Raw genomic sequence first — 115343 nt, forward strand, 5'->3', positions numbered from 1 at the left:
ACATGGTTAACAAAAGGTTAACGTGGCCCCGAAATTCCCTAACGTAATGCCACTTCCTTCGGTCGAAGATTTTATTTAAGTGAATGAAAAGATTGAATTAATATGAAGAGTGAATAATCCTCATATATGATCGGAATGAAGATCTGTTGCTCGGCGATCACGCCGACGGGATCACGCGGTTCTTAGCGCTGCGTTAACCCCTCGGCGACTCACCGCATGCGCCCGGAGGCGCTGGTCCTTCTCGGCAATGACGGTGCAGCGCCGGGATCTCATTCCTCCGCTGTTTCGCCCGCGATCTGTTTGACGGCATCCGCCGCCGCTTCGAGCAGACGCTCCGACATGCCCTGATCGGTCATGATGCGAGAGATGGTTACGGCGCCCACCATGAGGGACAGGACGACCATGGCTTTGTCATAGGGTTTCGTGCCGTCCGATGCCGGGATCAATTCGTCGAGAATCTGAAGGTGCGCCTCGATGCCATTCTGGAACGGAAGTCGCACCTCCTCGCTCTGGCGTGCCGCATCTGAGCCAAGCGCGGCCAAGGGGCAGCCGTCACCTTTCTCTCCCTGGTGCCCGGTCGACAGATACATGCCGACAACCGCGGCGAAGGGATCGGCACTTCCGGCGGCAACCCTCGACCACCTGCGAATGGCGCTCTCCATTGCCCGACCGGATGCCAGCGCCACAAGATCATCCTTCGATTCGAACTGCTTGTAGAACCCGCCTTGGGTGAGGCCGGCTCCTTTCATCAGGTCTTTCAGCCCGATGCCGTCGAATCCATGCTCCCGGAAGAGCCGGCTTGCGACATTGATCACCGTTTCACGATTGGCCTCGGCCTGAGCGCGACTGACTCTCATTGCGATCTCCAATTAGATTTCATTTGACATCTATAACAGAATTAGATTTAGATCGCAATCTAATTCAAGGGCTGCGCCCGTCAATAAGGCTTACTGACATGAACCGCAAAATCCTCCTTGCCTCTTTCGGCCTTCTGGCGGCTGCCGGCGCCACGGCGTTCGTGCTTTTCGGAATCTCCTCGAAAGGAAGCGCGCAAGCCGCCGATCCCCGGATCGCGCCGCCATTCGTCAAACTGGCGGAAGCCAAGAAGCCGGAAACGGCCGAACGCACCTTTACGGGCACCATTGCCGCCCGCGTGCAGAGCAATCTCGGTTTTCGTGTGTCCGGCAAGATCTTGCAGCGTTATGTGGACGTTGGCGAACAGGTCAAGGCCGGCCAGCCTTTGATGCGCATCGACGAGACCGATCTGCGTCTCGCACTGACTGCGAAACACAATGCCGTTGTCTCCGCGCAAGCTGTGTTGACGCAAGCGCAAGCTGACGAGAGACGCTACGCTGCTTTGACGAAAAGCGGATTGGCGGCGGCTTCGCCGCAGCGCTATGAACAGGCAAAGGCTGCGCTCGACACTGCAACGGCTCAACTGGCCGCAGCCGAAGCGGAGGCAAGGGTCGCTGAAAACGCCGCAACTTACGCTCTGTTGGTTGCCGATGCTGACGGGATCATTGTCGAAACGCTCGGAGAGCCAGGTCAAGTCGTGACGGCGGGACAAACCGTGATCCGTCTGGCGCAGGCCGGCCCGAGAGAAGCGCTCGTCTGGCTTCCGGAGTCGCTGCGGCCGCAAATCGGCGAGATAGCCGACGCAAGCATCTACGGAAACGAGAGCCGGCAGGACAAGGCGCGGCTTCGCCAGATTTCCGATGCTGCCGATCCTCAAACCCGCACCTATGAGGCGCGCTGGGTTCTGGATGGCGCTGCAGCAACGGCGCCGCTGGGCGCGACGGTGACGATCAGAATCTCCAGCAGCAGCGGCCAATCGCATGCCGCGGTGCCGATCGCCGCAATATTGGACGATGGCAATCGAACCGGCGTCTGGGTCTTCGATCAGGCATCTTCGACCGTCCACTTCCGGCAGGTGAAAATAGAACAATTGGGTGAGGAGGTGGCGGTGGTTTCCAGCGTCAAATCAGGCGAGCCGGTCGTCGCTCTCGGCGCCCATCTGCTGCAGGACGGCGCCAGCGTGCGCACCAAGGCAGAACAGGCAGAGGCGGCAAACTGATGACCTTCAATCTTTCCGCGCTCGCCGTTCGCGAGCGGGCCGTCACTCTGTTCTTCATCGTTCTGCTGGCCGCCGCCGGCGCCTATGCATTCGTCAAGCTCGGGCGCGCCGAGGACCCCTCCTTCACTATCAAAACCTTGACCGTGACGACCGTGTGGCCGGGGGCGACTGCGCGCGAGATGCAGGATCTGGTCGCCGAGCCGCTCGAGAAGCGCCTCCAGGAACTCACCTGGTACGATCGTGTCGAGACGACAACGCGGCCGGGATACGCCTTCTTGACCGTCACCTTGAAGGACAGCACGCCGTCCACGGCCGTCGAGGAGGAATTCTATCAGGCGCGGAAGAAGCTTGGAGACGAGGCCCGCAACCTGCCGAGAGGCGTGCTCGGTCCCTTTGTCAATGACGAGTATTCCGATGTCAGCTTCGGGCTTTACGCGCTGAAGGCCAAGGGCATGCCGATGCGTGAGCTCGCGCGCCAGGCCGAGGTGATCCGCCAGGATCTTCTGCATGTGCCTGGAGTCAAGAAGATCAACATCCTCGGAGAGCGGCCCGAACAGATTTTCGTCGAGTTCTCCTATGCCAAGCTCGCCACCCTCGGCATTTCGGCCCAGGACATCGCGAGCGCCTTGCAGCGGCGAAACACCGTGACACCGGCGGGGTCGATCGATACGCGCGGGCCGCAGGTCTTCATTCGCTTCGATGGCGCCTATGACAGCATCCAGGCGATCGCCGATACGCCGATCGTCGCGGCCGGACGCACCTTGAAACTCTCGGATTTTGCCGAAGTGCGGCGCGGCTACCAGGATCCCGCCACCTATCTCATTCGCCATGACGGCGAGCCTGCCATCATGCTTGCCGCGGTAATGCAACAGGGCTGGAACGGCCTGGAACTCGGCAAGGCGCTGGAAGAAAGATCCGGCGCGATCGCAAAGACCCTGCCGCTCGGCATGACGCTCGCCAAGGTCAGCGACCAGGCCGTCAATATCGACGAAGCCGTCGGCGAGTTCATGCTGAAGTTCGCCATGGCGCTCGGTGTCGTATTGTTCGTCAGCCTTGTCAGCCTCGGTTGGCGTGTCGGCATCGTCGTTGCTCTGGCCGTTCCGCTGACCCTTGCCGTCGTCTTCCTCATCATGCTGGAAACCGGCCGGTTCTTCGATCGCATCACCCTTGGTGCGCTCATCCTGGCGCTCGGCCTCCTGGTCGACGACGCCATCATCGCCATCGAGGTGATGGTGGTGAAGATGGAAGAGGGGATGGACCGCATCAAGGCGGCCGCCTATGCCTGGAGCCATACCGCCGCCCCGATGCTGTCCGGCACGCTCGTGACGATCATCGGGCTGATGCCGGTCGGCTTTGCCAGGTCAACCGCCGGCGAATATGCCGGCAACATCTTCTGGGTCGTCGGCTTTGCGCTCATCGTCTCCTGGATCGTCGCGGTGATCTTCACGCCCTATCTCGGCGTCAAGATGCTGCCGGCGATCAAACCGGTCGAAGGGGGCCATCACGCCATTTATAACACCCCGAACTACCGGCGCTTGCGGCGGCTGATCGAGTTTACCGTGCGCCACAAGTTCGTCACTTGTGCGGTGGTTGCCATCGCCATGGGCGCCTCCGTCGTTGGAATGGGATCGGTGAAAAAGCAGTTCTTCCCGACGTCGGACCGTCCCGAAGTCCTCGTCGAAGTCCGCATGCCGGAAGGCACCAGCATCGAGACGACGACGGCAGCGGTCGAGAAGCTCGAAGGGTGGCTGCAGCAGCAACCGGAGGCAAAGACCGTCACCAGCTATGTCGGCCAGGGTGCTCCCCGCTTCTTCTTTGCCATGGCGCCGGAATTGCCGGACCCGTCTTTCGCCAAGATCGTCGTGCTGACCCCCGACGCGCACACGCGCGAGGCCCTGAAGCTTCGGCTGCGTGCGGCCGTTTCGGACGGGCTCGCCCCCGAAGCCTATGTCCGCGTCACGCAGCTCGTCTTCGGTCCTTACACGCCGTTTCCGGTCGAGTTCCGGATCACCGGCCCGGATCCGGACCAACTGTACCAGATATCCGAGAAAGCCCTCGATATCATGAAGAGCGTGCCGGATGTTCGCCAGGCAAACCGCGATTGGGGCAACCGCACGCCGGTGCTGCGTTTCGTTCCCGACCAGGATCGGCTGAACCTGATCGGCCTGTCGCCGGCCGAGGCAGCCCAGCAGCTGCAATTGCTGCTGAGCGGAATTCCGATCACGGAGGTTCGCGAGAATATCCGCAGCGTGCCTGTCGTTGCACGCAGTGCCGGCGGAAACCGGCTCGACCCGTCACGATTGGGAGACTTCTCGCTGATGAGCCGCGATGGGCGACAGGTCCCGCTCGATCAGATCGGTCACTCGGAAATCCGCTTTGAAGAACCGATCCTGAAACGCCGTGACCGCACCCCCGTTATCACGATCCGTTCCGATATCAGCGAGGGGGCGCAGCCGCCAGAAGTCTCAGAGCAGATTCTCAAGGCGCTTCAGCCGCTCATCGCCTCGCTTCCTGTGGGATATCGTATCGAGATGGGCGGCAACATCGAGGAATCGCTCAAGGCCAACGCCGCCCTCGTCAAAATCTTCCCGGCGATGATTGCCGCCATGCTGATCGTTATCGTGCTGCAGGTCCGCAGCCTGTCGACGATGACCATGGTCATGCTGACGGGACCACTCGGGCTTGCCGGGGCGGTTCCGGTCCTGCTGCTCTTCGACAAGCCCTTCGGCTTCAATGCCATTCTCGGATTGATCGGGCTGGCGGGAATTTTGATGCGCAACACCCTGATCCTGACGGAACAGATCAAGGAGAACAAGGCAGCCGGTCTCGACGATTATCACGCCGTCGTCGAGGCGACGGTGCAGCGGACGCGTCCCGTCATCCTGACAGCCCTTGCCGCCGTGCTTGCCTTCATTCCTCTCACCCATTCGGTGTTCTGGGGGTCGATGGCCTATACGCTGATCGGCGGAACGGCGGTCGGCACAGCGATGATCCTGCTCTTCCTTCCCGCTCTCTACGCCAGCTGGTTCCGCATCAAGCCGACGAAAAATGAAGGCCATGCAAATTCGCCAAGCGAGGTGGAGTTACCGGCAGCGATGGCTGCCGAGTAGGCGAACTCGAGAGAGCATCTCTGATCGAAAAATCGCCGGAAAGTAAAAAATGATTTCTAATCAACTACTTGAACTGAACAAAGGAGCATGCATGTCTGAAATTAGAGTTGTCGTAATCACTGGAGCATCCTCCGGAATAGGTGAAGCGTCAGCCCGCCTTCTTGCACAAAATGGCTTTCAGGTCTTCGGGGGCGTACGCAACCCGGCACGTGCCAACGCCATTCCCGGCGTGCGCTATGGGACTGTCGACGTGACCGATGAGGCCTCGGTCTCCAATTTTGTTCAATGGGTTTTGTCCGAGACAGGCAGGATCGACATCCTGATCAACAATGCCGGCGTTTCACTGGTCGGCCCTGTCGAGAACACGTCGCCTTCCGAAGCGCAAACAGTATTCGATACCAATGTTTTCGGCCCTTTGCGCATGATCCGCGCGGCTTTGCCCTCCATGCGCGCCGCTCGCAGTGGACTGATCATCAATATCAGTTCGGTCCTCGGCTTCCTGCCTGCACCGTTCATGGGAATATATGCCAGCAGCAAGCATGCACTCGAAGGGCTGTCGGAGTCGCTGGACCATGAGATTCGGGAATTCAACGTGCGCGTGGTGCTGGTTGAACCGACCTTCACGAACACCAAGCTCGATGTAAACGCGGCACAGACCGAGGCGCCCTTGGGAGCCTACGCAGCGCAGGCTGACGCGACCATCAAGGCCGTACAGGCACAGATCAAAACCGCGCCGTCGGCCGGGACTGTCGCGGAGAAGATATTGGCGGCAATCAACGGCCCCTACAAAATGCGTCAACCGGCCGGCGGCCAGGCAACGCTTCTAAGCCGGCTGCGCAGGTTTATGCCGGCAAGTGCGGTCGACAACAGCCTGCGCAAGACATTCGGCTTCGGAAAGCGTCCTGTGTCCTAAATCTTGCCCAAACTTGCAGACGTCGTCGGCTCACAGGCCTCCTTTAGCAAGCGTGAAAACCCAGCGCACACCGAGCGACTGGCGGAACAGGTTTGCATCGGTTTCCGGCTGGCCGGCGGCGCTCAGCCCATGCGCTCGGAGGCATAGCTTCCGGGGCTTGCCGGAAAGACGACGGTGCGGTTGCCGTTGATGAAGGTGCGGTGGTGGATATGGGCGTGAATGGCGCGCGCCAGCACCTGGGCTTCGACGTCGCGTCCCAGCGAGACGTAGTCCTCCGCGGACTGCGCATGCGTGATGCGGACCGTGTCCTGCTCGATGATCGGACCTTCGTCGAGATCGGCGGTGACATAGTGAGCCGTCGCGCCGATGAGCTTCACGCCGCGCTCATAGGCTTGCTTGTAGGGGTTGGCGCCCTTGAAGCTCGGCAGGAACGAGTGGTGGATGTTGATGATGCGGCCGGACATTTTTTGGCAGAGCGCATCCGAGAGAATCTGCATGTAGCGGGCGAGCACCACCAGCTCCGCTTGCGATTGCCCGACGATATCGAGCAGACGCGTCTCGGCCTCAGCTTTGTTGGCCTTGGTTACGACGATGTGGTGGAAAGGAATGTCGTGGTTCACGACCAGTTTTTGATAGTCGTGGTGATTGGACACGACGCCGACGATGTCGATCGGCAGCGCGCCGATGCGCCAGCGGTAGAGAAGATCGTTCAGGCAATGGCCGAAGCGGGACACCATGAGGATGACCTTCATCCGGCGCGAGGCGTCCACCAGTTCGAAGCTCATCTCGAACTGCCTGGCGACTTTCTCGAATCCTTCCCGGATCTCGGCCTGGGTTGCGCCGTCTTCCGAGACGAAGGTCACTCTCATGAAGAACTTCGTGCTCTCGAGATCATCGAACTGAGAGGAGTCGATGATGTTGCAGCCTTTCTCGGCAAGGCAACCCGAAATCGCAGCGACGATCCCGCGGGTCGACCTGCATGAAACCGTAAGAACGTACTGAGACATGGGACTATCCGACCAAAGAAAAAAAGACCCGTGCCCGAGGCACGGGGCAGGTAGCCGCGGATGCGGCGGGAGCTCAAATGTCCAGAGTGGTGCTCCGTTCCCACTCGGTGAAATGCGAGCAATAGGTGTTCCACTCGCCGTGTTTCAGTTTGAGGTAGGCGGAGGAGAATTCCCGGCCAAGGGCCGCCCGCAATTCTTCGTCCTTCTCATATTCACGCAGCGCGTCGAGAAGGTTGAGGGGCAGCTTCGGAGCGTCGGTCACGGTATGCCCGTCGCGATACATATCGATATCATAGTGGCTGCCGGGATCGGCCTTCGACCGGATTCCGGAAAGGCCGGCGGCGATGATGATCGCCTGGAGAAGATAAGGGTTCACCGCGCCGTCGGGCAGCCGCAGTTCGAAGCGGCCGGGGCCGGGGACACGCACCATGTGGGTGCGGTTGTTGCCCGTCCAAGTCACCGTATTCGGCGCCCATGTCGCGCCCGAGATCGTTCTCGGCGCGTTGATCCGCTTATAGGAATTGACGGTCGGGTTGGTGACGGCGGCCAGCGCCGAAGCATGTTTCATGATGCCGCCGAGGAAGGTCTTGCCCTGGGCGGAGAGGCCGAACGCCATTTCCTTGTCAGCGAAGGCGTTGACCTTGCCGTCGAGGTCCCAGACCGAGATGTGGGCGTGGCAGCCGTTGCCGGTCAGGCCCTTGAAGGGCTTCGGCATGAAGGTGGCGCGAAGGCCGTGCTTTTCGGCGATCGACTTGACCATGAACTTGAAGAAGGAGTGCTTGTCCGCCGTCTTCAGGGCATCGTCATATTCCCAGTTCATTTCGAACTGGCCGTTCGCATCCTCATGGTCGTTCTGATAGGGCTTCCAGCCGAGTTCGAGCATGTAATCGCAAATCTCGGCGATGACGTCATATCGGCGCATCACGGCCTGCTGATCGTAGCAGGGCTTTTCGGCGGTATCGAACTGATCCGAGATCACCGAGCCGTCGGGAGAGATCAGAAAGAATTCGGGTTCGACACCGGTTTTCACCCGGAGCCCTTCTGTCGCAGCCTCGGCGACCAGCCTTTTCAGCACCACGCGCGGCGCCTGTTCGACAGGCCGGTCGTCCATGACGCAGTCGGCTGCGACCCATGCGACGTCTTTCTTCCAGGGCAGTTGGATGACCGAGGAAGCATCGGGAACGGCGAACAGGTCGGGATGGGCGGGCGTCAGGTCGAGCCAGGTCGCGAAGCCGGCAAAACCGGCGCCATCCTTCTGCATATCGGCAATGGCTTCTGCCGGAACCAGCTTGGCGCGTTGGCCGCCGAAGAGGTCCGTATAGCTGATCATGAAATATTTGATGCCTCTTTCGGAGGCGTATTGCGAGAGGTCCAGTGTCACGTTTGTCCCCTTATGTTGATCTTCGACACTTGATGATGAAGCCGGCCGCGTCCTCCCAAACGCGCCCGGCCGAGCATTCTTAAAAACCGGTCTTGCCGGGAATCCAGTTGGTGCCGGCGAGCGGCACCTGCGCCATGGCCGATGCCTCGATCGTCAGTGCGACGAGGTCTTCCGGCTCGAGATTGTGCAGGTGGTTCTTGCCGCAGGCGCGCGCGATCGTCTGCGCTTCGAGCGTCATGACCTTGAGGTAGTTGGCAAGGCGGCGGCCGGCCGCAACCGGGTCGAGGCGTTTTGAAAGCTCCGGATCCTGGGTGGTGATGCCGGCCGGATCCTTGCCTTCATGCCAGTCGTCATAGGCGCCGGCCGTCGTGCCGAGTTTCTGATATTCCGCTTCCCAGTGCGGATCGTTGTCGCCGATGGCGACGAGGGCGGCCGTGCCGATCGCCACCGCATCGGCGCCGAGCGCCAATGCCTTGGCGACGTCGGCACCCGAGCGGATGCCGCCGGAAACGATGAGCTGCACCTTGCGGTGCATGCCGAGATCCTGCAGCGCCTGGACGGCCGGACGAATGCAGGCGAGCGTCGGCATGCCGACATTCTCGATGAAGACGTCCTGCGTGGCCGCCGTGCCGCCTTGCATGCCGTCGAGCACGACGACGTCGGCGCCGGCCTTCACGGCAAGGGCGGTGTCGTAATAGGGCCGCGCGCCGCCGACCTTGACGTAGATCGGCTTTTCCCAGTCGGTGATCTCGCGCAGCTCCATGATCTTGATTTCCAGATCGTCGGGGCCGGTCCAATCGGGATGGCGGCAGGCCGAGCGCTGGTCGATGCCCTTCGGCAGGTTGCGCATGTTGGCGACGCGGTCGGAGATCTTCTGGCCGAGCAGCATGCCGCCGCCGCCGGGCTTGGCGCCCTGGCCGACCACGACTTCGATCGCATCGGCGCGGCGCAAATCCTTGGGGTTCATGCCGTAGCGCGACGGCAGGTACTGATAGACCAGCGTCTGCGAATGGCCGCGCTCTTCATCGGTCATGCCGCCGTCGCCTGTCGTGGTCGAGGTGCCTGCGATCGTCGCGCCGCGGCCGAGCGCTTCCTTGGCGTTGCCGGACAGCGCGCCGAAGCTCATGCCGGCAATGGTGATCGGCGTCTTCAGCGTGATCGGCTTCTTGGCGAAACGCGAGCCGAGCACCACTGTCGTGTCGCACTTCTCCCGATAGCCTTCGAGCGGATAGCGCGAGATGGAGGCGCCGAGAAACAACAGATCGTCGAAATGCGGAACCTTGCGCTTGGTGCCGGCGCCGCGGATGTCGTAAATGCCGGTGGCGGCCGCGCGGCGGATTTCGGCGAGCGTATAGTCGTCGAAGGTCGCGGACTTGCGGGGCGGAGTATAAGGGTTGTGATAGCTCATGGGTGTCCCTCGCCTCAGTACGCGTCGGCGTTGTCGATGTTGAAATTGTAGAGCTTGCGGGCCGAGCCGTAGCGCTTGAACTCTTCGGGCCTGACGTCCGTGACCCCTGCCTTGTCGAGCAACTCAGCAAGCTTCTCCAGATGCTCGGGCCGCATCTCCTTCTCGATGCAGTCGGAGCCTAGGCTCTTGACCTCGCCGCGGACGAAAAGCTTGGCTTCGTAAAGCGAATCCCCGAGCGCCTCGCCGGCGTCGCCGAGCACGACGAGATGGCCGGATTGGCCCATGAAGGCCGACATGTGGCCGATGCTGCCGTGCACGACGATGTCGATGCCCTTCATCGAAATGCCGCAGCGCGAGGCCGCATTGCCCTTGATGACGAGCAGGCCGCCCCGGCCGGTGGCGCCGGCATACTGGCTGGCGTCGCCCTCGATGACGACGGTGCCGGACATCATGTTTTCGGCAACGCCCGGACCGGCTGAGCCATGGACCGTAACATTGCCACCGTCATTCATGCCGGCGCAGTAATAGCCGACCGAGCCTCTGACGGCGACGGTGACGGGGCTGTCGATGCCGACGGCAACGGAATGGCTGCCACGCGGGTTGATGACCTCGAATGCGGTGTCGTTGGCGCCCTTGGAAAGGGCGTGCAGCGCGCTGTTGAGCTCGCGAAGAGGGGTGTTGGAAAGATCGAATGTGGGCATTGGGTCCTCGTTGGTCGGGGGAGACGGTTTCAGCCGGCTCCTGGCTTTCGGGCGCCCCTCAGGCGGCCTTGTCGTGATCCCAGAAGTAGACGGTCGCCGGCTCCGGCTCCCAGACGCGGGCATTCTCGATGCCGGGAAGGTTGACCAGCGCGCGATATTCCGAGCCGAAGGCGACATATTGGTTGGTCTCGGCCATGACGGCGGGCTTGCAGGCGATCGGATCGCGCACCACGCCGAAGCCGGACTTGGTGCCGACGACGAAGGTGAAGAAACCGTCGAGATCGTCGAGCGCGCCGGTCAGCGCCTGGCCGAGATCCTTGCCCTTGGCCATCTCGGCGGTCAGATAGGCGGCGGCGACTTCGGAATCGTTCTGGGTCTCGAAGCTCATGCCTTCGCGGATGAGTTCACGGCGCAGGTTGTTGTGGTTGGACAGTGAGCCGTTGTGCACCAGGCACTGGTCGGCGCCGGTCGAGAACGGATGGGCGCCGAGCGTGGTGACGGCGGATTCGGTCGCCATGCGGGTGTGGCCGATGCCGTGGGTGCCGCCCATGGCGCGGACGTCGAAGCGCGCGACCACATCTTTCGGCAGGCCGATTTCCTTGTAGATTTCGACGCTTTCGCCCGAGCCCATGAGACGGACCGTCGGGCGGATCTGTTCGAGCGCCTCACGCACGGCGCCAAGCTTGGAGGCATCAAGCTCAAGGACTGCGTGCGTGCTCTTGATCCACACATGGGCTTTGATATCAGCCTTCTCGAGGTCGCCGGCGAGGCCTTCGAAGTCGACACCAGGATCGGCGGACTGGATGGTCACCTTCGCCCTGCCCTCGGCGGAGCCGCCATAGATCGCGATGCCGGCCGAGTCCGGCCCGCGGTCCGTCATGGTGATCAGCATGTCCGAGAGAAGATTTCCCAGCTGAGGCTCAAGGCTCTTGTCCTTGAGGAAAAGTCCAACGATGCCGCACATAGCCTGTGCCTCCTTTCAAGTTGGGAAAGGAGTAACAGCTCTGCCTGCGGACTTCAACTGAGGAGAATAAATTTTTCTTTTAAGGCAAGTCAGCCCCTGGTGCTCTGCTGGGGATAGCTGATGATCGAGAGGTAGCGGCTCGGCAGTTTCACCAACTGCTCCGGCCCATGCGGCGCATCGGCATCGAAGAACAGGCTGTCGCCCGGCTGCATCTGGAAAAGCTGATCGCCATGGCGATAAACGACCTCGCCTTCGAGCATGTAGAGAAACTCCATGCCTTCGTGCTGGAAGGTCGGGAAGACGTCGGAATCGGCCGTCAGCGTAATGAGATAGGGCTCGACGATGACGCCGCTCGAATTGTTGTCGATATGGCCGAGCAGATTATATTGGTGGCCGGCCCGCGTGCCGCGCCGTTCGAGCTCGACGCCCTCTCCCGCCTTGACGAAGACGGCGTTGCGCGGTTCTTCGTAGCGGCGGAAGAAGGCCGTCAGCGGCACGCCGAGCGCCCGCGACAGCGATTGCAGCGTCGTCAGCGACGGCGAAATGTTGCCGTTCTCGATCTTCGACAGCATGCCGAGCGAAATGCCCGTCGCGGCCGCAAGATCGGTGACCGTGATGCCGAGTTTCTTGCGGTAGGCGCGCACCTCATGGCCGATCGCCATTTCGAGATTGTTTTCCTTCGGCTCCCGAACGGCGTGCGGGTCCTGGGAAAAGGGGGTGCGCCCGCCATGCGCCTGTTCCGGTTGATCTGCCGCTTCACGCTTCGATTTCATGGCTCGCCTTTGCTTTCGTTCAGAGGCAACCCTATCGCCATAGTGAAATTTCCTCAACCGTGAGGAAAATCTATTCCCGCCGCGCCTCGCGCGGCGCCACACCATAGACGGCGCGGAACAGCCGGGAAAAATGGCTGAGACTGGAAAAGCCGGTGGCGACGGCGATCTCCGACACGGAAAGCGGGCTTTGTTTCAGCAGGCGATGGGCATGCTGCAGCCTGATCCTGTGGTATTGATCGAGGAAGGTGGTGCCGAGATGGGTTGCAAAGAGGCGGTCGAGATGGCGGGCGGAAACACCGGCGATGCGCGCCATGGCGGCGCGATCGAGCGGCATCTCGATCGTCTCCTCCATCCGTTCGAGCACACTGAGCAGGCCGGGATGATGGGCGCCATAACGCTCGGCGAGCGACGCGCGCTGGGGCGCTGCCGGCTCGTTGACCTCGGTGTGGAGATACCAGTCGCTGACACGGCGGGCGAAATCCGGCCCCATGCGCTCGGTGATCAGCACATGCATCATGTCGAGCGCTGAGATGCCGCCGCCGCAGGAGATTCTGCTGCCGTCGATCAAAAAGCGCGCCTGGCGCGGCGAAAGATCCGGGAAAGCCTCGAGAAGAGCGGCGGCGTATTCCCAGTGGATGGTGAAGTCGCGGCCGGTGAGGAGCCCGGCGGCCGCCATTAGATAGGGGCCGCCTGAAATGCCGCCGATCCTGACACCTTCGCGCGACAGCTGCCTGAGGCAGGCGAGAACGCCGGGATAGCGCCACTCGCGCGGCGAGCCGCCGGCGCAGACGAAGGCCGTGCCGAGCCCCGCGCCCCTGCTGGGAAGAGGTTCGGCCGGCACCGGCACGCCAGAGGAGGAGCGCGCGGGCGCGCCGTCCGGCGAGAACGTCCGCAGACGATAGATATCGCGTCCGGCCAGGAGATTTGCCGCCCTGAGCGGCTCCGTCGCCGAAGCGTAGGACATCAGCGCGAATCCCGGGATCAGGATAAAGCCGATCTCCTGGACATTTCTGGTATCGGATGAGGACATGTCCCTTTTATATTCATTAGTGTCCTAATTGCGCAAGTTCGCGGCGGTCTTTCTGGCATCATGCGGCGGTTCTTTTCGGATTGACCCATGCGCTACTCCGCTCTTTCGATTTTCCTGAACGGCCTTCGCGGCAACAAAAGCTGGGCGCCCGCCTGGCGCGACCCGGCACCGAAGCCGCATTACGACGTCGTCATCGTCGGCGGCGGCGGTCACGGCCTTGCCACCGCCTATTATCTCGCCAAGGAATTCGGCATCACCAATGTCGCCGTGCTCGAAAAGAGTTATCTCGGCTCCGGCAATATCGGCCGGAACACCACGATCATCCGTTCCAATTACCTGTTGCCGGGCAACAATCCCTTCTACGAGCTGTCGATGAAGCTCTGGGAAGGCCTGGAGCAGGACTTCAACTTCAACGCCATGGTCTCGCAGCGCGGCGTGCTCAACCTCTTCCATTCCGACGCGCAGCGTGACGCCTATACGCGCCGCGGCAACGCCATGCGGCTGCACGGCGTCGACGCCGAGCTTCTCGACCGGCAGGCGGTACGCAAGAAACTGCCCTTCCTCGATTTCGACAATGCGCGTTTCCCTATCCTGGGCGGCCTGTTCCACCCGCGCGGCGGCACGGTGCGCCACGATGCGGTCGCCTGGGGTTATGCCCGCGGCGCAGACAGCCGCGGCGTCGATATCATCACCCAGTGCGAGGTGACGGGCATCCGCACTGAAAACGGTCAAGTTACCGGCGTCGAGACCAGCAGGGGCTTCATCGGCTGCGGCAAGCTGGCGCTGGCGGCGGCCGGCAATTCCACCGTCGTCGCCGATATGGCCGGCCTTCGCCTGCCGATCGAAAGCCATGTGCTGCAGGCCTTCGTTTCCGAAGGGCTGAAGCCCTTCATCGACAATGTCGTCACCTTCGGCGCCGGGCATTTCTATGTCTCCCAGTCCGACAAGGGCGGCCTCGTCTTCGGCGGCGATATCGACGGCTATAATTCCTATGCCCAGCGCGGCAATCTGGCGACAGTCGAGCATGTCGCCGAAGCCGGTGTGGCGATGATCCCTTCCCTGTCGCGGGTGCGTTTTCTGCGCTCCTGGGGCGGGGTCATGGACATGAGCATGGACGGCTCGCCGATCATCGACCGCACCCATATCGACAATCTCTATCTCAACGCCGGCTGGTGTTACGGCGGCTTCAAGGCGACGCCCGCGTCCGGCTTCTGCTACGCCCATCTGATCGCCCGCAACACGCCGCATCAGACGGCCCGGGCCTTCCGGCTCGACCGTTTCGCCCGCGGCTATCCGATCGATGAAAAGGGCGTCGGCGCCCAGCCCAATCTGCACTGAGGACATTTAGACGATGGCAAGCCTGATTTCTTGTCCCCATTGCGGCGTCCGGCCCAAGGAGGAATTCTCGATCCGCGGCGATGCGAACCTGGTCCGGCCGGCGCCGGATGCCGGCGCGGATGCCTGGTACGACTATGTCTATCTGCGCGACAATCCGAAGGGCCGGCATAGCGAATACTGGCACCATTCCTCCGGATGCCGCCGCTGGCTGATCGTCGAGCGCGATACCGTCACCCATAAGGTTCATGGTGTCAGGGATGCCGCTCTTGCCAAGCTCGGCGGAGAACCGGCATGACGAGTTTCCGTCTTTCCTCCGGCGGCCGCATCGACCGGGCCGCGACACTCGGCTTCACCTTCGACGGCAAGGCGCTGGAAGGCCATCCGGGCGACACGCTCGCCTCGGCGCTGCTGGCCAACGGTATCCAGCTCGTCGGCCGCAGCTTCAAATATCACCGCCCGCGCGGCATTCTGACGGCGGGGGCCGCCGAACCGAACGCGCTGGTGACGACAGGCAGCGGCGGGCGCACCGAACCGAATACGCGCGCGACGATGATCGAGCTTTACCAGGGGCTGACGGCCAAGAGCCAGAACCGCTGGCCTTCGCTCGATTTCGATGTCGGCGCCGTCAACGGCCTGCTCTCGCCTTTCCTCAGCGCCGGTTTCTACTACAAGACCTTCATGTGGCCGGCGGCCCTCTGGGAAAAGCTCTACGAGCCGGTGATCCGCAAGGCGGCGGGCCTCGGCCGCGCCTCCTACGAAGCCGATCCCGACGCCTATGAGAAATGTTGGGCGCATTGCGATCTGTTGGTGATCGGCGCCGGCCCCACCGGTCTTGCCGCGGCACTCACCGCCGGGCGCGCCGGCGCGCGCGTCATTCTTGCCGACGAAGGCGCCGAATTCGGCGGCAGCCTGCTTTCCCGCGGCGCAGTCGACGGCAAGCCGGCGGACGCTGTTCTCGGCGAGCTGCTGGCCGAACTCGAAGGGCTGGCGAATGTGCGCCGCCTGCCGCGCATGATCGTGTTCGGCTGGTACGACGACAATGTTTTCGGCGCGGTCGAACGTGTGCAGAAGCATGTGGCGCTGCCCGATCCCGAGCGCCCCGTCGAAAGATTGTGGCGCATCGTCGCCCGCCAGGCGCTTCTGGCGACGGGAGCCGAGGAGCGGCCGCTCGTCTTCGGCGGCAACGATATTCCCGGCGTGATGATGGCAGGCGCCATGCGCAGCTATCTCAATCGGCAGGCGGTGGCGCCAGGCCAAAGCACGGTGATCTTCACCACCAACGATACTGCATATGACACCGCCGCCGACCTCGAAGCCGCCGGCCTTCGAGTTGCCGCGATCGTCGACAGCCGCGCCGATGGCGGCAAGGGCTGGCAGGGCCGCGCTGAGGTTCTGCGGGGCGCCCGGGTCATCGATGCAGAGGGCGGCAAGCGCCTGCGCGGCGTCAGCATCGAGACCGCAGGCGGCATTCGCCGGATCGACGCGGATGCGCTCGCCATGTCGAGCGGCTGGAGCCCGGTCATTCATCTTGCCTGCCATCGCGGCGGCAAGCCGCAATGGTCCGAGGAGTCTTCGGCATTTCTGGCGCCGGCATCACAGGACGGCCTTGCCGTTGCCGGCGCAGCCGCCGGCCTTGCGCAAACCACGGCCTGCCTCGGCGATGGCGCGGCGAAGGCCGCCGCCGCATTGCAGGCAATCGGCTTTTCAGCGGAACCGGCCTTTGTTTCAGCTCCCGAGACGGCTCCGTATGCAAAGCCGCTCTGGTCGGTGAAAGGCTCGAAGGGCAAGGCCTTCGTCGACTATCAGAACGACGTGCACCTCAAGGACCTCGGGCTTGCCGTGCGCGAAGGCTACGGCCATGTCGAGCTTGCCAAGCGTTATACCACCAGCGGCATGGCGACCGACCAGGGCAAGCTTTCCAACATCAACGCCATCGGCATTCTTGCCGAGGCGCGCGGCGTGTCACCCGCCGAAGTGGGAACGACGACCTTCCGGCCCTTTTATACGCCCGTTTCCTTCGGCGCTTTGACCGGGGCATCGCGCGGCAAAGATTTCCAGCCGGCGCGCAAATCGCCGTTGCACGGCTGGGCGAAAAAGAATGGCGCGATCTTCGTCGAAACCGGGCTCTGGTATCGTTCTTCCTGGTTTCCGCGCGCCGGTGAGGCGACATGGCGCGACAGCGTCGACCGCGAAGTGCTGAATATCCGCAAAAATGCCGGCCTCTGCGACGTCTCGACGCTCGGCAAGATCGAAATCTTCGGTCGCGACGCCGCGACCTTCCTCGATCGCGTCTATTGCAACGGCTTCGCCAAGCTTGCTCTGGGCAAGGCGCGTTACGGCATCATGCTGCGCGAGGACGGCTTCATCTATGACGACGGCACCACCAGCCGCTTCAGCGACGACCATTTCTTCATGACGACGACGACGGCGCTTGCCGCCGGCGTGCTGACCCATCTCGAATTCTGCGCCCAGACGCTGTGGCCGGAACTCGACGTCTGCTTCGCCTCCTCGACCGATCAATGGGCGCAGATGGCGGTTGCCGGGCCGAAGTCGCGCGCGATCCTCTCGGAAATCGTCGACGAGGATCTTTCCGATGCGGCCTTCCCCTTCATGAGCGCCCGCAAGGTGTCGCTATTCGCCGGCCACCTCGAAGGCCGGCTCTTCCGGATCTCCTTCTCGGGCGAACTCGCTTACGAACTGGCGGTGCCGGCCGGCTATGGCGAAAGCGTTGCCGATGCCATCATGGCGTCAGGCGAGAAACACGGCATCTCAGCCTATGGCGTCGAAGCGCTCGGCGTCATGCGCATCGAAAAGGGCCATGTCACCCATGCCGAGATCAACGGCACGGTAACACCCGGCGATCTCGGCTTCGGCCGCATGGTTTCATCAACCAAGCCGGATTTCATCGGCAAGGCGATGCTTGCCCGCGAAGGCCTGCAGGATCCCGAGCGCCCGCGCCTCGTCGGCGTCAAGCCGCTCAACCCGGCAAGCGGCTTCCGCACCGGCTCGCATATCCTTGCCGAGGGTGCGGCGGCGACGCTCGAAAACGATCAGGGCTATGTCACGTCGAGCGCCTTTTCGCCGAGCCTCGGCCATAGGATTGGCCTGGCGCTCGTCCGGCGCGGGCCGGAGCGCATCGGTGAGAAGGTGACGGTCTGGAACGGCCTGCACAATGAATTCACCGATGCGGTGCTCTGCCATCCCGTCTTCATCGATCCCGAAAACGAGAAGCTCCATGCCTGATCTTCCCCAGCACCGGCCGGTCCTCGCCGGCGCCAGACACAACGGTGCGGCAGGATCCGCCCTCCGGCTGGAAGCCTTGCCGGAAGGCCATCTGCTGCACGTGCTCGGCGCGATCGAGCCGGCCGCACTCGCCACCGAACTGGCGAAAGCAGGCCTTGCGAACAGTTCGATCCGCAAGGCCGGTTTCCGCCAATGGTTCATCGCCGGCGACGAACCGCTCGCGCCCGCAAAGCTCGACACCCTTACCGCAGCGCTTGCCGGAAAAGCCTACGTCATGGACCAGAGCCATGGGCGTGTACGCATCGGCATTTCCGGCCGATCCTCGCGCCTGCTTCTTTCAAAAGGCACGGCCGTCGATCTCGATCCCGCCGTCTTTGCGGAGGACGATTCGGCCATGACGATGATCGGCCATATCTCCGTGCAGATCGTACGCACCGGCGATGACAGCTTCGAACTCACGGTCCTGCGCAGCTTCGCCGAAAGCCTCTGGGACGAGCTCAGGCATATGGCGACGAGCGCCGAAAAGGATAGCGGCGCATAAGGGCCGCCGTGCCGGCGCAAAGATCGACGATTGAGCGAAAATAGCTGTAAGGTTCAACTTTCCGGCGCGGTGGCACGCAGCCGTTGACCGTCGAGCCAACACGAGAATTCGCTACAGTGGAGACGGTGGCGGCGAAATTTTTAGGGACTGACGAGCAGATGGTAAGCGGTGCCCCAATCAGACCTTGTGGCAGCCTAGATAATGCCGCGAGATAATTCTTTGAGCATGATTGATCGAACCGTTATCTTGAATCGAATTCACGCTTCGACGCGGGGATCGCGAACGCCAGTAGCGAAATCATTGGCAAAGGCTGTGCGGGGTCCGAACCCAATAGGCGTTGCATCCATCAGAGCGGACGATCAAATCTATTAGTAAATCGCGTTTGACGGCGTGGAACGGCTGAACAGTTGATAAATTTAGCCAAAATTAATTCTGAAGGCAGTAAAAGAGGGTGCTGTGAAAAGATGAACGACCCGATACACCCTGCACGCCAAATCCCGTTTCCCGACCTTATCGCTGGCTTGAAGCGAGCCCAAGGTCTTGGCCATGTCCATCGCCGTCAGAACGCAACCGGTACTTTGCAGCTCTACATCTATACCCCCCGGTGCGTATATGAGGATGGTTGGGATCAGTTTTCGCTGATCGCTCGCGGTCTCATTGTGGACGAGGGCGCTGGTCGGGTCGTTGCCACGCCGTTTCCGAAGTTTTTCAATGTCGGCGAGCGGCATGGTGAAGTACCCGATCTGCCGTTTGAGGCGTTCGAAAAGCTCGATGGTAGTCTGATAATCGTGTTCAATGATGCTGGCCGTTGGCACGCAGCCACCAAAGGAGCGTTCGACTCCGAACAGGCCCTATGGGCTCAAGCACGCTTGGATGCCCACGATCTCTCCGGTCTGTCGCCGGATACGACATATCTGTTCGAGGCGGTATATCCGGAAAACAGAATTGTCGTGCGATATGCGGAGCCTGCCATGGTGATGTTGGCGGCCTACCACGCTTCAGGTCTTGAAGTAACCTACGACGAGGTTCGAACGACCAGCCAAGCGTTGGGATGGCGTGCGGCCGAACGCCATGAGTTCGGGAATATGGCGGACATGATGCTCCATACTGCAACGCTCCCAAGCGACATCGAGGGATTTGTTGTTAGATTCACCAATGGCTTGCGCCTCAAACTCAAAGGCTCCGAGTACCGTCGTATCCATGCGTTGATCTCACGCTGCACGCCATTGGCAATGTGGGAAGCAATGGCCGCTGGGGACGACATGGCCGCGATTCGTCGTGATTTGCCGGAAGAGTTTTGGAGCGATTTTGACAACATCGTACTCCTCCTGACGAAGGAATACGCGGCGATGGAAAGGAAGGTCACTGAACTGGCAGCATCTGTCGCCCATCTTTCCGATAAAGAGTTGGGATTGTCGCTCAATTCACTGCCTGCTGACGTGGGTCCTTACGTTTTTGGCTTGCGAAAAGCAGGCGCAATCGTAGGCAGGTCAAGAGACGCGTTGATGCGTTCCATCAGACCCACTGGCAACGTGTTGCCAGGTTACCAGCCCTCATATGCCATGGGGCGTGTGATTGATGAGGCAACATCGTAGATTTGCAGCGTACAGTAGCTCTGGCGTGAATGCAGGATTGGAGAAGGCCTCGGCTGAGAGGTTCCTTCGGCTGTGACATTGAAGCAATAATGCGTTAGATAGCGGCATCAAGTGGAACGTGTGCTTTGCTCCAGAAGGCGTTCGATAGGTGAACCTCACGCCCAGACTTCCTGGTCGTGAAAACCTCTAATGTACTCTCCATGGAGAAACTCCCGTTGCTCGTCCATGGAAAGCCGATCACAGATTAGCCCAGACAGGGCAACGTGGGAGTGGAACACCGGTTACCACAAGCCTTTATCCGGCTTTCCTAATATCTTCGAATCTGAGGCCGAAGCGCGCGAGATATTTACTCAGGCGATCGGCGTCGTTGCTGCTCTTTTTCTCCAGTCGCGACATCGCAAACAGGGCTCTGCCCGCAGCACTTGCCGTGGCATGTTGACGGCAAGTGTGAAGAACGGTGGCAAGCTGGGCCGTGTCGAAGCGATCGAGGCGAGCGGCCGTCTCTGCACCCAGCACTTCTTCAATGATCAGATCCACCCTGCCGTCGTCACTTGAGCTGCGCCAAAACGCATTCAGCCGCCGGACTTCATCGTCAACGACGTCGGTCGTGATGCGCCCATGCGGCGCAAGGGTCGCCATGCGGGTCACCGAAGCCGACAGGTCGCGAAAGTTGGCACTCCAGAGGGCTAACGGGCCAGTTGCGAAACTAAGATAGCGGTCGCGTGCTTCCTTGTTGAAAGTCACATTTTCGCCTTCTCGTTCCAGATAGCGCCTGAGCTCGAAGTCGAGATTGGGCTCGATGTCCTCCTTGCGCTCGCGCAGGGCCGGCAGCTGGAAAGTCCAGAGGTTCAGCCGGGCATAGAGATCTTCGCGGAACCTGCCTTTGCGCACATCCTCGCCAAGATCGCGATTGGTGCCGGCAATCAGTTGAAAGTCCGCGGACGCCTCCCGGTCAGCGCCCACGGGCAGGAACTTCTTTTCCTCGATCGCGCGCAGGCACATGGCCTGTTCGTCGAGGCCGAGTTCGCCAATCTCGTCGAGGAACAGCACGCCTTTGTCGGCGGACTTGAGCAAGCCGGCACGCTCGCCGGCAGCGCCGGTAAACGCGCCTTTCACATGGCCGAACAAGGTGGACATGGCCTGGTCGCCGCGCAGGGTCGCGCAGTTGACCTCGATGAACGGACCGCTGACCTTGCGCTGGCTCTTCTTCAGCTCGTAGATCCGGCGGGCGAGTTGCGATTTGCCGGCGCCGGTCGGGCCGGTCAGCAGAACGGGCGCCGTCGAGCGGATCACCACCCTTTCGATCTCGTTGATCATTCTGTTGAAGGCGGCGCTGCGGGTCGAAATCCCCGACTTCAGGAAGGAGGCGGCGTCTTCGCGCTCGGAGGCGAAGCGTTTGGCGATCTCGTCATAACGGGAAAGGTCGAGGTCGATGATCCGATGCGTGCCGGCGAAATTCTGCTCCGGCTCCCGGTCCCGCGGCGGCGAGAGCTGCAGCAGCTGGCCGGGAATGATGCGGGCTTCGGTCAGCAGGAACCAGCAGATCTGTGCGACATGGGTGCCGGTGGTGATGTTGACGAGATAGTCTTCCGTTTCGGGGTCGAAGTTGTAGTTGCGGGCAAAGTCCCTGAGGTTGGTATAGACCTCCGAAAAATCCCAGGGGTCCTTGAAGTTGATGATGTTGCTCCGCACCTCCGTTGCCGGCGCTACGGTTTCGATGTCGGCGACGATGCGGTGACAGAGAGCTTGCGAGTGGTTGTCGAGGATCAGTTCCAGCCGGTCGATGAACAGGCCCGGTTGCTGGCAGAGCGCGACATTCGGCCGCCAGCGGCTCCAGCGATTTTCCCATTTCCCCGCATCCAGGGTGGTTCCCAATATGCTAATGGCGACGCGGCGCTTCATCTCTTATCCAAAATTATAAAACAAGCTAGTTTGCGATAATATAATCGGGATCGGATTTTTGCAATTCATGATTGCGCTCGACTGAGGCATAAAAATTTATCTTTTAAAAACAGATGGATGAACGAAAATTTCGCCGGTCTCCCGCTCCTTTCGTCAAACTGGCACGCGTCTTGAAATGTATCTGGCACGAACCAAACAACAGGTGCTGTCATGGTCAACAAGGCAATCTTCAAAACCTACCTCGGGAAGCTGCTTCCGGGCGCGGATACAAAAAATCATGAAGCGGCCCCGGCCTACCGGCTGACGCCGCGTGAGGCGCTGGCGCAATATGCCGTTACCGGAACCCTCAACGGCACCTTCTATGCTGAAGGAGCTGAGCAGCTCGATGCGGTAAAGACGCTCGCCCTTGAGGTCGAGCCGGAATTTCTCGCCAAGGTGGCTGTTTACGCCGCTGAGAAGGGTCACATGAAGGACATGCCGGTGACGTTGCTCGCCATGCTCTCCAGCCTTCAGAGCGATGCCTTCGCCTGTGCATTCCCGCGGGTGGTGAAGAGCGGCAAGATGCTGCGCGGCTTCGTGCAGGTCATGCGCTCTGGCGCCACCGGTCGCAAGTCGCTCGGCACACGCCCGAAAAAGGTGGTGCAGGCGTGGCTCGAGCGGGCCAGCACCGAGCAGATCCTGCGTGCGATGGTCGGAAACGATCCTTCGCTCGCCGACGTCATCCGCATGGTGCATCCGAAGCCGGCCACAGGGGAGCGCAAGGCGCTTTATGCCTGGGCGATCGGCAAGCCGCACGACTACGCGGCACTGCCGGAACTCGTCAAGGCATTGGAAGCGTTCCGACGTGACCGGACGGCGCCAGTGCCTGATGTGCCGTTCCAGATGCTGACCTCGCTGCCGTTGACGCGGGAGCATTGGGTCGAAATCGCCCGCAAGGGCGGCTGGCAGATGGTGCGGCAGAACCTCAACACCTTTGCACGCAACCGCGTGTTCGAGGTCAAGGGTTTTGCCGAGACGCTGGCGGCGCGGCTTGCCGATCCGGAGGAAATCCGCAAGGCAAAGGTCTTCCCCTATCAGTTGATGATGGCGTGGAAGATGGTCGATGGCCAGGTTCCGGATGTCGTGCGGGATGCGCTTCAGGACGCGATGGATATCGCCATCGCCAATGTGCCGTCCCTGACGGGCAATGTGGTGCTTTGCCCCGACGTGTCGGGTTCCATGGGCTCGCCCGTGACCGGCTACCGGAAGGGCGCGACGTCCTCGGTTCGTTGCATCGACGTCGCCGGTCTGATGACCGCGGCGTTCCTGCAGCGCAACCCGAAGGCGCGGGTGCTGCCGTTCGAGAATGACGTAGTGCACGTCAGCCTCAACAAGCGGGATTCGGTGATGACCAATGCCGGTAAGCTGGCGAAAATCGGTGGCGGCGGAACCAACTGCTCCGCACCGCTGAAGATGCTGGCAAACGAGAGGGCCAAGGTCGATCTCGTGGTGTTCATCTCGGACAATGAGTCCTGGGTGGATGCGCGCGGCAGCGGCCAGCCGACGGCGGTGATGACGGAATGGGCCAGGATCAAGCGGGTCAACCCGGCTGCAAAGCTGGTCTGCCTCGACATCCAGCCCCACGCCACGACGCAGGCGCCGACGCGGGAAGACGTGCTCAACATCGGTGGCTTCTCGGATGCCGTCTATGGGGTGATTACGGCTTTCGCGGCCAACAGCAAGGGAGCGGATGGCTGGGTGAAAGCCATTGAGGCAATCGAGTTCTGACGGGCTCACAGGAAGCAATATCCCCGCGCCGCCGTGAACGGCGCGGGGGGGCGTGACGAATGCCGGATGAAACTACAGATCGTTAATCTCCTGGTCGCGGGTTCGAATCCCGTCGGGTCCTCCAGTTCATGGACCCGTAGCTCAGCGGATAGAGCAGGACGTTTCACCACACCTCGTCGTCACGGACCAATGGAATGACATGGCGAATGCAAAGGGAACTACATCTGTGTCGCGAGTTCGAACCTCGCCAGGGCCTGGTCCTGTAGCTCAGTTGGTAGAGCAAGCTGTTTCCCGGACACTTGTCGTCATGACGAAGATTGCAGCGGCGAATGCCGGACGGAACTACAGCTCCAAAGTTGGATGGTCTGGCAGGTTCGACTCCTCCTGGGCATACGCTCTCTGGCACGAGCGGGGCCATCCGGTTTCGTCCATCCTCGTCGCCGCTGCAAGCTCCTGCCACGCAGGAACGGACTACCCCGGCGAATGCCGGCAGGACTACAGGGAAAGAGCGGCCCCTCGGATTTCCGGTGGGCAGGTCGGGTGTTCAAATCATCCCGTGTTTCCGAAAGGAGCACGTAGCTCAGTAAATTGTCCTGTCAGATCTCGTCGTCGGGGTGATGAAGACAGCCTGGGCGAATGCCGCCGGTGACTACAGGGGCCGCATCGCGCCATGATCATGGAATGCGTGCGGCGAGATGGATCTCCAGCAATGCTCGTCGCCCAGGCGGTGTGAAGAGACGCAACGGAACAAGAAGGACTGCAGACGCAGAAAAGACGATGATAGTGGTAATGAGCGGACAGGATTTGATCGATGCCGGCATGAGCCAGGGGAAGTGGTTTCGCCCGGCTCTCGACGCGGCCAACGCGGTTTTGAGCAAGGGTGGCTCGGTAACCGATGCGCTGGAGGCGGCAAGGGCCTTCCAGCCCGGGCCGACGCTCGCCTTGAGGGCCGATAACGATATCGAGATCTATTCCAATATCCGCGCCGAGAACGCCTTCGAGCAGGACAATGTCGAGAAGGTCAACGCGACGATGCGGGCGCTGGTGCGCACGCCGGTCGTCCGGGCCGCGGCGATCATGCCGGACGCCTGCCCGGCCGGTCCGGTTGGAACGATCCCTGTCGGCGGCGTAGTGGCGTCCGAAGCGATCCATCCGGGCATGCATTCGGCCGATATCTGCTGCTCGATGGCGATCTCGATCTTTCCTGGCGTCGATCCGAAGTCGCTCCTGGATGCCGTGCACGCCGTGACGCATTTCGGTCCCGGCAGCCGTCCCCGCGGTGCGCAGATCAAGCCGTCCGAAGCGACGCTTTCGGCCTTCCAGCAGAATCCCTATCTGCGCGACGGGGCGCTGAGCGCCGGCATCGAGCATTTCGCCACCCAGGGCGACGGCAATCATTTCGCCTATGTCGGGACGATGAAGTCGACCGGTGAAACCGCCCTTGTGACCCACCACGGATCGCGAGCGCCGGGCGCACGTCTCTACGATAGGGGCATGAAGGTCGCCAACCAGTTTCGGGAGCGCATTTCGCCCGAGACGCATCGGGAAAATGCCTGGATTCCGGCGGATACCGAGGAAGGTGACTTCTACTGGTCGGCGCTGCAGACGATCCGCCAGTGGACGAAAGAGAACCACTATGTCCTTCACGACATGGCGACGGAAAAACTCTCGGCCAAGGTCGCGGACCGCTTCTGGAACGAGCATAATTTCGTCTTCCGGAAGTCGGACGGGCTGTTCTACCACGGAAAGGGTGCCACCCCTGCCTTTGACAACTGGGCGCATGACGCGACCGATCTGACCATCATTCCGCTCAATATGGGGGAACCGATCCTGATCGTTCGCGGCTCGAACGCTGCCCATAGCCTCGGCTTCTCGCCGCATGGCGCTGGCCGCAACTTTTCGCGCAGCGCGCATATGAGGCAGTTGTCTGCGGAGTATGGAGCGGATTCGCGGGGGCTCAGCCCGAACAACATCGCGGCTATTCTGGAGAAGGAAACGAGCGGTCTGGACGCGCGGTTCTTCTCTGGTTTCGCCGATGTGTCGGAACTGCCGAGCGCCTACAAGAGCGCTGCGAACGTACGGGCGCAGATCGAGCACTACGGCTTGGCCGAAGTGGTCGACGAGGTGATCCCCTACGGGAGCATCATGGCCGGCGACTGGCAGAAGAACGCGCCCTGGCGCAAAAAGCGTCAGTGAAGCATGGGGGAAGGCAACCAGGCTTGCCTTCCCCCGACGCACCATGCCGGACAGACAGTTCCCGGGTCGCGTTCGCCAACAGGCTTCAAGCCGTTGCCCGCGCTTCGGCTTCAGCCTTCACCCATTCGGGGTGTTCACCGTCCGCTATCTCTTCCATCGCATCGGCAGCAAAGCTCGGCACCACGCCGGTCCACAGCAGTGCGCCATCGGAATTGGAATGGCCGTCGCCTTCCAGCTTGTAGATGCTCTCGACGATATACTGGCCGTCGTCGTTGAGGCCCTTGATTTCGGAAATCTCGATCACCCGGCGTCTGCCGGTACGCTTGAAGCGGGCGATCTGTACGACGACGTCGACGGCGGAGGCGATCTGGGCGCGTAGCGGCCGGAGCGGCATGTCGATATCGGACATCAGCGCCAGCGTCTCCAGCCGGTGCAGAGCGTCGTAAGGCGTGTTGGCGTGTACCGTCGAAAGGCTGCCGCTGTGACCGGAGGTCATCGCCTGGATCATATCGAGCGCCTCGCCGCCGCGGCATTCGCCGACGATGATGCGGTCGGGCCGCATGCGCAGCGACGAGCGGAACAGATCGCGGATGCTGGCGCCGCCGCGGCCGAAGCGGTCGGGTTTGGTCACTTCGAGATAGACCACGTGCTCCTTGCGGATCTGCAGTTCAGAGGTGTCTTCGATGACGATGATGCGCTCGTGATCGGCGAAGGCTTCCGATAGCGCGTTCAGCATCGTCGTCTTGCCGGTGCCGGTGCCGCCGGAGATGATGACGTTCTTCTGCAGCCCGACGGCCGCCTGTAGCAGCGACAGCGACTCCTCGGTCAGGCTGCCCTGAGTGACGAGATCGCGAATGCTGCGATGTTCTTTCAGAAAGCGGCGGATGGAGATGCAGAGCCCGGTGCGGGCGGCGGGCGGCTGGATCATCTGCACGCGCGAGCCGTCCGGCAGGCGAGCTTCCACGCTCGGCTCCTCCGGCGTCAAGCGTTTGCCCGAGAACTGCGCGATGCTGCGCGCGGCCGATTCCAGATCCTCGCGGCTGGCAAAACGCGTATCGGCGCGTTCGAGCTTTCCCCGCCGTTCGACGAAGATGTCGGAAGTCCCGTTGATCAGGATTTCGGAAACGCTCGGGTCCTCGAGAAGGAAGCGGATCGGCCCGAGCAGCTTGTCCAGCGCCCGGGTCAGGACCTGGAAGGTCGCCTGCTCGGCGGCATCGTCGGAAACGGCCTTCATCAGAGCGGCATCCCGACAAGAACAGTGCTCATGCCGAACAGCGTAACCATCATCTGAACAGCGGTCGGGAAGAACATCATCAGTGGAATGAGGACCAATGCAAGTATCAAGACGCTGCTCATCGTTTCCATGGTTCTTTCTCCGGAACGATTGAAGGGTCATACCCAATATGTCGGATAAGCTTAATCCAGATCGCTAAGCAACGCCATGGGCGCGTGCCGCGCGGACGGGCGAAACGGCCGATCCGATCCGGATATTCTATCGCCTTGAAAGCATTGGCCGATTATGGGTCAGTGGACGATCGTCGGCCAAACTGCGGCGGGACCGGCACTTTGAGGTGAAAAGATAGCTAATTCAGCAGGTTAATTGAAAATGGCCTCCGTCAATTCCGTTTCATCAAGAGACGCCTCCAAGTCAGTTGGAACCCTTCGTTTCGTTTGCTTGACGGAGGGCTGGCCTTGGGCGCACTCTTGGGTCTTAATGGTGTTGCTCAACAAGCGTTGGCCGCCGGGGAAGATAAAACGAAGCAGAAAATATCATTGGAACGAGCAACGTGCTGTTTCGAAACGATAGCGTATTCTTGCTTCATCTTCGCCAAGGTCTTCGATCCGAAACAAACCTAGGAACGAGGAATACGCAGATGTTTGAAAACCTCAAGACTCTCGCAATTGCACTTCACAAGGACGAGCGCGGCGACATGGCCCAGATCGTGCTCGCCGTCGCGCTGATCGTCATTCCGCTGATGCTGCTCCTGCTCGCATTCGGCAAACAGATCGGCGAATGGTTCAACGAAAAGAACACGGCTCTCTCCGACGCCGAGAGAATTCCTGAGCCGGGTCAATAAACGGATCCGTGTCATGGACATGACCTACGATCTGACCCAGATGCCTGCGGCGACGGCTCTTGCCGTCGCCTGCGCCACGACCGCGGCGGTGCTCGATCACCGCCATGGTCACATCCCGAACGCCGTGACCTATCCCTGCTTGCTCGCCGGCTTCGTGCTGGCGGCAATCAGCGGCGGTCTGGCAGGGATCGGTCTCGCTCTTGCCGGCCTCATCGCGGCCGGCATGATCTTCATCATCGCCTTCGCGGCCGGAAGCTGCGGCGGCGGCGATGTCAAGCTGATGGCGGCGCTCGGCGCCATTCTCGGCCTCTGGCCCGCCATCGACGTGATGCTCGCATCGCTCACCGTCGGCGGCGTAATCGCCGTCTTCTCCATGGCGCGGCGGATTCAATGGAGCGGCTTGTTGCGGGCGGTCGGACTGTTCGCCTTGCTCCTGCCTGCCGGTATCCGCGGCGCTGCTGCAGTGCTGAAGCCGCGCGAAACACATCATACCATCCGCTTCGGCGTCGCCGCCGCTCTCGGACTCATCTGGTGCCTGTTCATACCCGATTTCACTCCTCTTGCCTTTGTGAGGTAACGGCAATGCGCCCTGAACTCGAACGCCCCATTTTCGACGGTGCCTTCTGGAGTTCGATCCTGCACTCGCGGACCTTCTGGATCCCTGAGGATCATGGCGCCCTCTTCGGTACCTTTGCGATCGCCGTCGTGCTCCTCGCCTCGATGCTGCTGCTGCCGCGGCTTTCCGCCCGCCGGCGCCGGATATCGGAGCTCCATGGGGATGCTTCGGGCAGCACCACGATGATGGACTTCGTGCTTGTCACGCCGGTCTTCGTCTTCTTCATGTTCGTGGTGTTCCAGTTCACCATTCTGGCAAAGAACCACCTCTTCACCCATTATGCCGCCTATGCGGCAGCGCGCAGCGCCCGCGTCTATTTCTGCCCAGCCCTGCCGATCACCATCCGGAGCCTGATCGACGCCAAGACTTGCGATGACGATGCCGCCGCCGGCAAGGCCGATCTTGCCGCTCGCCTCGCGCTGATCCCGGCCGCACCCTACGACCAGCTCAAATGCGTCGGCGCCTGCCAACCGCCGGAAGAAGCGCTGAAGAACCTCGCCGATGCCTCGGGCCTTTCGAAGAACTGGCGCGCCATGCGCAACCAGGCCCGCTACATGTTCGACCCGCAGAACGTCACCGTGACCGTCGACCGGGCGCCGATGGCGCTCTATGCCGCCATCAACCGTTCGCCGCACGTGCCCGTCACCGCCAGGGTCGAAGCCCGCTTCCTGCTGCTCGAATATGCCGGCTGGGTCTTCGCCCGCGGCCAGAGGAAGGACGGCCGCTACTACACGATCTCGACCGCGGAGGTGAACCTGCTATGACACCGACGTTCTTCAAACGCCTGCACCGCGACGACCGCGGATTCCTGTCGCCGATCATCCTCTACATGACGATCGCGCTCGCGCTGATGATCGTCTGGATCCTCAACACCGGGCAAATGATTTACGACAAGCAGCGCACGCAGGATACCGCCGACGCGGCTGCTCTCGTCCATGCCGACTGGGAAGCACGCTATCTCAATATCATGGCGATGAACAATGTCGCCTCCTCGCAGGCAACCGTGGTCATGGCGACGTCGGTCGCCTACCAGCTCACGACGGCGGAACTGGCCCTGCGCTCGGGCGTCATTCTGGCGAAACTTGCCGAATATTCCTTCACGGAAGGCTTCGGCCCGGCATCCCTGCTGCCGCCGCTTCCGCCGATGCCCTACTGCCCCGGCTGGCAGAAGGTGCCCATCGTCGGCGGCATCATCTATGGTGCTTGCCTGGCGTTTCAGGGCTTCCGGGCGACCGAAGCCACCAAAGCGCTTGCCTATACGGTGGCCGCGCAAGTCAAATACGATCCCTGGGGTCTCATCAACAAGTCCAGCGACATCATCGATGCGATGAACGACCTGAACGATTACCTCGTGGAAAGCTTCCCGCAGCGCGTCGGCAACGAGGCCCTGCATCTGGTGCGCCTGAACAAGTCGGACCATGTCGTGTTTCATCCGCCGTGCGAATCCTGCAACGACGCCGGAGAAGGCGCAGGCGGCAACCTGCCGGTCGACCGCGACGGCGCCAATCCCATCGCCGCCTATACCGAAATGTGCCTTGCCATGTCGAATGGCACCCAGGGACAGGATCCGCTCCTCATGCGCGGCGAATTCGCCAACCGCGGCTTCCCCAACGGCAAGGGTCCGTTGACGGCAGGCGGCGTCGACGGCAGCCATATCCGTGATTGGGTCAATCATGAGAGCGGCATCGACGATCAGCTGGTGGAATTCTACATCTTTTATGAAGCCTTCGGCCCGGCCTATCTCAGCAAAGTTCCCTTCAAGGCGATTGTCGAACAATGGGCCGGCGATCTCGGCTTCTGGGAAGAACTGGCGCTCGATGTCAGCTTCTGGCTCGCCGACAAGGTCTTCGGTGTCGGCTTCGGCATCACCAATCCCTTCCAGCTGCCGATCGACGTGCCGCCGCGCTATTCCGACGCGCAGACCAAAGACGAGAACGATTTCACCCGCAAGTTCGACATGATCTGGAACCAGGTCTGCGGCCCGGCGGGCGGCGCGATCTCGGTGGCGGGTGTCAGCCTGCCCGTGCTCTCCTTCCCGAAGCCTTATTGGCTGAAGGGCCGCATCCCCTTCAACTTCACGCCCTTCGGCGGCGACCAGCTCACCGATTACCAGACTCTGGCGGTCGTTTCGCGTGCACCGCGGGCGAGGCTCCAGGTCCGTCTGTTCAAGGACAAGACGCCTTCCGCCTATGCCTTTGCGCAAAGCTGGGTGCACAATTACACGGCCTTCGATCTCTACACGCAGGACTGGCTTGCATCGCTTGCGCCCGCGACGTTCGCCGACGATATCGGCGCGGTCTCCAACACCATCAAACAGAGCGAAGCTGCCGACAGTTTCACCGGCTTGACGCGGGTCTTCGACCAGGGAGGGGCCAATGCCTGGGCTGCCGTCAACACACACTGAGCATGCCGGCGGCGCTCCGGCCGGCGGCATCTTGATGCGGCTGCACCGCGACAGGCGCGGCCTTGCCTCCATCGAATTCGTGCTCGCCGCGCCGGTCATTCTGTTAATCGTGATTTTCGTCATCCATGCGAACAGGATTTCGACCAAGAAGGTCGGAACCATGCTCGCCATGCGCAACGCTGCCTTCGCAGAAGCCAATGGGCTGAACTGCACCTCCGACTTTTCGAATGTCTTCCCGATCCCGGCCCTGCCGGCGCTGCCGGGACGCGATGCCATGAACTGCTCGCGCACGCCCTCCCATGAAGGCGACGGCGATCCGCAGCGCACCTTCGTCTGGGACGACGTGCAGAACACCCTGAAGAGCGGCCGCGATTTCGGCGATATGGTCGGCGACCTCGCCAATGAAAAGCCGCAGCTCGTCACGGCGACGGCAGACCGCGTCTACAAGTTCCGGGACTCCGACGATCTCGATACGATCCGCAGCCTCCGCTGGAAGGATGCCTTCACGGTGGACGACTCGACGCTCTTTGCCTCCCACAACAACGACACCACGAGCCGAGGCTATGACCCGACCCTGCGCCGGGAAATCCGCGATGTCGCCAGCGATTCCGGCGATCTCTTCGACGGCGTCTTCCCGGGAGCAAAATAAGATGAAACAGGGCGCGCGCATCTCCCTTCGTCTCCCGCTCATGGCTCTCCTCATCGGGCTCGCCGCCTTGGCCGCGGCCACGCCGGGCCGCGCCGAGGTCTACAAGGATTTCAGGGCGACGCTGAATTCGATGTTGGCCGGCATTCTCGGCGCGCCGGAGCGCTCGCCGCGGGATCTCGTCATCAACGGCCAGCCGCTGCAGTTCACGCCCTATCAGAGCGATCGCAGCATTTCCGATATCACCGACGAATGGCTGCGGGTTCTGGCTGCCAATACCCGGCCCGCCTTGCCGAAAAGCAGCGATAAGGAAGAGCTGACGGCCGTCATCGCCGCCAACATGCTGATCGTCCCGAGGACGAGCCGTATCCGCGACGATCTCGCCGTGGTCGTGCGCTTCTTCGATGGCGACGGCGAAGCCGCGCTTGATTATCTGCGCCGGCAGGATCCTGAAAATCCGTCGGCACGGGGACCGATACCAGGCGTTTCGATCATGATCCGCCGTCCCGCCGATGCGCCGGCGACCGAGGTGCTGATGAGCCGCTTCGACGATGTCGCCGCAACGCTGCCGGCCTTTGCCGCTCCCGCCGATACCGGCAAGCTGCCGCCGTCGCTGCGCCCGCCGCCCGGCGTCGAGGTGCTGAGCGATATCGGCGACCGCGACAATGGCCACATGTCGCGCACGGTCGTCTCGAAAGGCACGCTGTCGGCCGCGCGCTGGTCCGATGCCCGCGCCGATCTTCTTGCCCGCGACGGTTTCACCATCGAGACGCCGCCGGCCCAGCGCGGCAGGGTGACGGCGCTTTATGGCCGGCGCGGCAGCGTCGAGGCGAATGTTCTCTACACCCGCAGCAAAAGCGACGGCAGGACCGTCGAGGTCATTCAAATCAGGCAACCCTTCGTAGAGGGAATAACACCATGAACTGGAAGCTCATTGCGGCTGTCATCGTCGGTCTCATCACGGGCGTTCTGCTTTATTTCTGGACCGAGAGCGTCAAGAACGAGCAGACCGCCTATGCCTTCATGCGCCTCCAGCCCGACAGGAAGGTGACGAGAGGACAGGCGATCACGCCTGATATGCTCGCCGAACCGGTGATGCTGCCGGAAAGCTTCGGGGCGCTCGCCAAACTCGCCGTGCCTGCGGCGAGCGCCTATCAGGAATGGCTGAAGGATAGGACCGCCGCTGCCGACATTCCGGCCGGTTCCGTGCTGCTCTTCCAATATTTCGACGATGCCGACGGCGGTCGCCTGACGACGATGATCGCGCCCGGCAAGCGCGCGCTTACGCTTCCGGTCAATGCGGCCGCGGCCGTCGGCCACTTCGTCGAGCCCGGCAGCTATGTCGATATCATCGGCACGGTCGACGAACCGGTCGAGCCTGTGGCGCCCCCTGCCGCAGCCCAGACGGGAGCCCCCGGCCAGGCGCCTGCCGCGCCCGGACAAGCGCCTGCTGCGGCCGGACAGCCGCAGGCTCCGGCCCAGCCGGTCTCGCCGGTCGAGCAGATGCTGAAGAACTATCTCACCCAATATCCCGGCGCCGACGAGAACGATGTCAACGCCTACCGCAAGCAGGCGCAGGACTATAAGCTCGGCATCAGCTCGCGCACCCGCGTCGTCACCCGCACCTTCCTGCAAAACGTCAAGGTGCTGGCCGTCGGCGCGGCGACGACTGCCGAGGGTGCCATCACCAAGGCCAACAGCACCTACAACAACGTGACTGTCGAGGTGACGCCGTCGGAAGCGGAAATGCTGATTTTTGCGCTGGGCCAGTCGAATGGCAGCTTGAACCTCGTGTTGCGCAATCCGGCCGACAACAGTGTCGAGGACCTGCCGAGCATCAACTGGACGCGCATGTGACCGCCGCAAGGGAGTGAGCCATGCTGTTGAAGATTTCCTATGAGGACGGCAGCGGACGGGAGGTGATCCCGCTCTCGGCGAACGAGACCTATTTCGTCGGCGAAAGCAGCACGCTTTCCCTGCCGGCAGGCGCCGGCGTCGTGCGCCTGCGCGGCAGCCATGTCTCCTCGCCGCAATTCGTGCTGCGCAAGTCCGGTCAGGGCTGGTCGGTTCAGCATCACGGCCGCAACCCGACGCGTGTCGACGATCAGCCGCTGCGGGCGGGCACGCCGGTCGCGGTCTCGGCCGGCATGTCGATCTGGGTGCCGAATGTCACCATCGAACTGGTGGAGCCGGCCGCCGCTCCCGAGGCCGTCACGCAGTTTCCCGATCAGGAACGCGTGCTCGCGCTGCAGATGGAAATCCACGAGCGCCTGCTGAAGGACACACAATACGACCGGCTGGTGAAATCCTCCGATTTCGGCCGCGAGGAGACGCGAAGCCGCATTCGCGAACGCCTCGACATGTTCATCAAGGAAGCGCTCGACGCTGCGCCGCAGGACCTCGTCGTCCTCGTCATCCGAAACGCCGTCTATCGATGGCTGGCAAAACGCATCGCCCGCACGACGCGGCGCGACGCCTCGTCGAATGCGGCAGCCCTGATACGCGAGGAGCAGGAAAACCGCCGCCTCTTCGATGTCGGCAAGGCGCTGATCTCTGCCCTGCAGCTCAAGCTCAATTTCGAATCCACCCGCTCGGATTTCGCCCAGCTCGACACGCGTTTCAGCGCCGCATTCCAGGCCCGGCAAGCTCTCTTCAATGCCGGCGACCGCTACGAGATCGCCCATACGCACCTGCGCTCCAATATCGAAGAGCTGATGTACCGCTGGGGCACGATCTCCGAGCTCATGGATCTCGACGTCATCTCGGAAATCATGGTGACGCGCTACGACGAGATCTATGTCGAGAAATTCGGCCTGTTGGAGCGCTATCCCTTCGCCTTCGCCAATGAGCGGCAGTTGATGAAGGTGATCGAGCGCATCGCCGTCGATTCCAACCGCTCGATCAACGAGAGCGAAGCGATGGCCGACTTCCGCATGCCGGACGGTTCGCGCGTCAACGCCGTCATTCCGCCGCTGGCGGTCAGGGGCGCCTGCCTGACCATCCGCAAATTCGGCGGCAAGTCGCGGCTCGACATCAGCAAGCTGGTTGCGGCTGGCGCGCTGAGCGAGCCGATGCGCGCCTTCCTGGAAGCCGCCGTGCGCGCCCGCAAGAACATCGTCGTCTCAGGCGGCACCGGCTCCGGCAAGACGACGCTCCTGAACAGCCTGTCGCAGTTCATTCCGGTCGGCGAGCGTGTCGTCGCCGTCGAAGACACATCCGAACTGCAGCTCGACGGCATCCATGTCGTCTATCTGCAATCGCGGCCGAAGACGGCGGAATCCGAGACCAGCGTCACCATCCGCGATCTCGTGCGCAACGCGCTGCGCATGCGGCCTGACCGCATCATCGTCGGCGAGTGCCGCGGTGCGGAGGCGATCGACATGCTGCAGGCGATGAACACCGGCCATGCCGGCTCGATGACGACGGCCCATGCCAACACGCCGCAGGACATGATGACCCGCCTGGAGGTGATGGTGCTGCAGGGCCAGAGCTCTCTGCCTGTCATGGCGATCCGCCAGCAGATCGTCGCCGCCGTCGAACTCGTCGTGCAGCTCAACCGCCTGGAAAGCGGCCGGCGCGCCGTGACCGAGATATCGGAAGTGATCGGCATAGATCCCGATACCGGCCTCGTCATCGTCGAGCCGATCTTCAATCTCGTCGGCCGCGCCGGCGGACAGGCGGTGCATGCCTTCACCGGCTATCTGCCGACCTTCGTCGCCGAGCTCGTCGAGTTCGGGGAAGACGGCGAAATCAAGAAACTCGATATGTTCGTCTGAGGGGGAAGCCATGAATATCAGCATTCTGCAGATCTTTACGGTGGCCCTCGGGGCGGTGACGGCGGGACTGCTCGTCTGGGGCGCGCCGGTGCGCTGGCCGGCGCCGCTGCTCCGCGCGACCGAGCGCGATATTGCGCTCGCCAGCGAGGCCGCGCAGGTCTTCGGTCGCGATGCCGTGCCGCCCTATACGATGATCCTTGCCTATCTCATCACGGCGGTCGTCGTCTTCCTCGTGATCTCGCTGATCTTCGGGCCGATCTTCGGCATCGTCATCGCGATCCCCGTCGCCTTCTTCCTGCCCAAGGCGATGATCCGCTATTTCCTGCAACGCCGCTGGCTGCAGATCGAATCCCAGCTTCCCTATGCCGTCGACCAGATCGTCTCGGCGGTGCGAACAGGAAAGCCGCTCGCCGTCGCCGTCAATGCGGTGGCCGACACCGGCCAGATGCCGGCCTCGCGCGAGTTCGAGCGCATCGCCCGCGAACAGAAGCTCGGCATCGGCCTGGTCGAGGCGCTGGACCGCCACGGCCGCAATGTGCCAAGCCTGCACTTCAAGATGGTCGACGCCGCGCTTGGCCTTTTTGCCCGCCAGGGCGGCGATATTTCCGAGCCGCTGACGGAAATGTCGAAATCCTTCAAGGAAATCTGGAAGCTCGACCAGAAGATCACGACCTCCTCGTCACAGGCGCGCATGAACTTCCGTGTCGTCAATGGCGGCGCGCTGTTCATGATCCTGATGATCTTTTTCGGCCAGCCGGAACTGATCGACAAGGTGTTCGGCAACGCCATCGGCATCGTCATCGCGATCGTCGGCGCCATTCTCTACGCAACCGGCTTCTTCTGGATGCGCTCGATGATGAAGGTGTCGGTATGATGTCCCAGATACCTCTCGCCCCGATCGCCATCGTCTTTGCCGGCATCGCTGCCGCGCTCTTCGTCTGGTGGATCGGCGATCTGCTCGGCAGTATCCAGGTCGTGCGGCGCAGCGCCGGCGGCGACGGCCCGCCGCCGAATATCGTCGACAGCATCGGCATGCGCACGCCGGTCGAATTCGTACTGCGGCATTTCGAGCCGCTTCTCGCCGATTTCGGCGCGCAACTCGAGCAGAAACTGATTTACGGCGGCCGGCCCTTCGGCGGCGTGACGGGGCGGGAATATATCGCGCTTCTCGTCGTCATGAGCATATTCGGCTTCGTCCTGCTCGGCCTGCTGTTCGGCATTGCGAGCGGCAGCGTCATTGGTGGGCTTGCGGCGGGCCTGATCCTCGGCTTCATCCCCGCCATCTATTTCTGGGTCGTCGCCGACGACAAGATGCAGGACCGCAAGGAACGCATTTCGCGCGAGTTTCCCTATTTCCTCGATCTCGTCGTCATGACGCAGCAGGCGCAGGCGACCCTGCCGGAAAGCCTGAGGCTCTATGCCGAGGCCGCGCCCGGCACCGTGATGAGTGAGGAGATCGAACAGACACTGAAGGACGTGGCGCTCGGCACCGGCATGATCGAGGCGCTGCAGCGCCTGGAGGCCCGCATGACCGCGGAGGAAGTGGTGCGCGTCATCCGCGCCGTCATCCAGGGCGAAGTCGAGGGCAGCAACCGCGTCGAGCTGTTGCGCGAACATGCGCGCGACCTGCGCTTCCGCCGCTGGGAGAAGGCGGACAGGGCCAGTGAAAAGCTGAAAGCCAAGATCGTCATGCCGGCGATGATGATCGTCGTCGCGATCCTCCTTCTGGTGCTGGCGCCGGCAATTGTCGAGATGATGTCGAGTGGGATGTTCTGATCATGGTCTTTTCCTTCTTTCGCGGAAACAAACCAAGCCTTCTGCAGACCGGCCCCGGCGGCCAGAGCCGCAGCCATGTGCTCGACCGGCCGGAAATGTCGATCGGCCGGGCGGGCAATGCCGATATCGTCGTCGACGATCCGTTCCTGGCGCCGATTCATGCCCGCATCGAAAAACAGAGCGACGGCACCTTCATCATCCGCCGCATGGGGCTGAACCCGATCATGCTGCGCGGCGAGGCGCTGCTGCAGACGGCCTCGCTGAAAGCCGGCGACAGCTTCCGCCTCGGCAAGGATGTCGAATTCCAGTTTCTGGAGAAGGCGCCCGCCAAGGATGCGCCGAAGAAGGAGGCCGCCAAGGCGAGCGACGGCAAGCCGAAAAAGCCGCTCTTCAAGCAGCCGGCCTTCCTCGCCGGTATCGGCGTCGCCTATCTCGCGATCGTCGGCATCGTCGGCTACGTGATCCTGTCCGACAGCGGCAGCACGGAGGGCGGCCCGACGGCCGAGCGCATCCACGCGGAAGCCGCCCGCATCCCGACATGCATCAAGAACGCCCGCCGCATGCGTCAGGTCTCCGAAGCAAGCTTCAACGGCGCCGTCGGCGGCCGCGTCGGCCGGGATGGCGACGCCACCTATGCCGCCCTTTCCCTGGCGTCCGAACCCTCCGACGACGCGGCGCTGGCAAAAGCCGCCGAACCGATCGTCGAGGCTTACAAACGCACGGCGCTGGCGGCGCTGGCATCGGAAAACCGCGGCAACAACACGCTGGCGCAGACGCTCTACCAGCAGACCTACGATCTCGTGCCCGACGTCAACTGCTCGGCTGCGCGCTTCGCGCTACAGCGGCGGGCGGCAGTGAAGCCACCCGCCCGCCGTTGATCGCCGGCCTTAAAAGGCCGCCGTCTGCTCATCATCGCTCTCTGCGAGCCGCAGGGATGTCAGGCGCCTGCCGGAATACGGGCGATCACCTTGATCTCGAAGTCGAAGCCGGAGAGCCAGGTTACGCCGAGGGCAGTCCAATTCGGATAGGGCGGCTTGCCGAAAACCTCCTGCTTGACCGCCATGATCGTTCCGAACTGGTTTTCAGGGTCGGTGTGGAAGCTTGTGACATCAACGATATCATCCAGCGTGCAGCCGGCTGCGCTCAGCGTCGCCTTCAGATTTTCAAAGGCCAGCCGCACCTGGCGTTCGAAGTCGGGCTCGGGTGTTCCATCGGGCCGGCTCCCGACCTGTCCCGATACAAACAGCAGGTCACCGGACCGGATGGCGGCGGAATAGCCATGCTCCTCGTAAAGGGCATGTCTATTGGCGGGAAAGATTGCTTGGCGTTGGGGCATTACGATCTCTCTTTGTTGTTGGCGATGGCGGATGAGGACGGTGCCGTGCTTCACAAACCCGCCCTTCATTTGATATACGGTACGTATGTGAAATATTGACATACGCACCGTATGTCAAGTCCAGATACGTACCGTATGTGAATTGGAGCTTCGAATGGCGAAAACACGCAGCGAGACGATGCAGGAAAACCGCGCCAAGCTGATCGCGGCTGCGCGGAAGGCTTTTGCCGAGAAAGGTTACGCCTCGGCATCCATGGATGAGCTGACGGCTGACGCCGGCCTGACACGCGGAGCGCTCTACCACAACTTCGGAGACAAGCGCGGGCTGTTGGCGGCGGTGGTCGATCAGATCGACACCGAAATGGCGGCGCGCGCCAAGGAGATCGGCGCTCGGACTGACAATGTTTGGCAGGGCCTGCTCGCCGAGGGAGCAGCCTATATCGAAATGGCGCTCAATCCGGAGGTCCAGCGCATCGTTCTGCTCGACGGACCTGCGGTCTTGGGTGATCCCTCACTATGGCCCAGCCAGAACAGTTGTCTGCAGGTGACTAAAGATGCTGTGGAGCGCCTTGTCGCGCAGGGCATCTTGAAGCCCGTCGACGCAGAGGCGGCGGCCCGATTGCTCAGCGGCGCAGCCCTCAATGCCGCTCTCTGGATCGCCGCGAGCGAAAACCCGCAAAGCGTGCTGCCGAAGGCGGTCGAGGCTTTTCAAGCCTTGGCGACAGGTCTGCTTATGGAGCGTTCGTCATCTGCTTGAGGCCAAAGTGTGCATTTGCAAACCGTCACCGCAGCTCAGCCGTCACCCGGAAAATCCCGCCCGCGGACGCGTCCGAGCAGACGACGAAGGTCGAGCCTTCCTGTGCCATGAAGGCGACGTTGCCGCCGGCTTCGCAGGGGGTGGCGCTCCATTGCAGGATGATATCGCCGTTGTCGGGCAGCTTTTCCGTCGGGATATTGACGGCACTCGCCATCCATTCCGTCGCCGACGGCAGGTGGACGGGGGCGTTCAACTGCTTCGACAGCCAGGCGGTATAGTTCTGCGCCACGGCAAGCGGCACGTCGTCGGCCGGCTGCTGCGGATTGTCGGCATAGGCCTGGGCGGCGGCGGGATCGGAGTTGGCGGTGTAATACTCGGCCATTTCCGCGCGGGTGACGGCCCGCGTCTGCATGCAGAAGGATTTTTCGACCTTCACGGCGCCATCGGCGACGCCGAGCATGCCGCCAAGCTCCTTCAGCGAGGAGGTCATCAGCCGGACATTCTCCAGCGAATAACTACCGGCCGGAACGGTTTCGAAGGCAAGTTTCGGCGAAACCGGGCAGAAGCCCTTCGCCGACAGCGCTTCGAGATCGGCAAGGATCGGCTGATAGGCTGCGATCGCCAGCTTGTAGGCCTCTGCGGTATAGCGGCCGTCGGCCTCGCCGAGTTTCGGTTGGAGTGCGGCAAGCGTCGGATCGGCGGCGCCGGCGCGGGTTGAAATCGAGGTATAGAGATCGTCGACCTTCTGCTTCAGCGCCGTCGCCTCGTCCTTCGCCGCCATGACATCGGCAATCAGGGCGTCGAACAGCTTGCCGGCGTCGCCATAGCCTGCGGTGGCCGCCGGCATCTGCCATTGCTCGGCCTTCGCCTTGGCGTCGGTCATCAGCGCGCTGGCCTTGGTGAAATCCGGGCCTTCGCCGGCGCCGATGCGAGTGGCCGTTTCGCGCTTCGCCGCAGCGTCTTTTTCCGCCGAGGCCAGGGCTGTCAGCGCCTTGGCGAGATCGTCGAAGGATGTCTTTGCCGTGTCGTAGCCGCCGACCGCCCCGTGCATCTGCTGGGCGCTGGCGCTCTCGGCGGCAGCCTGCATCTTCTTGTCGGCCTCGGCAAAAGCGGGGGCCTTTTCGCCGCCTGCGGCGGAGGCTGCGGCTTTCGATTTCTCGGCATTTTCCTTCGAAATGGCGATCAGCGCCTTGCCGAGGCTGATGGCGGCCTTCTGGTAGCCCGGCAGCGCCTGTTCATAGTCTTCGTCCTTCAGCAGGGCATCGGCCGAGGTCAGCGCCGAGGCGCCGGCGTCATAGGAAAGCTTGGCCTCGTCCCCGGAGGGACGCTCCGGGGCCTTGGCGGCGATCGCCTTTTCCCGGCGGCTCTCGGCCTCCTTTTTCCAGACGCCGACATCGGCGACAAGCTTCGGGTCCGGCGCCAGCAGCTTCGGAACGGTGACGATGCCCACGCCGATGCAGATCAGAAGCAGCGCGGCGATCATGGAAATCTTGGCAGGCGTCCACTTCTTCGGCTTCGGCGTCTCCGGCTGTTGGGTCATGCCGCCGCGCGGGTCCCAGTTCATCGGCTGGATGCCCGTCGTCACGCGGGTATATTCGCCGAGCGCATCGGCGCCCATGCGCGGCCGCTGCGCCGGATCGCGGCTCAGCATCCTTTCGACCAGGCTGGCAAGCCCTTCGGGAAAGCCGGGGATCAGCACGTCGAGGCGCGGGAAGACATTGGAAGGATCGAGATGGATGTTCTTCCAGCTCTGCTCGCGCTGATGTTCGTCCTCCCAGACCATGACGCTGTCGAAGACGCTGGCATAGGTCTGCCGCGGCAGGAAGAGCTTGTAGGCGATCATGCCCATCGCATAGATGTCGAGCGCGGCGGAGGCGGAGAAGGTGCCGCTCGCATAAATCTCCGGCGCACCGAATTCCGGCACGTAAGGCGGGATGATGTGCTCGCCGATCTTCGAGATCAGGTGCAGATTGCCGATCCGGACCGAGAGGCCGGAATAATCCTCCGACACGTAGATGCACTGGTCGGTCAGCGCATTATGGGCGTAACCGGCGCCATGCAGCGTCGCCAGCCCTTCCAGGATATGGCGGCCAATTTCGACCGCGCGATCGTGAGCCACCATCTCCACTTCGTCGAGATACTGGTGCAGCGTCTTCGACGGCCGCTTTTCGACGATGTAGAAATTATCGTCTTCCGGGGATGGGGGGATGAGGTCCTCGATTTCGACGAAACGCCGGGCGGTGAGCGATTTCGCCTCGTTGACCGAGGTCCACACCCGCTCGAAACGGGCTTTGTCGAGTTTCAGCGCCACATCGGGCGCGACGATGTAGACCGAACGGTCCATCCGCTTGTCCTCGGCGGGATAGACGATGAACTCGTTCTCATAGACCGGCTCGCCGATCGTGTAGCGGGCGATCAGATCACTTCTCATGCACGTGTCCCCCTGCAATCATCATGAAACCGAATTCTATTCACCTGCCAGTAGCGGATCGCCGATTAGGCCCGCGGCCAAGAGCAGGCCGCTCCTCGTATCCCGGAGCGCGAAGGCGAAGCGGGCATCGGCCGTTACGCGCACCAGCTTCGGATCTATGCTCCGCTCGGTGACGACAGCCGTTGCCGCCGCCGCTTCCGTGCCGTTTTCGTCGACCTTGATCATCGTCTTCTGCAGGACGCGCGACAAGCTGATGTTTTCCTTGGTGAACCCAGGAAAAGCCGCGTCCTTGGCCTTTTCGGGCGCCAGTCCCATCGCATTGAGTATAGGCATCAAATCACGGCCGTCATTCAGCGAAAAGCGGGGGAGGAAGATTTCGCCCTTGGCGGCCTCGAATTTTTCGCCCTGAAGCCAGGAGGAGAGCGCCTTCAGCTCGGAGGCATCGACGCCCTTGCCGGCGCGCGCTGAAATGACGACCATGCGGTAGGTTTCGCCCGCATAGGCGAGATCGACGGCGGTGAAATTGTTGTCGACGCGGAATTTCTGTCCGTCGCCGGCAAGATGCATCATCGGCACCTGGATCGTCGAACCGTCGGGACGCCGGAAGGGCATCGCCGGGCTTTCCTTTTCGAAGGCGGTTTTCCAGCGCGCCTTGAAGGAGAGAGCGCCGAGGCTGACGAAGCCGCCGCCGGGCGGCGATTCCAGGATGGCCGGAATGGCGCCGCGCGTCGTCTGGCTGACCCAGGCATTGATATGCTCGACGGATTTCGGTCCGTCCAGATCCTCGATCGAGGGCTTGATCCGGTGGCCGGCAAGCATGGAAAGGGCATCGGGCACGAGCACCAGCTTGTCGTCGAAGACGATTGCGGCTCCCGTCGCCAGCGGCGCATCGGCTGCCGGCTTCTCAGGGTTCATCGCGTCGAGCACCTTCTCCGGTCCCCTCACCTCGGCTCCGAAGCCGAGGCTCTTGGCAATCGCCGCCTTGCCCTCCCCGGAGGCACCGAGAGCCGCTAGGCCAAGGGCGGCGGTCAGGCTTGCCGGCGATACCACGATGTTTGCCGCCCCCTCTTTCGCCAGCGTGCGGTCGATGAGGTCGACGGCAAGCCCGGCCTGCGCGGCAAGGATCGCCTTGCTGTCGGCGGCCTCGCCTGCATGGGCGGTCGGGGCAAGCGCCATCAGCGAAGCGGCAAGGCCCGCTAGAAGGATGGATTTCGGCATGGCTCCCTCCTCTTCAGCGGATGCGATAGAATTTGGAATCGAACGACCATTTGCCCTGGGCGCCGGTCTCGTCGTCGCCGACGATCCTGAGGCTCCGGGCAAGGTCGTAAACATAGTTGAAGGCAGCGCGCTGGCCGACGAGCGGTGTCGGCACATCCGGCAGGTCGAGCACTTCGATCGGCTTGTCGCTGAGAATGGCGACGACCATGCCGACGCCGGCCGGTCCCTCCACCTGATATTCGAAGCCGATATAGGGATTGCGCGCATCCGGCACGACGACCGGCCTTGCCGGATCGAGCCGGTTGTCGCCGCCCTTGGCGTTCGGTTTCAGGCCCATGGAGCGCTTGTTCGGGTAAAGCTGCGTGAGTTTTCCCGCCGCGTCGATATCGACCAGGATGAGATAGCCGGGTTTCTTGGTGGAGACGCGCATCGCCACCTTGTCGCCGATGCTGACGGAGGTGCCGGGCAGCACGTCGACGGCGACGCCCGCCTCGTTATCGCTCTTCAGCGTATTCTCGACGGCGGCGACCGGCGTCTTCGCCTCCTCGCCGGTGACGACGTCGCGCCCGAGCGCATCCGGCAGGCCGTAGAATTGCGGCACCGGCGTGAAGCGGCAGTCCTCCGCATGCGCCCGGCAATATTCGTCCGATTTGCGCCGGACGTAATCGAGAAGGGCCGCATTGCTGACATTCGGCTTGTCGGCCGCACGCGCCACACCTTCCTGCACGCCTTCGATGAAGCGGCGGGTGAAGACGCCGAGCGGCGGCTTGGCTTCCTGATCGACGAGCGCCCACTGGCCTGAATTGACGGCCGACCAGACCATCGCGGTTTCGCCGCCGAAGGAGAATTTCGCTTCCTTGCCTGATTTGTTCGGCGGTTCGAGCCCGGCCAGCGCCGGGCCAAGGCACCGCACGGTGCCGTTGCTCGGCGCGGCCACCGCACTGCGGCTGCCGGGCCCGACATGGCAGGCGTCGATCAGCAGCGTGACGCGGCGGTCCTTGAGGCTGTTCAGCCGCGCGGCGATTTCCGTTTCCCGGATCTGGTTGGTTACGGTCACCTTGCCGCCCTCGCGCACCAGCTTGGCATCGGCCGCGACGAGCGTCGGGCTCGTCGTTGCTTCCGCGCCCATTTCCTCCGAGCCCTGGCCGCTGAAATAGAGAAAGACGCGGCTGCCGGATTGCGATTGGCGCACCAGCCAGTCGTCGATTTCGGCAAGGATCGCCTCGCGGGTCGCCTTGCGGTTGGTCAGGACGTGGACCTGTTCCGGACGGTAACCGAGCGTCTTGACGAGAAAGAGCTGCATCGCCTTCACGTCGCTGGCGGAGCCCGTCAGCTTCGCCTCACGCATCTCGTAATCGTCGATGCCGATCAGCAGGGCGCGGTCGCCGGGCGAGCTTTGGATCCCAGACGTCTCGACGGCAGGAGGCTGGACGGCTGGTTCACTGGTCGCAGGCTCATCGGCGGCGGGCGTTTCCGTCGTTCCGGCAGGCGCCTTATCGCCGGCGGGCGGAGCGGTGATGGCAAGGTTGGCCAGTTTGTCTCCGGACTGCTTTTTATTGGTTGCCGCACTGCCGGTGGTCGATGCGACCTGCTCGTCGGCAACTGGTCCTTCGACATCAGGCACGTCGCCATCGGTCTTCGCGGCGATCCAGCCGCGGAAGGCGGCGACGCGGGTATAGACGCCGTAATGTTCGGCCTCGGCGCAGCCCGCACCCCAACTGACGACGCCGAGCTGGATCCATTTCTTGTCGGGGCGCTGGGCGACTAGCGGACCGCCGCTATCGCCCTGGCAGGCATCCTTGCCGCCTTCGGCGTAACCGGCGCAGACATTGCGCTCGTCGATCGGGTTCATGCGCATCGAGCTCTCGCGATAGGCGGCGCGGCAGTCCTCGCGCGAGACGATCGGCAACTCGACTTCCTGCAGCTCGGTCGGCAGGTATTTGTCGTCCCAGCCGTGATCGGCCTTGGTGTAACCCCAGCCGGTGACGACGGCCGTGTGGCCGGCGGTTTCCACGGCCTCGTCCGAGGCGGAGGCGAGGAGCGCAGGCTTCGAAACGGCGGGCTGGGCAAGCTTGATGAGGGCGATGTCGTTGGCGAAGACCTTGCGGTCGAAATCCTCGTGGATGATGACGTTTTCCACGGCAAGGCCCGGCTTGTCGGGCCCGTCGACTGATATCACCTTGTCGATCTTCGACTTGCCCTCGACGATCAGCAGATCGCGGGCGAAGAGATCCTGCTTGCCGGAACGGCCGCTGGTGACGCAATGGGCAGCCGTCAATATCCAGCGCGGCGCGATCAGCGAGCCGCCGCAATGGCCGCCGAAGCGACCGCGCTGTTCGGGATCGGGGGCCAGGATCTTCACCTGCCAGGGCCATTCGCCCTTCTTTGCCGCCTGGCCGCCGATGACGCGCCCGCCATCCTCGCCGGCGAAATCCGTATCCTGCTGCGCAAGGACAGGAGAGGCCAGAAGCAGAAGTGCGGCCGCAACGTTGAGGATGCTGCTGATCGACGTGCTCATAGCTTGGCTCCGGCGGAGGTATAGAGGACGGTAAATCCGACGCGTGCGCCCTCGGGCAGCAACTCGCCGAGGCGTTTGGCGATATTGCCGGCGGTACGGCGCCTGTCGTTCTGCTTCAGGAATTCCACGAGTTCGGGCATCGGCGTTTCAGCGGTGACGGCGACAAGCAGGTCCGTGCCGAAGGGAGCGACGACGGAAAGATCGAGATCGAAGGTCGCAGACATCTCGGCATCGGTGTCCCTTTCGCCGGGATAGAGGAATTGCACCGTTCCATCGCCGGTAATATCGAACAGCACGAGCTTGCGGCCTGTCAGTTCAGAAACCGTGACGCCGACGCGCTCGCCTTCGCGGTGAACCGTGTCGGAGGGCATCACGCGCACGGTCTGCGGATTTGTCTCGGACAGCCGCTTCAGCGTGTCGAGCGCGGCCATCCGGTCGACGATGAAAGGCATGTCGCCGGCGCCGACGCCGGAGGCGACGACATCGCCGCCGGCGATCGCCTCGCGCTTTTGCGGATCGAAGACGAGTTCCGCTTCCGCGCCATCCGCCAGCTTGAACGGCGTGATGGCAGGCTCGATCCCCTGGAGCACCGGCTCGGCGCCGAGGACGGCGAGGCTGATCGGTGCGGGCACGGCCGGCGGCGGAACGCTTGATTTTTCCGCCGCCGCCTGCGCCCCCGCCCCTTCGTAGCTATAGACGACGGCGCGGTCGAGATCGCTTCCCGGCGGGCTTTCGGTAAAGACGTTCTGCCGCTGGTCGGTGAACTGATAGACCGACTGGCGGACATATTCGAAGAGTTCGCGGCGGCTGACGGCGGCGTCGCCGTTCCGGTCGGCGGCGCCTTCGAAGGCGCGGGCGGTCGCATAGCTCAGCGCGCCGCGTTTGACCGGAATGCCGGGAATGGTGATCTCCGGCGATTTGGTGTTGTCGTCGACGGCACCGAGAAAAGTCAGCCGCTGGTAGTCGAAGCCGGTGGAAAGCGCGTCCGCCGTCGTCGAAATCGGCGCAAGATCGTCTTCCTCGATCGTGTAGGACGGCGCCTGCCGCCAGGTGATCTCGGCGCCGCGCGGATCGACGTCGCGGGTCATGCCACCGGCATGGCAGGTATCGGCGATGAAGAGGACATCGGCGCCCTTGGCTTCCAGCTTGTGGATCAGCACCTTGAATTCGTCGCCGAAGATGCGTTCGCGCGATCCCGGCAGGCGTGTGTCGAAACCGGCGAGCACATAGACCTCGTCGCGGCCGCTCGGCTTCGAGCCCTTGACCCTCTCCGGTTCGCTCGAGCCGTGGCCGGCAATGCCAAGCACGACGAGATCGCCCTCCCTGGCTCTTTCGGTGACGGATGCGATCGCCTGGAAAATGCCCTCGCGATCGGCCGCGCCATTCTTCAGGACCGTCATGTCCTCGACGCCGACCGAGCGCAGCGACAGCGACAGATCCTCGGCATCGGCCACCGCGCCATGCAGCGGCGGGACATTGCGGTAGAGGTCGATGCCGATCAGCACAGCCCTGACGGCGCCGCGTGAAGGAGCTTCGATCGTCCTCGCCAGGCTCCCGGTCGCCGTCATGGCAAGGAGGGCAAGTGCTGCGGCCATGGAACGGGATGCGGACATGGCCAAACCTCCCCTCGCCCGGCTACTCGCGGCGCCATTCGACGCGGCGGTTCAGCGCGTCGATATCGTCTTCGGTAAGGTTGGCGGTCGCCGTCACGTCCACCGGCTCGGAGGAGCCGCGGCCTTCGGCGTCGATCGTCGCGTCGATGCCGTTTTTCTTCAGGAAATCGGCGACGGCCTGGGCGCGGCGCTCGGAGAGTTTCTGGTTATACTCGTCGCCGCCGCGCCGGTCGGTATGGCCGATCAAGATGATGCGGCCGGGATTCTGCTCCTTCAGCGCTTCCAGCAATTCCTGGGCAGCCTCCGTGCCGATCGAGGTGAAGGTCGACTTGTCGAAATCGAAGGTGATCGGAACCGGTATGGATACCGGCACGATGCCGCGCACGTTCTCGGAATAGATGCCGCCGAGCACGCCGCTGCGGTGATCCTTCTCGGCCGGCACGAAGCTGCCCTCAGGATTGTCGCTCGTCGGATTGGCGGCAAGGATGCGGGCCTGGGCGGCGCGCTGGATGAGATCGGAGATCGTCTCTGCCGGCGGCGCCTTCGGCGTGCGGGTCTCGTTCTTGATGATCTCGATCGCCTGCTGGTAATCGGCGGCGGCATCGGCAAAGCGCCGTGCAGAGAAATAGATCTCGCCGAGCGTGGCGGAAGCCTGCCACAGCACCTGCGGGCTGTCGGCGGCCACCAGCAGCGGCTCGTAATCGGCGACCGGCTTGTCGGCGGCCATCATTTCCTGTGCTGCGGCAAGACGAAGCGCGGCGACGCGGCGCTGGGCGTTAATCTGGAACTGGCCGCAATCGGCGCTGACCGCGATCGCATCGGCTTCGGTCGCGGCGGCATTGATATCCTTGTCGGCGACGGCGGCGTTCAGCTTGTCGAGAAGCGCGTTGCAAACGGGCGTATCGGCATTGGCCACCTCGATCTCTTCGCCTTCGCTGGCGGCCTGCGGCTCAGCCGAGCGGCCGAGGTTTATCTGCGGCATCTTGATGCCGAAACCACCGGGAAGCTTGAATTGCGGCATCTTGATCTGCGGCATCGGCAGCTTCGGCATCTTCGTCTGGGATGACTGGGACGATTGGTAGGATTGCGATGATTGCTTAGGCCTGTTGGACGTGCTGCCGGTGGCGGGGCCGATCAGCTCCAGCTCGTCGGCTGCAAGCTCCTGGCCGGGCGCCAGATTGGTGACGATCTTGTATTTCTTCGGTGGCTGCGAGGTCGCCTGCTCGACAGGTTTCGGGGCCGGCTTCTTCGGCTTTTCGATCACAGGCTCCGGCTTCTTGGCGACGTCCTGCTTCACGACAGGTTTCGGCTTGGGGGCAGCCTTGGGTTTCGTCGGTGCAGCGGGCGGCTTTGCAGCCTGTTCGACCGGTGCGGGTTTGGCTTCGGGAGCCGGCTTTGCCGGCGCGGCGGCGACGGGCGGAATGGCGCCCATGCTGTCGACCGTCGTCAGTGTCAGCGTCTTGCTGCTGATCTTCGTGCCGAGGCTGCGGGCTTCTTCCAGGCTGCGGGAAACCGCCTCCATGCCGCCGTCGATCGAACGGAACATGCCGCTGCCGCTGCCGCCGAGATCGGCGAAGATGGTCAGAGGCTTTGAGGAATAGAAGACCTTGATCTGCTCTTGCCCGACCGGGCCGGACACCTGCAGCCTGGCGCCGCTTGCGGGATCCGGCACCTGCACGCGCTTGCCGGCGGCGACGAGCGCATCGGTCTGGTATTTGTTCGGGAACAGCTTCACGACGGCGCCGTTCGGCGAGACGTTCAGCACCGTGACATAGGCGTTTTCGCTCGATTGGATGAAGAGGCCGACGACTTCGCCGATGGCGTATTTGGCCTCCGCGCGATCGAAGGTGATGCTGACAGGTCCGCTCTGGGCCGGCGCTTCGCTGAGTGTGCGTTCGTTCTGCGCCTCGACGGTGGGAACCATCGAAAAGAGCGAAAGACATGTGGCTGCGGCTAGGATGGCTTTGCGGCTCAGCATCGGAACCTCCCCCTTCGAACAATCTCACACTGTGTTGAAGATGAGAATAGCACTGACCTGCGAAATTGGGATGGCTTAGCCCGTCTTGCTTGAGGGAGGGTTACAAATTATTTGGAGGCGCGAAGAAACCGTCGCGGCAAAGACGTGAGCAAGACTCGGCATCGGCTATATCCGATGCCGGATATAGTCCGTTCGGCTGCCGGGCGAAGGTTAGTTCTTGGGTTTCTGCCCGGCCGATTTCAAAATCGAGATCAGGTCGCTCATACCCTCGGGCGAGGAATTATAGAGCCAAAGAATATCCGGATTGTCGGCCGTGAATTCCTTGCCGGGGCCCGAGCCCATGTCGCGTCCTGGCGACGTCGCATCGGGCAGCTTGCCTTCGCCCGGCGTCAGCCCCTGGGCGCGCTCGTGTTCGGCGATGATCGCGACGGCGGCGGTAAAGGCTTTTTCGTCATGCTGGCGCAGTGCGGCAAGCGAGGGATTCCGCGCCGCCAGCGCATCCTCGACCGGCCCGGCAAAGCCGAGCCCAGGAATCTGCAGCGCCAGCAGAAGGCCGATCGACAGGGTTATGAGCCGGGATTTCGTCATCGTCGTCAAATCCATCATCAACGTGTCACGATAGCGCAGGCAGCACGACAATAGGGAGAGGCCGGAAGGAAGGCAACGGCGATCGCCGCCAAACGATTGGGAGGGTGGAAATCGACTGGCCGCGGGGCTTAGAGGATCTTCCTTTGCTGCAGGCCGAGGCGAAGATTGCGCAGCATCTCGCCGAAGATCTCCTCGATCTTGCCGGTCGACCAGACGACCATGGTGCCGTAGGGCGAGCGCCTGCGCTGCATGAAGCCCGCCGTCTCGAAATCGATCAGCGTCTTGCGGCAGGTCTCGCTCGACATCACCGCGACGAGGAAACGGGCAAGGTTGGACTGGTCGATCGCGCCTGCCTTTTCCGCCCAGTTCTGGATCAGCCGCGGCTTGGTGTCGGCGGTGAACATCGAAGCGAGCGCGCGATCCTGCGAAAGGCCCAGGCGCTGCAGCTTGGCCGGATCGCGGGTGAGTGAAACCACATAGTCATTGTGCAGATCGGCGAAGCGCTCGATATCTTCCGCCGTGTTGATGCCGAAGACCTTCATCGAATAGAGGAACTCTGCCATCAGGTAGGTCGGCTCCGAGCGCAGCTGGGCCAGATGCTTTTCGTCCTTGCTGGCCGAGGCCGCACAGACGCGGTCGGAGAAACCTATCCTCGCGGCGCGCACTTGCTCCAGCAGGCTGACATCGAGCGCGAGTTCATCACCGTTCCAGTCCAGCATGAGCATTCCCTGACAGCAAATCTTCAAGACCCTGATCTTGTACTATTGCAGGCGCAGATCTCCAAATCGTTTGGAAAGCAACGGCTTGCTGAGGAGGCGCATCTATCCTAACATTTTAAAGACTTTACGGTCACTGGGGTTGAAGACAATGCGCAGTTTCGGGTCGCATATTCTGATGGCCGCGGCGATTGCGATCGCCTGGCCTGTCCTCGCCAAAGACACTGTGATAATCGAGCTTCGCAGCGGCGACGGCGCCCGCTCGGTCGGCATCATTTCCGCCAGCGAGGAAGTGGAGGCATCCGGGCCGGCGGCGATCACCGTCGGCGACGACGGCACGATCTACATCCTCGATCAGAACAATGGCCGCGTGCTCGCCATCGATGCCGAGCGCTCGCAGGCCGATCCCGAGATTCTGCCACTGCCGGAGAATGCCGCGCCGGAGGATCTCGCCGTCGTCCATAACGAACTCTACCTCTGGTCGGATGGCGTCGTGCCGCTTCAGCGCTCCACCGCTGCCGACGGCCGGTCGCAGACGCTGCGCGCCGTCGATGGCGGCGATGCCGACGACTATACGCGCTCGGTCTTCGCCTCCATGGGCTCGGTGCCGCCAGGCCCGCTGAACAGCATCATCGACGAGATCGGCCGCAGCACCAGCCGGCCGGAGGCCCGGCCGCCGGTCATTCAATATGTTCCGAGCCGCGGGCTCGGCGATATCGTCGCGGAGGTCTCGGCTGCAAACGACAAGGCGGAAATCCTGCTTCGGCGCAGCAGCTCGGAAGAGAATTTCCTCTCGCTGCAGCTCGCCTCCGAAGGGCGGATCGGCACGGTCGAGCTTCTCGACATCGATACGACGGGCAGGCCCTATGCGCTGATCGAACTCGTGCCCGCCGACCGGCCGGAGCGTACCGGCATGCTGGTGGTGCGCTTCACGCCGAACGGGATGACGGACCGCGTCTACGATCTGCCGATCGAATCCGGCACGGTGTTTTCAAGACGGTTCGTCGCGATCGGCCCGCGCGGGGACGTGCTCTTTCTGCGCTCGCAGGAAAGCCGGGCGCAGGTGCTGAGGCTCGACGGCCGCGATCCCGGGCGCAGGCTCGCCGTCGCCAAGCCCGCCAAACCGCTGAATACGGGCAAGCCCGGCAAGACGCCGAAAGTGGCGATCGTGCCGAAATCGCGGGGCGACGTCATCGAGCGCGCCATCGGCTTCGAAACCCTGAACTGGCTGGTGACGCCGGCGGCCTACGGCCGGGACCCCGGGCCGGGCTGCGCCAACATGAACCGGCTGCGCCGGCCGATCTACCTGATCGGCAAACGCGGCCAGACGGTGAAGGGCGTCCCCTATTGCTGGGGCTGCAAGACGCCGCTCGAGGCTTTTGTGAGCGGCGTGGAAAACGGCCAGACCGCCGGCAATGTCTGCACCAAGAGCGCGCCGCAATCCAACATTCTCGGCGTCGACTGCTCCGGCTTCGTCAGCGACGCCTGGGGGCTGAAGATGCATGTGTCGACGCGCGCCATTCCGGGGATTACCAAGCGCCTCTCCGACCCCTGGTCTCTGCGGCCGGGCGACGCGCTGAACAAGCCGGGCTCGCATGTGCTGTTGTTCATGCGCTTCACGGACGACAAGAAGGTGGAGGTCATGGAGGCCTCGCCGAACACCTGCAAGGGCCGCGTCTGCCGCAACACCTATTCGCTCGGCAATCTTCTGATGCGCGGCTACCAGCCGGTTCGCTTCAGGGGGCTGGACGGCTGACCGGGGGAGCGGCTTCGGAGCGCTGATCTTGAGGTCACGCGCAGTAAGCGCTGCGCCCAGCACGGGATCTCTCGATCAGATTGCCAGCTGAACATCTTGCGGGACGAAATCCGGAAGTCCGATCGAAGGCTGCGTCTTTGCAGCGTTGAGCGAAAGCGCCGCGACTGCAGCGCCTGCCCCTGGTGAAGCTAGCGAAAGCTCATCCGGTATCGAAATCATTTTGATATCGAGCTTGGCGTAGTCCACTGCGTAATATCCGGTTGCACCCCGAGACACGACATCCGGCCTGATCAGTAAAAGATCCTGCGCCATTGTGCCGACAAAGAGTGGGCCGCCCCAGATGTAGCGGAATGCATAGATCGGAATGCCGGCAGGAGAAGTGCCGACGCGACGAATATCCATCTTCAGACGCCGATCCGACCAACCAGGATCGCCGCCACCGGTATCGCCGCCGTCATTGCCGCCGGAACTGCCGCTGCTGGAGCCGCCGCCCATCCCGGAGGAACTGCTTGAGCCGCCGGAACTCCTGTCCGAACGAGCAAAAGTCGACTCCCGTTCGTCACTTTTTACGGCGACCTTTTTCGCGGTCGGGGCCTTGTTGCGTGCGGGCTGCGCCGGCTCCTGATTGGCGAAGAGGGTCTTGCCGCCGGGGTCAAAGACGCAGCCCTGCAGTATGATGCCGGAGCCGGCGATGAAGGTCGAGCAGAGCAGTACACGTATGAAGACTTTGCTGGTCATGTTAGGCGCCCCCGGGATCACCGTTTAGAAAAGATCATATCGCGGATTTCGCTTTGCCCACGTCGCCTTCGCAAGAAGCGTCAGCCTCTCGTTGAGTGACTTCGTCTTCGGCAGAGCCTTCAGTTCCTGTGCAGTCAATTCCGCCGAAAACGCCTCTGCGGCCTTCTTCTTGGCAGAGTCCGCCAAGGATGCGAGCTCTTTCTCAGCCTGCTTTTTGGGGTCGCCGGTTCCGGGCCTGTTGAGTGCGCTTGCAAGAGCGAAATAGTGGGCGGCGGTCGCTAAGCTTTCCGCATCCGAACCGTTGGCTTTGGCTATCTTGGCCCGCTCGAATGCGCTCCAATAATCGCCGCGCTCGGCGCCCATTTCCAGCCAGGAGAGGGCTGCAGCCTCGTCTTTAGGCACTCCTAACCCGTCTCTGTACATAAGGCCGATGTTCCGCGGGGCATAAGGCTGGCCGCCGTCCGCTGCCTTTTTGAAAAGCTCCAACGCTTTCTCAAGGTCCTGCGGCACGCCTTTGCCGGCGCGATAAATCATCCCGAGGCTGTTCATCGAATAGATGTCGTCTCTCTTGAGACCTGACTCATAAAAGCGGATGCCGCGTTCCATGTCCGATGGGACGTTGACGCCGTTCGAGAAGATGTAGCCAAGTTCGTTCATTGCATAGGTATGGCCGAGATCGGCTGCCTGGAGCATAAGCTTCAGGCCTTCCTGGGTGTTGGCTTTCACACCACGGCCATAAAAGAGATTTTTGCCATAGGCATAGAGCGCGTAAGGATCCCCCTTCTTTGCGCCCATGGCCGCCATCTGGCTCGATTTGTCGAGGCTCGCCTGAACGGATCCGCCGACCAGATAAAGCGCAGAGAGTTCCGAAATCGCCCTGACATGCCCGGCATCCATCGCCTTCTTGATCGTCGCGAAGGCCGTTTTCGTCTCGCGGTTGGCGAGCTGGGCGCGGCCGAGTTGATAGACGAAGCGCGCGACTTCGGGATAGGCCTTCATCGCCTCCGTGCAGGCAGATACGGCCACGCTGGGATCGATCTCGTTCGGCAGCTTGCCCGCGGTGACGCCTTGCAGGTCGAGCGGTGCTGCGGCTGCGCTGTCGCAGGCGTCGAGTGCCGGCTTGAAGGTGACGGTCGCGGGCGGCAGGTTGTCGTTGGCGGCCTGCAGCGTGACAGTGAAGCTCTGGTTTTCCGTGCCGATCTGCGGCTCGTAGGAAAGTGCCGGGACATCCGCCGCCTCAAGCACATGGCCGAGGCCGATCACCCGGTCTCCGGCGCGTAGCGTGCCCTTGTCGGGGAGGGCTGCGACCTTGAAGGTCATTTCCGCGGCCGAGGCCGGTACTTCAGGCAGGTTCGCCTTGACGGGGCCGACGCCGATCGTCGTGTCGATGTCGCGCGGCAACTCCTTCAGATAGGCGCCGGCATCGGCAAGCCGTGTCTGCTTTTCCTGTTCCAGTTGGGCAAGCTTGGCGCCGGCATCGGCCGAGACGGTGATCGCGACCACGCCCTGCGTCGCCTGGCCGTAAGGGTCGCTGACGGTATAACCGATCAGGCCGACGGTGCCGGCGGCAACGCCTGATGAATCATAGGTCAGTGCCGTCAGCGCCGCGGCGGGAAGCTTTGCGCCCTGCTCGACCGGCTTGCCGTCGAAGCTGAGCTTGCCGGTCTGGGGAAGCTGGTTGATCGTGACGAGCAGCGTCGAGCCGGTCTTGTCATGCGGCGGCGCGATCATCAGCGGTGTGGCGGCGGCGCCCTCCGGCACGCTCGCCTGCTGCATCGGCTCGACGCTCGGCGGCGGCGGCGCCGGAATGAAATAGAAGCTGTCCATCAAGGAGGAGTTTTCCCAGGGCACTTGCTTGCCGTTGGTCATGGCGATGACATCGCGGCGCACATCGGTCAGGACCTGGCGGATTTCCTTGTTGGGCTCGCTGGCGCGCTTGATGAAAGATTCGGAATAGGGGCTGAGTGCCCCCTCGCCGTCGAGCGCCACCTGGCCTGGTTCGGTCGAAAAGGCGATGAGGCTGCCGAGATCGCTGTCGATGCGGGCAAGACCGCGCGTGGCGCCGACCGGCTCCAGCTTTTCGGCCATCCAGAATTTCTGCGCATTGAAGGGATTGTTGCGGCAGGCATCGAGGAAGATCAGCTGCACCCGCGAATTCTGCTTGAGATGGTTCAGAATGAGGTCGAGCGGCATGGTCTGCGTTTCGACGTCATAGGGCGTCTCCAGAGTGGCATCGACCGGCACGATGAAATTCTGGCCGCCCACCTGGATGCCGTGGCCCGAATAGTAGATGAGCCCGGCCTCGGCATTGCCGGTCGAGCGCAGGAAGCGGCGCACCGTATCTTCAAGCCCGATACGGTCGACATTGACACCGATCGTCACGTCGAAGCCGGCCGCGCGCAGCGTATTGGCGACCTCTTCGACATCATTGGCGGGATTGGGAAGCGAGGGCAGCGTCTTATAGACCGAGTTGCCGATGACGAGGGCGACGCGCCGGCCGCTCTCTTCGGTGACGGCCGCATGCGCGATGCCGACAGACAGCAGTATTGCCGCAGCGGTCAGCAGATAGGCGCACAGTCTCTTGACGTTGTGAAACTTCGGCATGGCGCGATTGCAAACATTCTATTGTTTCTGCTCAATAAAATTTGCTGGCCTGCTGATGCTGGCCCCCTGCGCATTCACAGTTTGAAAATATTCCTGACTGCTAAAAAAAGCAAGCTTCGCTGCCTCCAAGAGAATTGGAGCAGAGCCATCAATTTGGAAGCCTGTCACCGGCGGGAAAGACTATAGAAACTTGGAAAATGAACATACCGCCGGCGGCGGATACGTTAGTTTCGATGAAGTTCCTATCCGCGAAACGTATAGTTGCTGATCGAGGCCGGTTTCATCTCGATGGAGAAGCCCGGCAGCGTGGGCGGCATATAGGCGGCGTTTTCGATGCGGCAGGGATCGACGAAATGTTCGTGGAGATGATCGACATATTCGATGACGCGGCCGTCCTTGGTGCCGGATACGGCGATGTAATCGATCATCGACAGGTGCTGAACATATTCACAGAGGCCCACGCCGCCGGCGTGCGGCCAGACCGGCAGGCCGAACTTCGCGGCGATCAGCAGCACGGCGAGAACCTCGTTCAGTCCGCCCATGCGGCAGGAATCGATCTGCACGATGTCGATCGCGCCCTCGGCGATGAACTGCTTGAACATGATGCGGTTCTGGCACATTTCGCCGGTCGCGACCTTCACCGGCGCGATCGCCTGGCGGATCTTGCGATGGCCGGCGACATCGTCAGGGCTGGTTGGCTCTTCGATGAAGAACGGCTTGGCTGATGAAAGCGCCTTGACCCAGTCGATCGCCTGGCCGACATCCCAGACCTGGTTGGCGTCGATCATCAGGTAACGATCGGGACCGATCACCTCGCGGGCGAGCCTGAGGCGGCGGATATCGTCGTCGAGGTCGCGGCCGACCTTCATCTTGATATGATTGAAGCCGGCATCGATCGCCTCCCGGCAAAGGCGGCGCAGCTTCTCGTCTTCATAACCCAGCCAGCCGGCCGAGGTCGTGTAGCAGGCGTAACCTTCCTTCTCCAGGACGGCGATGCGCTCCGCCTTGCCGGCTTCCGCTTTCTTCAGAATGGCGATCGCTTCGTCGCGCGTCAGCACATCGGTGAGATAGCGGTAGTCGACGATATCGGCGATCTCTTCCGGCGACATTTCGGCGACGAGACGCCAGACGGGCTTGCCGGCCTGCTTGGCGAGCAGATCCCAGACGGCATTGACGACCGCGCCGGTCGCGAGATGAATGGCGCCCTTTTCCGGGCCGATCCAGCGCAATTGGCTGTCACTCGTCAGATGCCGCCAGAATTTGCCGGGATGGGCGAGAACCTCGGCCAGATCCATGCCGACGACGAGATGGCGCATCGCTTCGATCGCCATGCAGCAGATGTCGTTGCCGCGGCCGATGGTGAAGGTCAGGCCATGGCCGGCAAGATCGGGCGCATCCGTATCGAGAATGACATAGGCGGCCGAATAATCGGGATCGGGATTCATCGCATCCGAGCCGTCGAGGCTTTGCGACGTGGGAAAACGGAGGTCGAAGACGCGGAGATTGGTGATGCGGGTCATGGTATTCCTCCGTGATGGGCCCGATTGCATGAGCAGCGAGTGCGGCCGGCGGTGTTCCGGCCGCACCGTCGCATGGGGTCAGATCGTCCAGCCGCCGTCGATGGCGATCGCCTGGCCCGAGGTGTAGGTCGCGCCGGCGAGATAGACGGCGAGATCGGCGATCTCCTCCGGCGAGCCGAGCCGACCCATCGGCTGGCGCGCGATGAAGGCGGCGCGCGCTGTGTCGTAATCGCCTTGTGCGCGCATGCGATCCTGCAGCGACGGGCTTTCCACCGTGCCGGGGCAGATGGCGTTGCAGCGGATTCCTTCCGCGACGTAATCGGCGGCCACAGCCTTGGTGAGCCCGATGACCGCCGCCTTGGTGACGCCATAGGCGAAGCGGTTCGGCACGCCCTTGATGCTGGAGGCGACGGAGGCCATGTTGATGATCGCCCCGTCCTTGCGCTCCAGCATGCCCGGCAGCACGGCGCGGATGGTGCGGATCATGGCCTTGACGTTGAGATCGAAGGCGAATTCGAGATCGGAATCCTGCATTTCGAGGATCGAGCCGGCATGGACGAAGCCGGCGCAGTTGAACAGCACGTCGACGGCGCCGATTTCGGCGACCAGGGCTTTGACCGCATCCCCGTCAAGCACGTTCAGCTTATGCGTGGAAACGCCGGTTTCCGCGGCAAGGGTGGCAAGCGCATCGGTATTGATGTCAGTCGCGTGGACCTTGGCGCCGGCCGCGGCAAAGGCTGCCGCCGTTGCCCGGCCGATGCCCTGGCCGGCGGCGGTGATGAGAACGGTCTTGCCGGAAAGTCTGTCTGTCATGTCACGGGCCTTTTCTTAATGTGTCTACGCTGGACGATGGAATGCGGCTGTGTCTCCGGTGAAGGCTCGGCCATGATGGAACAGCTCGCGGTCACCGTCTATCGTTCGCTTTCTTTGCGCGCTTCGACCGGGCTCTGGCAAGGTGCGCGCGGTATGCCATCTTGCGTTCGGGCGGCTTGTCTTCAGCCATGATTTGTCTGTTTATAGACAAACAGACGATTGCTCCTGGGTCAAGTGCGAAGTTTTCCTTTTCCGACCGCTGTTCTGCGTATATGCAGAGCAATATTCACAGGAGGAAGGAATGGAGACCGACGAGTCCGACCGCTACCGCGCTCCTGCCCTCGACAAGGGCCTCGATATATTGGAGCTGCTCGCCGGCGTCGACAGCGGCCTCACCCAGGCGGAGATCGCCAAGCGGCTCGATCGCAGCCCGAATGAATTCTACCGCATGCTCGACCGCCTCGTGCGCCGCGGTTACGTCACCCGGCTGGACGGCGATCGCTACTCGCTGACGCTGAAGCTCTTCGGCCTCGCCCAACTGCACGCGCCGGTGCGCCGCCTCGCCTCCTACGCCACGCCGCTGATGCGCGAGCTTGCCCAGCGCACCCGCCAGGCCAATCATCTCGCCGTCTTCGATCGCGGCGCGGCCGTCGTCATTGCCCAACAGGAGGCGCCTGACTATTGGGGGTTCTCGATCCGCATCGGTGCGCATATCAGCCTGTTCGACACCGGCTCGGGCCATGTGCTGCTCGCCTTCCGCAGTGCAGAGGAGCGGGAGATGATGATTTCGGAACATGTGCGCAGCCGTGCAGACATCGAGCTTGGCGCCGAATTCTACGACCGTCTCGACCAGATCCGCGAGCGCGGCTACGAGATGATGGCGAGTGCCCAGACCGCCGGCGTCTATAATCTCTCCGCGCCGGTTCTCGGGCCGGACCGGCGCTGCATCGCCGCCCTCACCTGCCCTTTCATCGCGCTCGTGAATGCGCCTTCGGCACCCGATATCAGCCAGACGATCGCGCTGGTGCAGAAGACTGCCGCCCAGCTTTCTCTGCTCGCCGGCGCCGACGTCGCCAACCCCGCCTGAGGGCCGGGAATTTCTATTTGAACAATCCATTCACCGGGGATAGGTTGCCGCAACCACACTCCTGGAGGAGAAGAGCGTGCTCATCGATACCCATCTGCACATTATCGACCGGTCGGCGCTGCCCTATCCGTGGCTTTCAAGCGTGCCCGCTCTCGATCACGATTTCCTCTATGAGACCTACGCGACCGAGGCCCGGCGCTGCGGCATCACCAAAGTCCTGCACATGGAGGTCGATGTCGATCCTGCCGCCATGCAGGCCGAGACCGATCATGTCAGGAGCATTGCGGCGCGCGAGGGGAGCCTGATTGCCGGCGCCATCGTCTCCTGCCGGCCGGAAGAGAAGGACTTTGCCGCCTATCTCGAACGGCAAAAGGCCGATCCCTTCGTCAAGGGGTTTCGCCGCGTGCTGCATGTCGTCCCCGACGATGTGTCCGAAGGCGCCCTCTTCCGTGAAAACATCCGGCGCATAGGCGGCAGCGGCCTGACCTTCGATCTCTGCACGCTGCCGCATCAGGCGGGCCGCGTGACCGCGCTTATCGATCTTGCGCCGGATGTGCAGTTCGTGCTCGACCATTGCGGCGTGCCCGATATTCGCTCGGATGCCTTTGAACCCTGGAAGGCCGGCATATCCGAGATTGCGCGTCGGCCGAACGTCGTCTGCAAAGTGTCCGGCGTCGTCGCCTATGCCGACGCCGAAACATGGGCGGCGCAGACGCTGAAGCCCTATATCGAACATGTCATCGCAAGCTTCGGCTGGGATCGTGTCGTCTGGGGCAGCGACTGGCCGGTCTGCACGCTCGGCGGCGGGCTTTCCACATGGGTGGCTGCGACCCATGCTATACTTTCCCTCAGCAGCGAGGCGGAGCGTTCCAAGCTGCTTTTCGCCAACGCCCAGCGCGTCTGGGCGCTTTGAAGCACGTCGCGATCTTTCAGACGAGCTCGCCGTGCTTCAGGTCTTTGTTCTTACGCGTGTCGTTATCGCAAAACCGCCTACACTTTTGCGCGACACGCTTTAATCTTCCATTTACGCAGTTTCCGGCAATGCTTCGCGCGTTGCTGGAGAAATCGCTGCGTATGTCTGTGGCTTCCAGGCCTGAGGAATCAAAGCGTTCCGCTTTGTCTTCGAATCACGGAAGTGCTCTATCGCTTGGTTTTCGCGCAGAACCCCTACACACTTTTACCTAGATCCGCAGAACGACGTATCCCACAAAAGTGCTACTTTGGCATGTTTTTTGCTGATGATAGAATGAAGCGTGCCGTTGTTTCGGTTTGGGACGACCTACAACCAAGCAATTGCTAGCTTTATTCATCTCGGGTAGAAGTTGTCAGGCAGGGATATGGCGAATAACCTCATGTCCACTGTCCTCAGGAGGGAAAAGAAATGAAAGAAGAACCGCATGCAGTGGATGTTCACGTCGGAAAGACGATCCGTATACAGCGTCTGCTGAGGAAGGTTTCTCAGACGGAACTGGGCGAACGTGTGGGCGTCACGTTCCAACAGATCCAGAAATACGAAAAGGGCTCCAACCGCGTTTCCGCCAGCATGCTGGTTGAAATCGCCGGTGCTCTGAAGGTCGATGTCAGAACGTTCTTTGACGATCTGTCCGCTCCTGATACAGCCAACGATAATCCGGCTCCCAGCGAGGAATTCATTATCTCGCGCGAGGGCGTGCTTCTCAACGCTGCGTTTTTCTCGATCAAGAACGAAGCTCTTCGCAAGAAGATCCTGAAGCTCGTCCAGGCGATCGCCCACACCGAACAGTTGGAAGGCGACGCGGCCGAATAAACTGCCTTTCACGCGACCTCACGGACCGCATGAGAATCAATCGGGGTCAATTGCCATCGATCGGATCAATGTCCGTTGATCGGGTTTAATGGCGATCGATCAGGATCAGATTCTCGCTGGCATCCTTCATTGCGATCTTGGCCTTGCTGCCGAGCAGCTTCTCGAGATTGACGTCAAGCTCCCTGTCGGGATCTATGCCGTCCCAATCGATGACGACCTGCAGCAGTGCCATGTTCGTCAGGTGCATCAGATTACGCAGCTGAAGTTTTTCAGCCTCCTCCTTGGCTGCCGACAGCAGCCGGAAGATCCTTGCGTATTCGCTGCCTGTACCCTCGGTATGTTGTTCAAACATCGTTCCCGCCTCGTTGGTCGTGAAACCCTACGATTCCATCGCCAGTACATCTTTCTGCCGCGACCGTTATTCTAGCGTTACAGGAGTCACATTCCGCGTGATTTCGGCATGCAAGAGTTCCCAGTGGGAAGTCGCGGCAAAGCGCCAGTCACGGTCGACGGGAAGGAATTCGTCCCGGCGCAGCCATTCCAGCACCAGCCGGGCATCGTTGCGTTTGCGTTCGACGCGGTTGTTGCGGATAGCGGCGAGGATGTGATCGCGGCGCGGCTTGCGGCCGAAATGGCATTCATCGACCGCCTTCGCATAGGTGCGCTCGGAAAAATGCAGGAAGCGGCCGGCAAGCAGCAGTTTCTTGCGCTCGCCGGGTGAGATATCGCCGTTGGCGTAGAGCGCGTCGATCGTCGGCTCGAAATCGACCCAGGGCACGGAAAGCGGCAGCCAGCCGAGTTCCTGCGGCGCGTGCACCAGGGCGACGGCCTCGTCGTCGAGCAGCCGTCCGGTCTCGTAATCCTCGAAGATCGAGCCGATCCCGACCATGCCGAAGGGAGCGCATTCGGCTGCCCGCAACGCACCCATGCTGGCGCCGCCGGCGACGGCGACATTCTGTTCGAGTGCGTAGAGGATTTCCTTGTGCCAGACCGACGGCAGATCACCGAAATAGCCGTCAACGAGGCCGATCGCGGTGGCGCCGTCCTCGACGGCTTTCAGGATGTCGCCGCAGGCGGCCGGCGGCCGGAAGTCGATGCAGGAAGATCCCGCCCTTGCCGCGGCGAGATCGCTTCCCAGGCTCGGGCCGACGAACAGCACCTTCATGATTGAGCTCCCCTCATGGTGTTGACCGCGCGCATGCCGAGCTGGATGTACTGGCCCGATATATCGACCTCCAGACCCGGTACGATCACCCTGACGACGGAGACCGGCAGGGCCTGGTGGGCAAACGGCACGACGACGATCTGCTCGATGCCGGTGGCCGCCAGCCGGCCGGCAATATGCGCGTTGGTTTCCTGGATCGTCGCCGGGCGGCGATGACGGGGCTGGAATGCGCGCATCCGGCCGCCGCCTTCGCAAAGCTCGACCACCTGCTGCATCGCCGCACTTTGATCGAGTCGCTGATAGATGCGCGGCGAGAAATCGTCGCGGCTGCCGGCGATCGCGGTCAGCCGGCTCTGCGCCGCCTCGGTGATGGCGCGCAGCGCGGCGCGCACGGGATCGGGATGGCAGCCGCAGCCGCCGCAGACATGCGACCAGCGCGCATCGACACGATCGGAAAGATTGCCGGGCATGATGACGGCGAGAAATGCGGGAACGCCGATGTCGGTGGTCATGTCGAGCAGCAGCAGCCGCATGCCGGCGCGGGCGATCCGGTCGGTCATGATGTCGATGACGGTGTCGCCGAAGGAGGCGGGGTCGATGCGGCTTTCCTTCAGGCGTTCCGGCGATTTCAGCTGGGTCAGGGCCCAGGCATCGCGCTCGACCAGTTCGCAAAGCCCATGCAGGACCGCTTCGGATGGCGTATTGCCGGAGGCAAGACCGTCGCTCGACTGCTCGAAGCCCGGCGGCCTCTCGCCGCGATGGTCGAGGCCGACGAGCCACCAGGGCACGAAAACGGTGCTGCCGGAAAGGATATCGAGGCCGGAGCACCAGGGAATGGGGCTTTTGCCGATCTCGTCGGGGGCGCAGCGTGCGACATTGTCGAGATCGATCATGGCGGCGCGCTCGGCCCTCATGCTCTCGACCGTCGCCTGCGTCAGATCGGCGGGCGGAATTTCCGCGATCCGCGTCTCGATCGCCTCCATGGCAGCCGAGGTCATGGCGGCCTCGTTGTCGATGCCCTTGCCCTGAAAGACCGAGAGCGTATGGCTGTTCGGCCGGGTCGCGAAGGCGACCGGAATGTTCAGGACATCGAGCGCGGTCAGAAGGCCGACCCGCGTGATGCCGAATTCACGCAGATACGGCCTGATCGCAGCCAGCGTCTGGGCCGGCGTGACTGCGCGGTCATGATATTCGCTGACGCCGGCCGATGATCGTTTGAGGTCACCGGCAAGCGTCTCAAGATCGGCGAAAGCGGACATACAATATCGTCCTTAGCGGAATTTCAGAGCATGCGTCAGGTTTTCGAGGGCATTGGCGGAAACGTTGAGCTCGTCCTGTTTCATGGCTGCCCTGGCAGCTGCAGAGAAGCGCAGCGACTGAGCCTGAACTTGGATGGTTTCAGCATTCGTCTTCATGTTCGATCTCCGATTGTTCGGACAGCTTGTTGCTGTCGTTAGCGGTCGGAGGGAAACATTGCCCGCGTCATTTAAGCGTTACAGGCTTCGTTAAAAGGCGATGCAATCAGGGTAGACCGGCAAGCTGCAGGCCATGAATCAGCGCTTCCGTGTAACGGGGATCGCGATCCGGGACGAAGTGGCGGATATCCTCGCTGCGGAAATCCGGGAAATTCTCGAGGACGACCCTGGCGTAATGTCCAGCTTTCTTCATATCGCCCGCCATCGCATGGGCGGCGGCGAGCAGGCGAGCGGTCGCCTGTTTGGAGTTTACCGGCTCTAGCGCCTCGATCGTCTTCTTGTAATCTTCACGGTCGAAATGAATGCCGCCGAGATTCCAGTAATAATAGTCCGGCGGCAGGGGATTCAGTCTGAAGGCGGCTTGGTTCAGCTCCAGTGCCTTGTCGAAATCACCATTGTGGCACAGGGCATCGGCATAGTCCGCAAGGATATCGGCATCGTTCGGATTGAGATCCTGGGCCTGCTGGAAATATTCCAGACTCTCGTCGAAACGGCGGCGGTAAAGCGCCACGAAGCCGAGTTCGCGATAAGCCCGGCCGCTGTTCGGGTCGGACTGCTGCGCCAGCCGGGCAGCCCCGTTCGCCTCGTCGAGCAGTTCGGTATCCTGCATGCCGCGGATCAGCCATTCCATGCCGAGCGCGCGTGACACGCCGGCATGGGCGGCCGAGAAGTGTTCATAACGGTTGAGCGAGGATTTGAACCATTTGCGGGCCTGGCGCAGGTGTTGCAGGTCGGTCTTCGCGATCAGCCGCTTGCCTTCCAGGTAGAGACGGTAGGCGGAGGCCGGCGCATCGCCGATCGGCATCGCCAGTTCGTGGCGCTCGATGGTATCGGCGAGCGAGGAGACGATCCGTCGCGTCAGATGCGCGAAGGATTCGCTGATCTTCTGCATCACCAGCGGCAGTTCCAGCGCCCAGATCACTTCCGACGTGGTCGTCCGCGTCAGGCGGCAGGTCGCATAGACATCCTCGTCGCGGCCCTGGATGGTGACGTAGACCGCATAGTCGAAGCTGAGGTCGAGCGGGCCGGGCATGGCGCGCGCCGGATCGACCGAGCGGCTGAGGATCTCGAGGCTGGTATGCGCCGCGATGACCTTGAAGCCGCGCTGCTGGCTGAGGCCGATGGTGACGTCTTCGAGAAGCGCCCTGCCGACGCGCTCCATCAGCGGATCGGTAAAGATGCTTTCCGGCGGCAGGATGATGATGCGCGGCTGGCCGAGCATATCGGCGAACATGCCTGGCGCGGACGGACGCTCCGGCGCTGCGGCTTGTGCTGGCGGGATCAGGCCGAGTTCGCGGGCGAGCGCCGTGGTGCTTTCCTCCGGCTCGGTGTCGAACTCGTCCTTCAGCTGGCTCTTGCACTTAAGATAGGCCTGACGCGCCGCGGCCGGATCGTTCATCCCGACATGCAGGCGCATCAAGGCGCGATAGGCCGTTTCGCTGGCCGGGTCGAGTTCCAGCAGGCGCCTGGCAAGTGCGACCTGCTCCTCATCCGACCTGTCTTCGGCAGTTTCGACCAGCCGGGTGAGATGGGTCGAACGCAATTCGTCGATACGCTGGCGCTCGAAGGTCAGCCAGTCCTCGGCGCCTTGCGTCGGCGATTTCGCGCCTTCCAGCAATTCGCCGTTGAGGATACTGCTGTCTTCGGGGGCAAGCGGCCCTTTCTGCTTCAGGATGCGAACGTCGATCTCCCAGCCGTCGGCAAGGCCGATATGGGTCCTTGTCGCGGCGAGCAGCGGGGGAAGGTCGGCGGGAATGCTCTGCTCGATGCGCGCCAGCAGCTGGCGCAGGCTGCCCGCCCGCTTTTCCGGCAGTTCGGATTGCCAGAGCTGCCGCCTGATCGTTTCGCGGTCGAGTTCGAGATTGGATTCGGCGGCGAGCATGGCGAGGAGAAAATAGGATTTCTCCGGCAAGGGGAGCTCTCTCCCCGCCGCCATCAATCGCGGTCTTCCGAGCAGGCAGAGCCTGTTCGTCGACACCTCTGCGGATGTCTCTTGCATTTCGGTTCTCACCCCTGAAGCCCAAGGCGCGCAGAAGCGCCGGCCAGTGGATAGCATGTTAGAGCTATAAGGGCGCCGCGCATAGCGGCTTTGCTATAAAAAGAAGAATTTTCGTCGAATAATTGCATCTTCTCGCACCGTCTGTGGAGGAAAATGCTTACGAACACTTGATGCGAGATCGCCTCGGTGCCTCATTTTGGCACATTATTTGAGTTGTCGCCTTTTTTCACAGCCGGCTATTGCCGTTGGCGCGGATTGAAGATCAAGCGGCACGCCCAGGAATTATGGTCCCCGGGCGATCCGTTTTGCGCCTGCTTCCACCGCGGTTGCAGTCTCGACGAAATCGAGCCCGATATCGAGCACCGGCGCGCTGTGCGTCAGCCAGCCGACGGAAATGAGGTCGACGCCGGATGCCGCGATTGCGGCTGCCGTTGCCGGCGTGACACGGCCGGATGCTTCGGTGATTACCCGGCCGGCGACGATGGCGACGGCTTCGCGCAACTGGTCCGGCGTCATATTGTCGAGCAGAACGGCGTCGACGCCGATCTCCATCGCTTCACGCAATTGAGCAAGCGTATCCACTTCGACCTCGATCTTCACCATATGGCCGACGCCGGCCCGGGCCCGGCGGATCGCCTCGGCAATGCCGCCGGCGATGGCGACGTGGTTATCCTTGATCAGCACCGCGTCGTAGAGCGCGAAACGGTGGTTCATGCCGCCGCCGGCCCGCACCGCATATTTCTCCAGCGCCCTTAGCCCCGGCGTCGTCTTGCGCGTGCAGGCGACGGAAGCCTTGGTGCCGCCGATGGCGGCGGCAATCTCAGCCGTGACGGTAGCGATGCCCGAGAGATGGCCGAGGAAATTCAGAGCGGTACGCTCGGCAGTGAGCAAGCCGCGCGACGGACCTTCGATCGTGGCGATCACGTCGCCCGGTTTGACAGTGTCGCCGTCTTCGAGATGGCGGCGCACGGTGATCTCGGGATCGACCAGGGAAAAGGCGAGTTCGGCCGCATCGAGGCCGGCGATCACCCCCGGCTGGCGGGCGGCCATCACCACGGTCGAGCGATGATCCGCCGGAATGACCGATGCCGAGGTGATGTCGCCGGCAAGGCCGAGATCTTCGAGCAGCGCTGCACGGACCAATGGTTCGACGATCAGGCGCGGAAGGGGAACGAGGCTCATCTCAGGCACTCCTTGCAATCGAATAGGGCGGTGTCGCGTGGGCGATCTCCAGCGCGTCCGACAGGCGCATCTGCTGCCGCCTTGCATCGGCGTGCTTCAGCGGAAAATCGGTACGGGCGTGGGCACCGCGCGATTCCATGCGCAGGCTGGCAAAAACGGCGATCAGCAACGCCACGATCGCAGGATCGGCGGCAGAGCCGGTGCTTTCGGCAAATGGCAGCAATGCGGCGATCGCTCCATCCACCGCGCCGGCGTTGCGCAACACGCCGAGATGGCGCGAGACGATCGGTCGGACGAGCGAGGCATCGGCCGGCGCCGGCAGGTTTCCGGCGATGATGGAGCCGGCACGATTTGCCGGCGCGCCGGACAGATCGCGTGCCGCCCGCATGCCCATCACCGCTGCCTCCAGCAGCGAGTTGCTGGCGAGCCGGTTGGCGCCGTGCAGCCCTGTCGCGGCCGCTTCGCCTGCCACCCAGAGACCGGGCACCGAGCTGCGCCCATTTGCATCCGTCGCGACGCCGCCCATGTGATAGTGAACCGCCGGCCGCACCGGAATGAGGTCTGTCGCCGGGTCGATGCCGGCCTCGCCACAGAGGGCTGCGATCACAGGAAAGCGTGCCGCGAACCGGTGGCCGAGTGCGTCGCGGGCATCGAGGAAGACCCTGCCGCCCCGGGCGATTTCGGCGCTGATGGCGCGCGCCACCACGTCGCGCGGAGCAAGCTCGGCGCCTGGGATGCGGGCCATGAAACGTTCGCCCTTCTCGTTGAGGAGCAAAGCCCCCTCCCCGCGCACCGCCTCGCTGACGAGTGCCAACGGCCTGCGGCGTGAATCGAGCGCCGTCGGATGGAACTGCACGAATTCCATGTCGGCGAGAACAGCGCCCGCCCTTGCCGCGAGCGCGATCCCCTGGCCGAAATTGCCCATCGGATTGGTGGTCGCATCATAGAGCCCGCCGATGCCGCCGGTGGCGAGCACCACCTTGGACGTCGGAAGGATGACGGCGCCATTGGCGGTTGCGCAGTGCAGGCCTGCCACATGCTCGCTGTCCATCAGGATCCGCCGCGCCTCGAAGCCTTCGAGCACGGTGATCGAAGGCGTCTGCATCACGGCCCGCACCAGCGCGGCGGTGATGGCCGCGCCCGAGCCGTCGCCTTCGGCATGGACGATGCGGCGGCGGCAATGTGCGGCTTCGAGCCCGAGCAAAAGCTCGCCCGCGGCATTCCTGTCGAAACGCACACCGACCCGTTCGAGCGCCGCAATTGCGGCCGGCGCCTCGGCGATAATGCCGGCGGCGACCGCTGGATCAGAGAGGCCGTCGCCTGCGGCAAGCGTATCGGCAAGGTGCAGTTCGGCGCTATCGTCGGGGCCCATGGCGGCGGCGATGCCGCCCTGCGCCCAGGCGCTCGACGTTTCCGCGCCAAGAGCTGCGCGGGTCACGATCACGCAGGGTTCCGGCGCCAGCGTCAGCGCGGTCATCAGCCCGGCAAGGCCGCTGCCGACGATCACCGTGCGCCCGGCAAGATGGTCGAGAAGCTCGGTCATATCGCCAGCATCCTCTCGACGGCGCGGCGCGCGGCCACAGCAATCGCCGGGTCGACGGTCACCTCATGACGGTTCTCTTCGAGCGCCGCACGGATATTGGCAAGCGTGATCCGCTTCATATGCGGGCAGAGATTGCAGGGGCGGATGAACTCGACGTCCGGATGGTGAACGGCGACATTGTCGCTCATCGAGCATTCGGTGAGGAGCACGACCCGCGCCGGCTTCTGCGTGCCGACATAATCCGACATCACGGCGGTCGAGCCGGCAAAATCGGCTTCCGCCACCACGTCAGGCGGGCACTCCGGGTGGGCCAGCACCGTCACGCCGGGATGATTTTCACGCAGCTGGCGGACGTCTTCGGCGGTGAAAAGTTCATGCACTTCGCAATGGCCATGCCAGGCGATAATCTCGACATCCGTCTCGCGCGCGACATTGCGCGCCAGATATTCATCCGGGATCATCAGCACCTTCGGCACGCCGAGCGATTCAACCACCTGCTTGGCATTGCCTGAGGTGCAGCAGATATCGGAGGCGGCCTTCACCGCGGCCGAGGTGTTGACATAGGTGATGACCGGGACGCCGGGATGGGCCTGGCGCAGCAGCGCGATGTCCTCGGGCGTGATCGAATCCGCCAGCGAACAGCCGGCGCCGAGATCCGGGATCAGCACCGTTTTCTCGGGGTTCAGAAGCTTGGCCGTCTCCGCCATGAAATGCACGCCGGCAAGCACGATGACATCGGCATCGACCTCGATGGCCTTGCGAGCGAGCGCCAGGCTGTCGCCGACGATATCGGCCACTCCGTGGAAGATCTCCGGCGTCTGGTAATTATGGGCGAGAATGACGGCGTTGCGGCGGCGCTTGAGCTCGAGGATCGCCTCGACGTCATTTTCGAACATCATCCATTCGGCTTTGGGGATGACGCGGCTGACGCGTTCGTAGAGCGAGGATGCGGAAACAGCGTGATTCATGACCGGCTCCTAATTATGCTCGAATTGAGCATATCATGGGCAAAGACATATTCTCATGCTGAGCATATGTCAATTGCGGGAGAGCGGTAATTTCGTTCCGGCGAGCGCGCGTTCTTCAAGCACCGTATGGCGGAAGCGGAAGAGCTTGGCCGGCCGGCCGCCGGTTTCGCTTTCCGTCCCGCCGGTTTCCTCGACCAGTTCCTGCTGTTCGATCAGGCGGCGGAAATTCTGCTTGTGCAGCGTCAGCCCGGCCAGCGCTTCGATGGTGCGCTGCAGCCTGAGCAGCGTGAAACTGTCAGGCATCAGCTCGAAGACGACGGGGCGGTATTTGATTTTGGCGCGCAGCCTTGCGATGCCGGTCGCCAGAATGCGGCGGTGATCAGCAAACATCGCCCGGCCGAGATTGGCTTCGGCGGCGCATCCGGCTTCGGCGACCAGCCCGGCTTCATAGAGCAGTTCATAGCGCTGCAGCGCCAGATCCTCGTTCCAGCCGCCGCCGTCGAGGCCGAAGGTGAAATCGGCGCGGCGATGACGATGGTCGCGCCGCGCGGGATCGGCATCGGCCCAGTCCCTCAGGCGTGTCATGATCTCGTCGAGCACGGCCGGCCGGCCCTGCCGATGGTCTTCCCAAGGGAAATATTCATACCAGCCGTGCCATCCCGGCCGGCCGGCGCCCGACTGCTCGTTGACGAGGCCGAGATAGCTGATCGAGATCGTCCGGCCGCCGAGGATCTCGTTGTTCCGGTCGCGATCGGCGAAGGTGTAGAGTTGCTCGAGATAGCCGACCGGGTGCTCCGTCTGCTCCTGCACCCATTCGCGCAGGCCCGATTGCAGCGTGCGATGGCCCATTTCGAAGGGGCCTGACGGCAGCGCATTGCCGGAACGGATGGTCATGACGCGCGGCTCGTCCCCCGTCACCGCGACGAGCACCGCAATCAATTCCGCATGCGCAAAGCCTATCGTCACAGGGGACCGAATACTCCGTTCCGAATGGGTCATTCCTGACACAGGCGGGGACGGAAGCCAATGGCGGGTTTCCCCTTCTCCCCAGCGGGTTAGAAGGTGCTGTCGGGTGGATGAGCGGGCGGCTGGGCACGCCGTGTTTGCCTTTCGCTTGCCGCTCAAGGCGTTCGTCGCTGACGCTCCTCACCCCCCTCATCTGCCCTGACGGGCATCTTCTCCCCGCTGGGGAGAAGGGGGAGCAAGCTGCACGGTGCCATTCCTACAGCAAAGGTCTCAAGAGGCGCGAGGCGCCGCCACACCCCCCTTCTCCCCAGCGGGGAGAAGATGCCGGCAGGCAGATGAGGGGGTGAGCGACGATAGGAGCGAACGCGCGGAGCGTAAGCGAAGGCAAGGAATAGGTGGGACTACTTCAACGATTGCCCGTCTCGCTCGCCAACCGATCCAGGAACATCTTCAATTCCGCTTCGTCGATGCCGACGAGATGGCGCTTTTCCGGATAGGCGCCGGATCGGACATCGTCGGCGAACTCGGTAAAGGCGGCGATGCGCTCGCGCTGCAGCCGGTCGTTTTCGGCGGCGAAGTTGCGATAGACCTTGGCATGGCGCGGATAATGGCCGCGATTGGCGCCGAGCACGTCGTCGGCGAAGAGATATTGGGCATCACAGCCGCTGCCGGCGCCCATGGAGATCATCAGCATCGAGGTGTTGCTGCTGATGGCGGCGGCGACCTCTCCCGGCACGACCTCGATTTCGGCGGCAAACGCGCCGGCCTCTTCCAGCGCCTTGGTCTGCCGCCAGATCTCTGCGGCGCTCGCCGCCGTCTTGCCGACGGCACGGAAGCCGCCGGTCCAGGTTGCTTTCGAAGGGATCAGCCCGAGATGGCCGCAGACGGGAATGCCTTCATCGCGCATGCGCCGGATCGTCTGCAGGCTTGCGGCGCAATAGACCGCATCGCCGCCGGCCTTCAGCGCCGCGAAGGCGGCGCGCAGATAATCCTCGGCCGAAACATGGTCGCCATATTCGAGCCCGGGAATGGCAAAAGGCGTGGGGGCGATTTCGCGGAAGACCGGGCCGAGCAGCGAGGGCGGCACGGAAACGATATCGATCCCGGCCTTTTCGGCGGCCTCTGCCTCCTCCAGCGAGGTGACGCGCAGCATGGTGAGCTGGCGCTTGCCTTTTTCCGCAAGCAGGTCGGCGACCGTCGCGCGCTTGTGTTTCTTCATCATCAATTCCTTTAAAGAATAGCGGCCGCTCAGGCGGCCAACAGGGATTTCAGTTTGACGTTGCTTGATGTCAGCGCGGCCGGGTCGGGGCGGGCGCCTGCTGCAATCAGCATTTCGGCGAGGCGGATGTCGCGCGCCACCGCATTGCCGGTTCCGATCCCGCTCGCGGCGATCAGCCGGCCATCGCCGTCGAGATGGAAGAGAATGAAGGCGCCGGCGCCGAGGTCGCGGCGCAAATGCGTCACGGCGCCTTCGGCAAGCCCTGAGATCTGTAGCGTCATGTCATATTGGTCCGACCAGAACCACGGCACTGCGGAAACGGCTTCATCGAGGTCGAGCATGTTGGCCGCGGCCAATGTGCCCTGCTCCTGGGCGTTGCGCCAGGATTCCAGCCGCACCCGCCGGCCGCCATAGATCGGCAGCGGAAAAGAGCAGCAGTCGCCGGCGGCAAAAACGTCAGGTGCCGAGGTCTGGAGATAGGTATCGACGGCAATACCGTTCTCGATTGCGAGGCCCGCTTTTTCGGCGATCTCGACATTCGGCCGCGCGCCGATGCCGACAAGAGCAAGATCGGCTTCGATCACCTCGCCGGTGGACAGCCTGATCACGGCCTTCCCGCCTTCCTCGGTCAGTGCCTCGATCGAGACGCCGCAGCGGATATCAACGCCTTCGGCGCGATGGCGCTCGGTGAGGAGATGGGCGATTTCCTCCGGCACGCCGCGCTTCAGCACGCGCTCCAGTCCCTCGATGACGGTGACCTCGGCGCCGAGGAGGCGCGCTGTCGCAGCCAGCTCCAGGCCGATGAAGCCGCCGCCGATAATGGCGATATGACGGCCCGGCTTCATCACATCGCGCAAAGCCGCCGCATCATGATGGGTCCGCAGCGAACGAATATGCGCGCTGCCCTCCGGCGCGCCTGGAAACGACCGCGCGCTCGCACCGGTCGCCAGCAGCAGCTTGTCGTAGGAGAGTGTCGTCCCGTCGGAAAGCGTGACGGTCCTGGATGCCGTGTCGACATCCCTGGCCGCCAGGCCGGTCAGCAGCCGGATGCCGCTTTCGGTATATTTTTCCGCCGCAGCGATGAATTTTGGATCGCTGGCATCGGCGATACCGGCCTTGGAAAGCGGCGGCCGCTCATAGGGATGGAGGGCTTCGGCGCCGACAAGCGTTATCTCGCCGGCAAAGCCCTTCTCCCGCAAGGCGAAGGCGGCGCGCGCACCGCATTCGCCGGCACCCAGGATCACGAAATGAGCCACGTCCGCCTCCCTCAGACCGAGATGAAGACGGTGTCGCCTTCGACCTTCACGGGATAGGTCTTGAGATTGATGCAGACCGGCGCGCCCTTGGCTTCGCCCGTCTTGTAGTTGAAGCGGCCGTTATGCTTCGGACATTCGATGATCTCATCCATCACAAGCCCGTCGGCGAGATGGATATGTTCGTGCGTGCAAAGCCCGTCGGTCGCGAAGAATTCGTCGTCGGGGCTGCGGTAGACCGCGAAGGTGCGCCCGCCATGATCGAAGCGGATGACATCCTCTTCGTCGATCTCGTCCTTGCCGCAGACTTCGATCCAGTTTCCGCTCATCTTATCCTCCCTCGATCGTGATTATTGGGCCGCCGGGGCCAGTTCGTTGTGGAATTCCTCGCGATAGGGCCGCGCGGTGGCCGGCAGTTCGCGCCGCAGGAAATAATCCTCGTTGCGCAGCTGGCGCAGGAAGGCCGGGATCATCTCGCGATAGCCGGACCAGATCGAGGCATTCGGCGCCGGCAGGTCGTGCTTGATCATCGCATGCAGCCTGGGCAACGCGTGGTATGGCACCATCGGAAACATGTGATGTTCGACGTGGTAGTTCATGTTCCAGTAGATGAAGCGGCTGATCGGGTTCATGTAGACCGTGCGGCTGTTCAGCCGGTGGTCGATCACATTGTCGGCAAGGCCGCCATGCTGCAGCAGCCCGGTCAGCACATGGTGCCAGGCGCCGTAGAGGCGCGGCAGGCCGATCAGCATCAGCGGCAGGATCGAACCCATGGCGATCGCGGCTGCGATCGTAGCGATATAGATGGCGAGCCAGATACGGGCGATGCGGATCGCCTTCGGCTGCTCCATCTCGGGAATGAAAGTCTTTTCGGCGGCGCTGATGACGCCGAAGGCATTGCGCAGCATGTCGACGACGGCATGCCAGACGTCGAGTATACCGAAGAAATTGAGGATCAGCCGGAGGAGATCCGGCGGCCGCATCACGGCGATCTCGGGATCGCGGCCGACGATGACGGTATCGGTGTGATGGCGCGTGTGGCTCCAGCGCCAGGTCACCGGATTGCGCATGATCATGAAGCAGGCGATCTGATAGACCACATCGTTCATCCAGCGCGTTTTGAAGGCGGTGCCGTGGCCGCATTCGTGCCAGCGGCTGTCGGAAGCCGAGCCGTAGAGCACGCCATAGGCGAGGAAGAAGGGCACGGCGATCCACGAACCCCAGAAATAGATGCCAAGCCCGGCAAGGACCAGCATGCTGCCGAGCCAGATGACCGTGTCACGGATTGCCGGCGCGTCCGAACGCTGCATCAGCGCCTTCATCTCCTTGCGCGGAATGTCGGTGTGGTACCATTGCGCTGCCGCCAGCCCCGTCTCGACGGCGGTGCGGCCGCTTTCGCCGAGCAGGTCGTAGTCACGTTTCTTTGTCTGGGTCGCCATCGTCCGCCTCCCGCTATGCTGTTGGCGGGGAGAATAGGTTGACTTTGACGGGTGCTCAATGCAGGCTTGATATATTCTATCAAAAGCCATCAGAAATGGCTTGCATTCATGATCGAATCTATCAGGAACGTCCATGCGCCGCCCCACCATATCCGATCTCGCCCGTGCCTCCGGCGTCAGCGTCGCCACCGTCGATCGCGTTCTCAACGCCCGCCATCCCGTGCGGGAGGAGACGGCGCGGCGGGTTTATGACGCGGCGCAGTCGATCGGCTATCATGCCGTCGGCCTTATCAGGCAGCGCGTCTTTGAGGATTTGCCGCAATACAGGCTGGCTTTCCTGCTGCAGAAGCCGACGCAATCCTTCTACCAGACCTTCGCCCGCGAAATCGAAGCGGCGGCGCGCGCCGTCACCACCGCCCGTCTCCAGATCCAGATCGAATACCCCTCCGCGACGACCCCTGCCGCGATCATCGAGAAGATCAAGGCACTCGGCGCCCGCAACCAGGCGGTTGCCGTCGTCGGCCCGGATTATCCGGCGGTGACGACCGCGGTCGAAGAACTGAAGGAGCGCGGTATTCCCGTTTTCTCGCTGCTCTCCGATCTCGCCACGGGCGTGCGCGACGCCTATGTCGGCGTCAACAACCGCAAGGTCGGGCGCACCGCCGCCTGGATGATCGCCCGGACGGCGCATAGGCCCGGCAAGGTCGCCTGTTTCGTCGGCAGCCACCGTTTCCACGGCCATGAGCTGCGGGAAATCGGTTTCCGCTCCTATTTCCGGGAAAATGCCCCGGAATTCGATGTCGTGGAAACGCTGATCAATCTGGAAACCGCCGAGATCACCCACGAGGCGACGCTGACGCTTCTGCAGAAACACCCCGATCTCGTCGGCCTCTATGTCTGCGGTGGCGGCATGGAGGGAGCGATTTCGGCGTTTCGCGAGGAGAGTGTCGGCGGCCGGGTCGTGCTTGTCGTCAACGAGCTGACCCCGGAGAGCAAGGCCGGCCTTGCCGACGATATCGTCACCATGGTGGTCTCCACGCCGCTGCCGGCTCTTTGCAAGGAGCTTCTAGGGCTGATGACGGGTGCCATCGAACGTGGCGAGGCTGCCGTTCCCGGCCAATCCTTTCTGCCATTCGATATCCATATCTCCGAAAACATCTGAGGAATGATGGAATTCTATCATGCCGGCTGAAATTCTCTCACCAATGAGGGCGGCTGCCGGCGATGACGGATGGATTGGCGGGCGAATTCGGATAGAGATTCGCTCACTCATTCACGAGGAACCGCTCCGCCTGCTGCGGAGCCGAGGAGGATATATCCGTCATGACTTCGATCCGCTTTGCGCTCAACCACATGGCCGCGCCGTCGCTCGCCATCGATAATTTCTTCGCGCTGGCAAAGTCGCTCGGCATCGGAGAGGTCGAAATCCGCAACGACCTTTCCGGCAACGCAATTCTCGACGGCACCAAGCCCGAAGCGATCAAGCAGGCGGCGGCTCAACATGGCCTGACGATCATTTCGATCAATGCTCTGCAGCGTTTCAACGAGTGGAATGAAACACGCGCCAGGGAAGCGCGGGAATTGATCGATTATGCCCGCGCATCCGGCGCGAAGGCGCTCGTTCTCGTTCCGAAGAACGACGGCACCGGCTGCGCCGACGGTGAACGCCAGGCCAATCTGCGCCAGTCTCTGACGGCGCTGAAGCCGATGCTCGATGAAGCCGGCATCATCGGTCTCGTCGAGCCGCTCGGTTTCGAGATCTGCTCGCTGCGCTCGAAGACGGAAGCCGCCGAGGCAATCAAGGAACTCGGCGCGCAATCGACCTTCAAGCTTGTCCACGACACCTTCCACCATCACCTTGCCGGCGAAGCCGCGACCTTCCCGGAACTTTCCGGCCTCGTGCATATCTCGGGCGTCAGCGATCCTGCCGTCTCCGTTGCCGATATGCGCGATTCTCATCGGGTGCTCGTGGGCGGCGACGACCGGCTCGACAATGCCGGGCAGATCAAGGCGCTGCTGCAGGCCGGTTATGCCGGCCCGTTCTCCTTCGAGCCTTTTGCGGCGGAAGTCCATGCGGTCAAGGATCCGGCCGGCGCGCTCCGCGCCAGCGTGGATTATCTCGCAGCCCGGGTTTAAAAGCCGGGCAAGCTCGCTGTTATCGCTATCCGAGAGGCCGCGCCATGAGCGCGGCCGATCATTCGAAGCTATTCCCGGCCTCTGAAACGGCGCTGATAGGCCGGGTCGTAGAGCGAGCTCTCGCGAAAATCCTCGGCCGAAAGCGAGGGGCCGACGAAGATGATCGCCGTGCGTTCGATCGGTTCGGCCGCAACCTTTGCTTCGATATCGGACAGCGTGCCGCGCACGATGCGCTCGTCCGGCCATGAGGCCTTGACGACGATCGCGACCGGGCAGCCGGCGCCGTAAAGCGGTGTCAGTTCCACCACCACCTGCTTCAGCGCATGGATTGCCAGATGTATCGCCAGCGTGGCGCCCGTCGCGCCGAATCTGGCGAGCGTCTCATCGTTCGGCATCGGTGATGCACGGCCGGAAACGCGGGTGAGCACTAGGCTCTGGGCTACCGAGGGAATTGTCAGCTCGCGCCCGAGCGCCGAGGCGGCGGCGGCAAAGGCCGGCACGCCCGGCGTCATCGTATAGGCGATACCGTGTTTTTGCAGCCGGCGCACCTGCTCGGCGACCGCACTCCAGACCGAGAGATCGCCGGAATGCAGCCGGGCGATATCCTGGCCGGCGGCAGCGGCGCTGAGATATTCGGCCTCGATTTCATCGAGCGACATCGGCGCGGTATCGACGATGCGCGCATCCGGAGGGCAATATTGCAGCAGTTCCGGCGAGACGATCGATCCGGCATAGAGGCAGACCGGACATGCGCCGATGAGGTTGCGGCCGCGCACCGTGATCAGATCCGCCGCGCCAGGCCCAGCGCCGATGAAATGCACCGTCATCGAATTATCCTTTCGTCCAGCGCCACTGGGTGACCGGCATTGCCGGCCGCCAGCCGCGCATGCCGCCGAGGGGCTCGGTGCGCGATATGTCGATCCGCGTAAGCGAACCGCCGCGTTTTGTATATTCTGAGAGCAGCACGGCTTCCATCTCCAGCGTCACGGCATTGGCGACGAGCCGCCCTCCCCGCTTCAGCGCGGCAATGGCGCCGTCCATCACATCCGGTTCGCTGCCGCCACCGCCGAGGAAGATCGCATCCGGCTCCGGCAATCCCCGCAGTGCATCGGGTGCCGAACCTTCGACGACAGCGAGATGCGGAACGCCGAAGGCGGACGCGTTGCGGGCAATGCGCGCTGCCCGCTCCGGCGACTGCTCGATGGCGATTGCCTTCAGCGACGGGTCGGCCAGCATCCATTCGATGCCGATCGATCCCGCGCCCGCGCCGATATCCCAGAGCAGTTCGCCGTGACGCGGCGCAAGCGCCGACAGCGTTACCGCCCGAATTTCGCGTTTGGTGATCTGGCCGTCATGCTCGAACAGCGCGTCCTCGAGGCCAGCGGAAAAGGGCAGGATGCGAGCCCCCTCCCCTGCCGCGAGATCGAGTGCACAGACATTCAGGGGATCGATCTCCGCGAGATCGAAATCCGCAGCCGTCGTACGCCTCTGCCGTTCCCGGCTGCCGCCAAGCGCCTCGAGCACGGTAAGCCGCGATTGACCGAAACCGGCGGCGGCAAGCAAGGCGGCGAGTTCGCCAGGCCCCTTCTCGTCCGAGGTCAGCGCGATGATGCGCCGTCCGGGGTGTAGATGCGGCCGGATCAGGTCGAGCGGCCGTCCATGCAGCGAGACCGTAGCGACGTCCTGCAGCGGCCAGCCGAGGCGGGACGCGGCAAGGCTGAAGGCGGATGGCGCGGGAATGACGTGCATTTCTTCTGCGGCCACGTGGCGGGAAAGCGTCGCTCCGACGCCGTAGAGAAAAGGATCGCCGGAGGCGAGCACGACGACAGGCGAGCCACGCCTTTCAACAATGGCGTCGATCGAGCGCTCGAACGGGCTCTGCCAGGAGAGCTTTTCACCTGTGATCAGCGATGCAGCAAGCGCATGATGCCGCGCCCCGCCGAAAACGGCCGGCGCGCTCGCAATCAGCCTTTTCGCCTCTTCGCCCAGCCCTGCTGGACCATCTTCGCCGATGCCGATAATAGTCAGCCAGCGCTGGCCGGAAGGGGAAGAAACATCAGCCATGGGAAGATCCCGCATCCTGATCCTCGGCGGCACCGGCGAGGCGCGCCTGCTCGCCGGAGCGCTCGCGACGCGTGACGACTGCGATGTTCTTCTGTCGCTGGCTGGCCGCACCGAAAAACCGGCCGCGCAGCCGGTTCCGGTTCGCATCGGCGGTTTCGGCGGGGCTGCGGCGCTGGCCGATTTTCTGAAAGCCGGCGAATATGACCTGCTGATCGACGCGACGCATCCCTTCGCCGAGCGCATCTCCGCCAACGCCGCTTTCGCGGCCGAGACGACGGGCATTGCTGCCATCGCTTTGCGCCGCCCTGCATGGCAACGTCAGCCAGGCGACCGCTGGCAGGGCGTGCGGAGCATTCCGGCGGCTATTGAAGCGCTCGGGCCCTCGCCCCGCCGTGTGTTCCTGGCGACGGGCCGGCAGGGCGCGCATCACGCGGAAGCGGCGCCGCAACATTTCTACCTCATCCGCAGCGTCGATCGCGTCGAACCGCCGCTCGCGCTCGCGGGGGTCGAATACATCCTCGATCGAGGTCCGTTCACGCTGGAAGACGAATGCGTTTTGCTGAGGAAGCATGGGATCGACGTCATCATTGCCAAGAACAGCGGCGGAGCCGCGACCTATGCCAAGATCGAGGCGGCCCGCCTGCTCGGCATCGAGGTGATGATGGTGGCGCGCGAGACCGCCCCTGAGGTCGCCGTGGTCGAGACTGTCGAGGCAGCGCTTGCGGCGATCGATCACCTCTTCTCTCCTGCCATGAAGCGCGGAGTATAGACGAGGTCCAGCTTGCCGGGGCGCGCAACGACACGCGTTTCGGCCGAGCCGATGATGACGCAGGTCGCCATATCGGCAACCGATGCATCCGCCTCAGACAGCGGTTGCACCGCGATGCGCTCATCTGCCCTTCCGGCCGCACGGCCGAAAATCACCGGCGTCGTTGCCGGCAGATGCTGCCGCAACAATTTGAAAGCCTCGCCGAGTTGCCACGGCCGCGCCCGGCTGATCGGATTATAGAGGGCGATGACGAAGCCTGCCTTCGCCGCCAGCTCAAGGCGGTTCTCTATGATATTCCAAGGCTTTAGGTTGTCTGAAAGCGATATGGCGCAGAAATCGTGGCCGAGCGGCGCCCCGGCCCTCGCCGCCACCGCCAGCATTGCCGTGACGCCGGGCAGGACGGTGAGATCGACCGCACGCCAGGCCGCCGGTCCATTTTCGATCGCCTCGCAGACGGCGGCGGCCATGGCGAAGATACCGGGATCGCCGCCGGAGACGACACAGACCTTCGCGCCGTCCGCCGCCATGGCGAGAGCTGCCCCTGCCCTATCGAGCTCCTCGCGATTGTCCGAGGCGTGCCGCAACTGGTCGGGGCGGAGCTGCAGCCTGTCGAGATAAGGCCCGTAGCCGAAAAAGTCCGTCGCCGCATCGACAGCGGCCAGCGCTTCCGGCGTCATCTGCTCGGGATTGCCGGGACCGGTGCCGATCACGAAAAGTCCGCCCTTCATCGGCTGCCCTCCCAGCCCGGGACCAGCACGAGCGAGAAATAGGGCGCATCGCCCTCGCCCCTGTCGGCAAGCTTTTCCATCGCCGCATTCGACATGGTGCCGCGCTCGACATAGACGGCTTCCGCCAGCCGGCCGGCAGCAGCCAGCGCCCGGCGGATCTTAGGCAGATTTCGGCCGACCTTCATGATGACGGCCGCTTGCGTATCGGCGAGACGGCGGGTCAATTCGGTCTCGGCCATCGTACCGGGCAGTACGGAAAGCACGTCGTCACCCTGGACGATCGGCATGCCTGCCAGGGACCAGCAGCCCGACATGGCGCTGATGCCGGGGATCACTTCCGTCGGATAACGCGTCGACAGCCTGATATGCAGGTGCATATAGGAGCCGTAGAACAGCGGATCGCCTTCGCTGAGCACGGCGACGGTCAGTCCGGCATCGAGATGGCTGGCGATATATCGCGCTGACTGATCGTAGAACTCCGTGATCTGGCTTTGATAGCGCTCGTCGTTCTTGTCGATCTCGGTGGTGACGGGATAATAGAGCGGAACCAGCATCACGCCTGGTTTCAGCAGCGGTTCGACGATCGCCTTGCCGTTTCCGCCCCTGCCCTGTTTGGCGAAATAGGCGATCACATCGGCGCCTTCGATGGCGCGCACGGCTTTGAGAGTCAGGAGTTCGGGATCGCCGGGGCCTGTGCCGACGCCGATGAGACGGCCGTTTGCGGTCATAGGCCAGGCCTCGCCAGCGCATTGATGGCGGCGGCCGTCATGGCGCTGCCGCCGAGCCGGCCGCGCACGATGGCGAAGGGGACGCCGTAAGAATTTTCCGCAAGTGCATCCTTCGATTCCGCTGCGCCGACAAAACCAACGGGCATGCCGAGGATCGCCGCGGGCTTCGGCGCGCCGTCGCGCAGGAGTTCGAGGAGATGGAAGAGCGCGGTCGGCGCATTGCCGATTGCGACAATGCTTCCGCCGAGCCGATCGAGCCAGAGATGCATGGCGGCCGCCGAGCGTGTATTGCCGATCTCACGCGCGAGCTCCGGTGTTTCGGGATCGCGTAGCGTGCACACCACCTCGTTCAGCGCCGGCAGCCGTGCGCGGGTGACGCCATGGGATACCATCTCGGCATCGCAGAAGATCGGCGCGCCGCCCTTCAGCGCGTCACGCGCCGCACTGACGAAATCGGTGGAAAAGACGAAATGCTCCGCCGCTTCCACAAGCCCGCAGGCATGGATCATGCGCACGGCGATTTCGGCCTGATCTTCGGTGAAGCGCGAAAGATCGGCCTCGGCGCGGATGATCGCAAAGGAACGCTCGTAGATCGCGTCGCCGCTGCGGATATAATCGTAGTCTGGCATTCCTATTCCTGTCGCAGCGCTTTCGAAACGCCGGTTGTGCCAAGCCGTGTAAGGCAGGCGGCAGCCGATTCGCCAGCGCCTCTGTTGTCTTCTATGGACCGGGCGAGCCTCTCTATAGCGAAATCGATCCGACCGCCAGCGATCCGTTCATCCGGCTGATCCGCCGCAAGACCGTTGAGGACGAGGTCGTAACCCTCCGCCGAGCCTGTCAGGGTGAGCGCGGGCCTGGCATGGGCGCAGCCCTTGGGGCAGCCGGAGAGATGGAGCGTCAGTGACCCGTCAAAGAGAACAGGTGCCGCAGCGATTAGGCGGTGCGCCAAAGTTCTCGTTTCATAGAAGGCTGAACCGCAGGCGCCCGCACCGGCGCAGGCCGCGACATATTCGCTCTTCTCGCCGGGTTGCGTGCTGAAACCATGGTTGCGCGCGGCAATCTGCAGGGCCGGTGCGGCATCGGCCGGAAGCCCAGTGAAGAAAAAGCCGCGGCTAGGCCCGAGTCTGACGACGGTCGCGCCGTAGGCTTTCGCGCAATCGAGCAGGGAGGCCAGATCGGACGCTTTCATCTGCCCGAATTCCGGCCGGACGCCGAGCACGCTCGTACCATCCTTGAGACGGTGCAAGCCGGAAAGCGGCGCCTTTGCCGTGTGTGACGGAAGAACTCGGATCGGATCCATCGCGGGAAAGCGCGTCCGCAGAAGCGCTGGATCGATATCCCGCGCCCGCTTGCTCTGCCCGAGCACCGCCAGCAGATTCAGAATTTCGCCGACGGCTGATATTGCCGCCTCTGCAGGACCGTTTGCGACTGGCGTTGCCGTTTCGCCGTCGCCGTTGATCGCAACGAGCCAGTGCGCGTCCGGCTGTGCGACGACACGGATATCGGCGAAAAGCGCCGACAAACCGAATGCTCCACCGCCGTCGATGATGATCGAGAGTTTCGGCGCAAGCCGCGGCGAGACGAGCAGTTCGCTGAGCTCCTCACGCAATGACTTTTCCAGCGCGGCCGGATCACCTACTTCCTCAGGGTCGATGCCGTGCAGCGGTGATATCTCGATCGCCGGTCCGTCCGGCACTGCAATCCCGGCGGCATCTATATCGGCAGCAAGCCGTTCTGCAGTGTCGGTCTTCAGCCCGCGGATCTGCAGATTGCCACGCGCGGTGATTTCCAGAATGCCGTTTCCATGCGCGCTGGCGGCGCCGGCGAGGGCGGCGAATTGCGATAGCGTCAAGGCGCCGCCGGCCGGACGCAGCCGCACGAGCAAGCCATCGCCCGTGGGCATGGGCGCGGCAAGAGCCGGACAGGCGCCACGCGGGCGCATCTTCGCCGGCGGTCGATCATACGGTTCCGCCTCTCCTGTCCTGTCGATCGCCTTGGCGGCCTTGGTGCCCATTCTTAGTCCTCTGATCATCTCTTACATGATCGCGGCCGACGCGGCAAAGCTTGACGGAAACGGCTACTCCTCGAAGTCGCGTCCCTTGCGGAGAAGATAGATGTCCATGATCCAGCCGTGCCGCTGTCTGGCTTCGGCCCGGAGCGTCAGAATTTCTGCGGCGATATCTCCGAGCCGTCCCGCTCTGATGATCTCATCCTTGGTGCCGAGATAAGCGCCCCATAAGATCTCGGCATCGGGGTCGTCGATCTTTGCAAAAGCCTGTTCGCCGTCGAGCATGACGATCGTGCTGTCGGTCTGAAGCCCGTCCCGGACCAGCCGTCGCCCTGTGGTCACTTCGACCGGCTTGCCGACGAGATTGACCGGGATTTTGTGGCTGGCCGCCAAGGCCTGGATGCTGGTGATGCCGGGGACGACGCTGTAATCGAAATCGACGCTGTTTGTTTGCCGCACGCGTTCGATGATGCGGATGGTGCTGTCGTAAAGGCTGGGATCGCCCCAGACGAGAAAGGCGCCCGTGCCATCGTCGGGGAGGCTTGAAATCAGGTCTCCATAGATATTGGCGATATCACCGTGCCAGGCATCGACGCTCTGTGTATAGGTCCTGTCCGCTGTCTGCCTTTGCGGCACGTCAAATTCCGCGATCCGGACATCTGGCCGAGTGATATAGCGTTCGCAGATCTCCCGCCTTATCTCTGCGAGATCCTCCTTGCCGGGGCCTTTGAGCGGCAGGAAGATCACGTCGGCGGCGTTCATCGCATTTATTGCCTGTATAGTGACGTGCTCCGGATTGCCCGTGCCGATTCCGATGATAATGATATGCTTCAAGCGGATATTCTCCCCGTGAGTTCCGGCGGTCTTGCCGAAAAACCCGGCCCGCCGCAAGGGCAGGGCAGGGAGTTGGCCGCGGCCAACCAGGCCATGCCGCCTCCTCGGCCCCTATTGTTGCCGCAAATCCCGAATCGTGTCATTTTCGATACGCTTTTTGACGCTAAGTTGACAGAAAAGCGCATCGAAAAGGATTGGGTGTTTTGGACAACATTAGCGTATCGACGACGGATGTGCGGATCGAGCGGCATGCGAAGCAGCTTTCGCGGCAATTGAAGCTCCTCCGCGACAAGCTGTTTCCGCCGCTTTCGCAGAAGACGCTGCGCACTTTCTCTTCCGGCGAGGCTGCTCAGATGATCGGCGTGTCCGACGGCTACCTTCGTCAGCTCTCGCTGGATGGCAAGGGGCCGCAGCCGGAACTGTCGTCGAACGGTCGACGCTCCTATACGCTCGGCCAGATCAATGAGTTGCGCCATTATATGGCAAAACTGAAGCCGAAGGATGCGCTGTCCTACCTTCCATGGCGGCGCCCCGGTGAGAAGCTGCAGACCGTGGCCGTCACCAATTTCAAGGGCGGGTCGGCCAAGACGACGAGCACGCTCTATCTGGCGCAATATTTGGCGCTGGAAGGATATCGGGTGCTGGCGATCGACCTCGATCCGCAGGCTTCGCTCTCCTCGATGCTGGGCGTGCAGCCTGAATTCGATCTCTCCGACGGCGATACGCTCTATGGCGCCATTCGCTACGATGAGGCGCGCAAGCCGCTGAAGGACATCGTTCGCAAGACCTATTTCGACGGGCTCGATCTGGTGCCGGGCAATCTCGAACTGATGGAGTTCGAACACGAGACGCCGCGGGCCCTGAATGACCGCCAGAAGCCGGCCGAGCTGTTTTTCCGCCGCGTTGGCGTCGCTATTGCCGAGGTCGAGGCCGATTATGATGTGGTAGTGATCGATTGCCCGCCGCAGCTCGGCTACCTCACCCTTGGCGCCGTCTGTGCGGCAACATCGCTGCTCATCACCATCCATCCGCAGATGGTTGATGTCGCCTCCATGTCGCAATTCCTGCTGATGACCTCGGATCTGCTGTCGGTCGTGCGCAGGGCCGGCGGCGATTTGCAGCATGATTTCATCAAATATATCGTCACCCGGCACGAGCCCTTCGACGCGCCGCAGTCGCAGATCGTTGCGCTTCTTCGCAGTCTCTTCGGCGACGACGTTTTGACGGCGACGATCCTCAAATCCACGGCGATCGCCGATGCCGGCCTGACGAAACAGACGCTTTACGAAATCGAGAAGGGGCAGGTACGGCGCTCGACATATGACCGGGCGCTGGAATCGGTCAACGCCGCCAACGGCGAGGTTCTCGCCGGCATTCACAAAGCCTGGGGCCGCACATGAGCAGACGCGATCGCCTGAAAGGTCTTTTCGACGATACGGCGCAGGAGTTGGCCGCGGCCAACTATGAGGAGCCTTCCGCGCGCGGATCCGCCGGCCCGGTTCGGACGATGGCGCTGACGCTTGGCCGTATGGAAGAAGAGAGCAGGGCGATGCAGGAAGCCTTGCTTTCCGGCGAGCGCATCGTCGAACTGGATCCCGATCTGATCGATTCCTCCTTCGTCCGCGACCGCCTTGCCGATCAGCCGCTCGATATCGAGGACGAGCTGGTGCAGTCGATTGCCGAGAACGGACAGGAAGTGCCGGTTCTCGTTCGCCGCCATCCCGATGATGAGAGCCGCTACCAAATTGCCTACGGCCATCGCCGCCTGCAGGCCGTCAAGCTGCTCGGGCGCAGGGTGCAGGCGATCGTCCGCAAGCTCGACGATACCGATGTCGTCATCGCCCAGGGTATCGAGAATTCGGCGCGCCGGAACCTTTCCTATATCGAGCGCGCGGTCTTTGCCCTCAATCTCGAACTCAAGGGTTTCGAGCGTCCCGTCATCATGAAGGCGCTGTCGACCGATAAGACGGAGCTTTCGAAGCTGATATCGGTCGCAAAAGCCATCCCGGCCGACATCGTCAGGTCGGTTGGAGCGGCGCCTAGCATAGGGCGCCGCAAATGGATGGCGCTGGCCCAGGACTGGAACGGCGGAACGGCAGCGCGGCTTGCGAAACTCATCGCTTCGGAACGCTTCATTGCGGAAGACAGCGATCGCCGTTTCGAGCTTTTGGTCGCCGAACTCGCCAAGAAGGAATCAAAGCCGGAAGCCAAAGAATATGACTGGAAGCCGAAGAGCGGTGGCAAGATTGCCGGCCGGATCAAGAGCGCCGGCAATTCCTTCACGATTGCGTTGAAGACCGGCGATGCGCCGGATTTCGGCGCTTACATTTCACGCCGTCTCGATGAGCTTTACGAAGCCTATCGGGCCGGCAAGTTGCAAGCAGGAGAGTAGGCCGCAAAAGAAAAAAGCCTCCGAACGTTGCCGTCGCGGAAGCCTTTCTCATATCTGGACAATCTGAGAATCGCACTTCCTCGAATCACTGTCAAGCATCTTCGGCATCCTTTTGGGTGGTAAGATTTCTTTTGCCTTGAAAAAAGGTGAGGGACATGGAGCCTCAATATGTATCGACGCCCTTTGGGCGGCGATCGATGACGCTTGGCATGCTGGCAAGCCAGGAAAGCGCCAGCAAGGTCGATCCGGATGCATCGGTCGACAAGTGGAAGATTTTTCGCGCGCTCTGCGAAGCGAAGGACATGGTCGGCGTATCCGATCGTGCGCTTGCCGTTCTCAACGCGCTGTTGACCTTCTATCCGAAGAACGAGATTGCCGAGGCCAACGGCTTCGTCGTCTTTCCGTCGAACGAGCAGCTTTCGCTGCGCACGCACGGCATGGCCGGCACGACGCTGCGGCGGAACCTGGCGCTGCTGGTAGAGGCCGGCCTGATCATCCGGCGCGATAGCCCGAACGGTAAACGTTTTGCCCGTCGCAACGGCGAGGGCGGGCTTGGAGAGGCCTTCGGCTTCAGCCTGGCGCCGCTTCTTGCACGCGCCGGCGAGATCGAAGCGCAGGCGGCTCAGGTGATGGCCGACAGGCTCGAATGGAAGCGCCTGAGGGAGCGTCTGACGCTCTGCCGGCGTGACATAGCCAAACTCATCGAGATCGCACTGGAAGAGCAAATCGCGGGCGAATGGATCGAGATGCAGGAGCATTTCAATCTGCTTTCGGCCAGCCTGCCGCGCCGCCCGTCGGCTGCGGAGATGAAAAGCCTCCTGGCAGATCTCGAAGCATTCCGCGAGATGATCATCAAGACGCTGGAATCGAAGACGAAAACAGAAAAAACAGACGCCAATGATAGCCAAAATGGTCGGCACATACATAATTCAAACCCACACCCCATATCTGAACTTGAACCAAGCTTCGAAACGAAGCAGGGAGCAAAGCCGGAGGAAGAACCGCGGCCGTGGCGCGAACCGCCGAAATCTTTCCCTCTTGCCATGGTGCTACAGGCCTGCCCCGAAATCATCGCGTATGGCCCGGGCGGTGGAATCGGCAGCTGGCGGGACCTCATGGCCTCGGCCGTCATCGTCCGTTCCACCCTCGGCGTCAGCCCCAGCGCCTATCAGCAGGCCTGTGATGTCATGGGGCCGGAAAATGCCGCCACGGTGATCGCCTGCATCCTGGAAAGGGGCGGACATATCAATTCGGCCGGCGGTTACTTGCGAGACCTCACGCGGCGGGCGGAGCGCGGCGAATTCTCGCTCGGGCCGATGCTGATGGCGCTGATGCGGGCAAATGGGCCGGCGACGAGGAAAACCGGATGAGCGGGCATGAAAAAGCTTCGCACCAGCCGCGGCTGTTAAACGAGGACGGCCCGCCGACCAGCCATCTCGAGGGTTTCCTTCCCTCTGCACTTCGGTTGAAAAACACCATCACTCATGTCATAGATGACGGAACAAAACGTCTGTTTTGCTTCCATTTGTGAAAAACCGTAAAGGTTAACAATGCGCTACGACATCGATGGAGCAATGCTGCAAACCCTGCTTCCAGCCATCGCCGCTGCCGAGGATGCGATGGCGCGGCTCGACGAACGAGTGCTGCGTTCCCCAGTGGGCGAGGGATTTGCCGAGCGCAGCCACTTTTTTGATGCAGCGGGCGCGCTCTGGGTCGCCGGAGAACTCGTGCATGTCGAGGATCTCGTTCTGCACGATGCGCATATGGATAGCCGCGCTCCGAGCCACGAGCTGACGATCGCTCATTCCGTACTGCGGACGCGTCGCCGCATCTGGACCGGCGAACCCTCCTGGGCGCTCGGCGCCTCAGGCCTTGCGACGCTGACCGCAACGCTCGGGGAAGGGGAGGGGAGCGCACAAGAGACGAAGCGTTCCGAAGCTGTCGCCGAGACCGGCGAAGAGGGCGAGGATGAGGACGGACCGCTTGCTGCCGAACTGGCGGAGATCGACGCGCTTCTCGCGCGCTCGCAGAAGCTCATCGATATCCATACAGGCAAGGCGCCGCCGAGCGAGCAGGCTGCGGTTCCCGCGACGAAGCGAAACGAAGATCCGCTCGGTTTGCTCGGTGACGATGAGTGGGACGAGGAGCAGCGGCTTGCGGAGTGGCGCAGCGTGCTGCCGCTTGCCGAAGCTTTGCCCCCGGTTCTAGGCGCCGTCATTCTTTTCGAAGCATGGGAGAGGATCGAGCCGCTGCGGCGGCAGCATTGGCTCGGCGGCCTTCTGGTCGCAAGCCACCTGCGTGCCCGCGGTAAGGTCACCTCACATCTCTTTTCCTTCTTCGGAGGGCTGAAGCTCGTGCGCCATGAGCGTCGCCGGGCGCGCGACCGGGGAACGCGGCTGCAGGCTTTTCTGGAGGCGATGCATCTGGGTGCTACGGCTGGCCTCAAGGAAATCGACCGCTTGTCGTTGGCGCGCACGCAGATGGAGCTGCGGTTTCGCGGCCGCCGTTCGAATAGCAGCCTGCCGGAGCTTGCCGATTTCATCCTGTCGCGGCCGATGGTTTCGGCGGCAATGATCGCCCGCCAGCTGCGCATCACGCCGCGCGGCGCGCTGAACCTCGTCAACGAGATCGGCATCCGTGAAATCACCGGCCGGGGCCGTTATCGCGCCTGGGGCATCATCTGAAATGAAAACGGCCGGGCGTAAACCCGGCCGTCTCCTTTTAGGGTGAGCACCCGATCTACCATCCTGTCACAGACCGCAGACCGGGCGCTCTTGCGCTTCCATTGCCCCCAGAAGCGCGGTCCTATTCCCGCTCGCCCGTGAAGTTGAGCAGAAGCTGGAAGATATTGACGAAGTTCAGGTAGAGCGAGAGCGCGCCGAAGACGGCGAGCTTCTGGTTCGATTCCTGATCGTAGTTTTCCGAATACTGTTCCTTGATGTTCTGGGTGTCGTAGGCGGTGAGACCGACGAAGACGACGATGCCGATCACCGAGATTGCGAACTGCAGCGCGCTCGACCCCAGGAAGATGTTGACGATGGCGGCGATGATGATGCCGAAGAGGCCCATCATCAGGAACGAGCCCATCTTCGAGAGATCACGCTTCGTCGTGTAGCCGTAGAGGCTGATGGAGCCGAACATCGCAGCGGTGATGAAGAAGGTCTGCGCGATGCTCGTCTTGGTGAAGACCAGGAAGACGGAGGCAAGCGACAGGCCCATCACGGCGCAGAAGGCCCAGAAGGTGAGCTGCGCTGTGCTGGCTGACATCGTCTGGATGCGGAACGAGAAGAAGAAGACGAAGGCGAGCGGCGCCAGCATCACCACCCACTTCAGCTGCGAGCCAAAGAGTGGCACATAGAGCGCCGGGGTCGAGCCGACGATGAAGGCGACGATACCCGTGATGACGAGGCCGAGGCCCATATAGTTGTAGACGCGCAGCATATGCTGGCGCAGGCCTTCGTCGAAGATGGCCTGCGAGCCGGCACCAGCGCCGTAGCCGTAGCGGGAATTGATCGGGTCCATACTGATCTCCTCGGTTTGAACTAATAGAGCGAGCGGGCGAGCCGTTCGGCTGCCTGATCGAGATTGACGCCGCCATCGTCGGCGATGAGCGCATAGGCGACCTCGCCGATCTGCCAATAGGCGGCTTCCGTTTTTTCGAGTGCCACATGGCTGACCGGCTGGACCTCGAAAGCGCCCGGCCGAACGGCGAAAAGCGAAAGCCGCTTTCCATTCGTTTCCTCGATCGACATTTCGACACTTGGACCGAATGCCGAGGGGAAGATCTGCACATCGGCGACCTTCCAGTCCTTCGGCAATTCCGGCATGATGATCGCCGTGGCGGCGCGAATGTCATCGGCATTGTAGGTGGTCGGCGCCTGCGACGGGATCTTCTCGCGCAGGGCCGCGGTCTGATAGGCGCGAACGGCATCCTCGACATAGGCAGGTGCGGGAACGGAAGCCGCAACCTCGGTCGCCGAGAAGGCGCCGAAGGAATTGTGTGCCACCCAGCCGGCGGCGATCAACACACCGACGGCGGCGATGCGCTGCATGGTATGGAAGATGCGGCCATAGGAAAGGCCACGTTCCAGCCGGCGAGCGGCGTCGCGGGTTTCGGCGCGGCCAAAGGCGCTTTCGCCGGCCAGAGCCAGACGCAGCTCGCCCTTCATGCTGAGGTCGGCCATGACCTTGGCGGCAATCTCCGGATGCTCCGAAAGATAGGATTCCACCTGAATGCGGCGGGCGACATCGAGCTCGCCGTCCACATAGGCGTCGAAATCGGCGTCGATGATCGGATCAACTGTCTTCATTGCCGTTCCCTCCGATTAATCTCAGATGCGAAACGCGGGGCGTCTTCTCCTCGAATTCGCGCAGCTGCGCGCGGGCGCGGGAGATCCGGGACATCAGGGTGCCGACCGGAATGCCGAGCGCAGCGGCGGCTTCCTGATAGGAGAGATCCTCGATCGCCACGAGGTGCAGGGCCTCGCGCTGTTCCTCCGGCAGGTCGAAAAACGCCTCGCGCACCTGTTGCAGGCGCACGGCATGTTCCTGCCCCGCCGGCAGAGACTGCTCAGCTTCGGCAGCCGCCTCGTCATGGCGGCGCGTTAGCGACCGGTTCCGGCGAAGACGGTCGATATGGGCGTTATGCAGGATGGAAAGGAGCCAGGTGCGCAGGTTGCCGCCGCTGCGGAAACTCTTGCGCTTCTCGTAGGCGCGCACCAGCGCATCGTGCACCAGATCCTCCGCCTCGTCCGAGCTGCGCACCAGCGAGCGAGCATAGCGCCTGAGCGCTGCAAGCTGTCCGATGACGTCGAAGGGGCGTTCTTTCCGTTCCATGATTGAGTATACGCAAGTGCGGGGGATTTTATTCCCAGCGGGCCAAAAAAATCATGCGGGTCGCGCGCAAACTCTTCAAATATTCCCTGTCCCTCGGACGCGCACCGTAATCGGCGATTGTTTATGACAAATACATGACAGATCATCAGCACGCTGATTTGAAGGGGAAAACAATAAATGAAGGAAAAGAAGCGGGTCTACGAGGCTCTCGTGGACGGCGCGATGGAAGGGCTGACGGATCAGGCGCTCTATGATTTCGTCAAGGCGCGTTGCCCGAAGGCCTCCAGCAAGAAGATCGTCCGGGCTTCGCTTCTCGCCTTGACAGATCCTCATCTCAAGGACCGCAATATTCTCGACGTGATCTATGCGCTCGCGATCAAGCATCGGCTGGATGAAGGCGTGCTGGATGACGGCGAAGACGAGGAGGCCGAAGAGCCGGTGCGCTCTTACCGGGCGGCCAATCAGAACACGCGCCAGCTGTCCTAAAGCGCGTCGCGATCTTTCAGATTCGCTCCTTGCGCTTTAGGTTTTTGTTTTTGCGCATGTCGTTATCGCAGAACCGCAGCACACTTTTGCGCGACATGCTCTAAAAGATCAGCCGCCGTCCGAAAGCTCTTCGAGGATCGGGCAGTCCGGCCGGTCATTGCCATGGCAGGCATGCACGAGGTGCTCCAGCGTATGCCGCAGCTCCGTCAGCTCCCGGATCTTCCGGTCGATCTCGGCAAGCTTGATCTCGGCGATCTCCTTGACATCGGCGCTCGCCCGACCCCTGTCTTCGTAAAGCGCCAGCAATTGCCGGCATTCCTCGACGGAAAAGCCGAGGCCGCGCGAGCGCTGGAGGAAGCGCAGCTTGTGGACGTCGGCCGCGTCATAGTCGCGGTAGCCGTTTCCGCCCCTTTCGGGGCGGATGAGGCCGATATCCTCGTAGTAGCGGATGGTCTTCGAAGGCAGGCCCGAGCGTTCCGATGCTTCGCCGATATTCATCGCCGTCTCCTATAGTTTTGCAAAGCGCAGCCTCAGGGCATTCGATATCACCGAGACGGACGAGAGGCTCATCGCCGCCGCCGCGATCATCGGCGAAAGCAGCAGACCGAAGACCGGGTAAAGCACGCCGGCTGCGACCGGCACGCCGAGCGCGTTATAGCCGAAGGCAAACCCCAGATTCTGGCGGATGTTGCGCATCGTCGCCTCCGCCAGCCGTCGTGCCCTGACGATGCCGGTCAGATCGCCTTTCACCAATGTAATGCCTGCACTTTCCATCGCAACATCGGCGCCGGTGCCCATGGCGATGCCGACATCGGCTGCGGCAAGTGCGGGCGCATCATTGATGCCGTCGCCGGCCATGGCGATGACGGCGCCTTTGGCGCGCAACTCGTCGATCAGAGCCTTCTTGCCTTCCGGCAGCACGTCGGCTCGCACCTCGTCGATGCCGAGGCTTACCGCCACCGCGCGTGCGGTGCGCTCGTTATCGCCCGTTGCCATGATGATCTTCAGCCCGCTTTCGTGCAGCGCCTTGATGGCAGCTGAAGTCGTCGGCTTGATCCGGTCGGCAACGGCGACGAGACCGGCAAGCGCGCCGTCGATCGCCACGAACATGACGGTCTTGCCGTCACCGCGCAGGGCTTCGGTCTTCTCGGAAAGCGGCACCGGATCGATGCCGAGATCGGCAAGCATCGCCGCATTGCCGAGCACCACCGTCGCGCCGCCGGCAAGACCTTGGACACCTTTGCCGGTCTTGGCTTCGAAGCCGCTCACCTCGACGAAGGCGACACCGCGTTCCCCCGCGCCGGAAACGATCGCTTCGGCGAGCGGATGTTCGGAGCCGCGCTCCAGGCTCGCCGCAAGCGACAGCAGCCGGCTTTCCTCGATGCCGCTAGAGGCGACCACATCGGTCAATCTCGGCTTGCCCTCGGTCAGGGTGCCGGTCTTGTCGACGATCAGCGTGTCGACCTTGGAGAAGCGCTCCAGCGCTTCGGCGTCCTTGATCAGTACGCCTTCCCCAGCGCCGCGTCCGGTGGCGATCATGATAGACATCGGCGTCGCAAGGCCGAGCGCGCAGGGGCAGGCAATGATCAGAACCGCGACAGCGGCAAGCAGCGCATTTGCCAGGCTCGGCTCCGGGCCGATCGCGGCCCAGGCAAGGAAGGCAAGGATGGCGACGGCGACCACCGCCGGCACGAAGAAGGCGGATACGCGGTCGACCGCACCCTGGATCGGCGCACGCGAGCGCTGCGCCTTGGCGACCATGTCGACGATGCGCGACAGCATCGTGTCTGCGCCGACCTTCTCGGCCGTCATGATAAGGGCGCCGTTCTTGTTGATCGTGCCGCCGGTCAGCGCATCGCCCTTCGATTTTTCGACCGGCAGGGGTTCGCCAGATATCATCGATTCATCGACAGTCGACTGGCCCTCCAGAACGGAGCCGTCCACCGGCACCCGTTCGCCGGGGCGCACGCGCAGCCGGTCGCCGGTCTGGATCTCGTCCACCGGCACGTCGTTTTCGCTGCCGTCGGCATAGATGCGCCGCGCCGTCTTCGGCGCAAGATCGAGCAGGGCGCGGATTGCCGAGCCGGTGCGCTCGCGCGCCTTCAATTCCAGCACCTGGCCGACGAAGACGAGCGCGACGATGACGGCTGCCGCTTCGAAGTAAACCGGGACGGCGGCGCCATGGCCACGGAAGCTCATGGGGAAGATATCGGGGGCAAGTGCTGCGACGACGCTATAGACATAGGCGGTGCCGACGCCGAGACCGATCAGCGTCCACATATTGGGGCTGCGATTGACGAGAGATGCCCAGGCGCGGCGGAAGAAGGGCAGGGCCGCCCAGAGCACCACGGGGCTCGCCAGCAGGAGCTCGATATAGGTCGCAAGCGGCTCGCCGATCGCGTCGCGAAGCGGCAGGCCGAGCATCGGCCCCATGCCGAGCGCGAGCAACGGCACGGCGAGGACTGCGCTCACCCACAGCCGCCGGCTGAAATCGACAAGCTCCGGGTTAGGGCCTTCGTCGGCGGGGGGAACGCCCATCGGTTCCAGCGCCATGCCGCATTTCGGGCAGTCGCCGGGACGGTCGCTGACGACCTCGGGATGCATCGGGCAAGTATAGAGCGTGCCCTCCGGCGCCGGCTTTGCCGTAGGGCGCTTGCCGTCGCGATAGGCCGAGGGGGCGGCCTCGAACTTCGCCTGGCAGCCGGCCGAGCAGAAGTAGAACTTCTCGCCTTCGAATTTCAGGAAATGTTTCGCCGTCGAGCGGTCGACGTTCATGCCGCAGACGGGATCTTTCGCGGTCAAGTAATCCTGCGGCATGGCCGCAAACTTCGTCCGGCAGCTCTCAGAGCAGAAATGATAGGTGCGGCCCGCATGGTCGAACGATGGCTTGCCGGCCTTCGGATCGACCGTCATGCCGCAGACGGGATCGCGGGTCACCGCGTTGGCCGCGCTCTCCCGTGGATCATGGCCGCAATGGCAGTGATCGCCACCGTGCGCGTGGTTGTGATGGTGATCGTGTTCGTGCTTGGTATCCATGACTATCTCCTGTGCCCCAGGGGCAGCTGGATAGGCTTATCCACCTTCCAGCAACTGGAAGGTCAAGCACTAATTTGGAGAGTCGAATTTTTTAATCGTATGGGGAGGTCCGACGCTCAGATCGGGCTGATCAGCCCGACCGGCTGGCTTCCGAGCAAGGCGGCAACCGAGATGCTGCCTCCCGGTTCGCTCGTCTTTCCCGTTACCAGATCCGCCTTCAATCCGTGAAGAGGGGAGGGGATGGCGATCGCCGTATCCTCCCAGAATTCCGGACCGGCGAAGAGCACGCCGGGATCGAGCCAGCCGAACATCAGCCGCGGCGCCACGGTGATTGCGAACTCGCTGTTGTGTACCCGGGCGAAAGCGAGGAGATGGTCGCGCCGGCTGCCGGTCGCTTTCAGCGGCAGGTAATCGCCTTTTGCGAAAAGCGCGGGATGGCGCTGGCGCAGCTGCAGGCCGATGCTGACGAGGCGCTGCTTCAATGCCGCCGCCTGCAGCTTGGCGATCGGTCCCGCTTCGTCAAGCCAGGCCATCAGCCGTTCATGCTCGGCCGGCCGGCGGTTGTCGGGATCGACGAGGCTGAAATCGAAACCCTCCGCGCCCTGGTAGATATCGGGAATGCCGGGAGCGGTCAGCTTGAGGAGTGTCTGCGACAGGCTGTTGAGATAACCTGCGGCGATGAAGGGCTGCAGCACTCTTTCGAAATCCTCGAGAAAGGCGTCATTTTCGGGCGACACCAACGCCGCCGCATAACTGGTGACGGCTTCCTCATAAACGTTATCCTGTTCCAGCCAGCCACTGCGCAGTTTCGCTTCGCGCACCGCCTTTCTCGCATAATCGGTAAAGCGCTCGCGAAGCTCTTCCGTCTGCCCTCTGTCGAAATCCTCCGGCCAGACGCCGGCCAGCGCCTGATAGAGCATCCATTCGACATTCGGCTCCGGAGCCGCGCCGTCCGGCAGATCCTTGAGCCAGGACCGGTTCAATTCACGCCAGCGTGCTACTGCCTGCACGAAAACATCCGCACCTTCGCTCAGCGTGTAGAGCCTTGCACGCCCATCCTCGCCGCGTTTGGTGTCATGGGTGGCGCTTGCCGAGAGGCCAAGCGGCTGCAGCCGCGCGCGTTCGGCCATCCGGCGATGGAAACCCTCGGGACCTTCAGGCGTCCTGCCCGGTTCGCCGCCCACCTCGTTGGCGCCAAGCAGCCTGTTGTAGCGATAAAAGAGCGTATCTTCCGTCGCCTTTGCCATGACAGGCCCGCTCAGCTGCTGGAAACGGATGCGGAACTCGTGGGCCGCATCGCCTTCAACCTTGCCTTCGAGAAGCATCAGCACTTGGTCGAGCGCCCGTCGATCATCGAGCTGTGCGGTGGCCTGCGATGCGGTCGCGGCCAGCACTGCGGAATCCTGCCAGGAGAGCGGGCCGCCGTCGCCATAGGTGCGGTAGACCGGAAAGGCGATCAGCAGTTCCCGCAATGCGCCGGCGATCTCGTCTCTTTTTTCCTCGGGAAAGATGCCGGCGGCAATCGACACCAGTCTGTCGGTCTCGCCTACGAAATTGCGTTCCACCATTAGCCGCTTGGCGATCCGCCGGCTCCCTTCGAGATCGCCGGCTTCGCCGGCGATGCTGCGATAGGCATCGTCCAATATGCACAGTCCGCCGCCATCGATGAAGAGGTCACTGATCGCGGCAATGAACTCATATCCCGTGGTGCCGGCGACCGGCCAGCTCTCCGGCAGAATCTCACTTGCCCCGAGGATCTTTTCCACCACGATATAAATGTCCGGCCCAGCCGCCGTCCGCAGCCGGTCGAGATAGGCTTTCGGCCCTGCCAGCCCATCGACATGGTCGATGCGCAGACCCTGCACCTTGCCCTGGCGCACCAGTTCGAGCACCAGCCGATGCATGTCCTCGAACACCGGCGGATTTTCGACGCGCGTGCCGACCAGCCCGGTCACCTCGAAAAAACGGCGATAGCTCAGATGCCGGGCCGCCTCTTTCCAGTAGGTCAGCCGCCAACGCTGCGCTTCATGCAGGCTTCTGAGAAAATCGCGATCGGCGGAGATGTCGTCGAGCTTCTGCCGCAGGACCGCCCGGTCGCCGCCTTCGAACAGGATGTCGCGCATCGCGCGGTGGAAATCCTCGCCTGACGTGACGGCGGCGGCCTCCGCCATTCTCGTCGCAACCGGATCGTCGAGCCGGTTGGCAAGCGCCCCGTAGCTGCCGGGGTTCAGCGGCAGGAGTGTTTCGAAATAGGCAAAGGCGAAACTGCCGTGGGTTTCATCGAGCGCCACGCGCAGTTCGCCGGCGTCGAGCGCGCGATCGAAATCCTGGCCGAGCTGCGGCAGGGTCAGCGGCTCGCTCCAGTCGATGTCGAAGTGACCGGCATAGGCGCTCTGCCGGCCGAATGCCAGGACGTCGCGCCACCAGGCATTTTCCGGCGAGGCGGCCATATGGTTCGGGACGATGTCGAGGATCAGCCCCATGCCTGCCGAAGCCAGGCTTTCCGTCAGCCGGTCGAATCCTGCGCGGCCGCCGAGAGACGGGTCGATCTCGTTGGTGTCGGTAACGTCATAGCCGTGGGGAGAGCCGGTGACGGCGGTAAAGATCGGTGAGGCGTAGAGATGGCTGATGCCGAGCGTCTTCAGATAGGGAACGAGGCCGCAGGCGCGATCGAAGGTCATGCCGTTGCGGAATTGTATCCGGTAGGTCGCTGTCGGAAGTGTCATGAGGCCGTCTGACGTTGGAGGGAGACCCTCTCCAACGGTTGTGTCCGGGCTTTGGTTCCATTACAGCGCCGCGCGTCTCATCAGACGCGCAAAGGACGTAACACTTTGATGGGTTAGTCGATGAAAACGCCGACACTTGCGGCGCGGCCGGCCGAATCGATGACGGTGAGTTTCGAATAGCCGCCGCCGTCCGGCAGCCATTGCTGTGTGCGCCGGCGCGAGAGATCCGGCAGCGGCTTGCCATTGGCAAGCCAGCGGAAGGGCGCGCGGCCGCCCTGCAGCTTCAGCTGAAGCGGCGACAGGTCGCCGCCTTTCGCGCCGAGATCGATATGCGCGCCCTCGGGCGGATAGACGATCTGAGGCGCGGCCTCGCGGCCGGAGGCGACGAGCAGGCCGCTGGCGTTGAGCGCGAAACGCCGCTGGCTGATCGGCAGCTCGGATTGGGCGATGCGCACGGCACCGGCGGGCGGACGCGGCAGCGGCGTCGTCGCGATGTCTGACTTGGCGAAGCCCTCGAAGAGAATCGGCGCTGCGGTGCCATAGCCGGTCAGGCCCGGCACGGCGCCGTTATCGGGCCGTCCGACCCAGACGCCGAGCACATAGCGCCCGTCATAGCCGACCGACCAGGCGTCGCGGTAGCCGTAGCTCGTGCCGGTCTTGTAGGCGACGCCGCGCTGGGCCGCGCCGGCGGGAGGAATGACGCCGGAGAGGATATCGGCGACGTTCCATACTGCAACCGGCTCCAGCATCGGCTCGCCGTCGATCTTGCCGGGTACGCCGGTGATCCCGTCCCCGAGCCTTGCCGGCTGGCCGCGATTGGCGAGAGCCGTGTAGAGCTGCACCAGATCCTTCAGCGTGATGCCGACGCCGCCGAGGCCGATCGCAAGCCCCGGCGTCTCATTCGGCGGCAAAGCCGGGCGCACCTCGGCGCGACGGAAACGTACCAGCAGCCGCGATGGCCCGACGGCGTCGAGCAGCTTGACGGCCGGCACGTTCAGCGAAAGCTGCAGTGCCTCGCGCACCGTGACGTCGCCCTGATAGCTCATATCGAAATTGCGCGGCCGATAGCCGAAGAAATCGGCGGGCCGGTCCTCGATGATCGTCTCCTGGGAGACGAGACCCTGCTCGAAAGCGAGGCCGTAGATGAAGGGCTTCAGTGTCGAGCCCGGCGAACGGTTGACGCGCGTCATGTCGATCCAGCCGGAGCGGCTGGTGTCGAAATAATCGGCCGAGCCGACCTCGCCGACGATCTCACCCGTCTGAGCATCCGCCATCACCATGGCAAGCGACAGCTTCGGCCCGAGCTTCATGGCCGCTGCCCGCGCGACCGACTCCAGGCCCTGCTGCACCTGTTTCTTCAATGTCGTCTGGTGTTTGAGGACCGCAGGCTGCTTGCGAACGGCCGTCTCGGCGAGGTGGGCGGCGAGCGCCGGCAATTGCATGCGCCGCGACGGAATGGCGACCCCCTCGGCCCGCTCCGCCTCGCCATCGCCGACGGCCTCGGCCACCGCAACGCGGTCGAGCACCCGCCGGCGCGCTTCCTCCGCCGCCTTGAGATTGCGGTCCGGCCGGCGCCGTTCCGGCAATTGCGGCAGGGCGACGAGCAGCGCTGCCTCGGCGACCGTCAGGCGGCGCGGCTCCTTGCCGAAATAGGCAAGGCTTGCGGCGCGCACGCCTTCGAGATTGCCGCCATAGGGTGCGTGGGTGAGATAGAGGTCGAGGATCTGTTCCTTGGTCAGCCGCCGCTCGATCTGCACCGCCCGCGCAAGCTGCAGCAGCTTTGCCGAGAGCGTCCGTTCCGGGCGCGGCTCGATCAGCCGCGCCACCTGCATCGAAAGCGTCGAGGCGCCGGAGACGATGCGGCCATTGCTGACGAATTGCAGGCTCGCGCGCCCGAGCGCCCAAGGGTCGACGCCGCCGTGGCTGTAGAAGCGCTGGTCTTCATAGGCGATCAGCATGCGCAGGAATTGCGGATCGACGTCAGATGCCGACGTCTTCAGCCGCCAGCGGCCCTCCGACGTCGCAAAGGCGCGCAGCAACTGGCCGTCGGCATCCAGCACCTCGGCTGAGACCACATCCGCCTTCTCCAGCGGCGGCGGAAAGGCCCGGTCGGCGGCGTCGAGCGCAAGCAGACCCGCGCCGGCGAGAACGACGCCGGCGGCGGATCCGATCGCAAACTTGCGCCACAGCCCCATTATTGTGCTGCCATGACCTCCATCTTGCCGGTCGCCGTGCGGGCCGAAAGCTCGGGCCTGTACATGTCCTCGACGGTTGCCGCCGGATGATCGTAGGTGCCGGGTGTGACGGCGCGCACGACATAGGCGACATTGAACTCGCGATCGTCGCCCGAGGCGCGGTTGAAGGCGGCGACGAAGCGATCATAGCGGAATTCGGTATGGGCGGCGGAGATCTCGCCGATCCAGTCGAAATTCGTCATCTGGGCGCTGTCGACGAGGTTCGGATTGTCGATCTCGAAGCCGGCGGGCAGAAGATCGGTGATGACGATGCGCGAGGGCCAGTCGTTGGTCTCCCGCACATGGATGACGACGACATAGCGCTCGTTCTGCTTCGCTTCGCTGACATTCGCCTGTTCGCCGTCGAGCGTGTAGTAGCTGCGCTCGATGGTGAAGCCGTCGCCGCCGGCCGGCAGCGGCACGGTCGGGGCGGCAACGGTGGTGACGACAGCCGAAACCGCGTCGTTGGTCTGGTTGGTCAGCGTCAGCGGATGGCCGGCCAGTGCATCGCCGGTCATGCGCGCCATGTAGGCGCCGGTGTGTGCCGCGCCGTTGACGTCGATTTTCAGCCCGTCATCGCCGCCCTGGATGGCGCGCGCGGCAAGCAGCATCCAGGTCTCTTCCTGGGTGCTCTTATATTTGCTGCGCCCCCATTCCTTGGCCACGGCCTTGGAGAGCTCCGGGATGACCGGCGGTACCGGCCGGCTTTCGGCCGCCAGCGCCAGGATCGCGGCGCCGTCGCGCAGGATCGTGCCGTAGTCGGTGCGCGAGAGGTTGACGCGCGACACCATCGATTGCTCCGACATCTGCAGCGCATCGAGGAAGATGTTCTTCGAACGCTGCGCATCGCCGTAAAGCGCCAGTGCGGCGGCGATATGCGCCTTGGCGAGCGGCGTCGGGAAGTCGTTGATCATCGTATCGGCATAGTAGCGCAGATCGCTGATCGCGGCCTTCTTGTTGCGGGCCAGGACGTAGACGGCATAGGCGATCTGATCGCCCTGTCCCTTGATGTCGGTGGTGTAGGACAGCACGTTCTGCAGGTTTTCCAGCGCCTGCACGAAAGCTCTTTCCGGCACGTCGTATTTCTGCTCGCGGGCCCGCGTCAGGAAATCGGTAACGTAGGAATCGAGCCAGACATCGCCCGAGTCAGGACCCCAGAGGCCGAAGCTGCCGGCGGATGCCTGATAGGAAAGCACGCGGTAGATCGCATCCTGCACGCGCTGGCGCACGTCGTCATCGTTTTCGATGCCGGCCTGCTTCGCCACTTCGGCAAGGTAGAGCAGCGGCAGCGCGCGGCTGGTGGTCTGCTCGGCGCAGCCGAAGGGATAGCGGTCGAGCGTCATCAGCAGTGCGGGGATATCGAAAGCGGCCGAACGCGTGACGTTGACGCTGATCGAGGCGCCGGGCAGCACGCTGTCGGCCAAGAGGTTCTTGTCGACAGTGAGCTTCGCCCCGGGCTTGAGCGCCAGCACCCTGCGCTGGGTGATCGGCAAGGAGGCCGGGCGCACCGGCACATCGACCGTCTGGTCGAGCGAAAGGCCGGAAGCGTCGGAAAGGTTGATCGAGACGCTGCCGGCGCCCGGCTGCTTGCCGACAAGCGACAGCGTCAGCTCGGATTTGGCGCCGGCCTCGAGGCGGATCGTCTGCGAGGCGGAAGCCTGTTCGATGCCGACCGCGTCGTTGCCGGTCAGCTGCAGCGTGTAGTCGCCGGCCGGGGCATCGGTGTTGGCGATGTCGAGACGCAGATTGGCCTTGTCGCCGGGGGTGAGAAATTTCGGCAGGCTCGCGGTGACCACGACCGGATCGCGGATAATGACATCCTTGACGCCGTGGCCGACGCCGCTCTTCGACCAGGCGACCGCCATGACGCGCGCCGTGCCGTTGAATTGCGGAATGTCGAAGGAGACATTGGCCTTGCCTTCGGCGTCGAGCTTTACCGGACCGGAGAAGAACGCGACGAGCTTCTGTGTCGGCGGGCTTGACTGCAGCGCCACGGCGCCGCCGTCGCCACCGGTCCTGAGCTTGCCGGTTACACCAAGCGAGCCGTCGATCAGGCGGCCGTAGAGGTCACGGATTTCAAGGCCGAGCTGCCGCTGGCCGAAATACCAGTCCTCAGGGTTCGGCGGCTCGTAGCGCGTCAGGTTGAGAATGCCGACATCGACGGCGGCAACCGTCACATAGGCATCCTCGTTGGCACCGGCCCCCGTCACTTGCAAGCCGATATTCAACGGGCCGCGCGGCAGCATCTTTTCCGGCGTGTCGAGCGCCACCTGCAGCGCCCGCTGCTCGGGATCGACCTTCAGCCATTTGATGCCGATCGAGCGCATCGGCATATGGCTGTCCTGCGCATCGCCGGGGCGGAAGAGTGTCGCGGTCACATAGGCGCCGGCACCCCAATCAGCCGTGACGGGGATATCGACCTCGCCGCCGGTCTCGCCGATCGTGGCGCTCTGCACGGCGACCAGCTTTTCGGTTCCGGCCGTCACCATCAGCTCGCCGCCATAGCGCGAGGTAACTTTCAGTTTGGCCGTCTCGCCGACCTTATAGCTGTCCTTATCGAGGGCGATTTCCAGCCCGTCGGGTGTTTCGGTGGAAGTCGAGGCCACGAACCAGCCGGCCTCGAATTCGACGCTGGAGGTGGGGCCGTCGGCATCCGGGCTTTCGACTTCGAGGCGGTAGCGGCCCCAGGTCACCGGCACGGAGATCTTGCCGCCGTCCATCGTCGCGTCGACGCTGCCGTTGGAGATCTGCTCGGCGGTGTAGACCGGCTCGTATTTCCATGCCGTGCCCTCGCGATACCACTGGTATTCGCGGTTGAGGCTGTAGAACTTCCAGCGCAGGCCCTTCGTCTCCTGCTTCCCACCGTCGGCATCGACGCCGATCACCGTGAAATTGGCGATCGAATTCTCCGGCAGATCGTCGGAAAATTCCGGCTTGATGCCGATCGATGCGCCCTGGTTCTTCACCGGGATGACGAGAGAGCGCTCGATTGCGCGCCCGCCCGCTTCCTGCATGCGCATATAGACCGTGGCGTTGAGCAGCTGCGTCGTCGCCGGCAGGTCGCTGATGGTGAGGTCGGTCGAGGCTTCGCCGTTCTCGTCGAGTTCAGGCAGTCCGTCGATCGGCAGGCGCGAATCTTCGCTTGCCTCCTCGTCGGCAAGCCCGAAGAGGAAGCCCTTATAGGCAGCGCTCTCACGCGTCGGCTTGACGACGACGTCGCCCTCGAGCGTCAGTCCCGCGGCCGGAGCGCCGTAGAGATACTTGCCCGAGATGGTGATCGTCGCCGGCGTATCCGGACCGATTTCCTTGGCTTCGGTCTTGATTTCCATCTCGGTGCGATCCGGCACGAAATCGTCGACCAGGAAGCTCTTGGTGGCGATAGCCGTACCCTTGGGGTCGGTATAGACATTCATCGTCCAGGTGCCGCGCATGGCGTTTTCCTGGGTCGGAAAATCGATGGAATAACCGCCGAGATTGCTGGTCTGGCTGACGATCCGCCGGTCTTCGACGCCATCGGGACGGCTGAAGATGAAGGTGAGCGGCAGGTTCTCGATAGCGTTGCCGTCGGTATCGCGGGCAAGCGCCTGCGCATGCACGGTCTCGCCGGCGCGGTAGATGCCGCGTTCGGTAAAGGTCAGCACGTCGATCGCGCCGGGGGCGGCACGGCCCGTCACGCCGCGGTCGGAGAGGTCGAAGCCGGCGCGCGTCATGTCGAGGAAGACATAGTCGGATGTGCCGTTCTTGGCGGCGATGACGGCCGGCGTGAGCGCCGCCGTGCCGCGGATCAGGCCGGCGGTGAAGGTGGCGCGGCCGTTTTCGTCTGTCGTCGCGGTGCCGAGCACCTCATTGTTCTTGGCGAGCAGCTGCAGCTCGACGCCCGCGATCGGCTTTGCCGAGGCGAGCGAGCGGGTGAAGACGTTGAGCCCATCCGTGCCGGCATAGGTGGTGATGCCGATATCGGAGACGAGGAACCATTGCGTCGCCTGCGAATCCCACTCCTGGGACGGGCCGGTTCCTGCTGTGGCGGTCATTACGTAGATGCCGGGCTTGCGCTCCGGCAGCGCCTCGTCGACCGGGAAACTGGTGACGACGTCCTTGTTGAGCTCATTGGCGATCTCGATCGATCCCTGCCAGACAAGCTCGCCGCTCTGGTCCTGGATGTTCTGGGCGCTGTAGCCGTCGAGCTGGCTCAGGAACTGGGAGTTTGTCAGCAGCGGCGCGATGCCGCGATCGCCGATGCGGTAGAGCTTGAGATTGGCCGACGCCAGGTTGACCGAGACGATCGGGATGCCGCGGCGCGCCGTCGAGGGCAGCACGAAGCTGTCACCGGTGAAGCGCACCATCTGGGTGCGGTCCTTGATGTAGACGTCGATGCTGACGGGCGCGTCGAGAACCTCGTCGACTGAAGACGGCAGGCCGGTACGGAAGGCGATCTTGTAGGTCTCGCCATGCGTCAGGCCTTCGACGCAGATCTGCTTGCCCTTGGTTTCGACCGCCTTCGGCGCGGCGCCGTTCAGCGTCACGAAGGGCGTGTAGTCGGTGGTCTTGACGAGCGCTTCGGAGAAGGTGACGCAGGCGCGCGGCGTGGCGCTGTCGGCGTCGACCGTATGTTCGGTGATGCGGAATCCCTGCGTCGATTTCAGCTGCAGATAGGCCGCCTGCACGTCCTTGGCGCCGACCAGCGCCAAGCTTGCCTTGTAGGCGTCGAGCGCCGGGCGATAATTGCCGTTGCGTTCCAGCGCATTGGCAAGCACGGCGAGCGCCTCGGCCCGCTTGGCCGTCGTGCGCGTCAGCTCGTAGCCGTTCAGTGCGTCGAGCACGGCCTGGCCCGTGATGCTGCTCTCCGTGCTTCCGAAGGAAATTGCGGCGCGGGCGGTCTCGAGCCAGAGATCGGCGTCATCGGGCGTGATCGACAGTGCGCCATGGAAGGCGATCAGCGCGTCGGTCAGGTTGTTGGCGGTCATGTCGAGGCGGGCATTGGCCGTCAGGCTGTCCACCCCCTGGCCCTGCTGGCCGTCGGTCAGGGCAAGATTGTCCTTGAAGTCGTGGGCCTGCTGGATGAGCTCGCTCGTCAGGAAGGTCAGGCGCGGCGCAGCCCCGATATCCGGCTCCTTCTGTGCCGCCGTTTCGACGATCTTGCCGGCGATGGCGCCGGGGAAGGCGTTCATCGTCTTGAAATCGGACTTCAGGAAGCACCACTTCACCTTGGGATTGTAGGTGAAGGCCTTGCAGCTCTTGTCGCCGATGCAGGAGGTCTTGCACTGGTCGAGCGAAACATTCTGCTCGGTGCGCAGATCGAAGCCGAAGAAATCGGCATCCTTGATCGTCTGAATGTCGCGCTTGGTTTCCGCCGCGGCCGCGGGAAAGCTGATGGCAATCGTGGAAAAGGCGATAGCAGCGAAAGCGAAAAACGAGCGCACGGACATAGATTCCCCCCAAGGATACAGGCGATGCTGGCTCTGATCGGCGGCACTCTCCTCACTCCTCACGAGATTGTCAACTCAACTTGAACGATGTTTCACCTTCGCACAGGCGCTTTCGTTCAACCGTCATATCGGTGGCGTGATTTGCAGCTTTTGCAAGGGTGAGCAAGGATTTGGGCGAACGCCGGAGACATCGCAATGTCCAGATCTTTCCGCCATGGCGGCCTTGCCATGCTCAGTGCAGCCAATGGCCCGTTACTCGCTGTGGGTGCAGCCGGCGCCGCCGAGGTTCACGTCTGCAACGGCATGCCGGTAAATCGAGAAGGCGAGAGGCCGGATTAGCCATCGGCCCCAGCTTTTCAGCGACGGTCAGGCAGTCGTTTTTTTGTTTCACATCGGCATCGTTAAAAAATTAACAACGTTAACAATAGGTTAAGTCACGAGATTCGCGTTTCACGGCGGAACATAACGCCGAGTTGCCCGTTACTGGCATGAGTTTCGAGCAGGGACAGCTGCCGGAGCGGATCCCTCTTTCGAAGTATGTGCGTAACAAAGGGACGTATCATGGCCACCAATGTTGTGCGGCGCTGGCAACGAGATGATCTCATGAAGCAGAGAATATTGATCGTCGAAGATGAATTCCTGATCGCCCTGGATCTCGGGGCGACAGTGGAGAACATGGGCATGCAGGTCGCGGGCCTCGCGCATGATCGCGAGCAAGCCCTGAGGCTGGCGCCGCTTGCCGACATCGCCTTCGTCGATATCAATCTCGCCGACGGGCCGACCGGGCCCGACATCGGCCGGCAACTGGCGGAGGAGCACGGCATCGCGGTCGTCTTCATGACCGGCAATCCCGAGATGGTTGCCGATGGCGTCAAGGGTGCGGTCGGCGTGGTTCAGAAGCCGGTCATGCCTTCGGTCGTCGAACAGCTGGTCAAATATCTGGCCGCGCGCCGCATCGGCATGTTTGCCGTGGTGCCCAAACAGATGACGGTCTTTGCCTGATTGGCCGGTTCAGCCGGAAACGGTCGCAAGTTGCGGCTGAGGGCTGGCCTTTTCCGGCCCCGGTCTGCCATAGGCCTTGAGAAAGGTACGGACGGCGTTGCGCGCCGCCTTTTCCAACTCGCCGTCGGTCGGCATCCCGCCGAACAGCACGGTCATCTGCAGGTCGGCATTGCCGAGTGCCACGAACTGGCGGGCAGCGACGTCGAAATCGTCGATGACGAGCGCCCCTTTGTGAGCAAGCCGCGCGAAAAGCGCCGACAGCGCCGTGGTCAGCTTCCCCGGCCCGTGCTGGCGCCAGCTTTCGAAGAGATGCGGATATCGTTCGCCCTCCATCTGCACCAGCTTGCGCAGGAATTTTCCGTCGTGATTGCAGATGCAGTTCCTGTTGAGGCGCACGACGAAGGCCGTCAGGTCGTCCTCCAGATTGTCGGCATTGTCGGGAAAGGTCGACAGCATGGAGAAGAGCATGGCGTTGGCGCGGTTCATCACGTCCTCGACGACAGCGACGAACAGCGTCTCTTTCTCGCGGTAGTGATTGTAGATCGTCTGGCGCGACACGCAGGCTGCTGCGGCGATCTCATCAATGCTGGCGCCGGCAAAACCCTGGTTGCAGAATACCTCTGCGGCGGCCTCGAGAATTGACAGGCGCTTGGCGCATTGTCCGCGCTGCGTATGCCCCGTCATCCTGGCTGCGGGTGTCATGCGATCTTTCATGGCACGAAGATAAGCCGTCTTGACGTTTTAGACAATGGCGTCTAATTTTACATCAGTGTCCAAATTTATAGACACTCTTAGTTCCGCCGCTGGAGATATGAGCTCCCAACTTCGTCTTCGCGCGAACGATCATCATTGAACCCTTAAGAGCAAGGCGGCGGAGCGACGATCCGGCGCTTTCGCTGCGCTTTTATGAAAGATCATCCTTATGACGGCTTCATTCTTTCGCATCGCTCTCATTCTCGGCCTTCTCTCGGCCATCGGCCCCTTCGCCATCGACATGTATCTGCCTGCGCTGCCGTCCATCGGCCAGGATCTGCACGCCGATAACAGCGTCACGCAGCTGACCCTTCTTGCCTTCTTCATTTCCTTTGCGCTCGCCCAGCTCCTCTATGGCCCGTTGTCGGATATGTGGGGCCGCAAGCTGCCGCTCTATATCGGGATCGGCCTCTTCGCGGTCGCTTCGGTCGGCTGTGCGCTGGCGACCGATATCGAAACGCTGATCGCTTTCCGTTTCGTCCAGGGTATCGGCGGGGCAGCCGGCATGGTCATTCCGCGCGCCATCGTCCGTGATATGCACACCGGCGTCCAGGCCGCGCGCCTGATGTCGCTCTTGATGCTGGTCTTCTCGATCTCGCCGATCCTGGCACCGCTGACGGGCAGCGCCGTCATCGAGTTTTACGGCTGGCGCGGCGTGTTCTGGGCCGTGACGATCGCCGCCTTGGTCGGTCTCGTCCTCTTGTCCACACAGCTCGAGGAAACGCGGCCCGCCAGTGAGCGCAGCGGCAGCGGTCTTGGAAGCGCCATGTCCGCCTATCGGCGGCTGCTTGGCGACCGCAATTTCCTGACGCTGACCTTCATCGGCGGCCTCGGCATTTCGAGCTTTCTCGTCTATCTCGCCAACTCGCCCTTCGTGCTGATCCAGCATTACGGCCTGACGCCGACCCAGTACAGTTTCGCCTTCTCGATCAACGCCGTGTCTTTCTTCGCGGTGTCGCAGGCGACGGGCTGGCTCGGCGAGCGTTTCGGCCTGGTGCGCGTCATGCGGATTGCCGTCAGCGCCTTTGCGCTGGCCATGGTCGCCATGGCGGTGATGATGGCCGCAGGCTTCAACCAGCTGCCGGTCATGGCAAGCTTCCTCTTCCTCGGCTATGGCTTCCTCGGCCTCGTCATCCCGACGAGCGCGGTGCTGGCGCTGGAGGATCACGGCGAGATCGCCGGCACGGCCTCGTCGCTGATGGGCACGCTGCACTTCGTCATCGCCGCCGTCGCCATGGTGATATCGAGCCTGTTCTTCGACGGCACGGCCGTCCCGATGGCCGCCGGCATCGCGCTTTGCGCCTTCTGCGCTTTCGTGCTGACGCAGGCAACGATCGGCCGCCGCGCCGCCGTCGCTGCCGCCGAATGATCGTGATCGGCCGCACCCGATTGTCGGTTGCGGCCCCCGCTGTCCGGATCATGCCAGAGCAGGCAGCGCCGAGCCGGGTCTGAAGGCGTCAGCGCGTCAGGGTGAAAGCGTCGCTTTCGCCGGGAATGAGTTCCAGCGGCCAGATCCTGTTGCGGGCGCCCTGCGGATAGTGCTCGGCATAGGCCGGCATGGTGGCGAGCAGGGTTTCGCCGAGCTGCACGCCGAGATCGCGCAGCGACATGCGGAAGGACGTCAGCGTCGGCTGCAGGAAATGCGTGCGCGGCTCTTCGCGGAAACCCAGGACGGCAAGGTCGCGCCCCGGTACGATACCGGCTTCTGCGAGTCGCCGGTAAAGTCCGATCGCCATCAATTCGTGGATCAGGATGATCGCGGTCGGCCGGTCTTCGATCATCAGCAGTTCGTGGCCGGCCTGATAGCCGCCCTGTTCGCTCGATTTGACGCGGATGACGAGGGCCGGATCGAAGGGAATATCGTGCCGTTTCAGCGCTTCGCGATAGCTGTCGAGGAAAATATAGCCGAGGTTGATGTCGGAGGAGGGGGCGGCCACCGCGATCCGCCGATGGCCTTTTGCGACCAGCCGGTCGACACCGCGCGCCGCCACCCCTTCGAAGTCGAGATCCATCCAGGTATAGCTGCCGCCGGATGCGCTGCGGCCGAGCGCCACGAAGGGGATGCGGGCCTTTTCCAGAAGTTCGATGCGCCGGTCGGTGCGCCGGGTCGCCGAAATGATCATCGCATCGACCAGCCGGCGCGCCACCATGCGCTTCAGATATTCGTGCGGATCCTCGTCATCGGGGCAGGGCAGCATGACCAGATCGAGCTTGTGGCGGGAAAAGACGCTTTGCAGCCCGTCGGTAACGCCAAGGAAGAAGTCGTCGCTGTTTTCGACCGTCTCGCGGCTCACCTCGAGCATCAGGCCGATGACGTTCGTCATGCCCTGGCGAAGGCTGCGGCCCGACTGGTTGGCGACATAGCCGAGTTCTTCGGCGGCGGCGAGCACGCGCCGGCGCGTTTCGTCGTTGACGTCGGGCTTGCCGTTCAGCGCGCGGGATACGGTCCCGATCGAAATGTCGAGGTGCTCGGCGAGCTGACGGATTCCCTTCATCTGCAGCGATCTTCCTCCTTGCCGCGCGGCGCGTCTTTTCAGGCGCGCCAAAGACGCCGTAACACTTCGATCTCAGCGTCACGCTCTTCTTGCCACAGGATTGCGCCTGCGAAAAGCGGGGGAGGGGTTAGGGCTTGAAGCTCCGGCGGATGACGAGTTCCGGAATGACGCGTTCGTAACCGGGCGGCGAGTCCGGGTTCTCAAGCCGCCGCTCCATCAGCTCGACGGCGCGCTGCGCCATGGTCAGGGGGTCCTGGCGGAAGGTGGTCAGCTGGTAGCTCAGCCAGGAGGATTCCGGAACGTCGTCGAAGCCGATGACGGCAAGATCCTCCGGAACGCGCAGCCCCGCTTCCAGGCGCGCGACATCCATCAGTCCGAAGGCGATCAGGTCATTGGCGCAGAAGATGGCGTCGGGCTTCGTTCTTTCCGAAAACAGCGCGCGACCGGCGGTGACGCCGCCCTCATAATCGGAATCTGCGCCGCGGGCGACGGTGACGGATGCGCCGAGCGACTCGGCCGTCGAAAGGAAGGCGCTCTCGCGCTCGACGATAGCAGGCGTTTTCGAATGGGAGCCGATGACCGCAAGCCGTCGCCTGCCGCTTTCGTAAAAGGCCGTCGCCGCCTTGCGCGAGGCCTCGGAGTTGCCGGCGCGCACATGATCGGCGTCCGGCTCCGAACGGCCGATGACGACGAGCGGCTGGCCATTTCGCTGGGCGAGTTCGAGGAAACTCGCCGGCGGCGAACCGGACAGGATGATGATCGCCTCGGCGCGATGGCCGATCAGCATTTTTTGGGCGGCGAGCAACTCGTCTTCCGTTTGCCCGGTGTTGATGAGGATTGGGATGCTGCCGCGCCGGATCAGGGATTTGGCAAGAGCTGCTGCCAGATGCGCGCGAAACCCGACTTCCGGCCGTGTCGCGACGATACCGACGAGGCGGCTCTGATTGGCAAGCACGCCGCGAGCCAGGTCGTTGACGTGGTAGCCGAGTTCGTCAGCTGCCCGCAGCACCTTCTCCCGCGTTGCCGGAGCGACGCTTGCGCCCGGCGTGAAGGTGCGCGAGACGGCGGAGCGGGACACGCCCGCCAATTGCGCGACCTGCTCGGCGCTGACGAAGCGCATGCGCTCTTTCTTCGGCGTCTTGGAGCCGTTCACCGGACCATCATTCATGGCCCTCCAGCTATTGATCGACTCTGACAGCCGGATGACAGATGGCGAGGCAGGCGGAAATTTTTGCTGAGAAAAACCGAGGCTGCGGGACTTTTGGCAGATCGGCGGCTCGCCCCTCATCCGCCTGCCGGCACCTTCTCCCCGCTCGCGGGGCGAAGGGGGCAAGTTGCGAGCTCTTCGGTTCCACAGACCTCTCGCAGGGCACGTCCCCTCGCCCCGTCTTTACGGGGAGAGGGTGAGGGTGAGGGGCAAATCACAGGTAAAGCGGCGATAAGATCAACGCCGCTTCAAAAAACTTCAGTCTATTCGCAGACGCGGACGGTTTCGGTGTGATAGCCGCCGTCATAGCGATTGCGGACATCGCGGTCCTCATACCAGCATCTCGGTGCGGGTTCGACATAGCGAGGGCCATCGACATAGCGCGGGCCGCCATTGGCGATCGCGCCTCCGATCAGACCGCCGACGACACCTGCGGCAACGCCGCCGGCGATAATGCGGCCGGTGTCATCATGGTGATGACGGTCACGCGCGGCAGCGGGCTGAATAGCCGATCCAACAAGGGCCATTGCGATCAACAGGCTGCTCATAATTCTCTTCATAACATTTTCTCCTCAGTGGCAATCGCCTCCCGATAGGAGAGAAATGCGGCAGCAAGTCGTTTGTTCGTTCAAACTTTGCAACACGCGTTAACGCATGCCATCTACATCTAGGTCGCCGATTCCGTCGTCGTCTCTTCCAGAACCTCCTCGGGAATATCGTCGAAAGACGCGTAATTGAGGTTATAGAGCCTGGAATAAAGCTTGCCGTTCTTCATCAACTGGCGGTGGTTGCCGCTTTCGATGATTTCGCCGTTCTGCAGCACGATTATGCGGTCGGCCTCGCGGATCGTCGCCAGGCGGTGGGCGATGACGAGACCGGTGCGGTTTTCGAGCAGCTTCACCAGAGCCTTCTGGATCAGCATCTCCGTATAGCTGTCGATATTGGCCGTCGCCTCGTCGAGCACGAGGATCTTCGCATCCGCCACCAGCGCCCGGGCGAAGGAGAGGAGCTGGCGCTGCCCGAGCGAAAGATTGCCGCCCCGCTCGCCGAGCATGCTGTCGTAGCCTTCCGGCATGCGCATGATGAAGTCATGCGCGCCGACGGCCTTGGCGGCTTCGATCACCTGCTCGCGCGTCGCTTCCGTCTTGTGGTAGCGGATGTTCTCGAAGACGGTGCCGGTGAAGAGGAAAGGTTCCTGCAGCACCATGGCGATCTGCGCCCCGAGCGAATCCTGCGTCAGCGCACGCACGTCATGCCCGCCGACCAGCACCTGCCCCCGCTGCACTTCGTAGAAGCGGTGGATCAGCGACATGCAGCTCGATTTGCCCGATCCGGTCGGGCCGACGAGGGCGACCGTCTCGCCCGGATTGACCTTGAAACTGACATGCTTCAGCACGGGATGTTTGGGATTGTAACCGAAAACCACATCGCGGAACTCCACCGAGCCGTCCATGTCGGCCGACAGCACCTTGGCGTCGGGCGCGTCCTGGATCTCGATCGGCACGTCGAGCACGTCGGTCAAACGCTGGCCCGAGGCCATGGCGCGCTGCATGACGGAATATTGCAGCGTCAGCGAGCGAATCGGGTCGAAGAAGCGCTGGATATAGAAGAGGAAGGCGACGAGCACGCCGACATCGAGCGCCTGGTTCAGGACGCGCGCTCCGCCGACGACGATGACGAGGGCCATGGCGATGCCGGTCAGCGAATCGACGATCGGCACCATGATCTGGGCATAACGCGCCGCCGTCAGATGCGTCTTGAGATTGGCATGCGCCTTATCGTCATAGAGTTGAAAGTTGACCTCCTGCCTATCCATGCTCTGGACGGCGCGCACGCCATGGATCGCCTCGGCGAGTGCACCGTTCGCCACCGAGTTCGTCTCATGCGCGGCCATGAAGGACTTGCGCGCCAGCGGCAGCCAGAACAGACGCACGACGAAGAGCACCGGCAGTGCGGACAGCGTCAGCAGCCCGAGCTTGAAGTCGAGATAGAGCATCACGAAGACGATGCCGAAGAGCAGGAAAATGTCGCCGACGGAAAGCACACAGGTTTCGAGAAACTCCTGCATCGAATTGACGTCGCCCTGCAGGCGCGACATCAGCCGGCCGACCTCCGTCTTGTCCATGAAAGAGAGCGAAACGCGCTGGAGATGCGAAAACATCGCCCTGCGGATATCGAAGAGCACGTTTTCGGCGACGCCGCCGACCAGCATTTCCTGCCAGTAGCTGGCGCCGTAGTTGATGAGGATGGCAATCAGGAAGGCGACGATCGCCCAGGTCAGCGCCGAATGGCTGCCGCCGGGCTGCATGCCGTGGTCGATGGCATAGCGGATGATCAGCGGGATCATCAGCTGCATGGCGGTGAAAACAAGCACCGAAACGACCGACAGCACGACATCGCGCCGGTAGGGGTGCACGAAGGCCCAGATGCGCTTGACGATGTTGGAATCGAAGACCTTGCCGAAGATTTCCTCTTCGATGCGATGCGAGCCAACCACCGCCCTCGGCGGCCGCCTGCCATCCTCGCGAACGTCGGAGCGTTCGGTTTCCAGTTCCTCGGCCATCAATTTCCTCCAGCGCCGGCTTCTTACGCGCTCAAAGCGTCGTCGCCCGGTCGCACCTGCAAATCGTAAAGCGCCTTGTACCGCCCGCCGAGCGACAGAAGCTCGTCATGCGTGCCCTGTTCGACGATGCGGCCGTCCTCGATGAAGAAGATCCTGTCGGCATGCATCAGCGAGCTCAGGCGATGGGCGACGATGATCGTCACGCGGTCGGCGGCGTAGCGGCGCATGGCGCTGCGGATGCGCTGTTCGGTGGCTGCGTCGATCGCCGCCGTCGAATCGTCGAACACCATCACGGCGGGTTTGAGCATCAGCGCGCGGGCGATCGAAAGCCTCTGGCGCTGGCCGCCGGAAAGCGAGACGCCGCGTTCGCCGACGACCGTGCCGTAGCCGGTGGGAAGGCCGAGCACATAATTGTGGAGCTGCGCGCTTTCGCTGGCGCGTTCGATGCGGCTTTCCTTGGCCCAGGGGTCGCCATAGGCGATGTTGTTTTCAATCGTCGTGGTGAAGAGGAAGGAATCCTGCTGCACGACGGCGACGGAGCGGCGCAGCGACTGCAGCGTTGCCTTGCGGATATTCTGCCCGTCGATGGTGATCTTGCCTGCGGTGGCGTCGTAGAAGCGCGGGATGAGATGCGCGAGCGTCGACTTGCCGCTGCCGGGCGGGCCGACGATGCCGATCGTTTCGCCGCGCTTCGCCTCGAAGCTGACATCGTGCAGCACCTCACGCGTCGGCGCGCTCGGATAGGCGAAACTGACATTCTCGAAGCGTAGCGTGCCGTCCGTTACATCAAGTTCCTTGGCATCCGGCGCATCGCGCACGGCGATCTCCAGATCCAGAAGATCGAAGAGGCGCGTACCGCAGGTCGAGGCGCGGGCAAAGGCGTTGACCATCAGGCCGAGCTGGCGCACCGGCATCTGCAGGATGGTCATGAAGGTCAGGAAGGAAGCAAGTGTGCCGACGGTAATCTCGCCGGCGAGCACCTTGCCGCCGCCGACCCACAGCACCAGACCCATGGCCGCAAAGAAGGAGAAGGTCATGGCGCTGGTATTGGTGACGCGGATTCCGACGCGCTGATGGGCAAGCTCCAGCGCATTCTTCGACGCTTTCTCGAATTTCGAGAGCTCGTGCTCCTGCGCCGCAAAGGCGCGCACGACGCGGATGCCGCCGAGATTTTCTTCCATGATGCGGGTCAGCACCGAAAGCCGCTGCTGCAGGTCGAGCCAGGTGGCGCGCAGCCGAAGCTGGGTGACCGACGAGCGCCAGCCGACGAAGGGGACGAAGGAGAGGGCCAGCAGGCCGAGCACCACGTCGGTCGACAGCAGCATGTAAGCCCCGATGCCGATCAGCATCGAAAGCAGGAAGACACGCACGAGCGCCGTCGAGAAGTACATGCGCACGCCTTCCAGATCGAGCAGGCCGATGGTGATCAGGTCGCCGGAGTGCACGGTGTCATGAAAACTGAAGGAGAGGCGCTGGATCTTTTCGTAGCAGGCCAGACGCAGCTCGTAGCCCATGTGATGGCCGACGGATTCACTGAAATAGTTCTGCACCATGGTGAAAATGCCGCGCAGCACGCTGGCGCCGAGCAGAAGCAGCGCCGTCGTCAGCAGCGCATCCTGCGCCTGCTGCCCGACCGTGCCGCCGTGAAGCGCCACCTGCGTATGATCGACGGCCTGGCCGAGAAGGCGCGGGATCAGAAGCTGGAAGGTGGAGGCGATCAGGGTGGCGCCGATGGCAAGGCCGGCTTGCCAAGGGTGACGGAAGGCCATCACGGTGATGCGCACCAATGTATAGAGGCCTCGGCCCCAGCCTGCCGCAGTTGCAAGCGCCATCGAAGCCGAAGGCTTCGCCGCGCGTAAGAACGCATCGCTGCTCACGGTATTTTTCCAATAGATGTGTGTTCGGACGCTGGCCCGAAAAGACGGCAAATCCATGAAGGGATTGATAGCACCGTCACTTTTGCCGATTCCAATTGGGGGTTCAAGTAAAGAATTCACCATCTGGTTATTTTTACGTGAGGCCTCCTCGCATGCCGGCGGGAACAATCGCTACGCGGGCGGGTTGCAGCAGGCAGACCCTGTCAGGCAGCCGTTACCGGGAGAAACTCATGCCGCTGAAAGCCCTCGCTCTCAATTCCACACTGAAGGCCGGCGACGCCAAGGAGGCCTCGTCGACCGAGCGGATGATCGGCCTCATCGACAAGGCGATGTCGAAGCACGGCGTCGTGACCGAAGTGATCCGGCTTGCCGATTTCAACATCAAGCCGGGGGTCACCTCGGACGAAGGCGAGGGTGACGACTGGCCTCAAATTCGCGCGAAGCTGCTGGACGCCGATATCCTGCTGATGGCAACGCCGATCTGGCTCGGCCAGCCCTCCAGCGTCTGCAAGCGGACGCAGGAGCGCATGGACGCCTTCCTCGACGAGACCGACGATCAGGGCCGCATGGTCTCCTACGGCAGGGTCGCCGCCGTCGCCGTCGTCGGCAACGAGGATGGCGCCCACCATGTGTCTGCCGAGCTCTACCAGGCGCTGAACGATGTCGGCTTCACCATCCCGGCGAACGCCGTCGCCTATTGGGTCGGCGAGGCGATGGGGTCCACCAATTTCGTCGATCTCGACAAGGTGCCGGAGGTCGTGACGAAAGCCGTGGACATGCTGGCGCGCAACACGGCGCATCTGGCGGGCCTTCTGAAGGCGAAGCAGTATCCCGGCGAAGCTGGCTGACGGCACTAAATATTCCGCTATTCCAATAGCTTACGAGACGACGCCACAAACCCCCTTGCCACGTTCGGCTTTTAGGGCTTTGATACACGACTAGTTTGATAGACTATGAACGGGCGAAATCGCTCCTTTTATTTCCTTTGCGGGCCGCTGAGCGGACCCCGATCCTGCGGCAGATGTTTGCGAATGGCCGCATGAACCTCATCAACGCGTGACCGGTATCTATGCGTTGAAACCTCGATCGACACACGGTGCGGATGAAACCGCAAAGGAGTTGCGATGACGGTTCAG

95 protein-coding genes and 1 pseudogene (1 of these 96 cut by a window edge) are annotated in these 115343 nt (G+C 62.8%); 40 read left to right on the forward strand and 56 right to left on the reverse strand.

What is annotated here, in order from left to right; all coding sequences use genetic code 11:
• Positions 1-269 precede the first annotated feature (269 nt).
• A complete protein-coding gene (locus CO670_RS00815) occupies positions 270-857 on the reverse strand; it encodes a TetR/AcrR family transcriptional regulator (RefSeq protein WP_097588524.1) in 588 nt (195 codons plus the stop codon).
• A 98-nt stretch (positions 858-955) separates the two neighbouring features.
• Between CO670_RS00815 and CO670_RS00820 the strand changes: the two genes are divergently transcribed.
• The 3 genes from CO670_RS00820 to CO670_RS00830 all read left to right on the forward strand — a co-directional run bounded on the left by CO670_RS00820 (position 956) and on the right by CO670_RS00830 (position 6097).
• On the forward strand, positions 956-2074 hold the full coding sequence (locus tag CO670_RS00820; RefSeq protein ID WP_097588525.1) for an efflux RND transporter periplasmic adaptor subunit: 1119 nt from the start codon (positions 956-958) through the stop codon (positions 2072-2074).
• A complete protein-coding gene (locus CO670_RS00825) occupies positions 2074-5184 on the forward strand; it encodes an efflux RND transporter permease subunit (protein WP_097588526.1) in 3111 nt (1036 codons plus the stop codon). The genes CO670_RS00820 and CO670_RS00825 overlap by 1 nt, the downstream gene beginning before the upstream one ends.
• Before the next feature lie 91 nt (positions 5185-5275).
• Positions 5276-6097 (forward strand): oxidoreductase, encoded by an 822-nt coding sequence (locus tag CO670_RS00830; protein ID WP_097588527.1) that lies wholly within the window; start codon positions 5276-5278, stop codon positions 6095-6097.
• 122 nt (positions 6098-6219) lie between these two features.
• On the opposite strand, the gene purU is transcribed toward CO670_RS00830, so the two are convergent.
• The 7 genes from purU to CO670_RS00865 all read right to left on the reverse strand — a co-directional run bounded on the left by purU (position 6220) and on the right by CO670_RS00865 (position 13361).
• The gene (gene purU, locus CO670_RS00835) at positions 6220-7104 is read right to left on the reverse strand and encodes a formyltetrahydrofolate deformylase (protein ID WP_097588528.1); all 885 of its coding nucleotides are present in this window, start codon (positions 7102-7104) and stop codon (positions 6220-6222) included.
• Between the two features lie 73 nt (positions 7105-7177).
• Positions 7178-8485 (reverse strand): type III glutamate--ammonia ligase, encoded by a 1308-nt coding sequence (gene glnT / locus CO670_RS00840; protein WP_097588529.1) that lies wholly within the window; start codon positions 8483-8485, stop codon positions 7178-7180.
• 79 nt (positions 8486-8564) lie between these two features.
• Complete coding sequence (locus tag CO670_RS00845; RefSeq protein ID WP_097588530.1) at positions 8565-9893, reverse strand: FMN-binding glutamate synthase family protein; 1329 nt, start codon at positions 9891-9893, stop codon at positions 8565-8567.
• A 14-nt stretch (positions 9894-9907) separates the two neighbouring features.
• A complete protein-coding gene (locus CO670_RS00850) occupies positions 9908-10594 on the reverse strand; it encodes a GXGXG domain-containing protein (RefSeq protein ID WP_097588531.1) in 687 nt (228 codons plus the stop codon).
• A gap of 58 nt (positions 10595-10652) precedes the next feature.
• Positions 10653-11558, reverse strand: a complete 906-nt coding sequence (locus CO670_RS00855; RefSeq protein ID WP_097588532.1) for a glutamine amidotransferase family protein — start codon at positions 11556-11558, stop codon at positions 10653-10655.
• A gap of 89 nt (positions 11559-11647) precedes the next feature.
• Positions 11648-12331 carry a helix-turn-helix domain-containing protein gene (locus CO670_RS00860; protein ID WP_097588533.1) on the reverse strand — a complete coding sequence of 228 codons (684 nt, stop codon included), beginning with the start codon at positions 12329-12331 and terminating at the stop codon, positions 11648-11650.
• Positions 12332-12401: 70 nt separating this feature from the next.
• Positions 12402-13361 carry a GlxA family transcriptional regulator gene (locus CO670_RS00865; RefSeq protein ID WP_097588534.1) on the reverse strand — a complete coding sequence of 320 codons (960 nt, stop codon included), beginning with the start codon at positions 13359-13361 and terminating at the stop codon, positions 12402-12404.
• 87 nt (positions 13362-13448) lie between these two features.
• Here CO670_RS00865 and CO670_RS00870 point away from each other — a divergent pair, with 87 nt between their 5' ends.
• The 5 genes from CO670_RS00870 to CO670_RS00890 all read left to right on the forward strand — a co-directional run bounded on the left by CO670_RS00870 (position 13449) and on the right by CO670_RS00890 (position 20078).
• A complete protein-coding gene (locus CO670_RS00870) occupies positions 13449-14699 on the forward strand; it encodes a sarcosine oxidase subunit beta family protein (protein WP_097588535.1) in 1251 nt (416 codons plus the stop codon).
• Positions 14700-14712: 13 nt separating this feature from the next.
• Positions 14713-14994 carry a sarcosine oxidase subunit delta gene (locus tag CO670_RS00875; protein ID WP_004674480.1) on the forward strand — a complete coding sequence of 94 codons (282 nt, stop codon included), beginning with the start codon at positions 14713-14715 and terminating at the stop codon, positions 14992-14994.
• Entirely contained in the window at positions 14991-17942 is a 2952-nt protein-coding gene (locus tag CO670_RS00880; RefSeq protein WP_097588536.1) for a sarcosine oxidase subunit alpha family protein, read from the forward strand. The genes CO670_RS00875 and CO670_RS00880 overlap by 4 nt, the downstream gene beginning before the upstream one ends.
• Positions 17935-18483 (forward strand): sarcosine oxidase subunit gamma family protein, encoded by a 549-nt coding sequence (locus tag CO670_RS00885; protein WP_097588537.1) that lies wholly within the window; start codon positions 17935-17937, stop codon positions 18481-18483. Before CO670_RS00880 ends, CO670_RS00885 begins: the two co-directional genes overlap by 8 nt.
• Positions 18484-18947: 464 nt before the next feature.
• On the forward strand, positions 18948-20078 hold the full coding sequence (locus tag CO670_RS00890) for an RNA ligase (protein ID WP_097588538.1): 1131 nt from the start codon (positions 18948-18950) through the stop codon (positions 20076-20078).
• 294 nt (positions 20079-20372) lie between these two features.
• Here the strand turns inward: CO670_RS00890 and rtcR are convergent, their stop codons facing one another.
• Positions 20373-21980 carry an RNA repair transcriptional activator RtcR gene (gene rtcR / locus CO670_RS00895; protein ID WP_097588539.1) on the reverse strand — a complete coding sequence of 536 codons (1608 nt, stop codon included), beginning with the start codon at positions 21978-21980 and terminating at the stop codon, positions 20373-20375.
• Positions 21981-22190: 210 nt separating this feature from the next.
• Between rtcR and CO670_RS00900 the strand changes: the two genes are divergently transcribed.
• Together CO670_RS00900 and CO670_RS00905 are read left to right on the forward strand one after the other, a co-directional pair.
• A complete protein-coding gene (locus tag CO670_RS00900; protein ID WP_097588540.1) occupies positions 22191-23747 on the forward strand; it encodes an RNA-binding protein in 1557 nt (518 codons plus the stop codon).
• 789 nt (positions 23748-24536) lie between these two features.
• On the forward strand, positions 24537-25943 hold the full coding sequence (locus tag CO670_RS00905) for an RtcB family protein (protein ID WP_097588541.1): 1407 nt from the start codon (positions 24537-24539) through the stop codon (positions 25941-25943).
• Positions 25944-26028: 85 nt separating this feature from the next.
• On the opposite strand, the pseudogene CO670_RS00910 reads toward CO670_RS00905, so the two are convergent.
• A pseudogene (locus CO670_RS00910) lies at positions 26029-27426 on the reverse strand (ATPase, T2SS/T4P/T4SS family).
• A gap of 391 nt (positions 27427-27817) precedes the next feature.
• On the opposite strand from CO670_RS00910, the gene CO670_RS00920 reads away from it, so the two are divergent.
• The 11 genes from CO670_RS00920 to CO670_RS00970 are packed head-to-tail and all read left to right on the forward strand — an operon-like array spanning position 27818 to position 38117.
• Positions 27818-28021: a hypothetical protein gene (locus CO670_RS00920; RefSeq protein WP_097588544.1), complete on the forward strand. Its 204-nt coding sequence runs from the start codon at positions 27818-27820 to the stop codon at positions 28019-28021.
• A 13-nt stretch (positions 28022-28034) separates the two neighbouring features.
• The gene (locus tag CO670_RS00925) at positions 28035-28598 is read left to right on the forward strand and encodes a prepilin peptidase (protein ID WP_097588545.1); all 564 of its coding nucleotides are present in this window, start codon (positions 28035-28037) and stop codon (positions 28596-28598) included.
• Between the two features lie 5 nt (positions 28599-28603).
• The gene (locus CO670_RS00930; protein ID WP_097588546.1) at positions 28604-29401 is read left to right on the forward strand and encodes a TadE/TadG family type IV pilus assembly protein; all 798 of its coding nucleotides are present in this window, start codon (positions 28604-28606) and stop codon (positions 29399-29401) included.
• Positions 29398-31041: a Tad domain-containing protein gene (locus tag CO670_RS00935; protein WP_097588547.1), complete on the forward strand. Its 1644-nt coding sequence runs from the start codon at positions 29398-29400 to the stop codon at positions 31039-31041. Before CO670_RS00930 ends, CO670_RS00935 begins: the two co-directional genes overlap by 4 nt.
• Complete coding sequence (locus tag CO670_RS00940) at positions 31013-31690, forward strand: TadE family protein (protein WP_097588548.1); 678 nt, start codon at positions 31013-31015, stop codon at positions 31688-31690. Before CO670_RS00935 ends, CO670_RS00940 begins: the two co-directional genes overlap by 29 nt.
• 1 nt (position 31691) lies before the next feature.
• Positions 31692-32609 carry a hypothetical protein gene (locus CO670_RS00945; protein ID WP_097588549.1) on the forward strand — a complete coding sequence of 306 codons (918 nt, stop codon included), beginning with the start codon at positions 31692-31694 and terminating at the stop codon, positions 32607-32609.
• Complete coding sequence (locus tag CO670_RS00950; protein ID WP_097588550.1) at positions 32606-33544, forward strand: RcpC/CpaB family pilus assembly protein; 939 nt, start codon at positions 32606-32608, stop codon at positions 33542-33544. The genes CO670_RS00945 and CO670_RS00950 overlap by 4 nt, the downstream gene beginning before the upstream one ends.
• A gap of 20 nt (positions 33545-33564) precedes the next feature.
• Positions 33565-35463, forward strand: a complete 1899-nt coding sequence (locus CO670_RS00955) for an ATPase, T2SS/T4P/T4SS family (protein WP_097588551.1) — start codon at positions 33565-33567, stop codon at positions 35461-35463.
• A gap of 10 nt (positions 35464-35473) precedes the next feature.
• Positions 35474-36337 carry a type II secretion system F family protein gene (locus CO670_RS00960; protein WP_097588552.1) on the forward strand — a complete coding sequence of 288 codons (864 nt, stop codon included), beginning with the start codon at positions 35474-35476 and terminating at the stop codon, positions 36335-36337.
• Complete coding sequence (locus tag CO670_RS00965; RefSeq protein ID WP_097588553.1) at positions 36334-37239, forward strand: type II secretion system F family protein; 906 nt, start codon at positions 36334-36336, stop codon at positions 37237-37239. The genes CO670_RS00960 and CO670_RS00965 overlap by 4 nt, the downstream gene beginning before the upstream one ends.
• A gap of 2 nt (positions 37240-37241) precedes the next feature.
• On the forward strand, positions 37242-38117 hold the full coding sequence (locus CO670_RS00970) for an FHA domain-containing protein (RefSeq protein ID WP_097588554.1): 876 nt from the start codon (positions 37242-37244) through the stop codon (positions 38115-38117).
• 59 nt (positions 38118-38176) lie between these two features.
• Here the strand turns inward: CO670_RS00970 and CO670_RS00975 are convergent, their stop codons facing one another.
• Positions 38177-38575, reverse strand: coding sequence for a RidA family protein (locus CO670_RS00975; RefSeq protein ID WP_097588555.1), 399 nt, complete (start codon positions 38573-38575; stop codon positions 38177-38179).
• 154 nt (positions 38576-38729) lie between these two features.
• On the opposite strand from CO670_RS00975, the gene CO670_RS00980 reads away from it, so the two are divergent.
• Positions 38730-39332, forward strand: coding sequence for a TetR/AcrR family transcriptional regulator (locus tag CO670_RS00980; RefSeq protein ID WP_088689861.1), 603 nt, complete (start codon positions 38730-38732; stop codon positions 39330-39332).
• 25 nt (positions 39333-39357) lie between these two features.
• On the opposite strand, the gene CO670_RS00985 is transcribed toward CO670_RS00980, so the two are convergent.
• From CO670_RS00985 to CO670_RS01015, 7 genes are all read right to left on the reverse strand, one after another.
• Complete coding sequence (locus tag CO670_RS00985) at positions 39358-41763, reverse strand: serine/threonine protein kinase (RefSeq protein WP_097588556.1); 2406 nt, start codon at positions 41761-41763, stop codon at positions 39358-39360.
• A gap of 36 nt (positions 41764-41799) precedes the next feature.
• On the reverse strand, positions 41800-42981 hold the full coding sequence (locus CO670_RS00990; protein WP_097588557.1) for a serpin family protein: 1182 nt from the start codon (positions 42979-42981) through the stop codon (positions 41800-41802).
• Positions 42982-42994: 13 nt separating this feature from the next.
• Positions 42995-45499 carry a trypsin-like serine protease gene (locus tag CO670_RS00995; RefSeq protein ID WP_097588558.1) on the reverse strand — a complete coding sequence of 835 codons (2505 nt, stop codon included), beginning with the start codon at positions 45497-45499 and terminating at the stop codon, positions 42995-42997.
• Positions 45496-47112: a caspase family protein gene (locus CO670_RS01000; RefSeq protein ID WP_097588559.1), complete on the reverse strand. Its 1617-nt coding sequence runs from the start codon at positions 47110-47112 to the stop codon at positions 45496-45498. The genes CO670_RS00995 and CO670_RS01000 overlap by 4 nt, the downstream gene beginning before the upstream one ends.
• A 22-nt stretch (positions 47113-47134) precedes the next feature.
• Positions 47135-49090: a DUF4384 domain-containing protein gene (locus CO670_RS01005; protein WP_097588560.1), complete on the reverse strand. Its 1956-nt coding sequence runs from the start codon at positions 49088-49090 to the stop codon at positions 47135-47137.
• 210 nt (positions 49091-49300) lie between these two features.
• On the reverse strand, positions 49301-49678 hold the full coding sequence (locus tag CO670_RS01010; RefSeq protein WP_097588731.1) for a hypothetical protein: 378 nt from the start codon (positions 49676-49678) through the stop codon (positions 49301-49303).
• Between the two features lie 128 nt (positions 49679-49806).
• Positions 49807-50397, reverse strand: a complete 591-nt coding sequence (locus CO670_RS01015) for a hypothetical protein (RefSeq protein ID WP_097588732.1) — start codon at positions 50395-50397, stop codon at positions 49807-49809.
• Positions 50398-50545: 148 nt separating this feature from the next.
• On the opposite strand from CO670_RS01015, the gene CO670_RS01020 reads away from it, so the two are divergent.
• Entirely contained in the window at positions 50546-52150 is a 1605-nt protein-coding gene (locus CO670_RS01020) for a hypothetical protein (RefSeq protein ID WP_097588561.1), read from the forward strand.
• A 75-nt stretch (positions 52151-52225) separates the two neighbouring features.
• On the opposite strand, the gene CO670_RS32825 is transcribed toward CO670_RS01020, so the two are convergent.
• From CO670_RS32825 to CO670_RS01045, 4 genes are all read right to left on the reverse strand, one after another.
• Positions 52226-52888 (reverse strand): tail fiber domain-containing protein, encoded by a 663-nt coding sequence (locus tag CO670_RS32825; protein ID WP_176538845.1) that lies wholly within the window; start codon positions 52886-52888, stop codon positions 52226-52228.
• A gap of 24 nt (positions 52889-52912) precedes the next feature.
• A complete protein-coding gene (locus tag CO670_RS01035; protein ID WP_097588563.1) occupies positions 52913-55492 on the reverse strand; it encodes a caspase family protein in 2580 nt (859 codons plus the stop codon).
• 242 nt (positions 55493-55734) lie between these two features.
• On the reverse strand, positions 55735-57012 hold the full coding sequence (locus CO670_RS01040) for an L-fuconate dehydratase (protein WP_097588564.1): 1278 nt from the start codon (positions 57010-57012) through the stop codon (positions 55735-55737).
• A 78-nt stretch (positions 57013-57090) separates the two neighbouring features.
• Positions 57091-57825: an SDR family oxidoreductase gene (locus tag CO670_RS01045; protein ID WP_097588565.1), complete on the reverse strand. Its 735-nt coding sequence runs from the start codon at positions 57823-57825 to the stop codon at positions 57091-57093.
• Between the two features lie 301 nt (positions 57826-58126).
• On the opposite strand from CO670_RS01045, the gene CO670_RS01050 reads away from it, so the two are divergent.
• The 3 genes from CO670_RS01050 (at position 58127) to CO670_RS01060 (ending at position 60698) form a co-directional block, all read left to right on the forward strand.
• On the forward strand, positions 58127-58912 hold the full coding sequence (locus CO670_RS01050; protein ID WP_097588566.1) for an IclR family transcriptional regulator: 786 nt from the start codon (positions 58127-58129) through the stop codon (positions 58910-58912).
• A gap of 76 nt (positions 58913-58988) precedes the next feature.
• Positions 58989-59825, forward strand: coding sequence for an amidohydrolase (locus CO670_RS01055; RefSeq protein WP_097588567.1), 837 nt, complete (start codon positions 58989-58991; stop codon positions 59823-59825).
• A 468-nt stretch (positions 59826-60293) separates the two neighbouring features.
• Complete coding sequence (locus CO670_RS01060) at positions 60294-60698, forward strand: helix-turn-helix transcriptional regulator (protein WP_097588568.1); 405 nt, start codon at positions 60294-60296, stop codon at positions 60696-60698.
• 85 nt (positions 60699-60783) lie between these two features.
• Here the strand turns inward: CO670_RS01060 and CO670_RS01065 are convergent, their stop codons facing one another.
• From CO670_RS01065 to CO670_RS01120, 13 genes are all read right to left on the reverse strand, one after another.
• On the reverse strand, positions 60784-61050 hold the full coding sequence (locus CO670_RS01065; protein ID WP_088674978.1) for a hypothetical protein: 267 nt from the start codon (positions 61048-61050) through the stop codon (positions 60784-60786).
• Between the two features lie 66 nt (positions 61051-61116).
• Complete coding sequence (locus tag CO670_RS01070; protein WP_097588569.1) at positions 61117-61863, reverse strand: TfuA-like protein; 747 nt, start codon at positions 61861-61863, stop codon at positions 61117-61119.
• The gene (locus CO670_RS01075) at positions 61860-63122 is read right to left on the reverse strand and encodes a YcaO-like family protein (RefSeq protein ID WP_097588570.1); all 1263 of its coding nucleotides are present in this window, start codon (positions 63120-63122) and stop codon (positions 61860-61862) included. The genes CO670_RS01070 and CO670_RS01075 overlap by 4 nt, the downstream gene beginning before the upstream one ends.
• A gap of 12 nt (positions 63123-63134) precedes the next feature.
• Positions 63135-63278 carry a hypothetical protein gene (locus tag CO670_RS32830; protein WP_176538846.1) on the reverse strand — a complete coding sequence of 48 codons (144 nt, stop codon included), beginning with the start codon at positions 63276-63278 and terminating at the stop codon, positions 63135-63137.
• A 106-nt stretch (positions 63279-63384) separates the two neighbouring features.
• Positions 63385-65337 (reverse strand): BTAD domain-containing putative transcriptional regulator, encoded by a 1953-nt coding sequence (locus CO670_RS01080; RefSeq protein ID WP_097588571.1) that lies wholly within the window; start codon positions 65335-65337, stop codon positions 63385-63387.
• Positions 65338-65619: 282 nt separating this feature from the next.
• The gene (gene nadC, locus CO670_RS01085) at positions 65620-66519 is read right to left on the reverse strand and encodes a carboxylating nicotinate-nucleotide diphosphorylase (protein ID WP_097588572.1); all 900 of its coding nucleotides are present in this window, start codon (positions 66517-66519) and stop codon (positions 65620-65622) included.
• Between the two features lies 1 nt (position 66520).
• A complete protein-coding gene (locus tag CO670_RS01090; RefSeq protein ID WP_097588573.1) occupies positions 66521-68062 on the reverse strand; it encodes an L-aspartate oxidase in 1542 nt (513 codons plus the stop codon).
• On the reverse strand, positions 68059-69030 hold the full coding sequence (gene nadA, locus CO670_RS01095) for a quinolinate synthase NadA (RefSeq protein WP_097588574.1): 972 nt from the start codon (positions 69028-69030) through the stop codon (positions 68059-68061). Before nadA ends, CO670_RS01090 begins: the two co-directional genes overlap by 4 nt.
• Positions 69031-69099: 69 nt before the next feature.
• Positions 69100-69996: a hypothetical protein gene (locus CO670_RS01100; protein ID WP_097588575.1), complete on the reverse strand. Its 897-nt coding sequence runs from the start codon at positions 69994-69996 to the stop codon at positions 69100-69102.
• A gap of 406 nt (positions 69997-70402) precedes the next feature.
• Positions 70403-71218, reverse strand: a complete 816-nt coding sequence (locus CO670_RS01105) for a 3-methyl-2-oxobutanoate hydroxymethyltransferase (RefSeq protein WP_176538847.1) — start codon at positions 71216-71218, stop codon at positions 70403-70405.
• 26 nt (positions 71219-71244) lie between these two features.
• On the reverse strand, positions 71245-72471 hold the full coding sequence (locus tag CO670_RS01110; RefSeq protein WP_097588577.1) for an FAD-dependent oxidoreductase: 1227 nt from the start codon (positions 72469-72471) through the stop codon (positions 71245-71247).
• A gap of 11 nt (positions 72472-72482) precedes the next feature.
• Entirely contained in the window at positions 72483-72797 is a 315-nt protein-coding gene (locus tag CO670_RS01115) for a MocE family 2Fe-2S type ferredoxin (protein ID WP_097588578.1), read from the reverse strand.
• A 21-nt stretch (positions 72798-72818) separates the two neighbouring features.
• Positions 72819-73907 carry a fatty acid desaturase family protein gene (locus CO670_RS01120; RefSeq protein WP_097588579.1) on the reverse strand — a complete coding sequence of 363 codons (1089 nt, stop codon included), beginning with the start codon at positions 73905-73907 and terminating at the stop codon, positions 72819-72821.
• Between the two features lie 133 nt (positions 73908-74040).
• On the opposite strand from CO670_RS01120, the gene CO670_RS01125 reads away from it, so the two are divergent.
• A complete protein-coding gene (locus CO670_RS01125) occupies positions 74041-75069 on the forward strand; it encodes a LacI family DNA-binding transcriptional regulator (protein WP_097588580.1) in 1029 nt (342 codons plus the stop codon).
• A 161-nt stretch (positions 75070-75230) separates the two neighbouring features.
• Positions 75231-76043, forward strand: a complete 813-nt coding sequence (locus CO670_RS01130; protein WP_097588581.1) for a TIM barrel protein — start codon at positions 75231-75233, stop codon at positions 76041-76043.
• A 68-nt stretch (positions 76044-76111) separates the two neighbouring features.
• Here CO670_RS01130 and cobM read toward each other — a convergent pair whose 3' ends face one another.
• Both cobM and cbiE read right to left on the reverse strand, forming a co-directional pair.
• Positions 76112-76870 carry a precorrin-4 C(11)-methyltransferase gene (gene cobM, locus CO670_RS01135; protein ID WP_097588582.1) on the reverse strand — a complete coding sequence of 253 codons (759 nt, stop codon included), beginning with the start codon at positions 76868-76870 and terminating at the stop codon, positions 76112-76114.
• 4 nt (positions 76871-76874) lie between these two features.
• On the reverse strand, positions 76875-78122 hold the full coding sequence (gene cbiE, locus CO670_RS01140; protein ID WP_097588583.1) for a precorrin-6y C5,15-methyltransferase (decarboxylating) subunit CbiE: 1248 nt from the start codon (positions 78120-78122) through the stop codon (positions 76875-76877).
• On the opposite strand from cbiE, the gene CO670_RS01145 reads away from it, so the two are divergent.
• The gene (locus CO670_RS01145; protein ID WP_097588733.1) at positions 78106-78876 is read left to right on the forward strand and encodes a cobalt-precorrin-6A reductase; all 771 of its coding nucleotides are present in this window, start codon (positions 78106-78108) and stop codon (positions 78874-78876) included. The two genes, cbiE and CO670_RS01145, sit on opposite strands and share 17 nt — an antisense overlap.
• On the opposite strand, the gene CO670_RS01150 is transcribed toward CO670_RS01145, so the two are convergent.
• The 5 genes from CO670_RS01150 to cobF form a co-directional block, all read right to left on the reverse strand.
• Positions 78840-79604: a precorrin-3B C(17)-methyltransferase gene (locus CO670_RS01150; protein ID WP_097588584.1), complete on the reverse strand. Its 765-nt coding sequence runs from the start codon at positions 79602-79604 to the stop codon at positions 78840-78842. The two genes, CO670_RS01145 and CO670_RS01150, sit on opposite strands and share 37 nt — an antisense overlap.
• A complete protein-coding gene (locus CO670_RS01155) occupies positions 79601-80332 on the reverse strand; it encodes a precorrin-2 C(20)-methyltransferase (RefSeq protein ID WP_097588585.1) in 732 nt (243 codons plus the stop codon). Before CO670_RS01155 ends, CO670_RS01150 begins: the two co-directional genes overlap by 4 nt.
• Entirely contained in the window at positions 80329-80961 is a 633-nt protein-coding gene (locus CO670_RS01160) for a precorrin-8X methylmutase (RefSeq protein ID WP_097588586.1), read from the reverse strand. The genes CO670_RS01155 and CO670_RS01160 overlap by 4 nt, the downstream gene beginning before the upstream one ends.
• A gap of 2 nt (positions 80962-80963) precedes the next feature.
• Positions 80964-82346, reverse strand: a complete 1383-nt coding sequence (gene cobG / locus CO670_RS01165) for a precorrin-3B synthase (RefSeq protein ID WP_097588587.1) — start codon at positions 82344-82346, stop codon at positions 80964-80966.
• A gap of 63 nt (positions 82347-82409) precedes the next feature.
• Positions 82410-83174 (reverse strand): precorrin-6A synthase (deacetylating), encoded by a 765-nt coding sequence (gene cobF, locus CO670_RS01170; protein ID WP_097588588.1) that lies wholly within the window; start codon positions 83172-83174, stop codon positions 82410-82412.
• Between the two features lie 203 nt (positions 83175-83377).
• On the opposite strand from cobF, the gene repA reads away from it, so the two are divergent.
• The 5 genes from repA (at position 83378) to CO670_RS01195 (ending at position 88250) form a co-directional block, all read left to right on the forward strand.
• On the forward strand, positions 83378-84574 hold the full coding sequence (gene repA, locus CO670_RS01180; RefSeq protein WP_097588590.1) for a plasmid partitioning protein RepA: 1197 nt from the start codon (positions 83378-83380) through the stop codon (positions 84572-84574).
• Positions 84571-85566, forward strand: coding sequence for a plasmid partitioning protein RepB (gene repB / locus CO670_RS01185; RefSeq protein WP_097588591.1), 996 nt, complete (start codon positions 84571-84573; stop codon positions 85564-85566). Before repA ends, repB begins: the two co-directional genes overlap by 4 nt.
• Positions 85567-85721: 155 nt before the next feature.
• Entirely contained in the window at positions 85722-86936 is a 1215-nt protein-coding gene (gene repC, locus CO670_RS01190; protein WP_097588592.1) for a plasmid replication protein RepC, read from the forward strand.
• Positions 86933-87097, forward strand: a complete 165-nt coding sequence (locus CO670_RS32835; protein WP_176538848.1) for a hypothetical protein — start codon at positions 86933-86935, stop codon at positions 87095-87097. Before repC ends, CO670_RS32835 begins: the two co-directional genes overlap by 4 nt.
• A 19-nt stretch (positions 87098-87116) precedes the next feature.
• Positions 87117-88250, forward strand: a complete 1134-nt coding sequence (locus CO670_RS01195) for an RHE_PE00001 family protein (RefSeq protein ID WP_097588593.1) — start codon at positions 87117-87119, stop codon at positions 88248-88250.
• Positions 88251-88371: 121 nt separating this feature from the next.
• Here CO670_RS01195 and CO670_RS01200 read toward each other — a convergent pair whose 3' ends face one another.
• The 3 genes from CO670_RS01200 to CO670_RS01210 are packed head-to-tail and all read right to left on the reverse strand — an operon-like array spanning position 88372 to position 90402.
• On the reverse strand, positions 88372-89088 hold the full coding sequence (locus CO670_RS01200; RefSeq protein WP_097588594.1) for a Bax inhibitor-1/YccA family protein: 717 nt from the start codon (positions 89086-89088) through the stop codon (positions 88372-88374).
• A gap of 20 nt (positions 89089-89108) precedes the next feature.
• Positions 89109-89876, reverse strand: a complete 768-nt coding sequence (locus CO670_RS01205) for an anti-sigma factor (protein ID WP_097588595.1) — start codon at positions 89874-89876, stop codon at positions 89109-89111.
• Positions 89863-90402 carry a sigma-70 family RNA polymerase sigma factor gene (locus CO670_RS01210; RefSeq protein ID WP_097588596.1) on the reverse strand — a complete coding sequence of 180 codons (540 nt, stop codon included), beginning with the start codon at positions 90400-90402 and terminating at the stop codon, positions 89863-89865. The genes CO670_RS01205 and CO670_RS01210 overlap by 14 nt, the downstream gene beginning before the upstream one ends.
• Positions 90403-90579: 177 nt before the next feature.
• Here CO670_RS01210 and CO670_RS01215 point away from each other — a divergent pair, with 177 nt between their 5' ends.
• Positions 90580-90888, forward strand: a complete 309-nt coding sequence (locus tag CO670_RS01215) for a hypothetical protein (RefSeq protein WP_097588597.1) — start codon at positions 90580-90582, stop codon at positions 90886-90888.
• A 108-nt stretch (positions 90889-90996) separates the two neighbouring features.
• Here the strand turns inward: CO670_RS01215 and cueR are convergent, their stop codons facing one another.
• From cueR to CO670_RS01240, 5 genes are all read right to left on the reverse strand, one after another.
• Positions 90997-91386 carry a Cu(I)-responsive transcriptional regulator gene (gene cueR, locus CO670_RS01220; RefSeq protein ID WP_097588598.1) on the reverse strand — a complete coding sequence of 130 codons (390 nt, stop codon included), beginning with the start codon at positions 91384-91386 and terminating at the stop codon, positions 90997-90999.
• A 9-nt stretch (positions 91387-91395) separates the two neighbouring features.
• Positions 91396-93924 (reverse strand): heavy metal translocating P-type ATPase, encoded by a 2529-nt coding sequence (locus CO670_RS01225; RefSeq protein WP_097588599.1) that lies wholly within the window; start codon positions 93922-93924, stop codon positions 91396-91398.
• Positions 93925-94040: 116 nt separating this feature from the next.
• Positions 94041-96650, reverse strand: a complete 2610-nt coding sequence (gene treY / locus CO670_RS01230; RefSeq protein ID WP_097588600.1) for a malto-oligosyltrehalose synthase — start codon at positions 96648-96650, stop codon at positions 94041-94043.
• Between the two features lie 113 nt (positions 96651-96763).
• Entirely contained in the window at positions 96764-98845 is a 2082-nt protein-coding gene (gene pbpC / locus CO670_RS01235; protein ID WP_097588601.1) for a penicillin-binding protein 1C, read from the reverse strand.
• Positions 98845-104310, reverse strand: a complete 5466-nt coding sequence (locus CO670_RS01240) for an alpha-2-macroglobulin family protein (RefSeq protein ID WP_097588602.1) — start codon at positions 104308-104310, stop codon at positions 98845-98847. The genes pbpC and CO670_RS01240 overlap by 1 nt, the downstream gene beginning before the upstream one ends.
• Before the next feature lie 195 nt (positions 104311-104505).
• Here CO670_RS01240 and CO670_RS32840 point away from each other — a divergent pair, with 195 nt between their 5' ends.
• Complete coding sequence (locus tag CO670_RS32840) at positions 104506-104649, forward strand: hypothetical protein (RefSeq protein ID WP_176538849.1); 144 nt, start codon at positions 104506-104508, stop codon at positions 104647-104649.
• Between the two features lie 222 nt (positions 104650-104871).
• Positions 104872-105312 carry a response regulator gene (locus CO670_RS01245; protein ID WP_097588603.1) on the forward strand — a complete coding sequence of 147 codons (441 nt, stop codon included), beginning with the start codon at positions 104872-104874 and terminating at the stop codon, positions 105310-105312.
• Positions 105313-105321: 9 nt separating this feature from the next.
• On the opposite strand, the gene CO670_RS01250 is transcribed toward CO670_RS01245, so the two are convergent.
• Positions 105322-106026 (reverse strand): TetR/AcrR family transcriptional regulator, encoded by a 705-nt coding sequence (locus CO670_RS01250; protein ID WP_097588604.1) that lies wholly within the window; start codon positions 106024-106026, stop codon positions 105322-105324.
• Positions 106027-106234: 208 nt separating this feature from the next.
• Between CO670_RS01250 and CO670_RS01255 the strand changes: the two genes are divergently transcribed.
• A complete protein-coding gene (locus CO670_RS01255; RefSeq protein WP_097588605.1) occupies positions 106235-107434 on the forward strand; it encodes a multidrug effflux MFS transporter in 1200 nt (399 codons plus the stop codon).
• An 88-nt stretch (positions 107435-107522) separates the two neighbouring features.
• Here CO670_RS01255 and CO670_RS01260 read toward each other — a convergent pair whose 3' ends face one another.
• The 5 genes from CO670_RS01260 to CO670_RS01280 all read right to left on the reverse strand — a co-directional run bounded on the left by CO670_RS01260 (position 107523) and on the right by CO670_RS01280 (position 114207).
• Positions 107523-108560 (reverse strand): LacI family DNA-binding transcriptional regulator, encoded by a 1038-nt coding sequence (locus tag CO670_RS01260; protein ID WP_088689816.1) that lies wholly within the window; start codon positions 108558-108560, stop codon positions 107523-107525.
• 127 nt (positions 108561-108687) lie between these two features.
• Positions 108688-109728, reverse strand: a complete 1041-nt coding sequence (locus CO670_RS01265) for a LacI family DNA-binding transcriptional regulator (RefSeq protein ID WP_097588734.1) — start codon at positions 109726-109728, stop codon at positions 108688-108690.
• 302 nt (positions 109729-110030) lie between these two features.
• Positions 110031-110327, reverse strand: coding sequence for a hypothetical protein (locus tag CO670_RS01270; RefSeq protein WP_097588606.1), 297 nt, complete (start codon positions 110325-110327; stop codon positions 110031-110033).
• A gap of 107 nt (positions 110328-110434) precedes the next feature.
• Complete coding sequence (locus CO670_RS01275) at positions 110435-112330, reverse strand: ABC transporter ATP-binding protein (RefSeq protein ID WP_097588607.1); 1896 nt, start codon at positions 112328-112330, stop codon at positions 110435-110437.
• A gap of 23 nt (positions 112331-112353) precedes the next feature.
• A complete protein-coding gene (locus CO670_RS01280) occupies positions 112354-114207 on the reverse strand; it encodes an ABC transporter ATP-binding protein (protein ID WP_176538850.1) in 1854 nt (617 codons plus the stop codon).
• 230 nt (positions 114208-114437) lie between these two features.
• Between CO670_RS01280 and CO670_RS01285 the strand changes: the two genes are divergently transcribed.
• Positions 114438-115055 carry an NAD(P)H-dependent oxidoreductase gene (locus CO670_RS01285; protein ID WP_097588608.1) on the forward strand — a complete coding sequence of 206 codons (618 nt, stop codon included), beginning with the start codon at positions 114438-114440 and terminating at the stop codon, positions 115053-115055.
• Between the two features lie 276 nt (positions 115056-115331).
• Positions 115332-115343, forward strand: the start of a protein-coding gene (locus tag CO670_RS01290; protein ID WP_097588609.1) for an FAD/NAD(P)-binding protein. Its footprint extends 1395 nt past the window's final position; only the first 12 of its 1407 coding nucleotides appear in the window; it begins with the start codon at positions 115332-115334; its stop codon lies off the right edge, out of view.

Source organism: Rhizobium sp. J15 (genome assembly GCF_002531825.1).
Taxonomy (GTDB): Bacteria; Pseudomonadota; Alphaproteobacteria; order Rhizobiales; family Rhizobiaceae; genus Rhizobium.

Coding starts and splice junctions, on each gene's coding strand:
- CO670_RS00815 (WP_097588524.1), bottom strand. CDS start 857: ATGAGAGTCAGTCGCGCTCAGGCCGAGGCCAATCGTGAAACGGTGATC.
- CO670_RS00820 (WP_097588525.1), top strand. CDS start 956: ATGAACCGCAAAATCCTCCTTGCCTCTTTCGGCCTTCTGGCGGCTGCC.
- CO670_RS00825 (WP_097588526.1), top strand. CDS start 2,074: ATGACCTTCAATCTTTCCGCGCTCGCCGTTCGCGAGCGGGCCGTCACT.
- CO670_RS00830 (WP_097588527.1), top strand. CDS start 5,276: ATGTCTGAAATTAGAGTTGTCGTAATCACTGGAGCATCCTCCGGAATA.
- purU (WP_097588528.1), bottom strand. CDS start 7,104: ATGTCTCAGTACGTTCTTACGGTTTCATGCAGGTCGACCCGCGGGATC.
- CO670_RS00845 (WP_097588530.1), bottom strand. CDS start 9,893: ATGAGCTATCACAACCCTTATACTCCGCCCCGCAAGTCCGCGACCTTC.
- CO670_RS00850 (WP_097588531.1), bottom strand. CDS start 10,594: ATGCCCACATTCGATCTTTCCAACACCCCTCTTCGCGAGCTCAACAGC.
- CO670_RS00855 (WP_097588532.1), bottom strand. CDS start 11,558: ATGTGCGGCATCGTTGGACTTTTCCTCAAGGACAAGAGCCTTGAGCCT.
- CO670_RS00860 (WP_097588533.1), bottom strand. CDS start 12,331: ATGAAATCGAAGCGTGAAGCGGCAGATCAACCGGAACAGGCGCATGGC.
- CO670_RS00865 (WP_097588534.1), bottom strand. CDS start 13,361: ATGTCCTCATCCGATACCAGAAATGTCCAGGAGATCGGCTTTATCCTG.
- CO670_RS00870 (WP_097588535.1), top strand. CDS start 13,449: ATGCGCTACTCCGCTCTTTCGATTTTCCTGAACGGCCTTCGCGGCAAC.
- CO670_RS00875 (WP_004674480.1), top strand. CDS start 14,713: ATGGCAAGCCTGATTTCTTGTCCCCATTGCGGCGTCCGGCCCAAGGAG.
- CO670_RS00880 (WP_097588536.1), top strand. CDS start 14,991: ATGACGAGTTTCCGTCTTTCCTCCGGCGGCCGCATCGACCGGGCCGCG.
- CO670_RS00885 (WP_097588537.1), top strand. CDS start 17,935: ATGCCTGATCTTCCCCAGCACCGGCCGGTCCTCGCCGGCGCCAGACAC.
- CO670_RS00890 (WP_097588538.1), top strand. CDS start 18,948: ATGAACGACCCGATACACCCTGCACGCCAAATCCCGTTTCCCGACCTT.
- rtcR (WP_097588539.1), bottom strand. CDS start 21,980: ATGAAGCGCCGCGTCGCCATTAGCATATTGGGAACCACCCTGGATGCG.
- CO670_RS00900 (WP_097588540.1), top strand. CDS start 22,191: ATGGTCAACAAGGCAATCTTCAAAACCTACCTCGGGAAGCTGCTTCCG.
- CO670_RS00905 (WP_097588541.1), top strand. CDS start 24,537: ATGAGCGGACAGGATTTGATCGATGCCGGCATGAGCCAGGGGAAGTGG.
- CO670_RS00920 (WP_097588544.1), top strand. CDS start 27,818: ATGTTTGAAAACCTCAAGACTCTCGCAATTGCACTTCACAAGGACGAG.
- CO670_RS00925 (WP_097588545.1), top strand. CDS start 28,035: ATGGACATGACCTACGATCTGACCCAGATGCCTGCGGCGACGGCTCTT.
- CO670_RS00930 (WP_097588546.1), top strand. CDS start 28,604: ATGCGCCCTGAACTCGAACGCCCCATTTTCGACGGTGCCTTCTGGAGT.
- CO670_RS00935 (WP_097588547.1), top strand. CDS start 29,398: ATGACACCGACGTTCTTCAAACGCCTGCACCGCGACGACCGCGGATTC.
- CO670_RS00940 (WP_097588548.1), top strand. CDS start 31,013: ATGCCTGGGCTGCCGTCAACACACACTGAGCATGCCGGCGGCGCTCCG.
- CO670_RS00945 (WP_097588549.1), top strand. CDS start 31,692: ATGAAACAGGGCGCGCGCATCTCCCTTCGTCTCCCGCTCATGGCTCTC.
- CO670_RS00950 (WP_097588550.1), top strand. CDS start 32,606: ATGAACTGGAAGCTCATTGCGGCTGTCATCGTCGGTCTCATCACGGGC.
- CO670_RS00955 (WP_097588551.1), top strand. CDS start 33,565: ATGCTGTTGAAGATTTCCTATGAGGACGGCAGCGGACGGGAGGTGATC.
- CO670_RS00960 (WP_097588552.1), top strand. CDS start 35,474: ATGAATATCAGCATTCTGCAGATCTTTACGGTGGCCCTCGGGGCGGTG.
- CO670_RS00965 (WP_097588553.1), top strand. CDS start 36,334: ATGATGTCCCAGATACCTCTCGCCCCGATCGCCATCGTCTTTGCCGGC.
- CO670_RS00970 (WP_097588554.1), top strand. CDS start 37,242: ATGGTCTTTTCCTTCTTTCGCGGAAACAAACCAAGCCTTCTGCAGACC.
- CO670_RS00975 (WP_097588555.1), bottom strand. CDS start 38,575: ATGCCCCAACGCCAAGCAATCTTTCCCGCCAATAGACATGCCCTTTAC.
- CO670_RS00980 (WP_088689861.1), top strand. CDS start 38,730: ATGGCGAAAACACGCAGCGAGACGATGCAGGAAAACCGCGCCAAGCTG.
- CO670_RS00985 (WP_097588556.1), bottom strand. CDS start 41,763: ATGAGAAGTGATCTGATCGCCCGCTACACGATCGGCGAGCCGGTCTAT.
- CO670_RS00990 (WP_097588557.1), bottom strand. CDS start 42,981: ATGCCGAAATCCATCCTTCTAGCGGGCCTTGCCGCTTCGCTGATGGCG.
- CO670_RS00995 (WP_097588558.1), bottom strand. CDS start 45,499: ATGAGCACGTCGATCAGCAGCATCCTCAACGTTGCGGCCGCACTTCTG.
- CO670_RS01000 (WP_097588559.1), bottom strand. CDS start 47,112: ATGTCCGCATCCCGTTCCATGGCCGCAGCACTTGCCCTCCTTGCCATG.
- CO670_RS01005 (WP_097588560.1), bottom strand. CDS start 49,090: ATGCTGAGCCGCAAAGCCATCCTAGCCGCAGCCACATGTCTTTCGCTC.
- CO670_RS01010 (WP_097588731.1), bottom strand. CDS start 49,678: ATGACGAAATCCCGGCTCATAACCCTGTCGATCGGCCTTCTGCTGGCG.
- CO670_RS01015 (WP_097588732.1), bottom strand. CDS start 50,397: ATGCTGGACTGGAACGGTGATGAACTCGCGCTCGATGTCAGCCTGCTG.
- CO670_RS01020 (WP_097588561.1), top strand. CDS start 50,546: ATGCGCAGTTTCGGGTCGCATATTCTGATGGCCGCGGCGATTGCGATC.
- CO670_RS32825 (WP_176538845.1), bottom strand. CDS start 52,888: ATGACCAGCAAAGTCTTCATACGTGTACTGCTCTGCTCGACCTTCATC.
- CO670_RS01035 (WP_097588563.1), bottom strand. CDS start 55,492: ATGCCGAAGTTTCACAACGTCAAGAGACTGTGCGCCTATCTGCTGACC.
- CO670_RS01040 (WP_097588564.1), bottom strand. CDS start 57,012: ATGACCCGCATCACCAATCTCCGCGTCTTCGACCTCCGTTTTCCCACG.
- CO670_RS01045 (WP_097588565.1), bottom strand. CDS start 57,825: ATGACAGACAGACTTTCCGGCAAGACCGTTCTCATCACCGCCGCCGGC.
- CO670_RS01050 (WP_097588566.1), top strand. CDS start 58,127: ATGGAGACCGACGAGTCCGACCGCTACCGCGCTCCTGCCCTCGACAAG.
- CO670_RS01060 (WP_097588568.1), top strand. CDS start 60,294: ATGAAAGAAGAACCGCATGCAGTGGATGTTCACGTCGGAAAGACGATC.
- CO670_RS01065 (WP_088674978.1), bottom strand. CDS start 61,050: ATGTTTGAACAACATACCGAGGGTACAGGCAGCGAATACGCAAGGATC.
- CO670_RS01070 (WP_097588569.1), bottom strand. CDS start 61,863: ATGAAGGTGCTGTTCGTCGGCCCGAGCCTGGGAAGCGATCTCGCCGCG.
- CO670_RS01075 (WP_097588570.1), bottom strand. CDS start 63,122: ATGTCCGCTTTCGCCGATCTTGAGACGCTTGCCGGTGACCTCAAACGA.
- CO670_RS32830 (WP_176538846.1), bottom strand. CDS start 63,278: ATGAAGACGAATGCTGAAACCATCCAAGTTCAGGCTCAGTCGCTGCGC.
- CO670_RS01080 (WP_097588571.1), bottom strand. CDS start 65,337: ATGCAAGAGACATCCGCAGAGGTGTCGACGAACAGGCTCTGCCTGCTC.
- nadC (WP_097588572.1), bottom strand. CDS start 66,519: ATGAGCCTCGTTCCCCTTCCGCGCCTGATCGTCGAACCATTGGTCCGT.
- CO670_RS01090 (WP_097588573.1), bottom strand. CDS start 68,062: ATGACCGAGCTTCTCGACCATCTTGCCGGGCGCACGGTGATCGTCGGC.
- nadA (WP_097588574.1), bottom strand. CDS start 69,030: ATGAATCACGCTGTTTCCGCATCCTCGCTCTACGAACGCGTCAGCCGC.
- CO670_RS01105 (WP_176538847.1), bottom strand. CDS start 71,218: ATGATGAAGAAACACAAGCGCGCGACGGTCGCCGACCTGCTTGCGGAA.
- CO670_RS01115 (WP_097588578.1), bottom strand. CDS start 72,797: ATGAGCGGAAACTGGATCGAAGTCTGCGGCAAGGACGAGATCGACGAA.
- CO670_RS01120 (WP_097588579.1), bottom strand. CDS start 73,907: ATGGCGACCCAGACAAAGAAACGTGACTACGACCTGCTCGGCGAAAGC.
- CO670_RS01125 (WP_097588580.1), top strand. CDS start 74,041: ATGCGCCGCCCCACCATATCCGATCTCGCCCGTGCCTCCGGCGTCAGC.
- CO670_RS01130 (WP_097588581.1), top strand. CDS start 75,231: ATGACTTCGATCCGCTTTGCGCTCAACCACATGGCCGCGCCGTCGCTC.
- cobM (WP_097588582.1), bottom strand. CDS start 76,870: ATGACGGTGCATTTCATCGGCGCTGGGCCTGGCGCGGCGGATCTGATC.
- CO670_RS01145 (WP_097588733.1), top strand. CDS start 78,106: ATGGGAAGATCCCGCATCCTGATCCTCGGCGGCACCGGCGAGGCGCGC.
- cbiE (WP_097588583.1), bottom strand. CDS start 78,122: ATGCGGGATCTTCCCATGGCTGATGTTTCTTCCCCTTCCGGCCAGCGC.
- CO670_RS01150 (WP_097588584.1), bottom strand. CDS start 79,604: ATGAAGGGCGGACTTTTCGTGATCGGCACCGGTCCCGGCAATCCCGAG.
- CO670_RS01155 (WP_097588585.1), bottom strand. CDS start 80,332: ATGACCGCAAACGGCCGTCTCATCGGCGTCGGCACAGGCCCCGGCGAT.
- CO670_RS01160 (WP_097588586.1), bottom strand. CDS start 80,961: ATGCCAGACTACGATTATATCCGCAGCGGCGACGCGATCTACGAGCGT.
- cobG (WP_097588587.1), bottom strand. CDS start 82,346: ATGGGCACCAAGGCCGCCAAGGCGATCGACAGGACAGGAGAGGCGGAA.
- repB (WP_097588591.1), top strand. CDS start 84,571: ATGAGCAGACGCGATCGCCTGAAAGGTCTTTTCGACGATACGGCGCAG.
- repC (WP_097588592.1), top strand. CDS start 85,722: ATGGAGCCTCAATATGTATCGACGCCCTTTGGGCGGCGATCGATGACG.
- CO670_RS32835 (WP_176538848.1), top strand. CDS start 86,933: ATGAGCGGGCATGAAAAAGCTTCGCACCAGCCGCGGCTGTTAAACGAG.
- CO670_RS01195 (WP_097588593.1), top strand. CDS start 87,117: ATGCGCTACGACATCGATGGAGCAATGCTGCAAACCCTGCTTCCAGCC.
- CO670_RS01200 (WP_097588594.1), bottom strand. CDS start 89,088: ATGGACCCGATCAATTCCCGCTACGGCTACGGCGCTGGTGCCGGCTCG.
- CO670_RS01205 (WP_097588595.1), bottom strand. CDS start 89,876: ATGAAGACAGTTGATCCGATCATCGACGCCGATTTCGACGCCTATGTG.
- CO670_RS01210 (WP_097588596.1), bottom strand. CDS start 90,402: ATGGAACGGAAAGAACGCCCCTTCGACGTCATCGGACAGCTTGCAGCG.
- CO670_RS01215 (WP_097588597.1), top strand. CDS start 90,580: ATGAAGGAAAAGAAGCGGGTCTACGAGGCTCTCGTGGACGGCGCGATG.
- cueR (WP_097588598.1), bottom strand. CDS start 91,386: ATGAATATCGGCGAAGCATCGGAACGCTCGGGCCTGCCTTCGAAGACC.
- CO670_RS01225 (WP_097588599.1), bottom strand. CDS start 93,924: ATGGATACCAAGCACGAACACGATCACCATCACAACCACGCGCACGGT.
- treY (WP_097588600.1), bottom strand. CDS start 96,650: ATGACACTTCCGACAGCGACCTACCGGATACAATTCCGCAACGGCATG.
- pbpC (WP_097588601.1), bottom strand. CDS start 98,845: ATGGGGCTGTGGCGCAAGTTTGCGATCGGATCCGCCGCCGGCGTCGTT.
- CO670_RS01240 (WP_097588602.1), bottom strand. CDS start 104,310: ATGTCCGTGCGCTCGTTTTTCGCTTTCGCTGCTATCGCCTTTTCCACG.
- CO670_RS32840 (WP_176538849.1), top strand. CDS start 104,506: ATGTCCAGATCTTTCCGCCATGGCGGCCTTGCCATGCTCAGTGCAGCC.
- CO670_RS01245 (WP_097588603.1), top strand. CDS start 104,872: ATGGCCACCAATGTTGTGCGGCGCTGGCAACGAGATGATCTCATGAAG.
- CO670_RS01250 (WP_097588604.1), bottom strand. CDS start 106,026: ATGAAAGATCGCATGACACCCGCAGCCAGGATGACGGGGCATACGCAG.
- CO670_RS01255 (WP_097588605.1), top strand. CDS start 106,235: ATGACGGCTTCATTCTTTCGCATCGCTCTCATTCTCGGCCTTCTCTCG.
- CO670_RS01260 (WP_088689816.1), bottom strand. CDS start 108,560: ATGAAGGGAATCCGTCAGCTCGCCGAGCACCTCGACATTTCGATCGGG.
- CO670_RS01265 (WP_097588734.1), bottom strand. CDS start 109,728: ATGAATGATGGTCCGGTGAACGGCTCCAAGACGCCGAAGAAAGAGCGC.
- CO670_RS01270 (WP_097588606.1), bottom strand. CDS start 110,327: ATGAAGAGAATTATGAGCAGCCTGTTGATCGCAATGGCCCTTGTTGGA.
- CO670_RS01275 (WP_097588607.1), bottom strand. CDS start 112,330: ATGGCCGAGGAACTGGAAACCGAACGCTCCGACGTTCGCGAGGATGGC.
- CO670_RS01285 (WP_097588608.1), top strand. CDS start 114,438: ATGCCGCTGAAAGCCCTCGCTCTCAATTCCACACTGAAGGCCGGCGAC.